The organism is Myxococcus sp. AB036A (assembly GCF_006547355.1).
Taxonomy (GTDB): domain Bacteria; phylum Myxococcota; class Myxococcia; order Myxococcales; family Myxococcaceae; genus Myxococcus; species Myxococcus virescens.
Window position 1 is genome coordinate 1 of sequence record NZ_VHLC01000034.1, and the last position, 83,640, is coordinate 83,640.

General features: G+C 69.6%; 81 protein-coding genes and 1 pseudogene. 40 read left to right on the plus strand and 42 right to left on the minus strand.

Annotation, left to right across the window (positions count from 1 at the left end; all coding sequences use genetic code 11):
* Window positions 1–234: 234 nt before the first annotated feature.
* Genes hsp20 through FL344_RS16115 form a run of 10 tightly spaced genes read left to right on the plus strand, consistent with a single transcriptional unit; the run spans window position 235 to window position 6,858 of the window.
* Complete coding sequence (gene hsp20 / locus FL344_RS16070) at window positions 235–759, plus strand: archaeal heat shock protein Hsp20 (protein ID WP_141589791.1); 525 nt, start codon at window positions 235–237, stop codon at window positions 757–759.
* Entirely contained in the window at window positions 756–2,891 is a 2,136-nt protein-coding gene (locus FL344_RS16075) for a CDC48 family AAA ATPase (RefSeq protein ID WP_141619158.1), read from the plus strand. The genes hsp20 and FL344_RS16075 overlap by 4 nt, the downstream gene beginning before the upstream one ends.
* Window positions 2,888–3,730, plus strand: a complete 843-nt coding sequence (locus FL344_RS16080; RefSeq protein WP_228565098.1) for a GvpL/GvpF family gas vesicle protein — start codon at window positions 2,888–2,890, stop codon at window positions 3,728–3,730. The genes FL344_RS16075 and FL344_RS16080 overlap by 4 nt, the downstream gene beginning before the upstream one ends.
* Complete coding sequence (locus FL344_RS16085; protein ID WP_141589789.1) at window positions 3,727–4,494, plus strand: GvpL/GvpF family gas vesicle protein; 768 nt, start codon at window positions 3,727–3,729, stop codon at window positions 4,492–4,494. Before FL344_RS16080 ends, FL344_RS16085 begins: the two co-directional genes overlap by 4 nt.
* 7 nt (window positions 4,495–4,501) lie before the next feature.
* Window positions 4,502–4,726 (plus strand): gas vesicle structural protein GvpA, encoded by a 225-nt coding sequence (gvpA, locus tag FL344_RS16090; protein ID WP_141589788.1) that lies wholly within the window; start codon window positions 4,502–4,504, stop codon window positions 4,724–4,726.
* Between the two features lie 30 nt (window positions 4,727–4,756).
* Window positions 4,757–5,566 (plus strand): GvpL/GvpF family gas vesicle protein, encoded by an 810-nt coding sequence (locus FL344_RS16095; protein WP_141619159.1) that lies wholly within the window; start codon window positions 4,757–4,759, stop codon window positions 5,564–5,566.
* Complete coding sequence (locus FL344_RS16100) at window positions 5,563–5,844, plus strand: gas vesicle protein GvpG (RefSeq protein ID WP_141619160.1); 282 nt, start codon at window positions 5,563–5,565, stop codon at window positions 5,842–5,844. Before FL344_RS16095 ends, FL344_RS16100 begins: the two co-directional genes overlap by 4 nt.
* On the plus strand, window positions 5,841–6,062 hold the full coding sequence (locus FL344_RS16105) for a gas vesicle protein (protein ID WP_011552834.1): 222 nt from the start codon (window positions 5,841–5,843) through the stop codon (window positions 6,060–6,062). Before FL344_RS16100 ends, FL344_RS16105 begins: the two co-directional genes overlap by 4 nt.
* Window positions 6,063–6,110: 48 nt before the next feature.
* Window positions 6,111–6,437, plus strand: a complete 327-nt coding sequence (locus FL344_RS16110) for a gas vesicle protein K (RefSeq protein WP_141589785.1) — start codon at window positions 6,111–6,113, stop codon at window positions 6,435–6,437.
* A 34-nt stretch (window positions 6,438–6,471) separates the two neighbouring features.
* Window positions 6,472–6,858 (plus strand): gas vesicle protein, encoded by a 387-nt coding sequence (locus FL344_RS16115; RefSeq protein WP_020478783.1) that lies wholly within the window; start codon window positions 6,472–6,474, stop codon window positions 6,856–6,858.
* Between the two features lie 50 nt (window positions 6,859–6,908).
* Here the strand turns inward: FL344_RS16115 and FL344_RS16120 are convergent, their stop codons facing one another.
* From FL344_RS16120 to FL344_RS16150, 7 genes are all read right to left on the minus strand, one after another.
* Entirely contained in the window at window positions 6,909–8,063 is a 1,155-nt protein-coding gene (locus tag FL344_RS16120) for a hypothetical protein (protein WP_194863129.1), read from the minus strand.
* The gene (locus FL344_RS16125; RefSeq protein ID WP_194863130.1) at window positions 8,060–9,625 is read right to left on the minus strand and encodes an ATP-binding protein; all 1,566 of its coding nucleotides are present in this window, start codon (window positions 9,623–9,625) and stop codon (window positions 8,060–8,062) included. The genes FL344_RS16120 and FL344_RS16125 overlap by 4 nt, the downstream gene beginning before the upstream one ends.
* 88 nt (window positions 9,626–9,713) lie before the next feature.
* Window positions 9,714–10,619 (minus strand): TIGR02757 family protein, encoded by a 906-nt coding sequence (locus FL344_RS16130; RefSeq protein ID WP_141619162.1) that lies wholly within the window; start codon window positions 10,617–10,619, stop codon window positions 9,714–9,716.
* Between the two features lie 183 nt (window positions 10,620–10,802).
* On the minus strand, window positions 10,803–11,159 hold the full coding sequence (locus tag FL344_RS16135) for a GatB/YqeY domain-containing protein (RefSeq protein WP_141589781.1): 357 nt from the start codon (window positions 11,157–11,159) through the stop codon (window positions 10,803–10,805).
* A gap of 106 nt (window positions 11,160–11,265) precedes the next feature.
* Complete coding sequence (locus tag FL344_RS16140) at window positions 11,266–13,308, minus strand: M20/M25/M40 family metallo-hydrolase (protein ID WP_141619163.1); 2,043 nt, start codon at window positions 13,306–13,308, stop codon at window positions 11,266–11,268.
* A 165-nt stretch (window positions 13,309–13,473) separates the two neighbouring features.
* Window positions 13,474–13,941 (minus strand): molybdenum cofactor biosynthesis protein B, encoded by a 468-nt coding sequence (locus FL344_RS16145; RefSeq protein ID WP_141619194.1) that lies wholly within the window; start codon window positions 13,939–13,941, stop codon window positions 13,474–13,476.
* Window positions 13,942–14,147: 206 nt separating this feature from the next.
* Window positions 14,148–14,465 (minus strand): Rieske 2Fe-2S domain-containing protein, encoded by a 318-nt coding sequence (locus tag FL344_RS16150; protein ID WP_090488932.1) that lies wholly within the window; start codon window positions 14,463–14,465, stop codon window positions 14,148–14,150.
* Window positions 14,466–14,543: 78 nt separating this feature from the next.
* On the opposite strand from FL344_RS16150, the gene polX reads away from it, so the two are divergent.
* The 4 genes from polX to FL344_RS16170 all read left to right on the plus strand — a co-directional run bounded on the left by polX (window position 14,544) and on the right by FL344_RS16170 (window position 20,068).
* Window positions 14,544–16,289 (plus strand): DNA polymerase/3'-5' exonuclease PolX, encoded by a 1,746-nt coding sequence (gene polX / locus FL344_RS16155; RefSeq protein ID WP_141619164.1) that lies wholly within the window; start codon window positions 14,544–14,546, stop codon window positions 16,287–16,289.
* Between the two features lie 19 nt (window positions 16,290–16,308).
* Window positions 16,309–16,929, plus strand: coding sequence for a serine protease (locus tag FL344_RS16160; RefSeq protein WP_141619165.1), 621 nt, complete (start codon window positions 16,309–16,311; stop codon window positions 16,927–16,929).
* The gene (mrtX, locus tag FL344_RS16165) at window positions 16,926–17,645 is read left to right on the plus strand and encodes a myxosortase MrtX (RefSeq protein ID WP_141619166.1); all 720 of its coding nucleotides are present in this window, start codon (window positions 16,926–16,928) and stop codon (window positions 17,643–17,645) included. The genes FL344_RS16160 and mrtX overlap by 4 nt, the downstream gene beginning before the upstream one ends.
* Before the next feature lie 227 nt (window positions 17,646–17,872).
* Complete coding sequence (locus FL344_RS16170; RefSeq protein ID WP_141619167.1) at window positions 17,873–20,068, plus strand: M4 family metallopeptidase; 2,196 nt, start codon at window positions 17,873–17,875, stop codon at window positions 20,066–20,068.
* Between the two features lie 88 nt (window positions 20,069–20,156).
* Here the strand turns inward: FL344_RS16170 and FL344_RS16175 are convergent, their stop codons facing one another.
* The 6 genes from FL344_RS16175 to FL344_RS16195 all read right to left on the minus strand — a co-directional run bounded on the left by FL344_RS16175 (window position 20,157) and on the right by FL344_RS16195 (window position 25,100).
* Window positions 20,157–20,486 (minus strand): DUF1330 domain-containing protein, encoded by a 330-nt coding sequence (locus FL344_RS16175; protein ID WP_141619168.1) that lies wholly within the window; start codon window positions 20,484–20,486, stop codon window positions 20,157–20,159.
* Window positions 20,487–20,504: 18 nt separating this feature from the next.
* Window positions 20,505–22,433, minus strand: coding sequence for a GYF domain-containing protein (locus FL344_RS16180; RefSeq protein WP_228565099.1), 1,929 nt, complete (start codon window positions 22,431–22,433; stop codon window positions 20,505–20,507).
* A 277-nt stretch (window positions 22,434–22,710) separates the two neighbouring features.
* Window positions 22,711–22,881, minus strand: coding sequence for a hypothetical protein (locus FL344_RS38530; protein WP_194858340.1), 171 nt, complete (start codon window positions 22,879–22,881; stop codon window positions 22,711–22,713).
* Window positions 22,878–23,546: an ATP-binding protein gene (locus FL344_RS16185; protein WP_141589773.1), complete on the minus strand. Its 669-nt coding sequence runs from the start codon at window positions 23,544–23,546 to the stop codon at window positions 22,878–22,880. The genes FL344_RS38530 and FL344_RS16185 overlap by 4 nt, the downstream gene beginning before the upstream one ends.
* The gene (locus tag FL344_RS16190; protein ID WP_141589772.1) at window positions 23,543–23,989 is read right to left on the minus strand and encodes an ATP-binding protein; all 447 of its coding nucleotides are present in this window, start codon (window positions 23,987–23,989) and stop codon (window positions 23,543–23,545) included. The genes FL344_RS16185 and FL344_RS16190 overlap by 4 nt, the downstream gene beginning before the upstream one ends.
* A 277-nt stretch (window positions 23,990–24,266) precedes the next feature.
* Entirely contained in the window at window positions 24,267–25,100 is an 834-nt protein-coding gene (locus FL344_RS16195; RefSeq protein WP_194858338.1) for a class II glutamine amidotransferase, read from the minus strand.
* A gap of 205 nt (window positions 25,101–25,305) precedes the next feature.
* On the opposite strand from FL344_RS16195, the gene dnaK reads away from it, so the two are divergent.
* The 3 genes from dnaK (at window position 25,306) to FL344_RS16210 (ending at window position 30,443) form a co-directional block, all read left to right on the plus strand.
* Window positions 25,306–26,913 carry a molecular chaperone DnaK gene (gene dnaK, locus FL344_RS16200; RefSeq protein WP_011552814.1) on the plus strand — a complete coding sequence of 536 codons (1,608 nt, stop codon included), beginning with the start codon at window positions 25,306–25,308 and terminating at the stop codon, window positions 26,911–26,913.
* A 1,965-nt stretch (window positions 26,914–28,878) separates the two neighbouring features.
* Window positions 28,879–29,673, plus strand: a complete 795-nt coding sequence (locus tag FL344_RS16205) for a J domain-containing protein (RefSeq protein ID WP_141619195.1) — start codon at window positions 28,879–28,881, stop codon at window positions 29,671–29,673.
* Between the two features lie 14 nt (window positions 29,674–29,687).
* Window positions 29,688–30,443 carry a CvpA family protein gene (locus FL344_RS16210; protein ID WP_141619170.1) on the plus strand — a complete coding sequence of 252 codons (756 nt, stop codon included), beginning with the start codon at window positions 29,688–29,690 and terminating at the stop codon, window positions 30,441–30,443.
* Between the two features lies 1 nt (window position 30,444).
* Here FL344_RS16210 and clpX read toward each other — a convergent pair whose 3' ends face one another.
* On the minus strand, window positions 30,445–31,515 hold the full coding sequence (gene clpX / locus FL344_RS16215; RefSeq protein ID WP_141619171.1) for an ATP-dependent Clp protease ATP-binding subunit ClpX: 1,071 nt from the start codon (window positions 31,513–31,515) through the stop codon (window positions 30,445–30,447).
* 238 nt (window positions 31,516–31,753) lie between these two features.
* Here clpX and speA point away from each other — a divergent pair, with 238 nt between their 5' ends.
* Complete coding sequence (speA, locus tag FL344_RS16220; protein WP_194858337.1) at window positions 31,754–33,784, plus strand: biosynthetic arginine decarboxylase; 2,031 nt, start codon at window positions 31,754–31,756, stop codon at window positions 33,782–33,784.
* A 74-nt stretch (window positions 33,785–33,858) separates the two neighbouring features.
* Here speA and FL344_RS16225 read toward each other — a convergent pair whose 3' ends face one another.
* From FL344_RS16225 to FL344_RS16235, 3 genes are all read right to left on the minus strand, one after another.
* Entirely contained in the window at window positions 33,859–34,386 is a 528-nt protein-coding gene (locus tag FL344_RS16225; RefSeq protein WP_228565100.1) for a hypothetical protein, read from the minus strand.
* Between the two features lie 106 nt (window positions 34,387–34,492).
* Complete coding sequence (locus FL344_RS16230; protein WP_011552807.1) at window positions 34,493–34,927, minus strand: OsmC family protein; 435 nt, start codon at window positions 34,925–34,927, stop codon at window positions 34,493–34,495.
* A 62-nt stretch (window positions 34,928–34,989) separates the two neighbouring features.
* On the minus strand, window positions 34,990–35,277 hold the full coding sequence (locus FL344_RS16235; protein WP_141589767.1) for a hypothetical protein: 288 nt from the start codon (window positions 35,275–35,277) through the stop codon (window positions 34,990–34,992).
* Window positions 35,278–35,395: 118 nt separating this feature from the next.
* Between FL344_RS16235 and FL344_RS16240 the strand changes: the two genes are divergently transcribed.
* From FL344_RS16240 to FL344_RS16255, 4 genes are all read left to right on the plus strand, one after another.
* Entirely contained in the window at window positions 35,396–36,214 is an 819-nt protein-coding gene (locus FL344_RS16240) for a PHP domain-containing protein (RefSeq protein WP_141589766.1), read from the plus strand.
* A gap of 57 nt (window positions 36,215–36,271) precedes the next feature.
* The gene (locus tag FL344_RS16245) at window positions 36,272–39,388 is read left to right on the plus strand and encodes a tetratricopeptide repeat protein (RefSeq protein WP_141619173.1); all 3,117 of its coding nucleotides are present in this window, start codon (window positions 36,272–36,274) and stop codon (window positions 39,386–39,388) included.
* Window positions 39,385–40,275: a sigma-70 family RNA polymerase sigma factor gene (locus FL344_RS16250; protein ID WP_141619174.1), complete on the plus strand. Its 891-nt coding sequence runs from the start codon at window positions 39,385–39,387 to the stop codon at window positions 40,273–40,275. The genes FL344_RS16245 and FL344_RS16250 overlap by 4 nt, the downstream gene beginning before the upstream one ends.
* A gap of 93 nt (window positions 40,276–40,368) precedes the next feature.
* Entirely contained in the window at window positions 40,369–40,605 is a 237-nt protein-coding gene (locus FL344_RS16255; protein ID WP_090488968.1) for an amphi-Trp domain-containing protein, read from the plus strand.
* A gap of 3 nt (window positions 40,606–40,608) precedes the next feature.
* Here the strand turns inward: FL344_RS16255 and FL344_RS16260 are convergent, their stop codons facing one another.
* Window positions 40,609–42,171 carry a methyl-accepting chemotaxis protein gene (locus FL344_RS16260; RefSeq protein WP_194863131.1) on the minus strand — a complete coding sequence of 521 codons (1,563 nt, stop codon included), beginning with the start codon at window positions 42,169–42,171 and terminating at the stop codon, window positions 40,609–40,611.
* A 249-nt stretch (window positions 42,172–42,420) separates the two neighbouring features.
* On the opposite strand from FL344_RS16260, the gene FL344_RS16265 reads away from it, so the two are divergent.
* Window positions 42,421–42,792: an NADH-quinone oxidoreductase subunit A gene (locus tag FL344_RS16265; protein ID WP_011552801.1), complete on the plus strand. Its 372-nt coding sequence runs from the start codon at window positions 42,421–42,423 to the stop codon at window positions 42,790–42,792.
* A 6-nt stretch (window positions 42,793–42,798) separates the two neighbouring features.
* Window positions 42,799–43,362, plus strand: a complete 564-nt coding sequence (locus tag FL344_RS16270) for an NADH-quinone oxidoreductase subunit B (RefSeq protein WP_013939311.1) — start codon at window positions 42,799–42,801, stop codon at window positions 43,360–43,362.
* An 87-nt stretch (window positions 43,363–43,449) separates the two neighbouring features.
* Here FL344_RS16270 and FL344_RS16275 read toward each other — a convergent pair whose 3' ends face one another.
* Both FL344_RS16275 and FL344_RS16280 read right to left on the minus strand, forming a co-directional pair.
* Entirely contained in the window at window positions 43,450–43,818 is a 369-nt protein-coding gene (locus tag FL344_RS16275; protein WP_194863132.1) for a PaaI family thioesterase, read from the minus strand.
* Window positions 43,808–45,943: a sulfatase-like hydrolase/transferase gene (locus FL344_RS16280; protein ID WP_141619177.1), complete on the minus strand. Its 2,136-nt coding sequence runs from the start codon at window positions 45,941–45,943 to the stop codon at window positions 43,808–43,810. Before FL344_RS16280 ends, FL344_RS16275 begins: the two co-directional genes overlap by 11 nt.
* A 463-nt stretch (window positions 45,944–46,406) precedes the next feature.
* On the opposite strand from FL344_RS16280, the gene FL344_RS16285 reads away from it, so the two are divergent.
* The 6 genes from FL344_RS16285 to FL344_RS16310 all read left to right on the plus strand — a co-directional run bounded on the left by FL344_RS16285 (window position 46,407) and on the right by FL344_RS16310 (window position 52,841).
* Window positions 46,407–46,925: an NADH-quinone oxidoreductase subunit C gene (locus FL344_RS16285; protein ID WP_020478794.1), complete on the plus strand. Its 519-nt coding sequence runs from the start codon at window positions 46,407–46,409 to the stop codon at window positions 46,923–46,925.
* 12 nt (window positions 46,926–46,937) lie between these two features.
* Window positions 46,938–48,185 carry an NADH dehydrogenase (quinone) subunit D gene (nuoD, locus tag FL344_RS16290; protein WP_090488985.1) on the plus strand — a complete coding sequence of 416 codons (1,248 nt, stop codon included), beginning with the start codon at window positions 46,938–46,940 and terminating at the stop codon, window positions 48,183–48,185.
* Window positions 48,182–50,062 carry a 2Fe-2S iron-sulfur cluster-binding protein gene (locus tag FL344_RS16295; RefSeq protein ID WP_141619178.1) on the plus strand — a complete coding sequence of 627 codons (1,881 nt, stop codon included), beginning with the start codon at window positions 48,182–48,184 and terminating at the stop codon, window positions 50,060–50,062. Before nuoD ends, FL344_RS16295 begins: the two co-directional genes overlap by 4 nt.
* A gap of 2 nt (window positions 50,063–50,064) precedes the next feature.
* A complete protein-coding gene (locus tag FL344_RS16300) occupies window positions 50,065–51,513 on the plus strand; it encodes a complex I subunit 1 family protein (RefSeq protein ID WP_141619179.1) in 1,449 nt (482 codons plus the stop codon).
* A gap of 42 nt (window positions 51,514–51,555) precedes the next feature.
* Complete coding sequence (locus FL344_RS16305; protein WP_090488990.1) at window positions 51,556–52,320, plus strand: NADH-quinone oxidoreductase subunit I; 765 nt, start codon at window positions 51,556–51,558, stop codon at window positions 52,318–52,320.
* A 155-nt stretch (window positions 52,321–52,475) separates the two neighbouring features.
* A complete protein-coding gene (locus FL344_RS16310; RefSeq protein WP_141589037.1) occupies window positions 52,476–52,841 on the plus strand; it encodes a ferredoxin in 366 nt (121 codons plus the stop codon).
* A gap of 1 nt (window position 52,842) precedes the next feature.
* Here the strand turns inward: FL344_RS16310 and FL344_RS16315 are convergent, their stop codons facing one another.
* Window positions 52,843–55,383 carry an adenylate/guanylate cyclase domain-containing protein gene (locus FL344_RS16315; protein WP_141619180.1) on the minus strand — a complete coding sequence of 847 codons (2,541 nt, stop codon included), beginning with the start codon at window positions 55,381–55,383 and terminating at the stop codon, window positions 52,843–52,845.
* Window positions 55,384–55,526: 143 nt separating this feature from the next.
* Here FL344_RS16315 and FL344_RS16320 point away from each other — a divergent pair, with 143 nt between their 5' ends.
* Window positions 55,527–56,378 (plus strand): hypothetical protein, encoded by an 852-nt coding sequence (locus tag FL344_RS16320; protein ID WP_228557713.1) that lies wholly within the window; start codon window positions 55,527–55,529, stop codon window positions 56,376–56,378.
* 25 nt (window positions 56,379–56,403) lie between these two features.
* On the opposite strand, the gene FL344_RS16325 is transcribed toward FL344_RS16320, so the two are convergent.
* The 8 genes from FL344_RS16325 to FL344_RS16360 all read right to left on the minus strand — a co-directional run bounded on the left by FL344_RS16325 (window position 56,404) and on the right by FL344_RS16360 (window position 60,610).
* Entirely contained in the window at window positions 56,404–57,327 is a 924-nt protein-coding gene (locus FL344_RS16325) for a hypothetical protein (RefSeq protein ID WP_141619182.1), read from the minus strand.
* Window positions 57,328–57,437: 110 nt separating this feature from the next.
* Window positions 57,438–57,737 (minus strand): YtxH domain-containing protein, encoded by a 300-nt coding sequence (locus FL344_RS16330; RefSeq protein WP_090489000.1) that lies wholly within the window; start codon window positions 57,735–57,737, stop codon window positions 57,438–57,440.
* Between the two features lie 40 nt (window positions 57,738–57,777).
* On the minus strand, window positions 57,778–58,212 hold the full coding sequence (locus FL344_RS16335; RefSeq protein WP_090489002.1) for a hypothetical protein: 435 nt from the start codon (window positions 58,210–58,212) through the stop codon (window positions 57,778–57,780).
* A gap of 35 nt (window positions 58,213–58,247) precedes the next feature.
* Window positions 58,248–58,448 (minus strand): hypothetical protein, encoded by a 201-nt coding sequence (locus FL344_RS16340; RefSeq protein ID WP_090489004.1) that lies wholly within the window; start codon window positions 58,446–58,448, stop codon window positions 58,248–58,250.
* A 38-nt stretch (window positions 58,449–58,486) separates the two neighbouring features.
* Entirely contained in the window at window positions 58,487–58,708 is a 222-nt protein-coding gene (locus FL344_RS16345; protein ID WP_090489005.1) for a DUF3618 domain-containing protein, read from the minus strand.
* Entirely contained in the window at window positions 58,698–59,159 is a 462-nt protein-coding gene (locus FL344_RS16350; protein ID WP_011552783.1) for a phage holin family protein, read from the minus strand. Before FL344_RS16350 ends, FL344_RS16345 begins: the two co-directional genes overlap by 11 nt.
* A gap of 144 nt (window positions 59,160–59,303) precedes the next feature.
* Window positions 59,304–60,068: an endonuclease/exonuclease/phosphatase family protein gene (locus FL344_RS16355; RefSeq protein ID WP_141619183.1), complete on the minus strand. Its 765-nt coding sequence runs from the start codon at window positions 60,066–60,068 to the stop codon at window positions 59,304–59,306.
* Between the two features lie 17 nt (window positions 60,069–60,085).
* On the minus strand, window positions 60,086–60,610 hold the full coding sequence (locus tag FL344_RS16360) for a hypothetical protein (protein ID WP_194863133.1): 525 nt from the start codon (window positions 60,608–60,610) through the stop codon (window positions 60,086–60,088).
* Window positions 60,611–60,910: 300 nt separating this feature from the next.
* Between FL344_RS16360 and FL344_RS16365 the strand changes: the two genes are divergently transcribed.
* Window positions 60,911–61,900, plus strand: a complete 990-nt coding sequence (locus FL344_RS16365; RefSeq protein ID WP_141619185.1) for a M23 family metallopeptidase — start codon at window positions 60,911–60,913, stop codon at window positions 61,898–61,900.
* A 6-nt stretch (window positions 61,901–61,906) separates the two neighbouring features.
* Here the strand turns inward: FL344_RS16365 and FL344_RS16370 are convergent, their stop codons facing one another.
* The 11 genes from FL344_RS16370 to FL344_RS16420 all read right to left on the minus strand — a co-directional run bounded on the left by FL344_RS16370 (window position 61,907) and on the right by FL344_RS16420 (window position 74,665).
* The gene (locus tag FL344_RS16370; protein ID WP_141619186.1) at window positions 61,907–62,689 is read right to left on the minus strand and encodes an enoyl-CoA hydratase/isomerase family protein; all 783 of its coding nucleotides are present in this window, start codon (window positions 62,687–62,689) and stop codon (window positions 61,907–61,909) included.
* Entirely contained in the window at window positions 62,638–63,339 is a 702-nt protein-coding gene (locus tag FL344_RS16375; protein WP_090489016.1) for a TetR/AcrR family transcriptional regulator, read from the minus strand. The genes FL344_RS16370 and FL344_RS16375 overlap by 52 nt, the downstream gene beginning before the upstream one ends.
* 108 nt (window positions 63,340–63,447) lie before the next feature.
* The gene (locus FL344_RS16380) at window positions 63,448–64,986 is read right to left on the minus strand and encodes a hypothetical protein (RefSeq protein WP_141589045.1); all 1,539 of its coding nucleotides are present in this window, start codon (window positions 64,984–64,986) and stop codon (window positions 63,448–63,450) included.
* A gap of 160 nt (window positions 64,987–65,146) precedes the next feature.
* Complete coding sequence (locus tag FL344_RS16385) at window positions 65,147–65,497, minus strand: helix-turn-helix domain-containing protein (RefSeq protein WP_002634858.1); 351 nt, start codon at window positions 65,495–65,497, stop codon at window positions 65,147–65,149.
* A gap of 59 nt (window positions 65,498–65,556) precedes the next feature.
* Entirely contained in the window at window positions 65,557–68,193 is a 2,637-nt protein-coding gene (locus tag FL344_RS16390) for an LPS-assembly protein LptD (protein WP_141589046.1), read from the minus strand.
* 47 nt (window positions 68,194–68,240) lie between these two features.
* Complete coding sequence (locus tag FL344_RS16395; RefSeq protein ID WP_141619187.1) at window positions 68,241–69,737, minus strand: AMIN domain-containing protein; 1,497 nt, start codon at window positions 69,735–69,737, stop codon at window positions 68,241–68,243.
* An 18-nt stretch (window positions 69,738–69,755) separates the two neighbouring features.
* Window positions 69,756–71,030 carry an alpha/beta hydrolase gene (locus tag FL344_RS16400; protein ID WP_141589048.1) on the minus strand — a complete coding sequence of 425 codons (1,275 nt, stop codon included), beginning with the start codon at window positions 71,028–71,030 and terminating at the stop codon, window positions 69,756–69,758.
* Window positions 71,031–71,039: 9 nt separating this feature from the next.
* Window positions 71,040–72,272, minus strand: coding sequence for a folylpolyglutamate synthase/dihydrofolate synthase family protein (locus FL344_RS16405; RefSeq protein ID WP_141619196.1), 1,233 nt, complete (start codon window positions 72,270–72,272; stop codon window positions 71,040–71,042).
* A 71-nt stretch (window positions 72,273–72,343) separates the two neighbouring features.
* Window positions 72,344–73,195 carry an acetyl-CoA carboxylase, carboxyltransferase subunit beta gene (gene accD, locus FL344_RS16410; RefSeq protein ID WP_090489023.1) on the minus strand — a complete coding sequence of 284 codons (852 nt, stop codon included), beginning with the start codon at window positions 73,193–73,195 and terminating at the stop codon, window positions 72,344–72,346.
* A 62-nt stretch (window positions 73,196–73,257) separates the two neighbouring features.
* Window positions 73,258–74,013 (minus strand): MBL fold metallo-hydrolase, encoded by a 756-nt coding sequence (locus tag FL344_RS16415; protein WP_011552771.1) that lies wholly within the window; start codon window positions 74,011–74,013, stop codon window positions 73,258–73,260.
* A 1-nt stretch (window position 74,014) separates the two neighbouring features.
* Window positions 74,015–74,665, minus strand: coding sequence for a Crp/Fnr family transcriptional regulator (locus tag FL344_RS16420; RefSeq protein WP_090489024.1), 651 nt, complete (start codon window positions 74,663–74,665; stop codon window positions 74,015–74,017).
* Window positions 74,666–74,785: 120 nt separating this feature from the next.
* On the opposite strand from FL344_RS16420, the gene purM reads away from it, so the two are divergent.
* The 3 genes from purM to FL344_RS16435 are packed head-to-tail and all read left to right on the plus strand — an operon-like array spanning window position 74,786 to window position 77,162.
* The gene (gene purM, locus FL344_RS16425; protein WP_141589050.1) at window positions 74,786–75,823 is read left to right on the plus strand and encodes a phosphoribosylformylglycinamidine cyclo-ligase; all 1,038 of its coding nucleotides are present in this window, start codon (window positions 74,786–74,788) and stop codon (window positions 75,821–75,823) included.
* Window positions 75,820–76,494 (plus strand): phosphoribosylglycinamide formyltransferase, encoded by a 675-nt coding sequence (purN, locus tag FL344_RS16430; protein ID WP_141619188.1) that lies wholly within the window; start codon window positions 75,820–75,822, stop codon window positions 76,492–76,494. Before purM ends, purN begins: the two co-directional genes overlap by 4 nt.
* A complete protein-coding gene (locus FL344_RS16435) occupies window positions 76,491–77,162 on the plus strand; it encodes a DUF523 domain-containing protein (RefSeq protein ID WP_228565101.1) in 672 nt (223 codons plus the stop codon). Before purN ends, FL344_RS16435 begins: the two co-directional genes overlap by 4 nt.
* A 9-nt stretch (window positions 77,163–77,171) precedes the next feature.
* On the opposite strand, the gene FL344_RS16440 is transcribed toward FL344_RS16435, so the two are convergent.
* Window positions 77,172–78,254, minus strand: a complete 1,083-nt coding sequence (locus tag FL344_RS16440) for an enoyl-CoA hydratase/isomerase family protein (protein ID WP_141619189.1) — start codon at window positions 78,252–78,254, stop codon at window positions 77,172–77,174.
* 80 nt (window positions 78,255–78,334) lie between these two features.
* Here FL344_RS16440 and FL344_RS16445 point away from each other — a divergent pair, with 80 nt between their 5' ends.
* The 4 genes from FL344_RS16445 to FL344_RS16460 all read left to right on the plus strand — a co-directional run bounded on the left by FL344_RS16445 (window position 78,335) and on the right by FL344_RS16460 (window position 82,379).
* Window positions 78,335–79,024 (plus strand): HAD family phosphatase, encoded by a 690-nt coding sequence (locus tag FL344_RS16445; protein WP_141619190.1) that lies wholly within the window; start codon window positions 78,335–78,337, stop codon window positions 79,022–79,024.
* A gap of 72 nt (window positions 79,025–79,096) precedes the next feature.
* Window positions 79,097–80,626 carry an NAD(P)-binding protein gene (locus FL344_RS16450; protein WP_141589054.1) on the plus strand — a complete coding sequence of 510 codons (1,530 nt, stop codon included), beginning with the start codon at window positions 79,097–79,099 and terminating at the stop codon, window positions 80,624–80,626.
* Between the two features lie 102 nt (window positions 80,627–80,728).
* A complete protein-coding gene (gene rpmB, locus FL344_RS16455; protein ID WP_011552763.1) occupies window positions 80,729–80,920 on the plus strand; it encodes a 50S ribosomal protein L28 in 192 nt (63 codons plus the stop codon).
* A gap of 340 nt (window positions 80,921–81,260) precedes the next feature.
* Window positions 81,261–82,379, plus strand: a complete 1,119-nt coding sequence (locus tag FL344_RS16460) for an ATP/GTP-binding protein (protein ID WP_141619191.1) — start codon at window positions 81,261–81,263, stop codon at window positions 82,377–82,379.
* Between the two features lie 12 nt (window positions 82,380–82,391).
* On the opposite strand, the gene FL344_RS16465 is transcribed toward FL344_RS16460, so the two are convergent.
* Entirely contained in the window at window positions 82,392–83,477 is a 1,086-nt protein-coding gene (locus FL344_RS16465; RefSeq protein ID WP_011552761.1) for a DUF4388 domain-containing protein, read from the minus strand.
* 32 nt (window positions 83,478–83,509) lie between these two features.
* On the opposite strand from FL344_RS16465, the pseudogene FL344_RS39110 reads away from it, so the two are divergent.
* Window positions 83,510–83,640: pseudogene (locus FL344_RS39110) on the plus strand (metalloenzyme); the annotation flags it as partial.

Below are 83,640 nucleotides of genomic sequence, written 5' to 3' on the forward strand. Positions count from 1 at the left end.
CCTCCCGCCCCTGCCAGGTCGATCTGCCACCTCCCGGGCGATGGGCAGTGGGGACGCCATGACTGATGAGCCCCCTCAGGCGATGCGCCGACATCCACTACCAGGCATCACCAGCCGGCCCCTATCCGTGCCGCTCCTCGCCGGACATGGGGCGGGCGGAATCCCCACCTTCGCGTCTTGCCGCTGGGCATGGAGGGGGAGACGCCAGAGCTTTGAATCACGACAGGTGGAGCAATGGCAGAGAAGACTGGCATCAGCGGTGGAGGGTTCCTCGAAGGAATCACCACCCTCGTCACGAAACTGGCGGAGCTCGCGGAGAAGGGCGAACAGCTCCAACGCTCCGGAGAGATTGGAGCCTCCGACAAGGGGCTCAGGGGCGTCTATGGCTTCAACGTGCGGATCGGCGGAGGCACACCCGGTCAACCGAGCGGCATTCCGCGCGTGGAGCCCTTCGGGAACATCCGCCAGGATCACCAGACCGGCAAGGCGGTCGTCCACCCCATCCGCGAGCCCCTGGTGGATGTCTTCGAAGAGGGGCCGGACGTGCTGGTGGTGGCCGAGCTGCCGGGTGTCGACCGCAAGGACATCACGCTGGAGCTCCGCGAAGACATCCTGACCCTGCATGCCGAGCACGAAGCGCTCAAGTACCACAAGGAGGTCCTGCTCCCCAGGCGCTTCACCCGCCGGCAGATGCACACCCGCTGCCGCAACGGCGTCCTCGAGATCCGCCTCACCGCCCAGGAGGAGCGCCGCTCGTGACCGTCGCGACACGGGAACATACGCGGACGCTGCGCGCCGCCGAGTCCCTCGGCAAGGACCTGGGCCGTGGCCTCGCCCGCATGGACCCCGCCGACATGAAGCGGCTGGGGGCGCATGTCGGCGACATCGTCACGCTGTCCGGCAAGCGCCGCAGTGCGGCCAAGGTGATGCCCTCCTACCCGGACGCCCGGGGGCGCGGAATCCTCCAGATTGACGGTGTGACCCGGGCCAACACCGGGGTGCAGTTGGACGAACCGGTGACGCTGACCCTGGCCCCCGCCCGACACGCCGAGAAGGTCGTGCTGGCGCCCCTGGAGTTCACCCCCGCGCAGCGTGACCTGGCCTACATCGGCACGCTGCTGGACGGACTGCCGGTGGTGAAGGGAGACCGGGTCCGGGCGCTGCTGTTCGGCAGCCGCACGGCCGACTTCCGCGTCGTCGAGACCGCTCCTGTGGGGGCGGTGGTGATTCACCCCAACACCCTGCTGGAGGTCGCCAAGGCGCCGGAGAAGGAGAAGGTGGCGCACGAGCGGGCGCGCGCCGTCAGCTACGAGGACGTGGGTGGGCTGAAGCGGGAGCTGGGCCGCATCCGCGAGATTGTGGAGCTGCCGCTGCGGTATCCGGAGGTGTTCGAGCGGCTCGGGATCGACGCCCCCAAGGGGGTGCTGCTGTATGGCCCGCCGGGCTGCGGCAAGACGCTGATCGCCCGGGCGGTGGCCCACGAGACGGCGGCGGCGTTCTTCACCATCACCGGCCCGGAGATCATGCACAAGTTCTACGGAGAGAGTGAGGCCCACCTCCGGCAGATCTTCGACGAGGCCCAGCGCAGGGCCCCGGCCATCATCTTCGTGGACGAGATAGACGCCATCGCTCCCCGGCGCGAGAACGTGCAGGGCGAGGTGGAGAAGCGCGTGGTGGCGCAGCTGCTGTCGTTGATGGACGGCCTGGCCCAACGCCGGCACGTCATCGTGCTGGCCGCCACCAACATCCCCAACGTGCTGGACCCGGCGCTGCGTCGCCCGGGGCGGTTCGACCGTGAGATCGCCATCTCCATCCCGGACCGCACGGCGCGCAAGGAGATCCTCGCCATCCACAGCCGGGGCATGCCGCTGGCAGAGGACGTGGACCTGGACCATCTGGCGGCCGTGACGCACGGCTTCGTAGGCGCAGACCTCCAGGCCCTGTGCCGCGAGGCGGCGATGCTCTGCCTGCGCCGGCTGATTCCCCACATCGACTTCGCCTCGGCCGAGATTCCCTACGACGAGCTGATGCAGGTCCAGGTGACGATGGCCGACTTCCAGGCGGCGCTGCACGAGGTGGGGCCATCGGCGATCCGCGAGGTGTTCGTGGAGACCCCGGACGTGGGCTGGAAGGACGTGGGCGGACTGGGGCAGCTCAAGCAGCGGCTCATCGAGGCGGTGGAGTGGCCGCTCCGGTATCCCGAGGAGTTCGCGCGGGCCAAGGTCCGCCCGCCCAAGGGCGTGCTGCTGAGCGGCCCTCCCGGCTGCGGCAAGACGCTGATGGCCAAGGCCGCCGCCCACGAGAGCCAGGTCAACTTCATCTCGGTCAAGGGCCCGGCGCTGCTCAGCAAGTTCGTGGGGGAGTCCGAGAGGGGGGTGCGCGAGACCTTCCAGAAGGCCCGTCAGGCGGCCCCCTGCATCGTCTTCTTCGATGAGATCGACTCGCTCGTGCCGACGCGCTCCGCCGGGGGGATGGACGAGCGCGTCACAGAGAGGGTCGTCAGCCAGTTCCTGGCCGAGATGGATGGCATCGAGGAGCTGACCGGCGTGCTGGTGCTCGCGGCCACCAACCGCGCGGACCTGCTCGACCCTGCGCTGCTGCGCCCGGGACGCTTCGACCTGCTCGTCGACGTGCCGCTGCCGGACCGCGAGGCGCGGCGCGACATCTTCCAGGTCCACCTGCGCGACAAGCCCGTGGAGAAGGATCTCGACCTGGGCGTGCTCGCTACACGCAGCGAGTCCTTCTCCGGCGCCGACATCCAGGCCGTGTGCAACCAGGCCGCCTGGGAAGCCGTGCGTCACGTCATCAGCGGCAAGGGAAAGCGCCTCGTCATCACATCCGAGAGCCTGCTCAAGGCAATCCGTGGGCACAAGGAGGCACGCCGGCCATGAGAGCCCACAGCAATCCCGGTGTGCAGGGGCGCCGCAAGGGCCAGCAGGCCCTGTACGTCTATGGCTTCACGCGCGCAGGGGCGGTGGAGCGCTTCTCCGTTCCCGGTGTCAGCGGCGCCGCCGACGTGCGGGCGCTGAAGCTGGGGAACCTTGCCGCCATCTACAGTCCTCTCTCGATGGAGGAGTTCCTGGGGCCGGAGGGTGCGGACCACACCCAGGACCTGGAGTGGGTGGCCCCCCGGGCCGTCAGGCACGAGGGCGTGCTCGAGGAGGTGATGCAGTCCTCGCCGGTGCTTCCGGTGAGCTTCGGGGCGATCTTCTCCTCACCGCGAGCGTTGTCCAAGGCGGTCGACGCCCACCGGCAGGAGATCTCCAGCTTCCTCGACGACATCGCCGACAAGGAGGAATGGGCAGTCAAGGTCTACGCCAACGCCCAGCGCCTGCGCGCGCATCTGGAGCGAGCGCCCGAGTTCCGCCAGCGCCTCCAGCACCTCCCCGAGTCTCCTGGCGCGCGCTACTTCCACGAGAAGAAGATGCAGCGCGAGCTCGACGTGCGCAGCCGCAACGAGGGACAGAGCCTGGCGGCCCACATCCGCGAGGAGCTCGCCCCGGGGGCGATCTCGGTGAAACCGTTGCGCCTGGCGGATCGCGGGCTCTCCGGACGGCAGGACGACATGGTGCTGAACTCCGCGTTCCTGGTGCGCGCCGGGCAGGTGCAGCGGTTCACCCAGCGCGTGCAGCAGCTCGCAGCCCGGTACCAGCCGCAAGGGTTGACGGTGGAGGCGACCGGCCCCTGGCCTCCCTACAGCTTCTGCCCCAGCCTGGAGGAGCGGCCGTGAAGTCAATCGTGTACGGCATCCTGGACGCACGACAGGCTACGAAGGAGGCGCTGCCGCCGGGGCTGAACCAGGCGCCGCTGATGGCGGTGAAGCACGGCAACCTGGCTGCGGCCATCTCGCCGGTGGCGGAGGAGCTGGCCTCCTCGGCCGGCATCGAGCAGGCGCTGGAGTACGCCCGGGTGGTCGAGCAGCTGCACCGCCGACTGGCGGTGTTGCCCATGCGCTACGGCTGCTTCGTCCATCACCCCGAACAGGTGGTGGAGTTCCTGCACCGCTACGAGCAGCAGTTCTCGGACGCGCTGGCCCAGGTGGAGGGCTGTGAGGAGATGGGTCTGCGCATCCTGTTCCAGGAGTCGGATGTGGCCGAGCCCCCGGAGCAGACAGGGGCGCCCACCGAGGCCGACGCCCAGACCCGCGGACGGGCCTACCTGGACAACCGGCGTCGCTTCTACGCGCAGCAGACACGTGTGGACCGCGCGGCCCGGCGCATGGCGGAGCGGGCGCAGGCGGCCTTCTCCGGGCTGTTCGTCCGCTGCACCTGGGACCATGCCGCTCGCCCAGACGGGCAGCTGCTCTCCATGGCCTTCCTGGTGGAGCGCCCCAAGCTCGCCGAGTTCCGGCGGGCCTTCCTTCGCTTCCAGCAAGACGGCCCCGGCAAGGTGATGTGCAGCGGCCCGTGGCCCCCCTACGGCTTCGTGGCAGACCTGGCAAAGCCTGCCCTCGCGGCCCTCGCCGACCTGGAGCACCTCCAAGAGAAAGGATGAATACGTCATGGCAAATGTCTCAACTTCTACCGGGACGTCCTCGTTGGGCGACGTCATCGACCGGATCCTGGACAAGGGAATCGTGGTCGATGCCTGGGTGAAGGTCTCGCTGGTCGGCATCGAGGTGCTCTCTATCGAGGCACGCGTCGTGATCGCTTCGGTCGAGACCTACCTCAAGTACGCCGACGCCATCGGCCTCACCGCCGCTGCGGCTGCGCCTGCCGCGGTCTGAAGCTCCACCTGAACGGGAAAGGACAACGTCATGCCACGCGCCAAGACTCGACACGAGAAGTCCACCCCGGAGGGGCGCTACCTGTACGCGGTGGTTCCGATAGAGGTGGTCGACTCGCTGAACCTCGACACGCCCGGCATCCAGGGTGCGGACGTGCACCCGGTGACGTCCGGAAAGCTGGCGGCCATCGTCAGCAATATCGAGCAGCAGACGCTTCGGCCGGAGCGCAAACTCCTCAGCACCCACAGCGCAGTGCTGGGCCAGGTGATGGACCAGGCGCCCATGCTGCCGGTCGCGTTCGGCATCATTGCCGGCAGCGAACGGGAGGTCCGGAATCTGCTGGCCGAGCACGCGAACGACTTCCTCACGCAGCTCCGTGAGGTGAAAGGGAACGTGGAGCTGGGCCTTCGGATCCGGCTGAGCGACCCCGATGCGTTCGGGTACTACGTCAACGCCTTCCCCGAGCTCACGGCGATGCGGGACGACCTCTACCGCGAGGGGGAACCGTCGCGCGAAGAGAAGATCGAGCTGGGGAAGTACTTCGTCGACCTGCTCAACGGCTTCCGTGAGGCGACCGCCGACAAGGTGCTCGATGGAATCGAGTCCGTGGCCAGCCAGACCGTGATCAACGAGCCGCGCAATGAGTCGGAGGTGGTGAATCTGGCCGCGCTGGTGCCACGAAAGAAGGTCGGCGCCTTCAACGCGGCCGTGAAGAAGCTGGGCGCGACGCTGCCCGAGAACTTCCAGGTGGACGTGACCGGCCCCTGGCCGCCGTACCACTTCACCCAGCTGCGAATCCACTTCGAGCAGGTGGAGGAGGCAGCGCAGGGGGCGCCGTGATTGTCCTGGATGACATCCTGATGGCCCCTGTCCGGAGCATCGCGTGGATCTTCCGCTCGGTGCACAAGGCCGTGCAGGACGAACAGGCCCAGGAGCAGACCGACCTCCGCACCCGCCTGAGCGACCTGTACCAGGAGCTCGAGCGCGGCGAGATCACGGAGGAGCAGTTCGACGAGCAGGAGTCGCAACTGCTCGACCGCCTGGACGCGTTGAAGGCAGCGCAAAAGGAGGCAGGGCCTGCGACTCCTGAAACAGGCCCTGGAGGTGAGAACAGATGAACGGGCAGGCGACGACACCCGAGGCACAGCAGGAGCGCGCCTCGGTGTTGGAGTTGCTGGACCGGGTGCTCAACAAGGGCGTGGTCATCAGCGGTGACCTGGTGATTTCGGTGGCCGACGTGGACCTCATCTACCTGGGCCTGCGGCTGCTGTTGACCTCGGTGGAGACGGCGCTGGAGGTGGGCACCCTTCCCGAACATCCGCAACGCTTGCAGTGAGGCGGGAGGAGGACCCGCCCACGCGCGGGATGGGAGACGGGGTGAACCATGGCAGTCGAGGGCGCACCACAGGCGGTGGAGGAGCTCGCGCGAGCGTTGGAGCCGACGAAGCCGCCCAAGCTGGAACTGGACGAGGAGAACGTCCAGGCCGGGCTGGTGCGGCTGGTGCTCGCCGTCGTCGAGCTCATCCGCCAGTTGCTGGAGAGGCAGGCGCTGCGACGGATTGACGGCGGCTCACTGAGCGAGGAGCAGATTGAAAGGCTGGGCGTCACCTTCCTACGCCTGCAGGAGCAGATGGATGACTTGAAGAAGCAATTCCACCTGACGGACGAGGACCTGAATCTGGACCTCGGGCCGCTGGGCACGACGCTGTGAGGCTGGCCGAGCAGCGGACAGAGAGCGAGGAGCCATGGCCCAAATCGACGATCGCGTGACGCCGCCCCCTCAGCGACACTACCCGCCCACCTCGACCCGCAGCAGCTCCGTGGCAGACATCCTCGAGCGGGTGCTGGACAAGGGCATCGTCATCACCGGGGACATCAAGATCAATCTGACGAACGTCGAGCTGCTGACCATCCAGATCCGACTGATCATCTGCTCGGTGGAGCGGGCGCAGGAGATGGGCCTGGACTGGTGGACGACCAACCCCAACTTCAGCTCCCGTGCGCGACAGCAGCTCTCGGCGGCTCAGGCGCCCGTGGCGGCTCCGGCTCGAGGTGCCTCGGCCGAACCGGCGGCTCCGGCCCCACGTGCTGCTCCCAAGCCCAGACGCGCGCCCAAGGCCAAGAAGGTATAGGGAGGCGCACCGCCGCGAGCATCGCCTCGCGAAGCGGAGGCCGGCGCCGCTCAGGCGTCGAGCAGGTCCGCCCAGAAGCGTACCAGCCGCAACACATCCATCAGTGCCTGTGGCCCGTCCATCTCCGCGTGGGTGATGAGCGGCGTCGCCAGCGCGTGGACCTCGGTGTGGGGGCGCAGAGCCGCGGCCAGCCGGCTGGACTCCATGGCGGGAATCACCGTGTCCCCCGCGCCATGCAGCAGGAAGACGGGCGCGGTGGACGGCGGCGAGCGCTCCGGCGACAGCGCCGGGTCCGCGGCGAACGTCTTCACGAAGGGCAGCAAGCGTGGGCCCAGCGCCGCCACGTCGCGCGTGTTCACGTAGCCCATCAACGTGGCCGCAGGCTCCGGCAGCCCCGCCTGGAGGTCACGCGCCTTGGCGAACGTCTCCGCCGCGAGGCGGCCATCCACCATGGCTTGATGGGATGCGCGCAGGAAGGTCCGGATGCCCGCGCGCAGGGGCTCCACCTGTTCGGGAGGAACCAGCTTCTCCGCCACGTTGAGCAGGATGATGACCACGCCATAATCATGCGGGGCCAGGTGACTTCCATCCGGCAGCTCGCCCGAGCACAGGAAGGTGAGCACGCGCGGCAAGTCCCCATGGCCGCCAAAGGAGAGCGTGGCCGCCACCCGGTCCTGCAAGGCGGGCCGTCCTGCCGCCACCACCGACAGGCCGCCGGAGAAGCTGATGCCGAACAGGTTCACCTTGCCGTCGGGCGCCAGGTCCGCTTGCGACGCGGCCCACACGGCGGCGTCCTCGATGATGTCCGGCAGGCGCGGCGTGATTTCGTAGCGCAGCAGGTCCGGCGGCTCCGGGGTGAGCACCGCCTGGCCGCCCATGGCCAGGTCCTCCGCCAGCCTCACGAGCCGAGGCTCGTCGATGCCATCCGCGTGGACGCCCGAGGTCAGCACCACCGTGCGTCCGCGCTGCGTCACCGGCCGGTACAACCGGGCACGCACCGGGCCGTGACGCGTGGGCACCTGCACGTCACTCACCTCGAAGGGCCCGGTGCGCCAGTCCGCGAGCGCCGTCTCCACGCGGCCCTGCATGCCCGCCGCGCGCACCACCAGCGACAAGCCCTGCAGCCACCCCGGCACCACGAACAAGCCCGCGGCCAGCAGCGCCACCAGCGTCGCCGCCAGACTCCGCCGCACCACCCGCATCATTGGAAGAGGTGCTCCACGAAGGTGCACAGGCGCTCGCGCTCGAAGGGCTTCTCCAGCAGCCCGCGCGTGCGGCGGCCCACGAACTCACGCGCCTGCGCGGTGAAGGCGCCCCCCGTCATCAGCCCGGTGCGCAGCGCGAGGTCCGGCGCCAGCCGCTCCAGCTCCACCACGAAGTCCAGCCCGCTCATGCCCGGCATCATCACGTCGCACAGGATGGCATCGAACCGCTCTCCCATGGAGAGCAAGCGCAGGGCCTCGCGCGCGTCCTGGACGACGTGAATCTCATACACGTCACGCACCAGCCGGCTCACCGAGTTGCCCACGGAGGGCTCGTCATCGATGAGCAGCAGACGTCGACGGATGCGAGCGGGCGCCGGCTCCACCACCTGCGTCTGCTCCGCGCCATCCGTCCAGCCCGCGGCCTGCGCGGGCAGGACGATGCGGAAGGTGCTGCCCCAGCCGGGCGCGCTGGAGACCTCGATGCGTCCACCCATGGCCTGCACCAGCGTCAGGCTGATGGACAGCCCCAGCCCCGTGCCCTCTCCGACAGGACGGGTGGAGAAGAACGGGTCGAAGATGCGGCGTTGCACGTCCGGCGCCATGCCGTGTCCGTTGTCGGAGACCTCCAGCTCCACGTGCCGGCTGCTGCTGGCGCGCAGGGACACCCGCACCCGGTTCTCCTCGGGCGCACGGTCCGGCAGCGCCTGGAGCGCGTTCAACAGCAGGTTCACGACAATCTGGGTGAGGCGCCCTTCGTTGCCATGAACGGGCAGCACCGGCTCCAACGTGCACGTCAACCGGGCGACCAACCCAATCTGGTTGCGGAGCAGCCGCAGCGCGCCGTCCACCACGTGCACCATGTCCACCGGACCATGCAGCTCTTCATCCGCGCGGGAGAAGGTGCGCAGGTCGCGGACAATCGCGCTGACGCGTCCAGCGCCCTCCTGCGCTTCGGCCACCACCTCACGCAGCTCCATGAGCTGGTCGTGGGACAGCTCCGGCTGGGCGAGCAGCTCGCGCAGGTACGAGAGATTGGAGCTGACGTAGGACAGGGGGTTGTTGATTTCGTGCGCGACGCCCGCGGCGAGCGTGCCAATCGATGCCATCCGATCCGCCAGCACCCACTGCGACTCCAGCCGCGCGCGGTCCGAGGCTTCGAGCAGGCTCGGCGTGGGCAGGGCATCTCCATCCGACAGCGCCGACAGGCGCCGGCGCAGGCTCGCGAGCCGCACGCCCCAGTGTGTCCCGGGCGCGGGCAGACACTCATCCGCACCGGCTGCGGCCAGGGCGTCGGCTTCCACAGGCGTGCGGCCCGTGAGCACGACCAGGTGCGTGCGGGGTACGCCGCGCAGGGCATTCAACCGCTGACAGCTCGTGCACAGCTCCGACAGCGGGCCGCCGTCGTCCCACAGGATGATGAGTCCCTCGGAGATGGCCCCGGGCAAGGTACCCGCCAGGGGCACACGCAAGATCTGGCAGTTCCGCCCCGCGTCGGACTCGAGAATCCCTCGCTCGACCTCCTCCGACACCTCGGGAGGTAATGCCACCAGCGTCACAAACACGGCGTCAATCCTCCGGCCCCATGAGCCCCGGGTTCCGCGCGCAGGAGCCGAAGCCACCTGCCCATTGCAGCGCCCGGGCGCTCCACGGTCAACGTCGTCGCGTCGCCGACAGTTCCCTGCGCTTCCGAGCGGTGGCTCCTTGGACCCGGCGGGTCGCCGTCGCCACCACCTGTGGCCCCACGGCGCACACCGGCAGCAGCGGGCAGCGACCGCAATTCTCCGGCACGGGTTGGGCGGGGCAAGCCCCACTCATGCCGTAGTGGCACAGTGCGAAGTCGTAACGGACGGGGTCGGCCGGGTCCAACACGCGCAACGCGGCTGTCACCTCCTCCGCCGTGCGCCACGTCAAATCATTGCGGTGAGTCAGTCCCAGGTGCCGCGAGATGCGACCAATGTGGGTGTCCAAAGGAATCAGGAGCGCGGAAGGTGGCACGCGCTTCCAGATGCCGAAGTCCACGGTGTCCGGGCCCCGCACCATCCATCTGAGGTAGAGGTTGAGCCGCTTGGCCGCTCCCCCACCCAGCGGCGAGGGCAGCAGGTGATGCAGGCCGCGCTCCGGCCCCAGGGCCTTTCGCAAGGCGTCCATGGGGATGGCGCGCAGGCCCGTCGTGAAGTGGTCCAATGCGCCGTGCAGGGTGTCACGCGACTGGAGCCCCTGGAGGAACAGCGCCTCCAGGCTGCCCTGCTCCCGCAGCACACGCCCCATGCCCAGCAGGAGCACCGCCACGTCCGTGCCCACGTTGAAGCGGTACACGAAGCCTTCGAGCAGCGCCCGCGCGCCTCGCACGTCGAGCGCCGTGACGAAGGCGGCGGGAGACGGCCCCATGCGGCGCAGCAGCGCGTCCACCTTGGGACGGAACAGGTCCGCGCGGCCGTACGCCAACCCGGCCGCCAGCAGCGCGCTGACCTCGATGTCTCGGGGGTCCTGGTAACGGTGCGGGAACTCCACCGGATCGAAGGCGATGCGGGCGCGCGCGTCGGTGGACGTCAGCACGGCCTCCAGCCGTGGCCGGAGGTGCTCGGCGGCTCGGGGCGAGAGTCCAGCAACCGGGGCAGTGCGTCTCTTCGAGCGCGGTATCACGTCAGGCAGTCCCACAGGTCCAGGAACGGCAGGCGGCCCGCCCGTCTTCCCGATGCTCGCCGCGGGCATTCGCGCGCCTTCGCGCGCCTTCGCGCCTCATAGCGCCAGGAGCACATCCAGCTGGGCCTTCACGGCACTCGCCTCGTCCTGCTTGCCGAGCTTCTCGTAGAGGGCCACCGCGTCGCGCCGCTCTTGAAGCTCGCGGTCGATGACGGCCTGCACGGCCTCCGGAGTCAAGGCCAGCCGGGACACTTCGCCATGCCCCAGCCCACCAGCGCTTCCGGCGAACACGTCACCCACGGCGGTGGGCGCCACGCGCATGTCCGGTGCTTCCGCGTTGTCGATGGCCGCGAGCAGCTCGCGAAGCACCGCTGAAGCCTGCGAGCTCCGCGAGCGCATGGCCTCCTTCAATGCGGCGCGCAGTACCGCCTTCCACTCATCCACCGTTCGCATGCGCGCACCCTATCGACGCGCTTGGGGCGACTCAAGGTGCGCGCTCCGTCAGAGGTCCCCAGGCCCAGACAGCGACGAAGCCTGGGGACCCGATGCACCAAGAGCGTCAGCGCAGCAACGCGGACGGCTGCGCGGCGAAGATGAGGTCGTCGTGGTCGTTGTAGTTGCCCTCCACGCAAGGTGCCGTGCTTCCGCGGTTGCGGAAGACCGCTCGCACGGCCTGGGCGGCGCTGCCCTCCGGCAGCGTATAGGTGGCGGACAGCGTGTGGAGGCCCTTGGACGGAACGGGCATCGTGGTGATGAGCTGCCAGACAGGGTTGTTGGCGTCGGCCGCGTAGAACAGGTCCAGCTTGTCGTTGAGCTTGTTGTAGGCGAAGACCGTTGCGTCGACGCGCACCAGCTTGCCCGGCGCGAAGTTCGTCCCGTCCAGCGAGGACACCACGATGCGCTCGTTCGACTGGTCAACCAGGTGCACACCCGACAAGCCGTCCTTGCAGGAGTTCTTGATGGTGTTCGGCGCGTTCATCTCGGGCCCGACGTAGCCGCCGCGGCCATTGAGCAGCGTGCCGGAATCACACGCGTTGGAGGCCGAGGCACACCGCGGCGCCCCCAGGACTGAATCGAATCCAGCCGTACTGGTCGCGTTGCTCACCGTCACGGACACCCCGCCGCTGGTCGCCGCGACGCCCACGAGGTCGACCGCCCGCGCCGTCACGGTGTGGCTGCCATTGGGCACCGCGGCCGTGTCCCAGTCGAACGCGTAAGGCGCCGTGGTGTCCGTCGCCTTCAGTTCGCCGTCCACGAAGAACTCCACGCGGTTCACACCGGAAGCATCCGTGGCCGAGGCGGTGACCGTCGTAATTCCAGTCACCGTGCTGCCGGCGGCGGGGGCGGTGATGGCGACCTCCGGCGGCGTCACGTCGATCGTCACCCCACCCTTCGCCAGCTCCGCCACATACGCGGCGGCCAGCTTCGCGAACTTGAGCGCGTGACGGGCATCGCCCCCGCTGTTGTGGAGCGTGTCATTGACGGAGTGGATGTACGGGTTGGACGCGCTCAGCGGCGCCTCGAAAGGCATCGAGGCCGCGAAGCCCGCGCTCGTCCACGACGCATGGTCCGAGCACGCGTAGCCACACGTCGTCGTGGTCCATTCGAGTTCGGGCTGATACGTGTCCATGAGGTTGGTGACGAACGTGTTCTGCGCCGCGTTCGTCCGGTCGCTCACCAGGGCCACGTCGATGTTCGACCGCAGGTTGTAGTTCGTCATGTCGAGCTGGAGCACGCCCACCACGTCGACTCCATCCTCCGCGTACTTGGCGGCGATTGCCGAAGAGCCGCGCAGGCCCACTTCCTCGGCCGCGTAGGCCATGAACTTCACGGTGCGCTCCGGGCGGTAGTTCTGGAGCATGGCCACGCGAATCACCTCGGTGAGCGTGGCGATTCCCGATGCATCGTCGTCCGCGCCGGGAGCCGTGCTGCCGCTGCTGGTGGAGTCCAAGTGGCCACCGAGCACGACGACCTCTTCCGAGAGGGTGGTGCCGGTAATCGTCAAGATGACGGAAGGCTGCGCCCACAAGGCGTGGTTGAAGAATTCGACGGTGACGTCGGAGCGTGTCGCAGGAACCAGCGACTCCCAGTAGCCCTTCAGCCAGTTGGCGGACGCCACGCCCGTCGTCGACGTGTAGTAACGCGTCGCATAGCTGGACAGATGGTCGATGACCCCTCGGATGGAGAGTTCCTGAACCCCCGCTTGCAACGCGTTGACTGTCGACGCGTTGTCGAGGCTGTACGTGACGGCGGTGGCCTTGGCGGCCTTCGCCGCGACCGACGGGTCCAGGGCGGCGAGCGCGGCCGCTTCGGTGTCGTGGTAGATGAAGCCACCGCAGCGGTTGAGCTTCTCGTGCATCATCCGCGAGATGAGGTTGAGCTGGGACTCACGCACGCGCAGCGCGGTGACGTCCGCCTTCTGCCCTCTCATCGACGGCGCCGCATGTCCGGCGTTGGCGAAAGCGGCGTTGACGTGTTCGAGGGCATCGGAGCCGAGGGTGATCCACACCTCGCGGTCCGGCGCCTTCGCCGGGGGCGCCTTCGCGAACGCCGAGACACTACAGAGCACCAGGAGGACTGAAGCGAGGCGCTTCATGGACATACGTTTCTCCACTGCCAGGCGGGGACGTGCGGTTGAGATGGCAGGAAGAGAAGTCCCTGCCTTCACCGTCAACTTACACTTCCGGCGAAAACAGGGGACACTGCTCGCGACAAAACACGCCGGCCTCAGCCATTCTCATGGCTTGAGACAAACGCGGAGCGGACGCTAACGCGACAGCTCACGCACGGCGTGGCCCAGCTCAGGGAGGATGAGCGCCTCCAGCGCGAGCCGTACGGCCTTGGGCGAGCCCGGCAGCGCGAAGAGAATCATCCCCTGATAGGTGCCCGCCGTGGCGCGGGACATCATCGCCGCGCTCCCCACCTGTCGGTAGGACAGCATCCGGAAGAGTTCACCAAACCCTGGCAGTTCCTTCTCGAACAGCGGACGCAGCGTCTCCACCGTGCAGTCGCGCCGGCCAATACCGGTGCCTCCGGTGAACAACACGGCCCGGGCCCCCGCCTCGCGCGCGGCTTCCAACGCGCCGCGAATGGCTTCCGGCTCATCCTTCACCACGATGGTGCCAGCAATGCCGTGGCCCGCCGCCTCCAGGCCCTCGCGCAGGACCCGGCCACTGTCATCGCGCGCCGCATCGCGGCTGTCCGAGCACGTCACGATGAAGGTGCTGACATGCACCGGCGCTCGCGCCTTGTGCTCCTCCGCCGGACCGTGGTCGTGGCCGTGCGGGTGGTGATGATGGTGGTCGTGGTGATGATGCGTGTGGTCGTGGTCATGCCCGTGGTGCCCATGAGGCCCGTGGTCATGGTGATGGTGCCCGTGAGGCCCATGGTCGTGGTCGTGGTCGTGTGCCATGACAGGTGCTCCGGAGTGCGAGAGGGACTTCAGGGCGTGTCGGGCCAGTCGATGACGAGTGTGCCGTCTTCGACCGCGACCTGCACCGTCGGCTGGTCGTCACAGACCCCCGGCGAGGTCGCGTTGCGCCCGGTGTCCATGTCGAAACCGACCTCATGACACGGGCAGACGACCATGTTGTCCTCGATGCGACCGCCGGACAGCAGACATCCAGCGTGGTTGCACCAGTCATCCAGGCCCTTGTAGCGCCCGTGGATCTTCGCGATACACACGTTGCGCTTGCCGACCTCGTAGCCCCGCATTTCTCTCTCGGCGAAGTCCGCCGGTCCCAGCTTGATCTTCGTCATCGCGGCCCCTTTTCCCACAACGCGGGACTGGCTGCACTCCCGATGCCCGGGCATTACCTTCTCCCAGTGACTCCCGACGTGACCATCCCCACCGCTGTCGACAAGGCCACCGTCGCCCAGGTCCTCCGTGACATCTCCCTCCTGCTCCAGCTCCAGGGCGAAAGCGGGTTCCGCGTCCGCGCCTATGACATGGCGGCGGACCGCATCGCCGGGCTGCCCCAGGAGCTGGGCCCCCTGGTCGCGGAAGGCCGGCTGGAGAGCCTCCCAGGCATCGGCCGCGCGCTCGCCGAGAAGATCTCCGAGCTGGTGTCCACCGGCCGGCTCGGCTACCTGGAGGAGCTGCGGGCGCAGTTTCCTCCCGGGCTGCTGGAGCTGACGCAGCTGCCCGACGTGGGGCCGAAGAAGGTGGCCACGCTCTGGCGTGAGCTCCAGGTGAGCAGCATCGAGGAGCTGGAACGGGCCTGCCGTGAGGGCCGCGTGCGGCAGGTCCGCGGCTTCGGCGCGAAGAGCGAAGCGAAGATGCTGGAAGGCATCGCCCTGTACCGCCGCGCGCGCGGCGAGCGCAAGCTGCTGGGCGAGGTGCTGCCGGTGGCCACGGCGCTGCTGGAGCGGGTGAAGGCCGCGCCGGGCGTGGTGCGCGCCAGCCTGGGCGGCAGCGTGCGCCGGCAGGCGGAGACCGTGGCGGACGTGGACATCATCGCCTCCGCGCCGGAGGCTGAACCGGTGTTGGATGCCCTGGCGAACGCCCCCGGCGTTGCCACGGTGCTGGGCAAGGGCGAAAGCAAATGCTCCGTGCGGTTGGAGGCCGGAGACCTCCAGGTGGACCTGCGCGTGCTCCCCGACGAGGACTTCGCTACCGCCCTGCACCACTTCACCGGCTCCAAGGCGCACCACATCCGCCTGCGCAACCTGGGGCAGGAGCGCGGCCTCAAGATTTCCGAATGGGGCGTCCACCGGGACGACGGCACCAAGGTGCCCGTGACGGAGGAGTCCGGGCTCTACGCCCTGCTGGACATGCAGTACGTGCCCCCCGAGCTGCGGGAGGACAACGGCGAGGTGGAGGCCGCACGCGCGGGAACGCTTCCCCAGGACCTGCTCACGCTGGAGGACGTCCAGGGCGCGGTCCACGCGCACAGCACCTGGTCCGACGGGCGCAACAGCCTGGAGGAGATGGCGCTCGCGGCGCGGGCACTGGGCCTGAAGTACCTGACCATCACCGAGCACAGCGAGGCAGCCATCTACGCAGGCGGCTTGAAGGTGGATGACCTCAAGCGCCAGTGGGAGGAGATCGACCGCATCAACGCGGCCGTCTCCGGCGTGCGGCTGCTCAAGGGCATCGAGGTCGACATCCTGGAGTCCGGCGCGCTCGACTACGCCGACAGCGTCCTGGAGCAGCTCGAGGTCGTCATCGGCTCCATCCACGTCCGGCACGGCATGGACGAGGACCAGATGACGCGCCGGCTGCTGACCGCGATGGACAACCCCTGCCTCCAGATTCTGGGGCACCCCACCGGCCGACTCATCAACAGCCGGGAGCCCTACCCCGTCCGCATGGACGAGGTCCTGGAGCGGGCCGCCGAACGCGGCGTGGCCGTGGAGGTCAACGGCAAGCCCGCGCGCCTGGACATCAAGGCCGAATATGTCCGGCAGGCCGTGCAGCAGGGCGTCCGCCTGGTGGTGAGCTGCGACGCACACCAGAAGGAGGACCTGAGGAACCTGGCCTTCGCGGTGGCCACCGCGCGCCGGGGCTGGGCCCGGAAGCGGGACGTGCTCAACACACTCCCGGCGGACCGCTTCGTCACCGCGCTGCGCGAGCGCCGGTGATAGGCTGCGGCACCCGCCGATGTCCCGCCTGCCGCCGCTGCTCCTCCTCTGCCTCCTCCCCTTCGCCTCCGCCGCGGCGGAGGCCGACAAGCCCTCGCGCGCCGACCTCCAACGGGTGCTGGAGCGACACGGGCGCTCGGTGGTGCACGTCAAGGGGCCTCGGAACGCGGGGCCCGGCGTCTTCGTGGGGTCCGCGGGGCAGGTCCTCACCTCCGTCACTCCAGTGGGGGCCAGCTTCACCGGCTTGAATGCCGCCACGGTGGAGCACGACGGAAAGACGCTGCCCGCCCGCGTGGTGATGGCCAGCCAGGACCTCCAGATTGCGGTGCTCGCCGCTCCGGATGGCGCGTACCCGGCGGCGCCCGTGAAGGTGCTTCGGGACGGAGACAGCCTTGAGGGCCGCTGGCTGGTGGGCGTCCTCCCCGCCAAGAAAGGCCAGCCCGCGCGCCCCGTGCCGGCGCGAGCCCGGGCGACCCAGGCCCCCTTCTATGACATCCCCCTGGCCCTGCCCGCGGGCAGCCCCGTCTTCGACGCGGAGGCGCGGCTGGTGGCGGTGGTGGTGAAGAAGCACCGTCGCGGCTGCCGGGTGCTTCCGCTGAGCGCCGTGAAGGTGGAGCTGGCGTCGGTGGACATGCCATGACCCAGGCCGTGACGACGCCCTGGCGACCGAACGCCGTGCAGGAAGCGGTGGGCTTGTGGGCCGTGGGCTTCCTGTCCATCGTCGCCGCGTTCCTCCTGTTGGGCGGCACCAGCGTCCCCAAGCTGGTCGCGACCGTGGGCTTTCTCTACCTGCCGCTCATCCCCATGCGCTGGCGGGACGAGGACTACGGGGACTACGGCCTGTCGCTGCGCGCGTGGCGCGAGGACCTGCGCCTGTTCCTGCTGCTGTCCGCGGTGGTGGGCCCTCTCTTCTTCCTGGGGTTCGCCGCGTTCGTGGAGGTGCTCCCCCACCTGCCCCCGGCGCTGGCCAAGCACCTCACTCCGCTGATGGGCGAGGCCCGCTTCCAGCCCCGCCTGCCCCCGCGCTTCGGCGAGTGGTTCATCGACCAGCTCTTCGTCGTCGCGCTGCCAGAGGAGTTCTTCTACCGGGGCTACCTCCAGACGCGGCTGCGCGACGCCTGGCCCCAGGGCCGCAAGTTCCTGGGGGGCCGGCTGGGCCCCGCCTTCTGGCTGACGGCGCTGCTGTTCGCCCTGGGCCACCTGGCCATCTTCCAGGCGTGGCGGCTGTCCGTGTTCTTCCCAGCGCTGATCTTCGGGTGGATGCGGGAGCGCTCCGGCACCGTCATCGGCGCCGCCCTGTTTCACGCGGCTTGCAACCTCTATGTGCGGTTTCTCGAGGTTTCTTTTTTCGGCTGATTTCTGCCGAGTTTCGCCGCGCCCCCCACTCCATGCAGCAGCACCGAGCGCACCACCCGTGAAAAATGGGCGTGTTTACGCGCCCGTAACCTGATTTCAACGGAATCTCGACAAGGTTTTACTTGCCTTCCGAGAATGGCTTATTGCGTCGAAAATATCGCAAGAAACTCTGCACCACACTGCGGCGATAACTCTTCAACCCCCTTGCACTGAGTTCGAGACCCCCAATGACGATTCGCCGCACCGAAGGTCCGAAGCCCACGATTCGCTCCACTGCTGCTTCCGAGGCTCAGTCGAAGACGGCCGCCAAGCCCGCGACCATCGCCCCGAACGTCATCAAGGACGGGTTCGGTCCCGCGGCCAAGACGTCGGACCTGGCGCGCGCGGAGAAGACGCTGAAGCCGCTGCCGCCTCCCGTGGGCCGGCTCTCCCTGGAGAGCCGCGAGGCGCAGACCGCCATCCAGACGTCGCTGGCGCACCTGACCCCCTCCACCCAGACCTCCATCCGCAACCCCGGCATCATCGGCGGCGTGCAGTTCCCGGCGTACACGCCGAAGAGCGTGGAGCGTGACTCGCTGGGCATGACGCACGTGCGTCTGGACCGCCAGCACGAGGGCGTGAAGGTCTTCGGCGAGCAGGTCGTCACGCACCTCGACGCCGAGGGCAAGGTCAAGAGCACCACCGGCGACCAGTCTGAGATCCCGGCCGGCCTGGGCAAGGAGAAGCCCAAGGTGTCGCACAGCCAGGCGCTGGACATCGCGATGAAGGCGTTCGACGGCAAGCCGGACCGCCAGCCGAACTCCGAGCGCGTCATCTACAAGGACATCTCCGGTGAGTACCACTCCGCCTACCGGGTGGAAGTCACCAACGTGGATGGCACCGACAATCCGCGCAAGATGAACTACCTGGTGGACGCCAACACCGGGAAGCTCTTCGAGCAGTTCAACACCATTGACGGCTTCGCCCGCCAGCACGGCGCCGCGCACGGCCACAGCCACGCCGAAGGCGCGGACCACGCCGACCACGCCCACGGCGCGGACCACGCGCACGGCGCTGCCGCGACGGCTTCCGAGATCAAGGCCTCGGCCACGCCGAAGGCGGAGATCGCCGACCTGGCCACCGTCACGTCGAAGATCAACGTGACCCAGGACGGCACCGTGGACCAGCTGAAGCTGGACCTGGACATCGACCACACGTTCAAGGGCGACCTGTCGGTCACGCTCACCAGCCCCTCCGGCAAGTCGGAGACGGTGCACAACCGCAAGGGCGGCAGCGCGGACCACATCAAGGGCAGCTTCGACCTGAGCGCCTTCGCGGGCGAGTCCGCGAAGGGCGAGTGGACGCTGTCGGTGAAGGACAACGCGCGCCGCGACACGGGCACGCTGAACAGCTGGGGCCTGACCATCACCCCGAAGGCCGTTGAGCCCAACGAGCCCGGTCCCGGCGAGAAGATCGCGGACGACACGTCCATGTACAGCGGCAAGGTCGCGCTGGAAACGAAGAAGCAGGCGGACGGCACGTACACGCTCGAGGACGGCACGCGCGGCAAGGGCGTGGCGACCTACGACGCGATGAACCGCGAGCGCGCCAGCGGCCAGACGCCCATCAAGGACAACAACGACGTCTGGGGCGAGGCCACGGACCCGGAGCGCAACAAGGCCGCGGTGGACGCGCACTACGGCGGCCAGATGATGTACGACTACATGAAGGACATCCTCGGCCGTGACTCCATCGACGGCGCGGGTGAGAAGCTGGTGTCCTACGTCCACGTCAGCAACAACTACGTGAACGCGTACTGGGACGGCGAGAAGATGAGCTACGGCGACGGCGACGGCCGCAACTCCGGTCCGCTCACCGCGCTGGACATCGCGGGCCATGAGATTGCCCACGGCCTCACCGAGCGCACCGCCGGCCTCATCTACCGCGGCGAGTCCGGTGGTCTGAACGAGGCGATGAGCGACATCATGGGCGCTGGCCTCGAGTGGTACGCGTCCCAGAAGAACCCCGACGTGAAGTTCAACTGGACGGTGGGCGAGACGGCCTGGACGCCGAAGGACGGCGACCCCACCGACGGTCTGCGCTACATGGACGATCCGACGAAGGACAACTACTCGGTCGACAACTACAAGAACTACCCGAAGCAGACCGAGGTGCACGGCTCCAGCGGCATCGCGAACAACGCCTTCTACCTGCTGACCAACGGCGGAACCAACCGCACGTCCGGCATCGAGGTGAAGGACGCCATCGGCATGGAGAAGGGCCTGAAGATCTACTACCGCGCCCTGGCTCACTACATGACGCCGAGCACCACGTTCGCCCAGGCCCGCACCGCGACCATCAACGCGGCGACGGACCTCTACGGCGCGGACTCCGCTGAAGTGGCGAAGGTCAAGGAGAGCTGGACCGCCGTCGGCGTGAACTAGTCCTCCCGCTTCACTGAAGACACCCAAGCCCGGCCCGGCCCGCGACACACCGCGGACTGGCGCCGGGCTTCGGCTTTCCAGCGGCCACTCAGGCCGGCGACTCCCCTGTTTCGGTGACGGGCGTCGTGGCCGGCACGCCATCCACCAGCAACATGATGGAGTGCGCGCTTTCGTGGCGGAGCGCCTTGGCGGCGGCGTATTCCGGGGATGCCCACCAGGCCCTGGCGAGCTCCACGCTGGGGAACTCCAGCAGGACGAAGCGCGGGGGCTGCCAGGTGCCTTCCAGGGCCTGGGTGGGGCCACCCTTGACAAGGTAGCGGCCCCCGTAGGGCTTGAGCGACGGAGGCGCGAGCTGCTTGTACCGCTCGTAGGTCTGCGCGTCGTGCACCGAGACCTCGATCAGGACGTAGGCAGGCATGGGCGCTCCTCGCGCGGCTCAGAACTCGTATCGGAAGACGACGGGCGCTCCCTGCGTTCGATGCCTGGGGAACGTCCAGGCGCCTATCTTCTGCTGCATGCAACGCACGAGCGACGTGCCTCGCAGCCACGGCGTCTCGGTGGTGATGGACTCCACCTTCCCGCTCGGAAGGACGCTCAAGCGCAGCACTGCCCGGTCCCCCTCCTGGGGCGGCGCGGACTGCTCCCGGGCACACGCCGCGAGCTCCGAACGCCGGGCATGCACCACCGCGAAGACGGTGGCCAGGTCGAGCGACTCGCGCGGCGCCGTCGGGTCGGGCGGAACGTAGACGGTCGGCTTGTGGTGCTTGGTGGCGTTGGGCCCTGGGCCGGAGAGCATGCGGTCGAAGTCCGCGTCGGGCCCCAGGTCGTCCTCCGAGCTGCCAGCCGTCGCGGCTTCCGCCACCGTCGTCGCGGGCCGCTTGGCGGGCGCTGGCTCCGGAGCAGGCGCCACGGAGTGCTTCCCGATGACGAAGGCCACGGCGACGTCTCGCGAGGAGAGACTGCCCGTGGGCCGCTCGAAGACGCGCTCCTCCGGCGACGGCCGTCCGCCGCCGGTCGCGGCGCGCGCCGTGCTCTCCGTGCCGGTCAGCTCCGGCACGCGGCCTCCGCGTTCAACCGAGACGGCTGAGAGTGAGGGCGTCGATGGGCGTGTGGGCTCCTGCACCGGGCTCGGGTCGCGCACGCCCTCGGCGGCCGACGTCGCGACGCCCGCGCCGCGGATGCCCAGGCTCGCGCTGCCCGTGCCGCCCGCTGACGTGGAGGAACCCGACGCCGCGCCGCCCTGGCTCGCAGCCGCGACCGCTTCCGGCGTGGGCGCGGCGGCCACCGGCTGTTCCGCGGGCGGCGGCGCACCGGTGCCACGCGTCGTGTCCACGGCCTCACCGGGGCTCGCGGCACCACGGCCGCCCCCAACGCCCAGGACGCTCAGCGCCAGGGCCACCGACACGCCGCCGATGGCACCACCCGCCAGGATGAAACCCAGCCGGCGCTTGCGACGCGCGCGTTCCTCGGGGGACGGAGACGCGAGCACCGCGTGGGTTCCCACGGGCTCCGCCACGGGCATCGGGTCCGACGCCGGGGCTCCGTACGCGGCGAAGTCACTCGCGGCAGGCGCGGTGACAGGTTCCGGTGCGAGCGTCGCGACAACAGCTTCTGGAGCAGGCCCGACGACAACGCCCGCGGCCGGAGTCCCTGGGGACTCCACGGAAAGTGGTGCGTCGGACGCCTGCGTCTGCGGCATGGCGACAGCGCTCACCGCGGGAGTGGCCACGACGGCGGCGGGAGCAATGGCCGCGAAGGGGGGCACCACCGTGCCTGGTGCGTTCAGGATCACCCGCTCCGTGGTGGCCTCGGACACGTCCACCGCGCGCGCGGCCTGGGGCATGAAGGCCCCGGACGCTTCCGGCGGAATGGGCGGAGGTCCCGCGGGCACGGCCGGCGGCAGCAGCGCGGAGGCGAGTTCCGGGATGTGCCCCAAGGGCAGCCACTCACTGAACCCCTCGCGCCAGCACAGGGAATCAAAGCCCAGAAAACCCCGCTCCACGTGGGCCTTCAGGTCCGCGAGGTCGTGAGGACCGTAGGCCGAGCCGCCCGCGACGAAGTACCAGGCATGCTTCACGACGGGCGCGGCTTCCTTTGGCGGCGCCTCCTCCTCGCCCAGGGTGGACGCCCGTGAACGGCCCGCGCCCCGGTGCAGTCGCTCCGACTGCGTGGCCTCGCGGTAGCGTGGCTGCGCGCTGGGCCGGGTACGAAGGCTCTTGTCCGTGCGCAGCTGGCCCACGATGGCGTCCAGCTCCGCATCCGACACGCCATCCAACACGGGCGAATCGCCCTCGTCAGGGCGCTCTGGGGCCACCTCCCGGGCGTTTCCCGGGTTGGCGTTGTCTTCCCCTGAGTTGCCGGCCATCGACCCGCTCCTTGATTCCATCCGGTCCCGATTAAGCCGCACCATCAGACCTCACCCAATGGAATGCCACCACGGCGATTCGTCAACGGCGAGCATCTGCGCGGAGGTGGACACAGCCCCCACGTGGGACGGAGCCCTAGCGTAGTTCCCATGGCCCATGTTCGTACAATGTCCCGACTGTGCGGCATGGACACACAGTCGTCGATGCGCCACGCGTGGGAGCGAGAGCAGTGCCGCACACCTCGCGGCACGTGCCGGCACACGCACTCTCCGGCGATCAAACAGAGGACTTCGTAGGCGCGGGCAACTGCGCGGCCACGGGCCCGTGCCCCAACGCGTCCACCACCGCCACCAGCGTCCGGGCGCATTCCTGGCGCACCACGACGCCGTCGCCATTCTCCAGCGCCCCCACCTTGGGACGGGAGCGATGGGCGACCGCGAACCTCACAGCCACACCTCGAAGTCCACCTGCGTGCCCTTCGGGCCGGTGCGCACGTCGAAGCGGTCCGCCAACCGCTTCACGCCCAACAAGCCCAGGCCCAGGCCCGTCTTGCTCTCGTACGTCCCCGACAGCACGCGCTCCAGGTCCGGGATGCCTTGCCCGGAGTCCTCGGCGCTGACACGCAGCAGCCGCTTGGGCGTCAGCTGCGGCGCGAGCTGGATGGTGCCGCCCCCCGCATACGAAATCTGGTTGCGCGCCAGCTCACTCACCGCCGTATCCACTTTCTGGCACTCGTAGCCGCGCCCGCCCAGGGATTCACACAGCATCCGGGCGGCGAGCCGCGCGTGACTGGCGTCCGCTTCCGTGCGCACCAGATAGGTGGTCGCCCGGACCTCCGCCGGGGCGGAAGTGGCCGTGCCCTCCGGCCCCGCTGAGGGCGCGAGCTGCGCGCGAAGCTGCGCCATCATCTGCTGCCGACGAGAAGGGTCCACGAAGTGGCGGGTGGCGGGTTCCAGCGCCTCGATGATGCGCGGCAGGTCCGCCGTGGTCGCCGTGTCCAGGGACAGCCGGAGGGACTCCACGGTGCCTCGCAGCACCAACTGCGCCGCCGTCTCCGACATGAACTGCCGCAAGACGCGAAACAGCGCCGAGCACACCCAACCACCGCTCACCCCTGCCTCCTTTTCTTCGCCTGGACCACCACCCGCTTGCGCGCCAGCACCTCGAACCCTCCACCTTCGCGGTTGGCCACCTGGACGTCGTCGGTGAGCCGTCGCACCGCGGCCCCGCCTTCGCCCAGGCTTTCTCCGGGCAGCGGGCTCGGACGCCCTTCCCTGCCAGCGAAGAATCGGGATGGGTCCTCCATGCCGGGGCCGCGGTCGCGGGAGCGGATGAAGAGCCACTCCGCCTCGCGCCACAGCTCCACCCAGCCCCGGCCACCCGCGTGGCGCACCAGGTTGGTGGCCAGCTCGCTCACCACCACCGCCACCTCGGCGCTGGCTTGCGCCGTCAGGCCGTGCTCACGGGCGTAGCGGAGGCTCAACGCGGCGGCGACCGCCGTATCCGACCTCAAGCGGATCTCGATGCTGAACATCGGCTCAACTTCTGAGAGCATGGGAGACACGAGCACCGAAAATTCAGCGAATCTTCAATATTTCAATGAAGCACCCTCAATGGAAGCACTTCCCCTCCGGGGATGTAAAGCGGCTCGCAGTCATCCTGGACCCGGAGCGCCCATCTCGGGAAAGCCTGGGTGTGAATGAGGGGTATTCGTGAAGCGCGGTCGGGAGTTCAGCGCTTCATGGCGGGACCGCCGGGACTTCCACGAGGTGGCGCCGAGGCCCGCATCCGCTTCGGGAGCGGCCTCCAGGCGCCTGCCTCGCGTACGTCGGTCACGTGCCGGACAGCTCGTGCATCTGCAAATCCGGCCCCACCGCCAGCGTGTGGCCATGAGCCAGCTCCACCCATCCCGCGGTGCGCTTGAGCGCGCTGGCCACCACGACCGTGCGACGGCGGCGGTGCGCTCCCACCGCGGGCTGCGTATCGGGTGTCGAGGGCGTCACCTCGCACAATTCGCATTCGGCCGCCCCCTCCAGCCGCGTGCAGTACAAGGGATGCTCGCCGTACCGGGTCGCCGCCAGGAGGATGCCGTTGGTGGCCACCAGGTTGAGCGTGGGCGTGCGTGTCACGCCGGCCTGGGCCGCGGCCTGCGCCACCTCGCGCGCCGTGTCCGCCAGCACGCGTCCAGCGACCTCGGCCTCCAGCCGTGGATCCTCCGTGCGGCCCAGGTCGCGCAGGCGCCTGAGGAAGACAGCGAACAGCAGCTCCCCTTCGGTGCCGCCACGCACCTGACGCCGCAGGTGGTCCGGCAGCGACGCCAGCAACGGGGCACGAAGCAGCTCGAAACCCTGTACGCCGCCATGAAGAGCGAACAACCAGCGCCGAGAGCGGAAGGGCTGCGTATTCTCCTCCAGCGACAAGCCCACGGGCAGTTGGCCGGCGTGGAACAGCAGTGCCTCCGATTCATGCGGGGGCACGAGCGAGTCCAGGGACAGTGCCTCGCTACTGGAGAAGCGCCGCAACAGGACCTCCTCCTGGGCGTAGGCTCCCACCCCCACGGCGTTCGCCCTCGGCTCTCCCTGGAGCAGGACCTGGCCTTGGAGGCGGTGCAGCTCACAGCGCAGCAGGTTCGGGTCGGACGTCAGAGCGGCGAGGATGACGGACATGGATGAGTAAACCCCCTTCGCCATGAGAGATAATGGCCTCGGAGCGCCCCCTCAAGCCAGTGGGCGTGCTCCCTTGCACCCTCGCTAAGCCCTTGAAATGGCTGGGCTTTATTGACACGGGAACGTTGACACCCGCTTCTGGGGGTGCCTAACCTCCGTGCCCTTCACCGACGGACCTCTGCTGAAGGTCTTCACCGGAGATGGAATGGCGGACGACATCGCAATCGGCATCGACCTGGGCACGTCATTCTCATGCGTGGCGGTGGTCCAGGACGGCCAGCCCACCGTCATCCCCAACGAGTGGGGAGAGACGACTCACGCCTCCTGCGTCTCGTTCCTCGAGGATGGCTCGGTCCTGGTCGGTAACGCGGCCAAGAAGAACATCATCACCAACCCCGAGCAGACCGTCTATTCCGCCAAGCGCCTCATCGGCCGCTACTACTTCTCCGACGAGGTGAAGAAGGCGCAGGCGGTGATGCCGTACCGAATCGTCGAGGGCGACAACAACTCGGTGCGCATCGCGATGAACGAGCACTCCTATTCGCTCCCGGAGATCAGCGCGCTGGTGCTCAAGGAGCTGAAGGCGGTGGCGGAGACGTACCTGGGCCAGGAGGTGACCAAGGCCGTGGTCACCGTGCCCGCGTACTTCAACGACAACCAGCGCCAGGCCACCAAGGACGCGGGCCGCATCGCCGGCATGGAGGTGCTGCGCATCCTCAACGAGCCCACCGCCGCGGCGCTCGCATACGGCTTCGGGCGCGACGTCAACCAGCGCGTGGTGGTCTACGACCTGGGCGGCGGCACCTTCGACGTCTCCATCCTGGAGATTGGCAAGGACGTCTTCGAGGTGCTGGCCACCGCGGGCGACACGTACCTGGGCGGCGACGACTTCGACGACCGCATCATGACGTGGCTGGCGGATGACTTCCTGGCCCGCACGCGCCTGGACGTGCGGCAGAACAAGTTCTGCCTGCAGATGCTCAAGGAGGCCGCGGAGAAGGCGAAGATCGACGTGGGCCAGACGGGCTCCGCGGAGATTCTCTGCCAGGGCATCTGCCAGGACGCGGACGGCAACGTCATGGACCTGCGTGGGCAGCTCAACCAGGACCAGTTCAACCGCATGGTGATGGACCTGGTGCAGCGCACCTTCAAGGTGTGCGACGAGGCGCTGCAGAGCGCGCGCCTGACGGCCGCCGACATCGACGCGGTCATTCTCGTGGGCGGGCCGACACGGCTGCCCATCATCCGCAATTCGGTGAAGCACTACTTCCAGAAGGAACCGCTGGAAGGCATCAACCCGGACCAGGTCGTGGCCATGGGCGCGGCGCTCCAGTCGCACGCGCTGCTGGACAGCAAGACGCAGACGTTCCTGGTGGACGTCACGCCGCTGTCGCTGCGCATCGGCACGGTGGGTGGGTACACCGAGAAGATCATCGACAAGAACACGCCGGTTCCCATCGACCGCTCGAAGACGTTCACCACCAGCCGCGACGGCCAGGAGAAGGTGAAGATTCGCGTGTACCAGGGCGAGTCCAACCGCGCCGACGAGTGCGAGATGCTCGGCGAGTTCGAGTTCGCGGGCTTCCGCATCGGCTACCGCGGCGAGGTGAAGATCGAGGTCACCTTCGAAATCAACACGGATGGCCTGGTGCACGTGTCCGCGTGCGACACGGCGACGGGTCAGAAGACGTCGACCTCCATCACCCTGTCCTCCGGCATGAGCGAGGCCGATATCCAGCAGTCCATCCAGGCCAACCGGAACATCCGGCTTGCCGGCCACAACAGCGACGACCTGCCCGCCGCGGCGCAGTAAGGCCGCGACTCGACCACGCCGATGTCCGAGCCTTCAGACCCCAGCGCCGGCAAACCGCCGGGAGCCACGCCCGGGACACCGGCCACGCCCGCCCGGCCCGCAGTCCCGCGCGTGACGGCCGCCGTCCCCGGCCCTGTCACGCCCGGGACGATTCCGTCGTCGCCCGCCGCCAGCGCGCCGACTCCGCCGCCTCGGCCCCAGGGAACACCTGTCGCACGCCCCACCGGCGTGACGCCCCCGGTGCCGCCCCGGGCCACGACGACGGGGATTCCCACGGTGCGGACGGGCGCTGGAGAGGGTGCGCCTTCCACGCCCGGACGTGCGACGGCGCCGGGTGCGAGTCCCGCGGCGGCGCCGGCACGCCCGGCGTCGGGTGCGGTGCCGTCCGTGCCGGGTTCGGGGAGTGCGCCGCGAGGCACGCCCACGACGCTGCCTGCGATTCCTGCCGTGGGTGCCGCGACGAGCCCTGCCGCGAGGCAGCCGGCAACCGGCGCAGTGCCGGGGCAGCGGAGTGCTGCTGGAGATGCGCCATCCGCCGCGGTCGCCACGACGCCGGTGCCGCGCCCGGCGGGAGCTGGCACAGGGGCCTCGGCGTCCGCGCCGGGTACGTCGGCTAGCGCGAGTGCAACGGGTGCTGACGCTCGGACACCCGTGCCGCGTTCGGCGCTCGCGAACACTGGCGTGCAGGCGCCCACGGCTCCGCAGGGCATCAGCGGAGCTGACGCGCGGACACCCGCGCCGCGTCCGGCCACCGGAGCAGCGGGGGCTGCCACGCCCGTACCGCGCCCGGCCACCGGAACAGCGGGGGCTGCCGCGCCCGTGCCGCATCCGGCCGCGGGAGCAGCGGGAGCCGCCACACCTGTACCGCGTCCGCCTACCGGTGCAGCGGGAGCCGCCACACCTGTACCGCGTCCGGCCGCCGGAGCAGCGGGGGCCGCCACGCCCGTACCGCGTCCGCCTACCGGTGCAGCGGGAGCCGCCACACCTGTACCGCGTCCGGCCGCCGGAGCAGCGGGGGCCGCCACGCCCGTACCGCATCCGCCTACCCATGCAGCAGGGGCCGCCACACCCGTACCGCATCCGGTCGCCGGAGCAGCGGGGGCCGCCACGCCCGTACCGCATCCGGCCGCCGGAGCAGCGGGAGCCGCCCCCCCCGTACCGAGCCAGGTGACGGGCGCAGGCGCCAACACTCCTGTCCCCCGCGTGCCCCCCGCAGGCACCGCCACGCCCGCTTCGGGACCGGCACCGGCCTCCCCCGCCGCTGGCGCGAGTACGCCCGTGCCACGCGTCGCGACGGCTGGCGCCACTGCCACTGGAGCCAACACGTCCGCCCCGCACCAGGGCTCGAATCCCAATGCGGCGGGAGCACCGACGCCCGCGCCTCGCCCGGCCGGTGGAGGAAACACGCCTCCTCCGCGCCCGGCCGGGGCAGTTCCTCCGGCGCAGCGACCCACCATGGGCGCAATCCCCGCCGTTGCTCCTGCCATCGCGCCCATGGGTGCAACAGCGTCGCCAAGCTCGGCTGGTGTCGCTCCCCCCATCGCTCCCGTGGGGGCCTCCGCTCCACTCGCGGGCGCAGTGCCCCCCATCGCTCCCGTGGGGGCCTCCGCTCCACTCGCGGGCGCAGTGCCCTCCATCGCTCCCGTGGGGGCCTCCGCTCCACTCGCGGGCGCAGTGCCCTCCATCGCCCCCGTAGGCGCTCCGGCTGCGCCCTCATCGACAGGCGTCGTCCCCTCCGTGGCCCCGGTAGCGCCCCGCGCTCCGGCCCAGACGAGGACTGTCCCGCCCGTCGCCCCGGCAATCCCCGCAGCCGCGCCGCAGGCAGGCGCCGTACCCTCCGCACCGGCGCGCGCCCAAGGAACAGCACCGACGCCGAGGCCGCCTCCCGTACTCGCGCTGGGACAGGTTGTCCCTCCCGTGACGCCGTCCACGGCTCCACAGCAGAAGCCCGGTGCCCGGCCCACCATGTCCCTCCCAGCGCTGGTGCCCGCCGGCGCCACGCCGCCGCGCCCTCCCCCGTCCGTGGCGCCCGCCGTCCCAGGCATCGCACCGCTGACGCCGGCCTCACACGCTCCATCCGGCGCGGTGCCATCGATTCCTTCCGTGGCACCCATCGTCCCGCCCGTCGCCCCGGCCGCGGCCACGGCGGTCACGTCACCGCCGTCGCCTGCTGCGTCAACGGACCTGGGCCTGGACATCCAGCAGCTCGCCGACCTGGAATCGCGCTGCGCGAAGCTGGACCAGCTCGACTACTTCGAAGTGCTCATGCTGGAGAGGACCGCCACCCCCGCGGACATCAAGCGCGCCTTCTACCGGGAGAGCCGCACCTACCACCCGGACCGCTTCTTCCACGTGGACTCCAAGGAGCTCAAGGAGCGCATCAACGAGCTCTACAAGCGCGTCACCGAGGCCTACTACGTCCTGCGCGACGACACGAAGCGCAAGAAGTACGTCGTCGACGTGACGGGCCCCGAGCGCGCCCAGAAGCTGCGCTTCACCGAAGCCTCCGAAGCGGAGACCAAGGCCGCCGCCAAGAAGGAGCAGGAAGAGCAGATTGGCACCCACCCCAAGGGACGCCAGTTCTTCCAGCAGGCGCAGAAGGACGCGGACGCCGGCAACTGGTCCGCCGCCGAGCGGAACCTGAAGATGGCGCTCACCTATGAGCCCTCCAACGCCCGCTACAAGGAGCGGCTGGCGGAGGTCCAGAAGCAGTCCCAGGACGAGGCTCGCGACAAGGGCGGCTCGTTCAAGATTCGCTGACGGCGGCGGCGCCCATGGTCATCGACCTCATCATCCTCGGATTGGTGCTGTTCTTCGCCATGATCGGCGCCATCACCGGGGCGTCGCGCCAGGTCGCCAACGTGGTGGGCCTGGCGGTGGGCTACTTCGCCTCGCGCCGCCTGGGCCCCGTGGCGGCCCCACACCTGGCCGAGGCCCTGGGCAGTCCGCTCTTCCTGGGCGCCATCGTGGGTACGGTGCTCCTGTTCATCTGCACGTGGCTCGCGGTGCGCTACGCCCTGGGCGCGCTGCTGCTGCGCATCCTCTCCACCGGTCAGCACCATGAGAACCGGGGCGTGGACCGCTTCCTCGGCTTCGTGCTGGGTGGCGCGAAGATGGGCATCATCGCCTGGGTCGTCCTCAGCGCCATCGCCTTCTTCGAACAGCACGTCGTCATCGCGGGCCGCCGCGTGGGTCTGTCCCCGAAGGAGTCGCTCTCCATCGAGGTCGCCCGCCGCTACAACCTCTTCGAGATGACGCAGTTCGCCCCGGTGAAGAACCTGGTGGAGGTCGCCAAGGCCGCCAGTGATCCGAAGCGCGCGAGGCGGCTCCAGGACGACCCGGCCTACAAGGCCCTGCGCAAGGACCCTCGCTTCCAGCGACTGCTGCAGGACCCGAAGCTGAAGCAGGCCCTGGCCCGAGGAGACACCGCCGCGCTGCTGCGCCACGACGGTGTGCTCCAGCTCATCCAGGATCCGGACGTGGCGGCCCGGCTGGGCGCCGCGGCCCGCGCCTCCGAGCGCGAGCCCTGACTCACACGTCCAACTGCGTCGAATCCAGCCCCCGCAGCCGCTCCCGCACGAAGCCCGCGTCCACCGTCACCTGGCGCCGCCGCCGCTCGGGCGCCTCGAACATGATGTCCGCCATGACGTGCTCCAGGATGGACCGCAATCCTCGAGCGCCCAGCCCCCGCTCCACGGAATAGCGCACCACCTCACGCAGGCCCGGTTCGGCGAAGTCCACCTCCAGGTCGTCCATGGACAGCAGCTCGCTGAACTCGCGCACGATGGAGTCCGGCGGCTCGGTGAGCACGCGCATCAGGTTCTCCTCGCCCAGCCGCTCCAACTGCACCACCACCGGCAGGCGGCCGAGGAACTCCGCCAGCATGCCGAAGTCCGTCAGCTGGCGGGTGCTGATGCGCTTTGGGCTGCGCGTCGCCGAGTCCTCCGCGCCAAAGCCCATGGCGCGGCTCCCTTCATCTCCGTAGTCGTGCAAGTCGCTGAACGTGCCCGCGCAAATGAAGAGGATGTCGCGCGTGTCCACCTGCACGAAGTCGCTCTTGTTCCAGGCCTGGGTGACGTTGAGGGGCACGTACACCTCGCGGCCCTCCAGCAGCTTCAGCAGCGACTGCTGGACCCCCTCGCCGCCGATGTCGCGGCTGCCCGCACCGTTGCGGGCTCCCTGGGAGCGGCGGGCAATCTTGTCCACCTCGTCAATGAAGATGATGCCCCGCTGGGTGTCCTCCACGGAGTGGTTCGCCTTGAAGAGGAGGTCGGAGATCATCACCTCCACGTCCTTCCCGTAGTAGCCGGCCTCCGTGTACTCGGTGGCGTCCACGGTGGTGAACGGCACGTGGAGGATGTCCGCCAGATTGCGGGCGATGTGCGTCTTGCCACTCCCGGTGGGTCCCATCAGCAAGATGTTGGATTTCTTGATGAGCGACGTCCGGCGCAGCCTTCTCGCCAGCAGACGCTTGAGGTGATTGTGGGCCGCAATGGCCACCGCGCGCTTGGCCCCGTCCTGGCCGATGACGAAGCGATCCAGCCGCTCGTAGATTTCCCGCGGGGTCAGCAGCGCCTCTTCCCTGCGTGCGGACGACTCCATGTACCCTCCCCTTGTTTCCACGCGTCCCTCATGACTCACGGGGAAAGGGTAGGAATTGAATGGAGGGTCGGCCCGCGGGAGGAGGAGCACCGGGCGGCCGCCCCGCCAGCCTGCCTGCCCTCCGCACAAGCGGCTGTTGAATACCGAGGGGCTTTCCGATAGTTCCCGCGCGATTCCTGTGATCGTCCGTTGTTCACGGGAGTCCACCCCATCTACCCCAGGGAGCCTCGAGACGCCGATGCCCGTAAACGCCCCTCCCCACCGCTGGACCCTTGCCGACGCGCACGAGCTGTACGGAATCCGGAACTGGGGCAACCCCTACTTCGGCATCAATGAGAAGGGCCATGTCATCGTCCATCCGGACGGTCCCCAGGCCCCGAACATGGACCTGAAGGAGCTGGTCGACGAAGTGCGCCGCCGGGGCATCGGCCTGCCGCTGCTCATCCGCTTCACGGACGTGCTGCGCCACCGCGTGGTCCACCTGAACGAGGCCTTCCGCAAGGCCATGAACGATCAGGGGTTCAAGGGCGGCTACCGCGGCGTGTACCCCATCAAGGTGAACCAGCACCGCTACGTGGTGGAGACCCTCATCGAGGCGGGCAAGGGCTACAACTACGGGCTGGAGGCCGGCAGCAAGCCGGAGCTGCTCGCGGTGATGGCGCTGCTGGAGAACGAGAACGCGCTCGTCATCTGCAACGGCTACAAGGACGAGGAGTACATCGAGACGGCGCTCTTCTACTCGCGCCTGGGCCGCAACGTCATCCTGGTGGTGGAGAAGCCCAGCGAGCTGCCGCTCATCGCGGAGGTCGCCCGGCGCACGGGCATCCCCCCCCGGCTGGGCATTCGCGTGAAGCTGTCCACGCGCGGCGCCGGCAAGTGGGAGGCCAGCGGCGGCGACCGCTCCAAGTTCGGCCTGACCTCCTCCGAGCTGATGAACTGCATCGGCTTCATGAAGGACGCGGGCCTGCTCAACTCCTTCGAGCTGCTGCACTTCCACCTGGGCAGCCAGATCTCCAACATCCGCAATGTGAAGAACGCGCTGCGTGAGGTGGGCTGCTTCTACGTGGAGGTGGCCCGTCAGGGCGCGCCGCTGAAGTACCTGGACGTGGGCGGCGGCCTGGGCGTGGACTACGACGGCTCCCAGACGAACTTCGCCTCTTCCATGAACTACACCACGGAGGAGTACGCCAACGACGTGGTGTTCGGCGTCATGGAGGCCTGCGACCGGGCCGGCGTGCCGCACCCCACGCTGGTGTCGGAGTCCGGCCGCGCCGTGGTGGCGCACCACGCGGTGCTGGTGGTGGATGTGCTGGGCACCAGTGAGTTCGGCCCGGCGCCGGTCCCTGACAAGGTGGACGAGAAGGCGCCCTCCGTGGTGCGCAACCTCTGGTCCACCTACCGCGAGGTCACCAACAAGAACCTGCTGGAGGCGTGGCACGACGCGCAGGACGCCAAGGAGGAGAGCCTCACCCTCTTCTCGCTGGGCCACCTGTCGCTGGAGCAGCGCGTGGCGGCGGAGAACATCTACTGGGCCACCTGCCACAAAATCATGCGCATCGCGCGTGAGCAGGGCGAGATTCCCGAGGAGCTGGACTCCCTGGAGAAGGCGCTCAACGACACGTACTTCTGCAACTTCTCCGTGTTCCAGTCGCTGCCGGACTCGTGGGCCATCGACCAGCTCTTCCCGATGATGCCCATCCACCGGCTGGCGGAGAAGCCGACGCGCCGCGCGACGCTGGCGGACATCACCTGCGACTCGGACGGGAAGATCGAGCACTTCATCGACAAGCGCGAGGTGAAGGACGCCCTCGAGCTGCACGCGCTCAACGATGACGACTACTACCTGGGCATCTTCATGGTGGGCGCCTACCAGGAGATCCTCGGAGACCTCCACAACCTGTTCGGCGACACGCACGCCGTGCAGGTGTCGCTGGGGCCCAACGGGGGCTACCTCATCGACAATGTGGTGGCCGGCGACACGGTGACGGAGGTGCTCAACTACGTCAGCTACACCAAGGACGACCTGGTGGCGAAGCTGCGCAAGTTCACCGAGGCCGCGCTGCGCCAGGGCCGCATCACCCTGGACGAATCGCGCAACCTGCTGCGCATGTACGAGGATGGCCTGTCCGGCTACACGTACCTGGAGCGCGAGGTGGACGCGAGCTTCGGCAGCAGCGCCAGCCAGCTCCGTCTGGTGCCCACGCCGGACGCCTCGGGCGCCCGGCCCACGACGCCGCCCGCCGGCGCTTCGGGAACGTCGGGCACCTGAGCCCCGCGCCAGAATGAAGTCCTCGCCCCCTGTCGCTCGCCGCGGCAGGGGGCTTCTTCATGCCCGGGCGTCCGTCACTGACCCGCGACGAGAGGCTCTCCGGTCCCGAAGGGCTGCGGCTCCTCCGCGAAGGCCACGTCGGCTGCCTGGGCCCTCAGGCGCTGGAGCACGGAGCGCTGCGCCTCGCCGCGCTGCACGAGCGACTCGAAGGGAAAAACCGCGAGCCGCGCGTCTTTCACCGACACGCGCGCCAGCGTGCGCCAGAGGGACAATCGGCCGTCCGTGGCCGAGCACAGGCCTTCCAACTCCAGCAGCCGGCTCAAGGGCGAATAGCGCACGAACGTGCCGTTCAACTTCAGCCGGCTCACCTTCTCCACGGCCCACGCGGCGCGCGTCTTCAGCCCATCTCGCTTCAGCTCCAGGGCGTCCATCACCGATAGCAGCGTGGTCTGGTCTTCCTTCAGCTCGGGGATGAGCGTCGCCAGATAGCGGCCCAGCAGGTTGCCGTGGTTCTCCGCCTCCGTGCGGATTGCCAGCTCCAGCCCGCCCACCGAGCCCGCCAGGTGGTCATTGAGGTAGATGCCCAGCCGCTTCGCATGCATGCCGTGTCCTCCAGGACGAGCCCCGCAGTCGGGGAGGATGAACACGAAGGGGCCCACCCGCAGCATTCGCGGGCAGGCCCCCTGGAGGGCAAGCGGCCTGGCGTCCTCAGTCCGGATAGCTGAACGTCAGCGGCAGCTTCACGTCCGGGTGGAGGCTGCGGGCCACCGGGCACTCACGGCCCACCTTCTCAAGTGTGGCCCGGTGTTCGGCGGACAGGCCGGCCGGCATCTGGATGTCCAGCACCAGTTCGGCGATGCGGCGCGGCGGGGGCGACATCCGCTTCTCCACACGGGCGCTGACCTCGCCCAGGGCAATGCCTTCACGCGAGGCGAACAGGTGCATCGTCGTCACCGCGCACGACATCAGCGCCGCGCCCACCAGGTCCGTGGGCGAGAAGCTGCCACCGGTGCCGCCGTTGTCGCGCGGCGCCTCCGTCTGATTCACCGTGCCCGACGGGCCATGGGTGAGCTGCGTCTTGAACTGGGGCTGGCTGACCAGCGTCATCACCACGCCCGTGGCGGGCGTCTGCGGCGGGCTCATGTCGGCGCTCCTCGAAGCAAAAGGGCTCCGCCGACATACCACCCGAACCGCGGCAGGGGCCGCTACTTGTTGCGCTTCCGGGCCGCGCCGCCGGACACCTTCGAAGGTGCCTCCGGGACGCGCTCGGGCGCGCCGAGCACCTGGGCCCGAACCTGCTCGGCCGGCAGATGAGCAGTGTCCGCCATGACACAGGACACGAAGGCCAGCTCCGCCAGGGCCCGGCGCGCGCGCTGCCGCACCGCGGGGTCCTCCGAGGCCAAGACCTCGGTGGCGGACGCCACGTAGCTGCTCGCCAATGACTCGAAAAGGTAGACCCGGTTCTCGATGGTCGTATCGGACTTCTTGCCCATAGGACTCGGACAGTAGCCACACCCAGGGTGGCGGCGGCACCCCCCATGCCGCAAGTTGGTGTGAAACCCGGCATAGGTCGCGTATGGGGAACATTCCCCCCACACCCTGGAGCCCGCCGTGATTGACCTGCACTCGCACACCACCGCCAGCGACGGTCAATATGCGCCCACGGAGCTGCTGGCGCGGGCCGCCGCCGCCGGGGTGACGGTGTTGGCGGTGACCGACCACGACACCGTCGCGGGGTTGGCCGAGGCCGAGGTGGCGGCGCGCGCCCACGGCGTGGAGCTGGTGCCGGGCATCGAAATCTCCGCGTTCATTCATGGACGCGAGTGCCACATCCTGGGGCACTTCCTGAGGCCGGACGACGAGGACATCGCTCGCTTCGCCGACCGGCTCCGGCTGGAGCGTGAGCAGCGCATGGAAGCCCTGCTGGAGCGCATGCGGCAGTTGGGCTACCCCGTGCGCATGGAGCACGTCCGGGCGGTGGCCGGCGACGCACAGTTGGGCCGTCCCCATCTGGCCCGCGTGCTGGTGGACCGCGGCTGGGTGGTGGACGTGAAGGAGGCCTTCGACCGCTTCCTGGGCATGCGCGGCGCCGCCTGGGTGGAGCGCTTCAAGCTGGCGGGCGAGGACGCCATCCGCCTCATCCGCAACGCGGGCGGCACGGCCACCCTCGCCCACCCGGGTTCATCACGCATGGAGCGACTGGAGATCCGCGCGCTCGCCCAGGCGGGACTGGCGGGCCTCGAGGTGCTGCACGAGGACCACAACCCCAGCGTGCGCCAGAAGTATCTCGGCCTGGCCAAGGAGCTGGGCCTGGTCCCCACCGCTGGCAGCGACTTCCACGGCGAGGCCATCTCCGCCGACCACCGGCTGGGCACCGCCTCCATGCCTCCCGAGCTCTTCGCCCGCCTCAAGTCACGCGCCCAGGCCTGAGCCGCCACAGGCGGGTAAAAGTGAAAAGTCCAGGAATTTGTTAGTCTCCGGGCCTCCATGGGGTGCCCGAGCGAGACGACACTGAGCGACTTCCTCGAAGGGGCGCTCCCGGACGCGCACCGCACGCGCGTCCTGGCCCACGTGGAAGGATGTGAGCGCTGCCAGGAGCACCTCGCCCTGGGCGCCAGTGCGGCGGAGGCCGTGCCCCTGCCCGACGATGGCCCGCTGGTGACCACGGGCACCCAGCTCTCACGCTACGTGGTGCAGGAGCGCATTGGCCGGGGCGCCATGGGCGAGGTGTACGCGGCCCATGACCCGGAGCTGGACCGAAGGGTCGCGCTGAAGCTGCTGCGCCCCGAGGGCCGGCACCTGGAGGAGCTGCGCTTGCGGCTGCTGCGCGAGGCTCAGGCCCTGGCCCGGCTGGCCCATCCGCACGTCGTCACCGTCTACGACGTGGGCGTCTGCGAGGACTGTGTCTTCCTGGCGCTGGAGTTGGTGGAGGGCGCGTCGCTGGCGGAGTGGCTGGAGGCGCCGAGGCCCTGGCAGGACGTGGTGCGCGTCTTCGTGGACGCGGGCCGGGGACTGGCGGCCGCTCACGCCGCCGGGCTGGTCCACCGCGACTTCAAGCCGGGCAACGTGCTGGTCGGGAAGGATGGGCGCGTGCGGGTGACGGACTTCGGTCTGGCCCGGCCCTCCCACCGGCGAGTCTCGGGCCACGCCGCGCCAGTGAGCCTGGACACGGTGACGGCGCCAGCCTCGCTGGTGGACTCGCCGCTGACCCATTCGGGCGCGCTGCTGGGCACGCCCGCGTACATGGCGCCCGAGCAGCTTCAAGGTCACGGCGTGGACGCGCGCTCGGACCAGTTCAGCTTCTGCGTGGCGCTGTACGAAGCGCTCCACGGCGTGCGCCCCTTCGAGGGCCGGACGCTGGAGGCGTTGGGCCAGGCCGCGCGGGAAGGACGCATCCGCGCGCCCGAGCGCGAATCGAAAATCCCGGCCCGTGTGCGGCGCGCGGTGCTGCGGGGTTTGCGAGCCCAGCCGGAAGAGCGCTTCCCATCGATGGAGGCGCTGCTGACCGAGCTGGCCCCCCGCGCTGGAAGGCGCCTTGCCTGGGTGGGCGCCTCCGCCGCCGTAGCGTGTCTCGTAGGGCTCACCGTGGGTTACGTGGCGGCGCATCGGAGGCAGGCCCGCTGCGAGTTGGAGGCGGAGCGGCTCACCACCATCTGGGGACCGGAGCGTCGCGCGCGAATCCATGCGGCCTTCCTCGCCACGGGCAAGCCCTTCGCCGCCGCCGCGTGGGAAGCCGTCGCCAGCACGCTCGACGGACACGCGGACACGTGGCGCGAGCTGCGCACCGATGCGTGCGCGGCCTCGCGCGATGACACCCATGCCTCATGGCAGACGGCCGCGTGCCTGGACACACGGCTGTGGCACCTGGCCGCCGTCGTCGACGTGCTGGAGAAGGCGGACGCGAGGACGGTGCAGCACGCGCCGCAGATGGTGGCGTCCCTGGAGGGCGTCTCCGGCTGCCGGGATGCTCCGGAGCTGGCGAACCGGCCGCAGCCTCCGGATGCCCTGCGGCCTCGCGTGGACGCGGCGCGGCGCAAGCTGGCCGAGGCACGGGCCCACATGGACGCGGGCAACCACTCCGGCGCGTTGAAGGAGACGACGGCCTTGCTTCAGGACATCCAGGGGCTGGACTACCGGCCGCTGGAGGCAGAGGTCCTCACGCTGCACGGCTATGCCCATGGGCTCGCGGGCAAGCCCAAGGAAGCCGAGGAGCACCTCTACAAGGCGCTCTGGGCCGCCGAGGCGGGCCGCGACGACGAAACCGTGGCCCGTGTCTGGAACCTCCTCCTGTGGGTGGTGGGCGACCAGATGGCGCGCATGGACGAGGCGAACCGGCTGGTGCACCACGCCCGCGCCGCGGTGGAGCGGCTGGGCCGCGAGCGCTTCCCGCACATCGCCACCGACCTGCACCTGCGAATGGGCGGCTTGCTCCTGGTGCAGGGCAAGCTGGACGAAGCGGACGCGGAGTTCACCCAGGGACTGGAGCTGGCGCGAAGGACCGCGGGCCCCTCACGGCCTCGCGTGACGTACTTCCTCACCGGACTGGGACGCGTCCGCTCGCGGCAGCTTCGCGCGGAGGAGGCCCTGGCGCTCTACCAGGAGGCGCAGGCCTACGCGTTCCAGGAGCGACAGTGGAGCCCCGAGCACCCGGTGCTCGCGCTCAACCTCAACAACATCGCCACCGAGCTGCTCGCCCTGGGCCGCACGCAAGAAGCGCTCGACACGTTCCAACGCTCGCTGGCGCTGCTGGAGGCCGCGCGCTCCAAGGACCACGCGAGCCTGGCCGCCCCCCTCAACAACCTGGCCGGCCTGCTGCGCCGCGAGGGGCGCCTGGACGAAGCCCGGAGCCACTATGCGCGAGCCCTGGCCATCTTCGAGCGCAGCAAGGGGACGGACCACCCCAGCACCGTCACCGCGCTCGGTGGGCTGGGCATGGTGGCCTATGACTCCGACCGGCTCGACGAGGCGCTCGCCCACAACCAGCAGGCGCTGGAGCGCATCCAACGCAGCGTGGGCCAGGACTCGCCGCGCCTGGAGATGTCGCTGCGCAACCTGGGCCTCATTCACCTGCGCGCGGGCCGGCCGGCGGCGGCGCGGCGCAACCTGACGCAGGCGCTTGGCCTCCTCCAGAAGGCGAACGGCACCGACAGCGTGGTGGCATGTGGCGTGGTGCGCGACCTGGCCCGGGTGGACCTGGAGACGGGCGCATTCCGGGCGGCGCTGACCCGCTGCCAGCGCGCCCTGGCGCTGGATGAAGCCGCGCAGGGGGACGACAGCCCGGACGTCGCGCTCGACCTCGCCTGCCTCGGAGAGGCCCACCTGAGCCTGCGCGCGCCCGAGCAAGCCGTCCCGTTGCTCGAGCGCGCACGGCGCATCCATGCTCGCGTGTGGCTGGACCGGAAGGAAGCCGCGCGAGTGTCCTTCCTCCTCGCACGGGCCCTGTGGGAACGGCCCACTCCGGAGGGACGGGAGCAGGCCACGGCCCTCGTCCGCGAGGCGAAAGCGTGGCTGGAAGCCCAGGGTCTGCGCGCCCGGCGCGAGCACGACGAACTCGAGGCATGGCACGCGCGGCACCTGCCCCGCGTGAGCGAGGTCACCCGATGAGCCAGGCTCCGGAAACGCTGACGCCGCTGCTGCTCGCGGGGGCACCCGAGTCACTGCACGACACGCTGCGCTCCGCGCCCGCGCTGGAGGCCCTGCTCACGGAGCTGCTCGACCAAGGCCGTGCGGCGTGGCCCACCGTGGCGCTGGCGCCCGCGGCCCTGTTGCACCACGTGGGCCGGCACCTGCGCGCGGAAGGCCCACCCCTGGATGCGCTCAAGCAGCTCCATGCCGCGGACGTCTACCTGGCGTGTGCCTGTGCCCAGGGAGAGCCCCAGGCGTTGCAGCTCTTCGAGAAGCACGTCCTCCAGAAAGCCGCCGCACGACTGTCCCGGCACCTCACGGCGATGGTGGACGAGGTGCTCCAGGTGACGCGCCAGCGGCTCCTGCTGGGCGTTCACGGCGGCGCGCCGAAAATCGCGGAGTACTCGGGCCGGGGCTCGCTGGGCGGCTGGGTGCGAATCGTCGCCTCGCGCATCGGCGGCGAGCTGCTGGAGCAGACCGGCCGCCACGAGCAGTCCTCCACACCTCCGGAGGCCTTGGAGCAGCTGTTGTCCCGGGACGACCCCGAGCGAAACGTGCTCCAGGCCCACTCCCGGCAAGCCCTGTCCGAATCCCTCCAGGCCGCGCTGGCAACGTTGTCCGAACGGGAGCGCGCGCTGTTGCGCCTGCACCACCTCCACGGCCTCACCATGGACCGCATCGCCACGCTGTACGCAGAGCCCCGCTCCAGCGTTGCACGCCACGTGGCCCAGGCCCGTGAGCGGCTCCTGAAGCAGACCCACCGAGAGCTGGCCGCCCGGCTGAAGCTGGACGGGCGCGAGGTGGAGAGCCTCCTGGGCCTGGTCCAGAGCCGCCTGGACCTCAGCCTCCACCGGCTGATGGGCTGACGCGTGCCTCGACTGCCGCGCTGATTCAGGCTGCGCATTCATCGCGGGCGATGCCATCATCCAGGGGAACCCTGGACGAAAGAGCCCTCAACGATGGCGCAGAAGAAGGCGAAGCGAGCGAACCGAGACCTAGAGAAGACGTACCCGCGCAAGGACTTCGTCGCGAAGCTGCGGCGGTTGGCCGACGCCATCGAGGAGGGCAAGGCCTTCAACATCCAGGTTGCTGGCGAGCGCCTGCGCATCCCCGCCGACGCGCTCTTCAACATCGAGCACGAGCGCGAGGGCGGCGTGGACGAGGTCGAGTTCCAGCTGCGCTGGCAGCGGGAGTGAGCCTCAGTTCCGCGTCGTCTTGAAGCGGCTGGTGACGGCGGTGAGCCCCTCGGCCACCGCCTGCAGGTCCTGGGCGATGCGCGTGGTGCGTCCCGTCGCGTCCACGCCCTGCTTCACCAGCTCCGCGACGTTGCGGGCGCCCTGCACGGCCTGCTCGCTGGACTGGCGCTGCTGACGGGTGGCGATGGTGATCTGCCGCGCCGCCTCGCTGGTGCCGCGCGCCAGCTCGACGATTCGCTGGAACACGGAGGAGGCCTGCTCGGCCACCTCCACGCCCCGGTCGCTGGTGGCCATGCCCACGCGGGCCTTGGCCGCCGCTTCCTCGCCGGAGTCCTGCACCTTCTCCACGATGCGGGCGATGTCACGCGCGGATGCGGACACGTTCTCCGCCAGCTTGCGCATCTCCGCGGCCACCAGCGAGAAGCCCCGCCCCACCTCGCCCGCCTTGGTGCCCTCCAGCGCCGCGTTCAGCGCCAGCAAGTCGGAGCGCTCCGCCACCTGGTTGATGACCTGGGCAATCTTCGACACCTGCTGCAGGTCCTGGTTGAGGCCGACAATCGCGTCCGCCACGCCCTTGGACTCGGTGCGGATGTCGTTGATGCCCGCCACCACCTGCGCAACCACCGCCATGGCCTCCGCCACGGCCTCGTGGGTGCGCCGCGCGCTCGACTCCACCACCTCCGTGGAGCTGGAAATCTGCTCGGCCGTGCGGCTCAGCTCCTCGAACGTGGCGGCAATCTGCTGCGCGTACGCCGCCTGCTGGCTGATGACGTGCTCCTGGTCCGCGGACGCCCCCAACAGGCCCCGCGACGCGCCGGACAGCTGCTCCGTGCGCGAAACCATCTCCATCACCGAGGTGCGCAGCGTGCCCAGCATCTTGTTGAAGGACTGCGCCATGAGGCGCACCTCGCCCGTGGCCGGCACGTCCAGCTCCCCGCGCGACATGTCGCCCCGGGCCACGTCCCGCACCACCTCCGTCACCCGTGCCACCGGTTCGGCGATGGCGCGGCTGATGAACAACGACAGGGCCAGCCCCAGCACCAGCGCACCCGCCAGTCCGGCCAGCACCGCGCCCCGCATGTCATCCACCGAGCTGAGCGCTTCCTGGACGCCGAAGCCCGCAACGTAGATGCGCTCACCACTGGCGCAGCGGACCGACACCTCGTCGTGTTGGGTGGACGTAGCGCAGCCATCCAGCCCCTCCACGCCGAGCGAGCGGATGGCCGTGGGAATGGAGCCGCGCCCATGGAGCACGGTGCCTTCCGCCGACACCAGCCCCTGGTAGCGCAGGGTGAAGCCGCTGCGCTCGTTCAGCGCCTCCGGGGCCTCCAGCATCGACAACACGTCCCGCACCCGGGCCGTGGATTCCGGCGTGCTGTCCGCGGACAGGAGCGCGGGGTGCTGCGATATCAGCCGCGCCACCACCCGCACCCGCTTCTGGAGCAACTCCAGCGTGACCTCCCGCTGGTGCATGGGGAAGTACACGACGCAGAAGCTCACCACCGCCAGGCACGGCACGAGCACCGCGATGGCCACCTGCGTCCGCAAGCCGAGCCGGCCCCACATGCTTGCCATCTCCCCGGTGAGAAAGTTCCACGCCGGATGGATACCGACGGTTCTCGGACGGTAGGCGTCCCTTCGCGGAGCGTCAAACCGGCCGACCAGAGCGGAGCCGTGCGGGCGGCTGATCCACGCCAGGCGCGCCCCGGGGTCCCATGAACACCGCTTTTCGCCGTCATCTCAAGGGGTTGGCGCGCTGCTCCCTGGACTTTCCCTTTGACATTGCGAGCACGGTGTCATTAGGTTCCGCGCGCGATGACTCCGACTCCCCTCACGCCATACCTGCCGCTGGCCGTCGTCCTGCTGCTGGCGGGTGGCATGGCGATGCTCATTCCCCAGATCACCACGCGGCTGGGTCCTCGCCGCCCGAGCGCCATCAAGGCGACCAGCTTCGAGGCCGGCTCCGAGTCGAGCGGCCCGGCGCGGCAGCGCTTCGCGGTGAAGTTCTACGTCGTGGCCCTGCTGTTCATCGTGTTCGACGTGGAAGCGGTGTTCCTGTACCCCTGGGCGGTGAACTTCCAGGCGCTCGGCTGGTTCGGGTACGTGGAGATGCTGGTTTTCGCCGTGACGCTGGTGGTCGGCCTTATCTACATCTGGAAGAAGGGCGCTCTGGACTGGGAGAGCTGAGACATCATGGCTGACGCTGACCTCGCAAACATCGTGACGACCCGCCGTGACGAGTCCATGGGCTGGCTCCAGTCCATCGTCTCGAAGGGCCTGGGTTGGGCGCGCAAGTACTCGCTCTTCACCTATCCGTACGCCACGGCCTGCTGCGGCATGGAGTACATGTCTGTGGCCGCCAGCCGGCACGACATCTCCCGCTTCGGCGCGGAGTTCCCCCGCTTCTCGCCGCGCCAGGCGGACCTGCTGATGGTGGTGGGCACCATCAACCTGAAGCAGGCCCCCATCCTCAAGCGCGTCTATGAGCAGATGGCCGAGCCCAAGTGGGTCGTGGCCTTCGGCGTGTGCGCGTCCTCGGGCGGCTTCTACGACAACTACGCGGTGCTCCAGGGCATCGACCGCATCATCCCGGTGGACGTCTACATCCCCGGCTGCCCGCCGCGCCCGGAGCAGGTGCTCGACGGCCTGATGCTGCTGCAGGACAAGATTGGCAACCAGGTCCACCGCATCGCGGACCGCGAGGAGGCCAACCCCACGGCCGCGCGGCACAACCTGCTGCTGTCCATGAACAAGTAACGCGCCCCACGCGCGGTACCGCCAGGGCCCCGCCCGCTTCCCGCCTCAGTCGGTGGAAGCGCCGGGGCCTTGGTATTTCTGGCGCCACTACCAGCGGTGGTACGCGGGGTGGCCCGGCTTCACGGCGACGAAGGTGCCCCGGCAGGTGGCCGTCACCTTCCCTCCCGCGGTGAGCGTGCCTTCGATGACGGCGCGGTCCCCCTGGATTTCCACCGGCTTCGCCTCCAGGCGCAGCGGCCCGGCCATGGGCGTGGGACGCTTGAGGGTGATGGCGTACTCGGCGGTGACGGTGCACGGCGGCGCGTCCCCGCCCTGCGCGCGCATCAGGTGGTAGGCCGCTGTCCAGTTGCAGTGACAGTCCAGCAGCGTGCCGACGATGCCGCCGCTGAGCACGCCGTCGAAGGCGTGGTGGTGCTCTTGCGGCGTCCACTCCGCGACGACAGCATCACCCTCCACGCGGCTGCGGATGCGCAGGCCCTGGGCGTTGGCCGGGCCGCATCCGAAGCAGCTGTTTTGGGGCGCGTAGCGTTCCTGAAGGCTCTGGGTGTCCGGAGTCGTCGACATGGCCGGCCACCTTACGCCAGCCTCCCGCCGCCATCCGGCCCTGCACGCGGTCGAACCACGCCTCCAGCGCCAGGGCGTCCGGCCCTTCACAGTCGCCCTGGCAGGCGCGCAGCACCGTGCCGTTGGCCTGGGGCCGGTCCACCCACCAGCGCTGGCCGTCGAAGGCGCCCACGTCCTTCTCCTGGAGGATGCGAGCGTGGGCCGCGGGCCCCATCTCCACCACGCCATCCGGACGGATGCGGTACGCGTCGAAGGAGCGAGGCGCCCCCGGCCAGTGCCCCGGGTCGAACACCTCCGGCAGCACATGGGTGAAGCCCGTCTCGGCGTACAGCGACAGCGGGCCCAGGTCCTCGCCGCGCAGCAGCGGCGCCAGCGACACGCCGTCCACATCCGACAGGCCCGGCAGCCCGGACAGCTCCAGCAGCGTGGGCCCCACGTCCACCAACCGCACCAGCGAGTCCACCAGGGCTGGCGCCGTCCCCCGTCCCTTGGGCGGCTTCACCGCCAGGAGGATGCGGTTCTCCTCCTCCGACAGCCGCGCGCCATGCACCGGCGTGGCGCCCGCGAGGTCCTCGCGGTCCGCGTGGAAGCTCTCGCCATGGTCCGACAGCAGGAGGATGAGCGCATCGTCGTAGCGCCCGGAGCGGCGCAGCGCGTCCAGCAGCGTCCCCACCTGCGCGTCCGCCTGTGCAATCAGCTCGTCGTAGAGCGCCTCCGCGCCCGCCCGGTTCCAGCCGCCCTTCGCGCCTGGAGACACCGGGGCGAAGTGCATGCGCAGCCGGCGCTCCAGCGGCTCCGAGGCGGGCACGAAGCGGCGATAGAACGGATGCACCGGGTCGCCCGGGAAGTGCGCCGCCGTCGCGTGGAAGGCGAACAACGTGGGGCCCTGGCTCGCCTCGTCCACCAGCCGCGAGGCCAGCCGCTCCGCGTAGCCCATGGGGTCGTGGATGCCGGCCAGCGCGCGGTTGTCGATGAACTCGGGCAACCAGGCGGCGCCCAACGCGTGGTCGGCGAACATGCCCAGCGCGCGGTAACGCAGCTTCTCCAGGAGGAAGTTCACCGCCCCGCGCGGCGGCTGCAGGCGCGTCTCGAAGCCGGACGCGGGCCCCTCCGCGTGGAAGCGCGAGCAGTCGGTGGCGAACACCGTGCGCCACCCCGCCTGGGAGAAGGACTCCGCGAAGGTTCGCTGGAGCTGCATCCGCGAGTCGGACGTCAGCGAGTAGCGCACGCCCGTCTCGTGCGGCCACCGCGCGGTGAGCAGCGAACGCCACGCGGGCTCCGTCTGGGCAATGGGCGTGTACGCGCGGGTGAAGAGCGTGGCCTCCTCCAGCAGGCGCTCCACGTGGGGCGCCACCTCGCCCGTTCCTCCCTGCGACTTCAGCCGATCCGGCCGGAACGCGTCGATGCCGATGACGACCACCAGCGGATGCTCGGGCGCGCCGCGTCCAGCCATCCCCTTCCCCACCACCAGCAGCCCCGCCACGCCCGCCAGCGCCGCGCCTGCCCATCCCGCGCGCCGCCACTGCCGCGTGCGCGCCACCCACACCGCCGCGTGCGCCACCAGCCAGGCCGCCAGCACCGCGCGGGGATGCCAGGGCTCGCCATGATCCACCAGCCAGGCCAGCAACGACCGGAGCGCGGGCAGGTCATCGAAGAGGGCCGGACGCGCGATGGCCCGGTCCCACGCCAGCAGCACGAACAGCAGCAGCCCCTGCCCCAACGTCGCCCACGCGCCGCCCCGTCTCCAGGCACGCGCAAGCAATGTCCCCGCCACGGCCAGCACCATGCCGGCCACGGCATACACGGCAGCGATTCGCAACAGCAGGCCAGGGAGGACAAGCCGCACGGCCGCCATCAACGCGGCGTAGGGGCCATCCACCGGGATGTCCATGCCCACGACACCCGAGCGCAGCAGCAGCCACGACTCGGCGGCGAACAGCAACACACCCAGCACGGCCCCCACGAGCAGGCGCGGCCACCAGGAACGGAGAATGCCTGAAGGGGGGGATTCGGGCATGACCTCCTCTTCTATACCCGATTGAAACAGGCGTGTGCCGGTCGGACGACCGCCCCTCGCCAACGTGCGCTCCGCGCGAGGGCCTTGCAGAATGGCCGGCCTTGACTCCGCCTCGACGGGCAGCCAGCGAGGCCCTGCATCACCACACGGTGCCCATCCCGATGACAGCCAGGACCTTCGCCTGGATGCCGGTGAACCCCACCTTGGTGCCCGGCTAGCGACTGCCCGTGGCCACCTTTGCGCCCAGTGTAGGACACCCCGGAGTCGCGCTGCCGGCCGGCTGATCCACCCCCTGTCCGGGCCGCCGCCCATCCTCCCACCCGGTTTCGCGCAACGCCCGCTTCTGGGCCTCCTAAGTGGGCTACATGGTTGAGGGTTTACGTTGACGCACCCGCCGAGGGCTCCTTATAAAGCCGCGGATTCTTCTCCCTTAGTCATTGGGGCACCCTTGAGCACTTTCGCGTTGGACAGGGTCTCCGCCCAGCTCCCAGAGGCGGTGGCGGATCGCTACGTGGATCGGACCGGAGGCGCCTGGGCCGTCATCCATGCAGACTCGCTCCCGAAGGTCGCCGCGTTCCTGAAGAACGACCCGGAGCTGGAGTTCAAGCTGTTCGGCTCCATCGACGCCGTGGATCGGCTGCACCTGGCGGAGAACGACCCTCGCTTCGAGGTCGTCTACTTCCTCTACTCCCTCAAGCGGCACGAGCACGTGCGGCTCAAGGTGCGGGTGAGCGAAGCCAACCCGGTGGTGCCCACCCTGGTGCCGCTCTTCCGCGGCGCCAACTGGTGGGAGCGGCTGACCTTCGACTTCTACGGCATCCGCTTCGACGGGCACCCGGACCTGCGCCGCATCCTCCTCTACGACGAGTTCGAGGGGCACCCCCTGCGCAAGGACTACGCGCTGCGTGACCGGCAGCCGCTCATCCCCGAGCGCCCCATCAAGGACATCTTCCGCGGTCCCGGCACCAGCGGGCTCTCCTGAGCGAGGACATCCATGGCTGACACCCTCAAGCCCGAAGCGCCGAACCCCGACACCGACGCGTACGCCCACGAGTCGGAGCTGGACGCCCACCTCCAGACCAAGCGGATGGTCATCAACATGGGCCCCTCCCACCCGGCCACGCACGGCACCGTGCGGCTGAAGGTGGAGCTCGAGGGTGAGACGATCGTCAAGATCGACCCTGAGATCGGCTTCCTGCACCGCGGCTTCCAGAAGAGCTGCGAGAACGTCACGTGGACGCAGTGCCTGCCCTACACGGACCGGCTCAACTACCTGTCCGCGATGATGAACAACTTCGGGTTCCTCAACGCCGTGGAGAAGCTCATCGGCCTGGAGATTCCCGAGCGCGCCCAGTACATCCGCGTCATCGGCTCCGAGCTCCACCGCCTGACGGACCACCTGACGTGCGTGGGCGCCACCGGCCTGGAGATGGGCGGCTTCGCGCCGTTCCTCCTCGCCATGGAGTTCCGCGAGCTGCTCCATGACCGCACCGCCGAGCTGACCGGCGCGCGCCTCACCACCAGCTTCGGCCGCGTGGGTGGCAGCAACCGCGACCTGCCCGAGGGCTGGATTCCCCGCGTCCACAAGACGCTGGACCAGGGCCTGGCGCTGCTCGACGAGATGGAAGGCCTGCTGACGAACAACCGCATCTTCGTGGACCGCACGAAGGGCACGGGTGTCATCAGCGCCGAGGACGCCATCGAGTTCGGCTACACCGGCCCCGCCCTGCGCGCGTGCGGCGTGGACTACGACATCCGCAAGACGAAGCCCTACTGGGTCTACGACCGGTTCGACTTCGACATCCCGGTGGGCGAGCACGGCGACAACTACGACCGCTACCTGGTCCGGCTCGAGGAGATGCGTCAGTCCATCCGCATCCTGCGCCAGGCCATGGACACCATCCCCGCGGGCCCCATCATTGTGGATGACTGGCGCATCGCGCTGCCGCCCAAGCCCGAGGTCTACGGCACCATCGAAGGCGTGATGTCGCACTTCAAGCTGGTGATGGAGGGCATCCAGGTGCCCGCCGGTGAGGTGTACGACGCCACCGAGGCCTCCAACGGCGAGCTGGGTTGGTACCTGGTGAGCGACGGCCGCGGCCGTCCCTACAAGGTCCACGTTCGCGCCCCGGGCTTCCCGGTGCTCGCGGCCGTCCCCCACATCATCGAAGGCAAGATGCTGGCGGACCTCATCCCTACGTTTGACACCATCAACATGATCGGCGGCGAGGTCGAGCAGTGAGCGACAACGACACGAAGAAGCCCACCGGTGATGCGCAGCCGCCTCCGAAGGGGGCGCCTACGGACACGCCCGCGGCCAAGATTGGCCCCGAGCCGTCCAACCCGCCCGCCGGCGCGAAGCTGGACAACCCGCCCGCCGCCGCCAGCGGCCCCACGGGGACGCCGCCGCCCAAGCCGCCCTCCGGCCCGCCGCCCAAGCCGGCGCCGAAGAACCCGGGGTTCATCACCGCCACCATCGACGGCAAGGAAGTCGTGGTGAAGCCGGGGACGAACATGATCGAGGCGGCCAAGGCGGTCGGCTCGGACATCCCCTACTACTGCTACCACCCGCGCCTCTCCATCGCGGCCAACTGCCGCATCTGCCTCATCGAGGCGTCCAACGCGCCCAAGATGGTGCCCGCGTGCCAGACGCCCATGGCCGAAGGCCAGGTCGTCAAGACGACCACGCCCAAGGTGAAGGAGCAGCAGCGCGCGGTGATGGAGTTCCTGCTGCTGAACCACCCGGTCGACTGCTCCATCTGCGACCAGGCCGGTGAGTGCAAGCTGCAGGACTACTACATGAAGTACGACTACCGGCCCTCGCGCCTGGAGGGCACCAAGGCCCTCAAGAACAAGCGCAAGGTGCTGGGGCCCCGCGTCGTCATCGACCAGGAGCGCTGCATCATGTGCACCCGCTGCGTGCGCGTGATGAACGAAGTGGCCAAGGAGCCGCAGCTGGGCGTGTTCGGCCGCGGCAGCCACGAGCGCATCGACGTGTTCCCGGGCAGCGAGCTGAACAGCAACTACTCGCTCAACACCGTGGACGTGTGCCCGGTGGGCGCGCTGCTCAGCCGCGACTTCCGCTTCAAGGCGCGCGCGTGGTTCCTGTCCGCCACCCCGTCGGTGTGCACCGGCTGCTCGCGCGGCTGCACCACCTACGTGGACTGGATGTCGCAGGACTCGTACCGCTACCGCCCGCGGGAGAACGAGGCCATCAACAAGAGCTGGATGTGCGACGAGGGCCGGCTCACCTACAAGTACCTGAACCTGGGCCGCGTGCTCCAGGCGCAGGTGGGCCGCCGCGCCAACCGCGCCGGCGAGGCGGTGCCCGTCACCACGCGCAAGGAAGCGGTCCAGGCCGCGGCCAAGGCGCTGCGCTCGGTGCAGGGCAGCAAGCAGCTGGCGGTGCTGGCCTCGCCCCTGGCCTCCAACGAGGACCTGCTGGCCGGGCTGAACTTCGCCAAGAGCACGCTGGGCGTGTCCACCGTGTACGTGGGCGGCCGTCCTTCGGGCTCCGCCGACCACTTCCTGATGACGGCCGACAAGAACCCCAACCGCAAGGGCCTGGAGCTCATCGCGAAGGGGCTGGGCCTCAAGCTGGAGACCTTCGACGCGCTCACCACCGCGCTGACGGCGGGAACGGTGAAGGCGCTCTACGCCATCGGCACCGAGGTGCCGGGCAACGTAGACGCCTTCGCGGAGGCCGCGGGTCAGCTGGACGTGTTCGTGGCGCAGGCCTTCACCGAGTCCGCCATCACCGCGCAGGCCACAGTGCTGCTGCCGGCCTCCGTCCCCGTCGAGGACGAGGGTTCGTTCGTGCAGCAGGACGGCATCATCCAGCGCTTCCGCAAGGCGTACCCGCCCAAGGGCGACGTCGTCCCGGGCTGGGAGTGGGTCAGGGAGCTGACGCGCGAGCTGGGTGGCGAGTCCACCTGGAAGCGCGCTGTCGACGTGTGGCGCGAGCTGGCTGGCAAGGTGGCCGAGTTCGCGGAGTTCAACTGGGAGAAGGCGTCTCCGGCGGACCGGGAGAAGCCGGGCATCAATCCGCTGCCGGCAGGTGCCGACGGTCGCCCCGCGGGGTACCGTGAGTTCGGCACGCCTCGGGTGAGGGGTATCTAGTCATGAGCCGCGTACTGACGATTCTCGTCGCCATGTTCACCATCGTCTTCCTGATGGCGGGTGGCATGGCGACGGCCTACCTCGTGGGTGGCCTAGTGGAGGAGCACTGGTTCACTGGCGCGAGCCGGCTGACCAACGTGCTGTTCCTCGTCCTCATCTTCGTGATGGTCATCGCCACGCTGCTGACCATGGCGGAGCGCAAGTGGAGCGCGTTCATCCAGGACCGCATGGGTCCCAACCGCGCTCGCATCGCCCTGCCCGGCCTGAAGAACCGCTCGCTGGGCGGCCTTCCGCACATCCTCACGGACGTGCTGAAGATGCTGACCAAGGAAGACCTGATTCCGGCCGCTGCGAACCGGTTCATGTTCAACCTGGGCCCCATCCTGGCCTTCGCGCCCACCTTCGCCCTGTTCGCCGTGGTGCCCGCCGGTCCGTCCGTGCAGGTGTTCGGCCACAACGTGGACATGGTGGTGGCCACGCCGGACTTCGGCGCCCTCTACGTGCTCGCCATCGCCTCGCTGGCCGTCTACGGCACCGCGCTGGCCGGCTGGGCCTCCAACAACAAGTTCGGATTGCTGGGCGGCGTGCGCGCCACCTCGCAGATGATCGCCTACGAGGTCGCGCTCGGCCTGTCCCTGGTCGGCATCTTCCTCACGTTCTCCTCGGTGCAGTTCCCGGCCATCATCGGTGACATCGGCAACGCGCTCACCGGCGGCACCGGCCAGGGCCGCTACCTGTGGCGCACGGACGGCGCCTTCGACCTGGGGCTGCCCGCGTGGGGCATCTTCATCCAGCCGCTGGGCTTCCTGCTCTTCTTCGCCGCGTCCTTCGCGGAGACCAAGCGCGCCCCGTTCGACCTGCCGGAAGGCGAGTCGGAGATTATCGGCTACTTCGTCGAGTACTCCGGCATGAAGTTCGGCCTCTTCATGATCTCCGAGTTCGTGGAGGTCGTGGTGCTGGCCGGCGTGACGACGGCGTTCTTCTTCGGCGGCTACCACCTGCCCTTCGGCAACGAGTGGCTGGCCAACCTGCCCATCATGCAGGAGCACGGCTGGCTGCTGGGCACCATCCTGGGCACGGTGTTCTGGCTGAAGGTGCTGTTCCTCATCTGGGTGCAGCTGCTCATCCGCTGGACGTTCCCCCGCTTCCGCTACGACCAGATTCAGTCGCTGGGCTGGAAGATCCTCCTCCCCCTCGGCCTGGTGAACGTGTTCGTGACCGGTGCGCTGGTCCTCTGGGATCCGTCCCTGCGGGCGCTCGCGGTCCTCGGCATCGCGGAGATTGGTATCCTGGTGGTGTTGACCACGACGACGAAGGTCCCCGCGGGCGGTGCGCACGGGGCGCACGCCGGCCATGGTCACGACCACGGACATGGCCACGCCCACGGTGGGCACGGTGCCCATGACCTGCCGGCGCACGCCCACGGCGCGGCCCCGGTCTCCACCCACTAGGCCGCCCCTTTCGGCCCCAGCATCCGGGAATCGAGAACCATCATGGCCTACAAGGTAAGCAAGGACCCTCGCACGGACATCCGCGAGCGGACCTATGTGCCCAACCTGCTCCGCGGCCTGGGCATCACCGCGAAGCACTTCTTCCGCAACCTCTTCGGGACGCGCGACACCAACACGCAGGTGGTGGACCGCACCGGCGCCAGCCTGATGACGACGGTGGCGTACCCCGAGGAGAAGCCCATCTACCCCGAGGGCTACCGCGGCCTGCACCGGCTGGTTCCGCGCGAGGACGGCAAGCCGCGCTGCGTGGCTTGCTACATGTGCGCCACCATCTGCCCGGCGCAGTGCATCTACATCGAGGCGGGTGAGTACGAGGACGAAGCCTCGGACTCCGAGGACCGCGTCATCGAGAAGTACCCCACCCAGTTCGTCATTGACGAGCTGCGGTGCATCGTGTGCGGCCTCTGCGTGGATGCGTGCCCCAAGGACGCCATCCGCATGGACACCTACATGCACACCCCGCCCGAGTACACGCGGCAGAACTTCGTCTACGACATCCCGAAGCTGCTCAAGGGCGCGCCGGTGTCCCACCCGTCGGACCCGTGGAACAAGCGCGAGGGCTCCGAGGAGCCGCACCACGTCCACAAGGAAGCGCACACGCGCATCGGTGAGGGCCTGGTGGAGCTGAAGCTGCCGCACGGAGAGCACGGCGGCCACGGCAAGGCGCTGCCCGCGGGGGCCCAGGCGGGCCACCAGGCCGTCGTCACGCAGCAGGGCCCCATCCAGGTGACGAAGTTCATCAAGTGAATCCAGATTCCCAGTGAGGCCGTAGCGGCCTCACCCGGACTCCCGGCCCGCCCTCCCGCGTTGAAGCGGAAGGCGGGCCGGCGCTTTTTCAGGGGGCTGGTGGTGAAGCTGAACCTCTTCAATACGCTTGATGGCGGCCTCCAGGAGACGCCGCCGTGAAGCGCTACCGCTTGTCGGTGTGCAAGGGCTCCAGCTGCAAGGCGGGCGGCGCGGACGCCGTCTACGCCGAAGCCCGGGACGCCCTCTCCGGCCAGGGGCTGGTGCCGCGCTGTGAGCTGTACCGCGGCGGCTGCTACGGCTTCTGCCACATGGGGCCCAACGTCGTCGTCCGTGAGGACACCGGCCGCAAGAGAGACCCGCTCTCTCCCGAGGACTACCAGCTCATGGGCTGGCCGGGAGAGGTGTACTACTCGGCGATGACGGCGGAGAAGATGCGCCGCGTGGTGACGGAGCACATCGCGAAGGACGCCCCGGTGAAGGAGCTCTTCGGCCAGCCGGACTCGGACGACGGCGAGGAATGACTCACGCCGCCGCGGCGGTGGGCTCGCCCTCCTCCATGCCGTGCACGCCGTCCCAGTCCGCGGGCGGCGGCGTGACGAGGAAGCGGGCGCAGCGGCCGGCGTAGAGCGCGGCGACGGTGTCCTGGTACGCGTGTGACGCGCGCTCGAAGAGGGCATGCGCCTCCGCGAAGCGGCGCTGGTGGTAGGCGGTGAGGGCCTGCTCGTGGAGCGCGAGCTGCTCCTGCATGCGGGGCGTGATTTCTCCGCGGCGCGCCACCAGCTCATGCACGCGCACCGGCTGCGGCCGGCCCTTGAAGCGCACCAGGTCCACCACGCGGAAGACGTAGCTGCCGCTGGCGAGCTGCGCGGTGGTGTCTCCGGCCAGCACATAGGTGCCGTACACCTTGTTGATGGCCTCCAGCCGCGAGGCCAGCCCCACCGCGTCTCCGAGCACGGTGTAGTTGGACTTCATCTCGCTGCCCAGGTCGCCCACCACCAGCTCCCCGGTGTCCACGGCCGCGCGGAAGCTGAGGCGGTGGCCGTACTTCTTCTCCCAGACGGACTGACGCTCGGTCAGCACCTCCCGCATCTTCAGCGCCGCCTCGCAGGCCAGGTGCGCGTGGCGGTCCGTGCGCACCGGCGCGCCCCAGAAGGCCAGCACCGAGTCGCCGATGTACTTGTCCACCTGCCCCGCCGTGGACCGCACCACCGCGGAAATCTCGGTGAGGTACGCGTTGAAGAGGCCCACCAGTTGCTCGGGCGGCATGCTCTCCGACAGCCGCGTGAAGCCTTCGATGTCACAGACGTACACGGACATCTTCCGGCGCTCGGGGCGCATCAGGCTCAAGTCCCGCGCCACCAGGCGGGCCACATCCGGGCTGACGTAGCGGCCGAGCGCGTTGTGCACGAAGTCGCGAATCTGCCGCTCCGTCCCGTATGCGTAGCGGAGGGTGGCGACGAAGGCGCCCACCATGGCCAGCAGCGGCCCGGCCATGGCCACCCACAGCCGCTGTTCGACGAAGACGTACGCGGCTCCGAAGGCGTAGCCCGCGCCCGCCGCCACCAGGAAGCCCACGTAGAGCACGGCGCCGCGCACCGAGCGCAGCAGGAAGCTGAGCGACAGCGCCAGGAAGGCACCGAGGAAGGCCAGCCCCACCGTGAGGAGCAGGTCCAAATCCGGCGCCGCGCGGGTGATGCCCTCCGAACGGAGGATGTTGGCCAGCGCCTGCCCCAGAATCGCGCCCCCCGGCGTCTCCGGCCCCAGGGGCGTGGAACGCAGGTGCGCGGACTCGCCGGCGGTCCGCGTGAGGACGACGGTGCGGCCTTCCAGGTCATTCTCGAAGCGCGCGGGGCGCTCGTCCGCCACGTCGAAGACGTTGAGGAGCACGTTCCACGCGCGGATGGAGCGCGCCAGCGAGCCGCGTGAGCCCCGGCCCGCGTTGGGCGCATCCCAGCGCAGCAGGCTCAGGCCCGAGGTGCTCATCGGGAACGCGTACTGGTCCCCCACGTGCAGCTTGCCGTCCGCGTAGCGGAGCGAGCGCGTACCGGCGAGCCGCATGGCCGCGGCCAGGGGCAGCGACGGCAGGATGTGGCGCTTGCCGCGCACGGTGTAGCTCATGAGGTGTGCCACGGCGCGCACGCGCCCGTCCCGGCCCGCCACGAGCGTGGACGCACCGAACCCCACTCTGCCGCTCAGCAGCGGCACCACGGGGTGCTGAACCTGGCGCAGCTCGATGAGGTTCGCCGCGTCCAGTCCCTCCACCTGCACCTCCGCCAGCGCGACGAAGAGCTCCGTGGGGCCCACGCGGTAGCTGTCATCCGCGGCGCGGCGCTCCTCGAGGACATGCGCGGTGGCGCCCAGGCGCGAGCCCAGCGCCCTGCCGTCCGCTGCGTCCATGGCGCCGCCCCAGACCTCCACCTGGCTGCCCGCGGGGATGATGAAGGCGGGACGCTGCGCCGCGAGCACGGCCTGCGCGCGCAGGGAGGCCGCCTCGGACGCGTCATAGACGCCCAGCTTCACGCGGTACGGCCACAGGCGGTTGGCGGGGGGCAGCACCCGGGGCCCCTGCGCTTCCCAGGTGAACGACAGCAGCGCCCGGCCCGGGTCTTTCGCCAGCTGCGCGGCGAAGGCCGCATCGTCGCAGGAGAGCGACGAGGCCGACGCGGACGAGGCCTCGGCACAGGCGTTGGGGCTCAGGTCCGTGAAGGGCAGGTCCACGAGCACCAGCAGCGCTCCCTCCTGGACCAGCCGGTGCACCATGCGGCCCACGAGCTGGCGCGGCCAGGGCTGCGTGGCGACGCCAGGGCGCACATCCTGGCGGGCCTCGGCCAGCGTCTCGTCGTCGATGGCGATGACGACGGCCTCGTCGGGACGCTCGGAGCGCTCGCCCAGCTCCCGCACGCGCCAGTCGTAGGTGACACGCTCCCAGCCTTCCAGCCAGGCCTGCGCGGCATCCACCGCCGCGGAGGGAACCCAGGCCGACGGCGGGTCCTTGGGCGGCACGAGGCCTGTGGGGCGCAGGTACACGAGCAGCCCCAGCACGCCTCCAAAGAGGAGGGCCATCAACAGGGAGACGCCAAGCCGCTTCAGGAAGCGCCGGCCTGCGGAGTGAACGCGGTGACCTTGCACGGGTGGTCCGGAGGATACCCCGAGATGGGCCCGAGCGCGGTCGTCGTTGCGGGGGTGCCTGCTATGCTCGTGCTCCCATGAAACGCACCTTGGTGTCCGCGGCGCTCGCCGCCTCCTCCCTCGCCTTCCTGGCTTGCGACCTGGATCAGCTCACCGCCGACCACGTCATGGTCGGCACGCTGCTCTCCACCCCGGAGGTGGAGGTCTCCGCTTCCGCCTTGGCCGGCTATGACGCGGGCACCTTCAGCCCGGACGGTGGCGACGTGCTCGCCCTGCCCGCGCAGACGGCCGCCATCGTCTTCTTTGGCAGCAAGACGGGTGAGAACTCGCAGCCCTCCGGCCTGGCGGGGGCCGACATCACGGTGCAGCCGGTGGGTGGCGAGGCCACGGCGCTCGCGGACGAGGGCTCCGGCAACTACCGCCGCACCAGCGTGGGCGCCTCCGACTTCACCTACCAGCCCGGCGCCACCTACCAGTTCATCGCGAACCGGGGTGGCACGCGCTACGTGGGCCAGGTGGACGACGCGCCGATGAAGGAGACCATCGCCGCGCTGCACCCGCCCGAAGGCTTCCTGCGCATCGACGCGAGCACGCCCCTGTCCTTCGACCGGCCGGCGCCCCCGGCGAATACGGACCGCACGCTCGGCTTCGTCACCGTGGTGCCCCTGAGCGCCGAGGGCGCGCAGGGCGAGCCGACGTACACCAACCTGCCCTCCACGCCGGTCCAGTTCCTCCAACTGGTGGGACTGCCGGGCCCGTACCGCGAGGCCCGCGTGACGATTCCGGGCACCGCCTTCCCTCAGCGCGAGCAGACCTACCTGGTCATCTTCCACGCCGTGCGAATGGGCGGCGCCGAATCCGGCAACCTGTTCCTCGGCAGCGCGCTGCTGGCGGGCACCGCCGAGGTGGGCGTCGTGCGCACGCGCTAGGACGGCCTCACAGGCGCGAGGCGCGTCAGCCCACTTCGATGTCCAGCCCGATGCGCCCTTCCAGCTTGAGGCGCAGCAGGTGCCCCGCGAAGCGCTCCGACTCCTCGCGGGACAGGACGTTGCGGAAGGCCGTCCCGTCCGCGACCTCCACCTCCAGCACCACGCCCCGCTGAAGCAGCCGGAAGAAGTCCTCGCCTCCCGAAGGGCGCGGAACGAACACGGGGAGGAAGCCCTTCAGCGGCACCACCTCCCCTGCCCCCCGCACGCGCGACTCCAACCCCACCGCGTCCGGACGCACTTCGTCCGCGGCCACGCCCGCGTCGGCATAGAGCGGCGCGGGCGGCAGCGACACGTCCTCGGTCGCGTCATCCAGCAGGAAGCCGTACCGGGACGGAATCCTGGCCGCGAACAGGAAGCACAGCAGCACAGGCGTGTCTCCGGACACGCGCTCCAGATGGAGAATCGCGCGCTCCGTCCCCACACGGCGCAGCAGCAACGTCAGGGATGGGCGGCTCGCGCTCAGGTAGCGCTGGACGCGGTCCTTGAGCGTGGCCCGAATCTCCGCGAAGGCCTCGGCATGCTTCGCCTCGCTCTCCGCCTCTCGCCGGGCAAGCGCGTCGCGGGCCTGCGTCAGCTTGTCCTCCGCGTCCCGCAGGAAGTCCCCTGAAGCGGCGGGCGGAGTCACCAGCGCGGGCTCGGTGCCCGACGCAGGTGTCAGCCCCGCGGCGCGCACCGCGCCCAACAGGAACGAGCCCTGCTGCTCCAGCCGCTCGCGCTCCTCACGGAAGCGCAGGCGCGACGCCGCGTGCTCCACCTGGAGCTCCAGCCACGCCTCATACCCGGACTCCAGCGTCTCCAGCGCGCGCAGCCGCGCCAGCGCCGCGTCCGGGCTCACGCCCTCGCTGGCCCCGGCGTGCTTCACCATCCCACCCTGCGTCGTCTCGCTCACGGCCGTGGACTCTAACCGGCTCCAAACGGGAAGGCCCCCACCCGCGGCCGTTGCCGGCGCGAATGGAGGCCCCTGCCCCGTCCGGGGCCGCGTGCGGCGGGTGCCGCGAATCAGGCGGTGCGGGACACGGTGCCCTGCGGGCCCGTCTGCGCCGCGCCCTCGGAGGAGCGGCCGACCGCGTTGGACAGGTACTCCTGGCCGCTGTGCAGGCGCTGACGGAGGTCATCGCGCAGCTGGTTGCCCGGCTTGGGCGCCAGCAGCAGGCCCAGGCCCGCGCCCACGAGGATGCCCGCGGCGAAGGCGCCCACGACGGGCAGGAGCGTGTCCACCGTGTCCCGACGCGTCTCCAGGCCCACCAGGTGCAGCAGGTCGTCCTTGTCCAGCTTCTTGAGGTTGTTGAAATTCACCATTTGAGACTCCGGGGGTTGTGGGGTGGAGGAAAGCCCGGCCTCAGTACGTCGGCGGGCGAGGAGTGCCTGCGGAAGTGGCGTTCGCCGAGGCGGAGCCCTGTGGGCCCGGACCAGCCATACCACGTCCAGTCTGATAGCCCTGGAAGGCCGCTTCCGCCATGCCCAACAGCTCATCCTTGACCAGTGGCAGCGCCGCGAGGCGCACGCCGAGCCGGAGGATGCGCGCCGTCAGCGGCGTGAAGAGCCCGCCGCCCAGCAGATAGCCGACGCCCACGGCGGCCGCCATCATCCCGTACGGGTTGCGCTCCACGCGCCCCCGCAGGTCCAGCGTCTGCCCCAAGTCCGTCACCGCGCCGCGCGCGTCGGACCAGAGCTGCTGCGCGTCGCTGCCAATGTGGTCCACTCGCTGCCCGAAGCCGCCGCCCTGCGGGTCCTGCGGCATGCCATTGCCCGATGCACCTGGAAACGTCGTCATGCGTTCACCCTCTCGTGTGGTTCCAGCGCGCGTCTTCAGCGGCGCGAGGCAATGCGGCCGACGAGGAAACCCACGGCCACGGCGCCCAGCAGGCACGTGCCGGGATTGGCGCGGATGAAGCTCACCACGCGGTTGTTCAGGTCCACGATGTTCTGACGGGCCTCGTCAATCTGCGGCACCACGCGGTCCTGAAGCTCACGCGCCTTGTCGGCCATCTGCTGCGGATTCATCTCCATCGAAGCCATCTCCTCAATTGGGGGTACTACGGCAGTCGTCAGTCGCGCGAGCCCAACCAGAAGCCCACCACGAACGCCGCGCCTACACACGCGTAGGGATTGCGGCTCACCCACTGGCGCCAGTCGGCGGCCACGGCCACTTCTTCGCGAAGGGCACTCACGGACGTGGCCAGCTCGGCGCGCGTGCGCTCGATTTCGGCACGCAGGTCCGCGCTGCTGCGGGGGCTGTAGGCCTTGGGCTGTCCATTGCTACCGGCCATGCGGGGGCTCCTTGAAGATTTCACGGTTCGTCCCCTGGAGCGCATTCACGGAGGCGCTGGGGGCGGCGTTGGTGAGCGCGGCCATGCTGAGCGAGAGCTCCTGCGACGTATCGTCCATCATCCGGCGCGCCTTCAGCCGGTTCACCGCCCACATCGCGCCGCCCGCGCCTCCCACCAGATTCAGCAGGCCGATTCCAGCCAGCGCTCCAGCCCATCCCAACCACGTGGACAGCCACGCCGCCAGCGCCGCGCACACGAAGCCATAGCCCACGAGGATGAAGGGCACGAAGGCGACAATCATCGCCACGTCCAGGCCCGTGGCCTTGACGTCCTCGGCCAGCTCCATGCGCGCCAGCTGCAGGTGCTGCGTCACCAGCCGACTGAAGCCGTCGGCCATGCGCCCGACGAGCGCGGAAATCCCGCGCTCTGCCTGTTCACTTCCCACGTGCATGCGCTCTCCGGCCGACGCATACGGCCTCTCAGGTGCGGGCCAACCTAGGCATGCACCTGTTCCGCGACAACCACGTCACGGAGTTTTTGTCCGGCGCACGCAAGCGTCGGCCAGTGAACGCGCGCGTCGGCCCATCCGGCCACTCTACCCGATGAGCTGCACAGGAGGAGAGACGGAAGGCTCCACGGCGATGGGGGCCTCGAAGCGCAGCACGAGGGGCAGGTGATCAGACGCCACCCGGCTCAACGCCGTCCGATGAGGGTGAATGGACAGCGGGCGCACGCCCGCGTCCACGAAGATGCGGTCCAGCCGCAGCAGGGGCAGGCGCGTGGGATACGTGCGAGCGGGCGCGCCAAGCTCCAGCGCCGCGTCGTGGATGGCCTGGCGCACCAGCGAGGGCACCGGGCCATTGCCCCAGTAGTTGAAATCTCCACACACCACCAACGGGGCCTTCCGCGCGGCATCGCGGAGGATGTCCGAGGACAACAGCAGCGCCTCCTGCCTGCGCCGCTCGCCCAGGCGCAGGCCCAGGTGGAGGGAGAAGACGTGGAGCTGCAGCCCTCCCCCGATGTCCAGGTCGCAGCGCAGCGCGCCGCGAGGCTCGCGGCGGCCCACGCTCAAGTCGTAGTTCTTCGACTTGACGATGGGCAGCCGCGACAGGATGGCGTTGCCGTAGCGCCGGCCGTTGCGCACGACATTGGGGCCGAAGGCCATGTGCAGCCCGAGCATGTCCGCCAGGTGTTCGGGCTGGTCCTCCCGAGGCGTCACCGCGCGAAAGTCGCCAACCTCCTGGAGAGCGACGATGTCCGCGTCCACTTCGCGGAGCACCGCGCCCACGCGGCCCAGGTCGAAGCGGCCGTCCGTTCCGATACCACTGTGGATGTTGTACGAAACGAGCCTCAGCTCCACGCGCGTCGCTCATCCAATCAGGACAGAGGAAGGATGCGGCCCGCTGCCATGCGGACGACCGTGACGGGCAGCAGGATGAGCCGGGACACGGCCTTGACGGCGTCGCCCAGGCCGCCCCGCAGGGCCTGAAGCTGGTGCTCCGCCTCGTCGCGAATCTCCGGCAGCCGCCCGCGCGGCGGCTGCTCGCGCGTGGGTGGCAGCGCGCCAATCGGCGCCGTTCCTCCCACGACGGTCGCGGAGGTCGTGCGCGCCTTGCCCTTCGACGTGCCACGTGCCGCCTTGAATTCCGGGCCGTGGGAGAACTTGGCGTCGGGCTCGGGCCGCGCCAGTTCCTCCAACTCCGCCTCCATCTGATGCGCGATGTAGAGTTCTTCCGTCTCCGCGAAGCGCTTGCCGTAGTGAACGCCCTCGTGGCTCTCCATGGCCTCGGGATGCGCCTTGGAATGGGCCAGCCGCGCCTTGTCCTGCCGACGCAGGCTTCGCTTCGGCGCCGGCAGCGTCTTCGGAACCTGGTAGTGGTCAAAGCTATAGGGACGAGGCATCCGCGAATCTCCCAATCAACGAGTCCGTTCAGAAGCTAGGAAGCCCCCAGTCCCCCGGGTACGCCTTGACGGAATGCGCCCTGGTGGCCCGCCTGCCCTGCAGCCAGGCAGGCGGTACGCGGACAAGATGCGTCGTCCAAGTACCGACAACCTCTGGCGTCGGCTCCGCGCAGAGGAGGCGTGCGGCCATCGTCCCACCCAGGCGACGAGCCGAGCGCTTTCGAGGGACGGAGCAGGCGTCCGGCGGCTCAACACCACACTCCGGGAAGAGTTGCGCGCGACGTGGTGTAAAAACGGCCCATGCCTTCGCACGCACCCGGCCGGAAGTATTCCAAGTCCCCGTTCCTGCTACTCGCCCTGCTCGCCCTTGGAGCGAAGGCCGGTGCGACCGAAACCGCGTCGGTCCCCGTGCGCACGTCCAGCGAGGACGCTTCCCTGGAGGCCCCTCCCCAGCTGACGCTGCAGCCTGCCGCAGCCAAGCCGGGAGACCCGGTGCTCGTGACGGTGAGCGGCATGACGGCGCCTCCCACCGGCACGCTCGCAGGACGCGCGCTGCGCTTCTTCCCCTGGGGTGATGGCTATCTGGCCGTCGCCGGCCTGCCGGTGGAGCTGACGCCCGGCGCGGCGCAGGTGACGGCCACGGGCCCCGTCACGCCGGGCGCGCCGCAGGTGGAGCTGACAGGCACCCTGGACGTCGTGGAGCCCGGATACCCGTCTCGCGAGCTGCGCGTGGCCGGCAAGTACGTGAAGCCGCCCGCGTCGGTGCGCAAGCGCATGGCCGCGGACCGCCGCGCCTTCGCTGAAGCCTTCGCCCAGGACTTCAGCGCGCCGCACTTCGCGCAGAACTTCGCGTGGCCGAGGGCGGACCGCATCACCGCCCCCTTCGGCGACCGCCGCACCTTCAACGGAAAGCTGTCCAGTCAGCACTTCGGCGTGGACATCGACGGGGACCCGGGCACGCCCGTGCAGGCCGCCAACGACGGCACGGTGGTGATGGCGCGCGACAACTACGCGGCGGGCAACACCGTGCTGGTGCACCACGGCGCGGGGCTCTACACGGCGTACTTCCACCTGTCCCGCATCGACGTGAAGCCGGGCACCCAGGTGAAGCAAGGCCAACTGTTGGGCAAGGTGGGCAGCACCGGCCGCGTCACCGGCCCGCACCTGCACTGGGGCGTGAAGGTGGACGGGCTGTGGGTGGACGGAGAGCGCCTGCTGAAGCTGGACTTCTTCCCGCACCTGCCGCCCAGCGTCGCCCGGGGCGGCAACGCCGAGCTGGGCACGCCGTAACCGGCGTCAGCGATCGTTCCACTTCGGGGGACGCTTCTCCAGGAACGCGGAGATGCCCTCCCCCGCGTCGTCCGCCAGCACGTTCAGCGACAGCTGCGAGGCCAGGTACTCCAGCGCGGCGGGCAGCGGCAGGTCCTCGGCGGTGAAGAAGGCACGGCGCCCCAACGCCAGCACCGCCTGGCTCTTTCCCGCCAGCTTTCCCGCGAGCGTGCCCACCGCGGCGTCCAGCTCCGCGGCCGGCACCACGCGGTTGAGCAGCCCCAACGTCAGCGCCTCGCGCGCGGGTAGCCGGTCTCCGGTGAGCACCAGCTCCAGCGCACGCTTGCGGCCCAGGTGACGCTGGAGCAGCGCCATCATCATCATCGGGAAGAGGCCCACGTCGATTTCGGGCGTGCCCAGGTCCGCGCCCTCCACGGCGACGGCCAGGTCACACGCGAGCACCAGCCCCAGGCCACCCGCCAGCGCGTGCCCGTTGACGCGCGCCACGGTGGGCTTGCGCAGCTCCTGGAAGCGCGCCAGCAGCCGCCCATAGGAACGGCGGCCCTCGTGCGTGGACAGGAAGCCCTCGTCACCGGCCATGGTTCCCAGGTCCCCGCCCGCGCAGAAGACCTTCTCACCGGCGCCCGTCAGCACCACCACGCGCACCGAGGTGTCGGATTCGGCCCGCTCCAGCGCGGCCATCAGCTCGCGCACCACTCCGGGGGACAAGGCGTTGCGGGCCTTGGGCCGGTCAATGGTCAGGAGCGCTTGGGCGCCTTGGACTTCGTAGCGGACTTCTCCGGCTTCCATTCGGACACCTCCGCTGCCTGGGCACCCGTGAGGACGCCGTAAAGGAAGGAGTCGGCAATCTGCGACTTCGCCCGCTCCAGCGCGTCGGGGTCGCGCGCGTCGGCCAGCCCCACGACGAAGGCCGTGAGCGCCATTTCGATGTTGCCGAAGAGGAGCGCGGAGGCCAGGTGCGGGTCCAGCCCCGGCCGCAGCTCGCCCCGCTCCTCCGCGGCGTTGAAGAGCGCCGAACTGAGCCGGATGGCATCCACGAAGGCCGTCTGCCGGTTGATGCGCGAGCCCGCCGGGCTGCGCGCAATCTCCAGGATGAGCACCTTCACCGCGCGCGGGTCCACGCGGTAGGCCTCGAAGGCCACCTCGACGATGCCGCGGACCTTCTCCGCCAGCGGGCCTTCGCCCTCCACCACCGCGCGCACGCGCGTGACGAAGCCGCTCCAGCCGGTGTCGAACACCGTCTCGAGCAGCTCATCCTTGTTCTTGAAGTAGTGGTAGACGAGCCCGTACGCGACGCCGGCCTCCTTCGCCACGTCCGCGATGCGGCAGCCGTGGTAGCCCTTGCGCGCGAACACGTCGATGGCCGCGCGGAGGATGGTGCGGCGGCGCTCGCTTTCGCGCGTGCCACTCTCCGCCGCCGGCTTGCTCTGCTGACCCACGGTTGTCCTCCACCGGCGGGTGATTCGCCAGTCAACCAGCGGAGAACCTACGGAGGGCGGGCCCTGGGGTCAATGCCTTCGTGGGCCCGCCCGGCGAAACGACGGAGACTACTCCACGGTGCCCCGGACGACGGGTCCCTGGACGATGGCCTCGTGGCCCTCGAGCTGTGCCGCCGTGTACTTGCAGATGGGCGTCACCCTCCAATCAACCGGGGGGTTGAAGGGCGGCGGCGGCGGGCCCTCGGCGGGCGGCTCGTGCGCATCGCTGACCAGGTACGTCTCGAAGTTGAAGGACGGGTAGGTCAGCGCGATGCCCGTGTTGGCCGGGGACACCGTGACGGGGCCGGACGCGCCGCCACTGCAACCGTCATTGCCGCTGTTCTGGGCCATGCGGTTGTACCAGGGGTCGGAGACGATGAACGAAATCGAGATGCCACCGAAGTGGCTGATGAGCGGCGGCGGCGCGTTGGGCAGCGGGTCGAGCTGCCGCTGCGTCTGGTCCTTGTCCAGCGCGTGGGGCATGCCCGTCCAGAGGATGCGCTCCTGCACCCAGATGAGCGTGCTGGCGTCGTGCTGGCCATTCTTGCCCGTCCAGCGACCGTCGCCGTTGGTGTCCACGTAGCGCTCGCCCGGGTCCCACGTGCCGTTGTCGTTGTTGTCGACGAAGGGCTCGGTCAGGTCCTCGAACGGCTCGCCCGTGTCCCAGACGCCGTTGTTGTTGAGGTCGTCGAAGGCCTCCTCACCGCTGGTGATGGCGATCAGCGAGACCAGGTTGTCACGCGGGTTGAGGACGATGCCGGGGCGGATGGGGTCCGGACGGCGCGGCTCCGGACGGTCCTGCTGGGGCTGCGCGGCGTTGCCGTAGGCGGCAATGGGGTTCTCGTCCCAGAGGAAGGGGTGCATCCACAGCGGCGCCAGGTACTCGCCCGTGTGGGTCGCGTCCTTCAGCGGGTTCCACGTGAAGATGCCCGGCTCCACGTCCTGCGGCAGCGGCAGGGACGTCTTGTAGAGGACCTCCGCGTTGCCCACCACGTCGGTGACGGACACGGCGCTGGGACCGATGGTGCCCGCCTCCGTGAGGAAGGACACCTGGGCGCCCACCACGCCGTCACCGTTGCGATCGCCCACGTGGGCGATGCACCGGACCTTCACACCCGCGATGAGGGCGCGCGTCTCGTCCCAGGCGCCAACGGCGTGGTGCAGACCGGAGCCGTCACCCGAGAACGAACCGCACTGGAAGGTGAACTGACGCGAGTTCGAGTTGGTGCCCGCGAAGCTGACCACCGGCGAGACGGCCCGCTTCATCTCGGCACCCGTGCCGGCGGTGGCGATGACCACGGCGGAGGCCACCCGGCCGCCGCGCGCCGTCATCTGCACGGACACGATGCCGTCACCCGTGTTGGTGACACCCTCGGTGGGCGACAGCTCGACGCCCGGAACGGGGGACTCCAGCGTGAAGGACACCGGCGTACCCGCCTGCGGCTGGCCTCGGGAGTCCACCGCGCGGAAGCGCAGCGTGGTGATTTCTCCCAGTCGCGGCTGAGCCGGTGACTGGTCCACGAATTCAAGTGTGGCGGGGGCCGACGGCGAGCATGCGACAAACAGCAGGCTCGCGAAGGCCACCCACGGGGCCAGACCCGGACGCATCAGTGGAGACTCCTTGAAGGCGATGAAGGAAGCGGGCTGTACGCGAGCAGCGCACAGCGCATCTTCCGCATCTTCCCGGGCCACCTACCGTCCAGTCAAGGACAGGACAGGTGGACCGGCGCCCTCTTGCGTCCAGGGCCTGGAATCCCAGGGGGCAACGTCAGGCGGCGGTGCCGCTGAACATCACCCGGGCCACGCCCAGCAGACGGTCCACGTCCCGGGCGGTGAGGCCACGGGCGCGCGCGAAGTCAGACAGGGGCCGCAGGAGGTCCTCCGTCTGAGCAAGGGTCTGCTCCGTTCCCGTGAAGAGCTCGCCCAGGCTCACGCCCAGGGCGTTGGCCAGGGCCGCCAGCGTCTCCACATGGGGGACACGCTCGCCACGCTCGATCATGGAAAGGAACGACACGCTGATCTGCGCCCGCTCCGCGAGCTCTTCCTGCGTCCAGCGCTCCGGCCGCTGTGTCCGAAGCTCGCGGATGCGCTGCCCAATTCGTTTTCCGAGGTCCGACACGAAGTACTTCTCCTGGCTGTTTCGGGGTTAGAGGAACCACCACCCACCGCTGGTGATTCCTAGCCTCCGGAACCAAAGGATCCGAAATCCGCCACGATGAGGTTGATGCCGGAGAATTCCAGCCCCAGTTCTCGCCGCAGCGTCACCACCCCCTCTACCCGCCAGCAGTCGCATGCAGGCCCATACGAGAGGCCGAATGTCTGCTGAGCAAGAGGGCGATTTTCTTGAGTTACTAGATCCTGGTAAAGCGGTTGCACAATTGCTTCGTACCGCACTCCCAGCCCAAATCCGAGCTTCAAACGCGTACCCGCGATGAGGGCCTGAGCCCGTTCGGCCGGAGGGAAGCCGGGCTCTACTCGGGATAGTCCGCCTACCAAGGTATCCAACGAGCGGCGGAGCACATCGGGCCCCACGGAACGGGGATCCGCGCCGCGGTTGAGCGCATCTCCCCCGGTCCACAGCAGATCATCGAAGCGCGCGTACACGGCGTGCCCCTTGCCGTTGTCGACATTCACCTCCGCGGAGAGCCCGGAGATGCGGCCCGCGTTCGGGTCGTAGCGAACGGTGCCCGCGGCCGTGAAGATTCCGGCGGTGGCGCTGAGGCGGGCGAAGGTGTCGCGCAGCACGGGCCCCGGGTCGTCCACCTTCCCCGCCGCGGGCACGTGTCGGGTGAGGTCGAAGCCCTGTCCGATGCGCAGGCGCAGCGGTTCGCGGATGTCGTTGCCGCGCTTGAATCGCAGCGTCTGGTCCACGGCGAGCACCGCGTGGAGGAAGCCCCGAGTGCGGCCGTCACTCTGGAATGGCACCGCGGCATCCACTTCGTCATAGGGGCGGGCCAGGTCCTCCCCGGAGGCTCCGGCCGAGGGAAGACGGCCCCACCCGCCCGGCACGTAGCGCAGCTCCAGCGAGGGGGTGATGGCGTGGCGGAAGCTCGTCTCACGTCCTTCGAAGACGCGCGCCACCTGGCTTTCGAGCAGCAACCCGGCGATGGGGTAGCCCCTCTGCCACGTCCGGCCCGACACCTCGCCCAGCCACACGTCCTGGCGCATCCCCAGCGAGGGCGACACGCGCATCAGACTGCCCAGACCGAAGGACGTCGACAGGCGGGGGAAGAAGTCCACGCGGTCGCGGGCTTCGCGGTCGTTCGAATTGAAGATGCCGTCGGACTGCGTGGTGTCCGCGGGAAACGGCCACCCGGCAGAGCCGAACGGGACATGGAACCCGTCGGCCCGGAAGATGCCGTCGATGCCCTCGTCGCCGTACCCGCCTCGCAGGGGCGCGAGCCGCAGATACTGCACCGACAGCCCGCCCATGATTCCGCCCAGCACGGGCCGCTCCGGCAGGGCCAGGGTGATGGCCGGCAAGCGCTGGAACGTGGTGGGACCCTTCAGGTCCGGGCGCGAAGGGTCCGTGGCCGCCGGGATGCGGTTGTCCTGGAAGAAGCGGTACCCCCACCGGATGTCCTGGCGCAGCGCCACGTCGAGCCCCGCATAGAGGTCGTCCTGGCGCTGGAACACCGTGCCCGTGCTGCGCAGGTAGGTGAACTCGCGGGTGACGAGGTCCGCCGTGAGGTCGCGGGTGTAGTTGCCGTCAGAGACGAACGAAGCGTCGACGCGGTTGTGCCACCCTCCCCCCATGTCCTGGGTGTGTTGCCACGACGCCTCACCCCGGAGTCCTCGGCGCTCGTCGACGAACTCAGGCGAGGCGACTCCGCCCTCCGTCCGCCGGTAGAACACGAAGCTGCGCGGATCCCGGATGGGCCTGAGGTCGTAGAGGAACCCCAGCGTCGCCCGTCCCCGGGTCCGTTCGCTGGGCGCATAACGGAACTCGGTGAGCAGGCGCGGCCCCTTCACGCCCAGGTAGCGCGGCTCCCGGACCTGCTCGGTGGCGCCGGGAACGGTATGCAGTTCGTAGCCGCCGCTGAAGTACCCCGGCGTGAGCGTCACGTCGTAGCTCTGCCCCAGCGTGATGAAGAGGGGCTGCTCCAGGGAGAAGCCATTGAGCGAGGAGAAGGTGGGCTTGGGCAGCAGCAGGCCGGTGCGCCGCTGAGACAGCGGCATGTAGAGCCACGGCAGCGCGAACACGGGCACGGACTTCACGTACACCACGGGCAGCGTCATCGTGGCGCGCTCGCCCAGGACGACGGTGGCCGACGAGGCCTCCATTCGCCAGCCGGGCTCACCCGGGCTGCAGTTGCACGGCGTGAAGGCCAGGTCCTCCACGAGGAAGGTGTTCTCCCCCGTCCGGCGGATGCGCGAGCCGCTCATGAGGAGGGGCGTCTCCCCCATGGCCCGCAGCTCCTGGGGCGTCTTCGCCGTGAACAGGGCCTCCTGGGTGACGCCCTGCTTCTGCATGAAGAGGCCGCCCTCGAGGTTCGCCTCGTAGGTGCGCACATCCATCTTCGCGGTGTCGGCGACCGCGGCCAGGCCACTGGGGCCCACGAACATCACGCTGCCCGAGGCGGTGACGAGCTGGTTCACCTCGTCGTACGTCACCTCGTCGGCGCGAAGCTGCATCGTCTCCGTGCGCAGCACGGCGTTGCCGCGCGCGGTGACGACCTTCGTGTCCGCTTCGTAGACGACCAGGTCCGCAGCCAGCTCCGCCGTCTCACCGTTGGGCAAAGCCAACGGGGTGGCGAGTGGCACCTGCGAGGTGGACACCAGCAGCGCAGCGGCGAGCGGAACGAGGAAGCTCATTCAGGGGTGCAGGGTATGCCGCGCCCAGGCCGAGCGGCCCGCCCTTTTCACCGGCCTGTGCGCTGGAAGTCCAATGAAATGACGTTGCCCTCCTGGCGGGCCTGGAACGGCGCGGACTGCCGGAGCTGGATGGTGATGCGCACATCCCGCCCGGACGCGCTCGGGTCCACCCGGAGCACCGGCGTCGCGAAGTAGGACGTGTCCAGCGGCAGCGTGTTGTTGCTGGCGTCCACGCGGGTGTTCTCCAGCTCCAGCACCACGGTGCGGCCCCGCTCCGACACGGAGTAGCTGACCGGCTCGTTGGTGCGGATGAACACGCGCGAGGCCCCCGACTGCTGCTGGAAACCCACCAGCGTCAGCGTCTTGCGACGCGAGGACACCGCGGCCTCCGAACCGGAGCTGCTCGGCCGGGAGGGCTCCACCGCCTGATTCTGGCGGCTCTCCCGAGACGCACGAGCCTCGGCCTGACGCTGACGGCGCTCCTCGGCGGCGGCCTCCTGCTGGGCCCGGCGCTCCTCCGCCGCGGCCTGCGCGGCGGTACGACGCTCCTCTGCGGCGGACTGCTGAGCGGCCTTCCGCTGCTCGGCCTCGGCCCGGGCCGCGGCCTTGCGCCGCTCCTGCTCCTCGGCGGCGGCCTGCTGCTGGGCCCGGCGCTCGTCGGCGGCGGCCTGCGCGGACGCGCGCGCGGCCTCCTCCTGGCGACGCCTCTCCTCCGCCGCGGCCTGCGCGGACGCCTTCGCCGACTCTTCCTGGCGCCGCTTCTCGTCGGCGGCGGCCTGCGCCGAGGCACGCGAAGCCTCCTCCTGGCGCTTGCGCTCCGCCTCGGCCCGAGCCTGCTCCTCCTGCTGGCGCTGCGCGGCGGCCCGAGCCTCGTCCTGACGCCTCGCCTCGGCCTCCGCGTCACGCTTCGCGGCGGCGGCGGCTTCGGCGGAAGCCCGCTCCTGGGCCTCACGCTCGGCGCGCGCCGCGGCGGCGGCATCCGCGGCGGCCTTCTCCTGGGCCTGACGCTCCGCCGCGGCGGCAGCGGCGGCATCCGCGGCGCTGCTTCCCGCCTGGGGCTGCTCGGTGCCCGGCGCCTGCGCCACGGCTGGACCTCCGCCGCCCGCGACGCGGACGACGAGCTGGTTGCCCTGGGCCTGGATGTCCGCCTCCGCCTCGCGCTCGTAGCCGATGAGCACTCGCGCGATGGATGACGCCTCGGAGCCATAGCTGGCGGTGCGGATGGCCGTCACCGTGCCATTGCCCACCTCGATCTCCTCGGGCACGTCGGAGAAGACGGCCTCGGAGATGTCGATGACGAGCCGCGGCGGGTCCGTCATGGTGAACGTGGTGAAGTTGGCCTTCTGCGAGCCGGAGATGGTCACCGTCCCACCGTTCACCTGCACCGCGGTGATGGTGTTCAGGTTCGTGGCCGGCGCCTGCGCGAGCGCCACGAAGGGCACGAGCACCACACCGAGCAGCCACGCGGCAAACGGCTTCATCGACCACACCCCTTCACGTTGACAGAAGAGCGTAGAGGCTATCACGCACCAGCGTGCCTCCAACTTTCCGTCCAGACGCGTCTAGCGGAGCCGCGGAAGGCTCGGCGAGCGATACCGATGGGTCCGCGCGTACTCGATGAGGTTCTTGATGTCGTAGCAGATCTGCCGGATGTCATGCCCCATCGTCAGCTCGATGTGGCTATTGCCCTTCACCGGACGCCAGAGCAGATACTCACTCTTGGCGGCGCGATACACGCTGCGGGTCGACTCCAGCGAGGCCAGCGGGTCCAGGTCCCCGAAGATGATGGCCATGGGCACCTCGATGCGACCGAAGCCCCGCTTGAAGTCGAAGCCGGTGCGGTAGCAGACCATCTCTCCCCGGCGAATCCACCGCGCGAACTGCTCCAGCACCCGGCGCGGCTCCCGCTCCCCCCCCTCGCGGAGCAACCAGCGGATGTCATCCGCGCTCACCCGCTCCGGATTGATGAGACGGTTCAGTCGCGTGGTGAGTTGTTGATACAGCGGCGAGTCCTCGGCCTTCGCGAGCTGGCGCTCCAGCGACTTGAGGATGATGTCCACCGGCACCGCGTCGAAGCGCAGCGTCCGCCGCGCGCGGGGTGACAGCCGGCGTCCCAGGCCCTTGTTCAACACGCCCACGCCCCGCGCGAGCAGCGAGCGCCCCGCCCCCTCCACCTTGCTGCCCACGTTGAGGCTGGCGAGCGTCAGGTCGATCATCCCGGCCAGCATGGGCGCGCCGTGCGCCAGCAGGCGCAGCAGCATGAAGCCGCGTCCCAGGTCCGCCGGGGAGCCGATGGTGATGAGGCCTTCGAAGTCATTGTGGATGCCGGCGTAGCCGTAGCCCAGCATCCCGCCCATGGAGTGGCCGCAGTAGAAGATGCGCTCGCGCCGGGTGATGCGCTTCACGCCGGAGACGGCCGCTGGCAGGTCGTAGAGGAAGTAGCTGTCGATATCCCAGCCGTAGTCGAGGTCCGGCGGCAGGGGGCGCTTGAAGCGCTCGGCGCGCTCCCTCTGGAACGCGATGGAGCTCTTGCCGTGGCCACGCAGCTCCAGGATGTGGATGTCCACCCCGAAGAAGAGCAGGTTCTTGACGAACTGCCCGCTGGTCCAGGTGTGCCGGTTCTGTGAGAAACCGTGCACCAGCAGCAGGGGCTCACCAAACAACGGTTGCGGAAAAGGCTGCTTCACAGGACGGTAGCGGGTGATGACCAGCGACCAGCCGTCCGCCGTCTCCACGACGTACTTCGTCTTCGAGTAAAGCGCCCTGAAATCGACTTCGTCGATGGAGGGGATGGGTGGCCCCGATGTCGCGGCGGCTCTCCAGTCCGGCAGGCGCATGTCTTGAATCTACGGCGGCTGATGCATCGCGCCAAGGTTTCGATACATGCGAGCCTTCATCATCCCGACAAGGAACAGTGAACCTGTACAAAGGACGAGGTCGTTCGCGGCTGCCCGCTTGCGCGCCGCGGCAAGGGCCGCGTCCGCATCCGGCCAGGCAGTCACGTCCGCGCACAACGCGCGCGCCTCTGCCAGGTAGGCCTCGGGAGCCAGCGAGCGAGGCGTCTCCAAAGGCGTGAGCTGCACCGAGGCACACTCGGGCAACAGCGCTCGCATCATCGGTCCCCGGTCCTTGTCCCCCACCACGCCGAAGACGAGGTGGAGGCGACGCCCCGGGTAGAGGTCCTTCAGCGACGCGAGCAGCACCTCCACGCCCGCCGGGTTGTGTGCGCCGTCCAGCAGGAGGATGGGCTGCTGCCCCACCTCCTCCAGGCGCCCCGGCCAGCACGCCGACGCCAGGCCCGCACGCGCGGCCTCGGGTGGCACAGTGACGCGCCGCTCCTGCAAGGCCTCCAGGCAGGCGAGCGCCACCGCCGCGTTCTGCCGCTGATGAGGCCCCCGCAGCGCGACGGACAGCCCATCCAGGGACCAGGTCGCCCCGCGGTACGACAGGCCGCCATCTGGCTGACGCTCGCCCGTGAAGTCACGCCCCTCCAGCCGCACCGGGGCCCCGACTTGCTCGGCCTTTAGGAGGATGGCTTCCAAGGCCTCCGGGGCCTGCCGCGCGACGACACACGGCACGCCCGGCTTGAGGATGCCCGCCTTCTCGCCCGCGATGGCCGCCAGCGTGTCGCCCAGGTACTCCATGTGGTCGAAAGACACGGGGGTAATCGCCGTCACCACCGGGCTGGCGGCGGTGGTGGCGTCCAGCCGGCCGCCCAGGCCCGTCTCCAGCACGGCCACATCCACGCGCACCTGGGCGAAGTGCCACAGGGCGACGATGGTGCCGAACTCGAAGTACGTCATGGGAGAGGACACGGCGCTGGGGTAGCGCTCCAACACCTCCAGGATGCGCAGGCCGAAGTCCGCGTCGGAGATGTCCTCGCTGTCCACGCGGATGCGCTCGTTGACGCGCACCAGGTGCGGAGACGTGTAGAGCCCCACGCGGTGCCCGGCGGCCTGGAGCGACGCCGCCGTCATGGCACAGGTGCTGCCCTTCCCGTTCGTCCCGGCGACATGGAGCGCCGGATACCGTCGCTCCGGGTGGCCCAACGCGGCCAGGGCCTCCTGCACGCGCTCCAGCCCCAGCTTGATGCCAGAGGGGTTGAGCTTCGTGAAGAAGGCCAGCGCCTCCTCCGGTGTCCGAGGCGCGCTCAGCCCAGCAGCCCCAGGATCTGGCCCAGCTTCGCGCGCAGGTCCTTGCGGTGGACGATGGCGTCGATCATCCCATGGTCCAGCAGGAACTCGGAGCGCTGGAAGCCCTCCGGCAGCTTCTGGCGGATGGTCTGCTCGATGACGCGCGGACCGGCGAACCCGATGAGGGCCTTGGGCTCGGCGAGGATGACGTCGCCCAGCCACGAGAAGGACGCAGCGACGCCGCCAGTGGTGGGGTTGAGCAGCACGGAGATGTACGGCCGCGTGCCGGTGCGGAAGCGGGCGATGGCCGCCGACGTCTTGGCCATCTGCATGAGGGAGAAGATGCCCTCCTGCATGCGCGCGCCGCCGGACGCGGAGAAGACGATGGCGGAGCACTTCAGCTCGTGCGCGCGCTCGAAGACGCGGGCCACCTTCTCGCCCACGACAGAGCCCATGGAGCCGCCCATGAACTCGAAGACGAAGCAGCCCACCGACACCTGGTGGCCCTGGATGCGGCCCACGCCGGAGATGAAGGCATCCGGCTCGCCCAGGTTCTTCCGGGTGGACTTCAGGCGGTCCTTGTACTTCTTCGAGTCACTGAACCCGAGCGGGTCCTGCGGCTCCAGCTCCTTGTCGAACTCCTCGAAGCTGTCGGGGTCCAGCAGCGCCGCCAGCCGCGCGCGAGCCGCCCAGTAGTGGTGGTGCTCGCAGTGCGGACACACCATCCAGTTCTTCTCCAACTCCTGGCGGTAGATGATTTCGTCGCACGTCTCGCACTTCGCCCACAGACCCTCCATGCGGGACGGGCGGGGCTCGGCTTGCGGTTCGGTGTCGACGGCGATGCGCGGCTTCTTCGAGAACCAGGCCATGGGGTGGGCGGGGTTAATCCGGCCGCATTCGGCCGTCAACCCTTCCGTATGGCGCGACGCGTCTACAGCTCGAAGGTATCGCCCAGCTCCAGCACTTCCACCGGCAGCTCGGCCAGCTCCTTCTTGAGCTGCGACACGAAGGCGGGCTTGAGGTGATACAGCAGCACCGAGGCGCCGTTGCGCTCGAACTTCTGGAGTTCCAGGCTCAGCGTGTGCGGCGTGAGGTGGCCGGAGATGTCGGCCAGCGACTGGAGCTTGTTGGGGAAGGACGTCTCCAGCAGCAGCGCCTTGAGGTTCTTCGTCTCGTTCAGCGCCTTCCACAGCTTGTCCGTGGGGCCGGTGTCGCCGCTCATCGCCAGGGCGCTCTTGCCGTTGGAGATGATGAAGCCGCACGACTCCACGGGGTGGCTCACCGGCACGCTCCGCACGGTGTAGGGGCCCACCTGGAAGCTGCTGCCAGCCCGGAACGTCTTGATCTGCAGCACGGGCTTGCGCTTCGTCGGGATGCGGGTGAAGTCCGGCCAGAGCGCGTTGTTGAACATGTTGTCGCGCAGGGCCCGGGCGCACTCGCGCGAGGCGTAGATGGTGACCGGGGTGTCGCGCCGGCCGATGACCAGGTCCGCCATCAGCGGCAGGTCCTTCACATGGTCGAAGTGGCTGTGCCCCACCAGGACGTGGTCCACGCGGCACAGCTCATCCAGCGACAACGTCCCCGTGAGCGCCCCCGCATCGAGCGCCAGCACGTCATCGACGAGGAAGCAGGTGCTCTTGCAGTTGGGTAGCTCGCCGCCGTGGCAGCCGAGGACTCGCAGCTTCACGCTAGAGGTCTCCGAACTTCCACTTCATCTCCAGGTATTGGAGGAAGTCGTGCAGCCTGGCCGTGTCCGGCACGGTCATCCGGTCCCCGTTCCGCTCGACCAGACCGGAACGCTCCAGCCGGTCCACCACGGCGCGGACCGCGGGCTCGCCCACACCAATCTGGCGCGGCAGTTCCCGCACTGAGAAGTCGATCTCCACACCCTCGTCCAGCGGACGGCCTCGGCTCTGGCAGGCCTGGATGATCTGGTGCACCACCCGGCTGGCCGGGTCGTTGTGCAGCAGGTTCTCGATCTGGGCGTCCGCCTCGGAGAGGCGTTCGGCCAGCTTCTTGATCATCCGGACGGCGATCTCCGCATTGCCGCGGATCATCCCCTCGAACGTCTTGGGGTCGATGACCAGCAGCCTCGCGTCCTCGTTGACCGTGGCCGAGGCATTGCGCGGCTTGTTGGAGATGATGGCCATCTCCCCGAAGAACTCACCGGGGCCCAGGACGGCGAGAACCTTCTCGACGTCACGGACCCGCTTGGAGATGGCCACCCGTCCTGCCTGGATGACGAACATCTCCTTGCCGGCTTCTCCCTCGCGGAAGAGCTCGGTGCCCTGGGGGAACTCCTTGCCGAAACGTTGAAAGAGGGTTTCCTCGGCGCCCATCCTGCAAAGGAGTCAATCAGCCCACACTCGCCCGGTCAAATTCCCTTTTCTGTGCGCGCCGGTGGGACAGCCGACACGCCACGCGAGACACCGGCGCGGGGGCCGGGTAGAAGGCCGCCCGTGGGAACGACCTACAAGCAGTCCGGAGTAGACATCGAGGCCGGCGACGCGTTCGTCGAGCGCATCAAGCCCCATGCCGCGCGCACCATGCGCCCTGAAGTCATGGGCGGAGTGGGCGGATTCGGCGGTCTGTTCGCCCTGCCGCCAGGCAAGTACCAGCAGCCGGTGCTGGTGGCCGGCACGGACGGCGTGGGCACCAAGCTGAAGGTGGCCTTCGCCGCTGGACGCCATGGGACGGTGGGCATCGACCTGGTGGCCATGTCGGTGAACGACATCCTCACCTGCGGCGCCGAGCCCCTCTTCTTCCTCGACTACTTCGCCACCGGGCGCCTGGAGGTCGACGACGCCGCCGAGGTGGTGAAGGGCATCGCCCTGGGCTGCGAGCAGGCCGGGTGCGCGCTGCTCGGCGGCGAGACGGCGGAGATGCCGGGCTTCTACGCGCGCGGCGAATACGACCTCGCGGGCTTCTGCGTGGGCGTGGTGGAGCGCGCGGCCATCATTGACGGCAAGAGCGTGAAGCCGGGTGACGCGCTCATCGGACTCCCCTCCTCTGGCCTGCACAGCAACGGCTATTCGCTGGCGCGCAAGGTGCTGCTGGACGACGGAAAGCTGGCCCTGGACGCAACGCCCGAGGGCCTGGACCGTCCGCTCGTGGACGCGCTGCTGGAGCCCACGCGCATCTACGTGAAGGACGTGCTGGCGCTGCTCCAGGCGGTGAAGGTGAAGGGCCTGGCGCACATCACCGGCAGCGGCATTCCGGGCAACCTGCCCCGCTGCCTGCCGGACGGCACGCGCGCGGTGCTGAGTGAGAAGACCTGGCCCAAGCCACCCATCTTCGACCTCATCGCGAAGCTGGGGAGCGTGGCCCGCGACGAGATGTTCAACACGTTCAACATGGGCCTGGGGCTCATCCTCGTCGTGGCGAAGGAAGACGTCGCCCAGGCGCTGAGCGTGCTGAGCGGCCGGGGCGTGCAGGCCTTCGAGGTCGGCCGCGTGGAAGCGGGCCAGGGCGAGGCCACGGCGGTCATCGACCCATGAGCGGCCAGCGGGTCCGCCTGGGCGTGCTCGTGTCCGGCAGCGGGAGCAACCTCCAGGCGCTGCTGGACGCCTGTGCGCGCGAGGACTTTCCCGCCGAGGTCGCCTGTGTGGTGTCCAACGTCTCCACCGCGTTCGCGCTGGAGCGGGCGCGCAAGGCGGGCGTGACGGCCAAGGTGGTGGACCACAAGGCCCACGCGACGAAGGCGGACTTCGAGAAGGCCCTGCTGGACACACTGCGGGCGGCGAACGTGGAGTGGGTGTGCCTGGCGGGGTTCATGCGCCTGTTGAGCGCGGACTTCCTGGGCCACTACGCGGGGCGGGTGCTGAACATCCACCCGTCGCTGCTGCCCGCCTTCCCGGGCCTGCATGCGCAGCGACAGGCGCTGGAGCGAGGCGTGAAGGTGGCCGGGTGCACGGTGCACTTCGTGGACGCGGGCACCGACACGGGGCCCATCATCGCGCAGGTGGCCGTGCCGGTACTGCCGGATGACGACGAGAAGACTTTGAGCTCACGAATCCTCGCGGAGGAGCACCGGCTCTACCCGCTGGCCGTGCGGCTCGCCGTGACGGGCAAGGTGACGCTGGACGCGACCCGCACGCGCGTGGAGGCGCGGGCCACGGTGGGCGAGCTGGCGCTTCGGAATCCCGGCGCGACGGTCGACCCGGCGTGAACGGACCGAAGACGTTCGACGAGGAGCTGGAGTTCCCCAGCGCCGCATCAGGGGATGACGGCGACGTTCTGCCACCGGAGGCCGCTTTGGGGCTGACCAACGACGAGGTGGTCGCCGGCGAGCAGCAGTCCACCCGGCCCCTGGGCGGACCTGCGTCCCCACGAGACGAGCAAGGCTCAACCGCCCTGCCCTCGCAGGCCGAACGCGTCACCGCGCTCCAGGAAGCTCGCGTGGTGCTGGTCAGTGCCTGCCTCCTGGGCGAGGCGTGTCGGTACGACGGCCGCTCCCAGCACTCCGAGCGCGTCCTCGCGGCGCTGGCGGACAAGGACGTCATCCCCGTGTGCCCGGAAGTGGCCTCGGGCTTGCCCGTGCCGCGCCCTCCCGTCGACCTGCGAGGAGGCACGGGCGTGGACGTCTGGGCTGGGCGCGCGGTCGCCGTGGAGCGCGCCGCGGGCACCGACCGGACGGAGGCCTTCCAACAGGGCGCCCGGCTCGCGCTCGAAGCGGCACAACGCTTCGGCGCGACGGTGGCGCTGCTGAAGGAGAAGAGCCCGTCGTGCGGCAGCCAGCGAGTCTACGAGTCCGGCCAGCTCCGCGCGGGCGAAGGCATCACCACGGCGCTACTCCGCGCGAAGGGCGTCACCGTCCTCAGCGACGAGGACCTCTAGCAACAGTCCCTACCCGCGCGCCGGCACCTTCCACGTGTCGTGAGGCAGCGGCGCGAAGAGCGCCTCCACCATGTCTTCGGTGACTTCCGCCAGCGTGGCGGGCCGCCAGTGCGGCTTGTTGTCCTTGTCCACGAGCACCGCGCGGATGCCCTCACGGAAGTCCGGCCGCGCCGTCATCGACTGGCTGAGCCGGTACTCCACGTTGGCCATCTCGTCGTAGTCGCGGGTGCGCCCCATCCGGAGCTGGCGCAGCGTCACCTTCAAGCTGGCCGGGCACCTGTGAAGCAACGTGGCCCACGTCTCCTGGGCCCACGGCGTGCCCTCCAGCTCCAGCGCCTGCTGGATGTCGTCCACGCGCTCGGCCGCGAAGCACCGGTCGATGGCGGCGCGCTGCACCCCGAGTGGCGACGTGCCCGCGTCCGCGTGGAAGCCGGCCAGCACCGTGTCCACCACCGTGCTCGCCGCGCCGGTGCCCCAGGGCGCACCCACCAACGCGTCCAGTACCGCCTCCAGCCGCGCGGACTCCACGTGGTGCGTGGCGTAGCCCAGCCACATCGCGTCCGCCGCGCCGCACCGGGCCCCCGTGAGGCCCAGGTACGTGCCCGACTCACCCGGGAAGCGCGGCAGGAACCAACCGCCGCCCACATCCGGGAAGAGCCCGATGGCCGTCTCCGGCATGGCCAGCACCAGCTTCTCGGTGACGACCCGGTGGGTGCCGTGAATCGACAGGCCCAGCCCGCCGCCCATGCAGACCCCGTCCACCAGCGCGATGAACGGCTTGCCGAAATAGTGGATGCGGTGGTTCAGCCCGTACTCGGCGCGGAAGAACTCGCGCGACAGCCGCTCCTTCTCGTCGACGGACGCGTCCCCCACCGACAGCGCCACCGCGCGGACGTCTCCGCCCGCGCAGAAGGCTCGGCCGCCAGCACCCCGGATGACCACGGCCTGGATGGACGGGTCCGCCGCCCAGGCGTCGAGCGCCGGGTGCAGCTTGCGGCACATGCCCAGGGTCAGCGCGTTCAGGGCCTTGGGCCGGTTCAGGGTCACCACGCCTACCGCACCACGCGTCTCGAGCAGAAGGTCGTCCGTCATGGCGCCGGGGATATCAGGCGAGCAGCCCCTTGGGTGGATTCATTGGCCCACCGCGGGGACAGACGCGCTATGGGGAACGCATGACCTCCGCACTGGTGCCCCTGCGTGCCGTCGTCTTCGACATGGACGGCACCCTCGTCGACAACATGCAGTTCCACAACGAGGCCTGGGTCTCGTTCGCCCAGAAGCTGGGCCTGCCGCTGACCGCGAACGACTTCCAGAGCCGCTTCGCCGGCAGGAAGAACGAGGAGATCATCCCCGAGCTGCTCGGCCGCCCGGTGGCCCCGGATGAAGTGGAGCGCATCGCCGAGGAGAAGGAGAACCACTACCGAACCCTGTACCGGCCGCACCTGAAGCTGCACCGGGGCGCGGCGGCCTTCATCCAGCGTTTGAAGGAGGCCCACGTCCCGGCGGCCATCGCCACCGCGGCGCCCCAGGGCAACCGCGAGCTGGTGCTGGACGGACTCGGCCTCCGTCCCCTCTTCGCGAGCATCGTCGGTGCCGAACAGGTGACGCGCGGCAAGCCCGCCCCGGACATCTTCCTGGCCGCCGCCAAGGCGCTGGGCGTGGCCCCCACCGAGTGCCTCGCCTTCGAGGACGCCGTCCTGGGCATCATGTCCGCCCGCGAAGCCGGCATGACGGTGGTGGGATTGACCACCGCCGCGCCGGAAGCCGACCTCCGCAAGGCCGGCGCGCACTGGGTGGTCCAGGACTTCACCCAGCTGCCCCCTGCGCTGGAGCAGCGCCTCTTCAGCGCCCAGGCCCGCTGATCCGCCCTCCGCGGGCGCGCCGTGGTGAAAAGGGCGCCAGCGGCGAGCACGTTGTGTAGTGTTGCCCGCCTCATGGCGACGTCCTCTGCCAAGCTCAAGCTTCCCGCCGGGCCGTCCCGGCATGTCTACGACGTCATCGTGCTCGGCAGTCAGCTGGGCGGTGCGCTCGCGGCGGCCCTCCTGGCGAAGCGCAACCACCGCGTCCTGCTGGTGGAGCACGACGGCATGGGGCCCGGTTACGAGCACGGCGGCTATGTGCTCCCCTATGCCCCCTTCGTCGCTCCGCCGCTCAAGGCCATGCCCGCGGTGGAGGAGGCCCTCACGGAGCTGGGCCTCAACGCCAACGTCCAGCGCACGCTGCGGCCCCACGCGCCGGAGCTGCAGCTCCTCATGCCTCGCAGCCGCCTGGACCTCCATGGCGATGCCGCCCGCCGCAAGGCCGAGGTGACGCGCGAGCTGGGCGAGGAAGGCGAATCCCTCTTGGGCGCCCTGGCCGGGGCCGCCGCGCAGCACGAAGCCAGTGATGCCTTTTTCAAGGCGGGCCCCGCCCTGCCACCGGACGGCTTCTTCGAGGGCTGGGGCCTGAAGAAGCTCATCCGGGCCCATCCTGGCCTGGAGACGCCGCCCCGGCTCACGGGAGACAGCGCTTCGGTGTCCCTCGTGCGGGGGCTGCTGCCCTTCGTCACCCACCTGGACCGTCCCGAGGCGCCCCTGGCGCTGACTCGGGCCATGTCCCAGGTGCTGTCGGCGCCGTCCTACTTCCCCGGGGGCCATGAGGGCCTGCGCGAGCTGCTCGCCCGCCGCGTGGCGGAGCTGGGCGGAGACGTGCTCGGGCGCGACAACCCGACGGGCTTCATCGTGGAGGAGCTGGCCTTCGACGGCAGCAAGTTCGCGGGCATGAAGCTGATGCGCTCGGACACCATGTACCGCGCGTCCTGCCTGGTGGCGGCCACGGACGCGGGCGCGCTGCGGCGGCTGGTGACGGACAAGAAGCACCACCGCGGCCTGCTGGAGCACCTGGACCAGTCCAACACCAAGGCCCTGCTCTTCACCGTGAACTGGGTGGTGCCGGAGTCGGCGCTGCCCCGCGGCCTGGGCGAACTGGCCCTGCTGGACACGGGGGACGCGGAGCTGGGGCCCGTGCTGATCCAGGTCCACCCCGCGCGCGCAGCCCCGGCGCACGGCGGCAAGGAGGCCAAGGCGACGGAAGGGCTGCGCGTGGTGTGCGCGGGTGCCTTCGTCCCCGCCTCGGCGCGGGACCTGGGCGAGGAGCACCTCCAGGGCCTGGCGACGCGCATCGACGAGCACCTGGACGCGCTGATGCCCTTCACCGCCCAGCACCGCGTGCTGCGCTCGGCCCCCTACCTGGACGCCGGCGGAGTCCGTGGCAGCCGGCTGATGCCGCACCCCTTGTTCAGCTTCGAGTCGGAAGCGGTCCTGGGCGTCACGGGTTTGACTCAGCGCACGCCGGCCAAGAACATCTTGCTCGCCAACCGCGAAGTCCTCCCCGGGTTGGGGTTGGAAGGCGAGCTGCTCGCGGGCATCCGGGCCGCACGGCTGGTGCAGGATATGTTGAAGAAGAAGGATCCGCTCAAGGGCTGATCCTGGATCTAAGGCTGGATTTCCAGGCCGTTATCTGGCAGGTTCCGCCGCTCTTTTAATCGGCAGGCGTCCAACGCCCCAGTTTTCAAGGAGTTAGAGGTCATGGCGTGGAAGTGTGACTTGTGTGGCAAGCGTCCGCTGGTGGGTAACAACGTCAGCCACGCGAACAACAAGACCAAGAAGCGGACCCTGCCGAATCTCCAGAAGATCCGGGCCAGCGTTCAGGGCAGCACCCAGCGCGTTCTCGCGTGCACCCGCTGCATCAAGGCGGGCAAGGTGACGAAGGCCGCTTGAGGTCCTCTCGCTCGAGGGAGGGCATGACGCGCGTCTCACCACCGCGACTGCCCCCCACGAGCGGTTTCATTCCGTGTGGACGCCGCATCCCTGCTTGGTTTTCGAGCAGCGCGGTGGTTCGCCGGTGGCATGACGTATTGACCGCCATTCGTGCGGTTCGTGCCGTATTCCTCTTCAAGGAAGCGGTGTGAGCCGTCGCGGATGCTTTGCGGGCGCGCATCCTGGCGAGCCTGCCTCGAGCCCGTGGCCTCACCCCCAGCGCTGAACCTCGCGGACCTGGGGTGAATGTCTCGCCGTCAACTGGCGCGAGGTGTCCAGTCGTTCTAGGTAAGCTGACACCGTGAGCAGCGTCAATCTGATGGCCCGTGAAGTGGCCGCGAAAATCGTTTTCTACGGACCGGGCCTTTCCGGGAAGACGACCTCGCTGAGGAAGATCTACGAGACTGTCCGCCCCGCACACCGCGGCGAGATGATGTCCATCGCCACGGAGGGGGACCGGACGCTCTTCTTCGACTTCCTTCCCGTGAAGGTGGAGCGCGTGGGCGACTGCTCCGTGCGACTGGCGCTCTACACCGTGCCGGGCCAGGTCTTCTACAACGCCACCCGCAAGCTGGTGCTCCAGGGCGCCGACGGCGTGGTCTTCGTGGCAGACTCGCAGCCGGAGGCCATGGACGCCAACCGCGAGTCCCTGGCCAACCTGGAGGAGAACCTCTTCGAGCACGGCATCCGCCTGGACCGCTTCCCCCTGGTGATGCAGTGGAACAAGCGGGACCTGGACGGCGTGCTGCCGGTGGAGGTGCTCCGCAAGGAGCTCAACCCCCGAGGCGTCCCGGAGCTGGAGACGTCCGCCGCCAATGGCCGCGGGGTGCTCGACACGCTCAAGGCCATCACCCGGCTGGTCATCAAGGACCTGCGCGCCAAGCGCATCGTCCCGCCGCCCCGCCCCACCGCGAGCGCACAGCCCGCGGGCCTGGAGGCCCAGCTCACCCAGCACCTGCAGCACCGGCAGCAGCCCGGCGCCGCCGCGTCCCAGCCGGCGCAGGGTGGCGGCCCGGTGCCTCGCGTGGCCCCGGTGGCCGTCATGCCGCCTCCGCGCGTGGAGCCGACGCCCATCCCCGCGCCCCAGCCCGGACCGAAGCTGCTGGGCGCCGCCAGCGCCCTGGCGCCGGGCGACATGTTCGACCATGCCCGCGCCGCCGAGGCCGCGTTCATGACGGGGGACTACGCCACCTGCGTCACCGCCTGCACCGACGCCATCCGACGCGCGCTGGCCTTCGCGGGCGAGGGCTCCCTGGGACAGCAGGCCTTCCTGCTCCGCGTGGACGGCGCCGACCTGCTCCGGCTCCAGGGGCTGGCCACGCAGCAGCACCTGCGCGTGGATGACGCCGCCTTCTCCCTGTACGTGATGATGCAGGTCTTCATCCGCCTCAACGCGGTGGGCCTGCCCAACGGGGAGTAGCCTCCGCCCCGCTCAGCGCGGGAAGACGAGCTGCAGCAGCCCCATGCGCTGCAGCTTCGCCAGCGTCTTCAGCGTCTCCAGCTCTCGCGCAGGACTGGCCAGCACCAGCGTAGACACGTCCCAGGTGCCATTCACCAGCCCGGCAATCTGCCGCTCCTCGGGCTTGAGCAGCGCCTGCCCCTGCGGGTCGTGAATCATGAGGGGCACCATCAGGGGCGGCATGTCCGAGTAGAGCGCCGCCACGTGCTCGCGCTGCACCAGCCGGGCGAATTCGCGCACGCGCCGGTCCGCCGGGTCGCTGGCCAACAAGGACGCACAGACGATGCCCGCGGCGTCGTACTGGCCCTCGCGCATCAGCACCGCGCCCTTCTCCAGCATCTCCGCCACCGGATCCGCCTCCACCTGCGGGGCCCCGTCCACCTCCACCAGCTTCGACCGCAGCAGTTCGTGCACGCGCCGGGTCACCGAGGAGCGGGACACGCCCATGGACAGGCGCAGCCGTCCCAGGTTCTGCGGCGACGTGCACAGCCCCAGGATGATCCGGTGCATCAGGGGCTGGCTCGGGCTCGGCGGCGCCAGCGCGCGCACGCTGAGCGCGTCGATGGGCAGCGCCTTGTCCACGTCGGGCTGCTCATCCACCCACCGGAGCGACTCGAAGAGCAGTTCGCGGATGCCCATGTCGGACGGCACCCAGTCCTCACCGGAGCGGTCCGCGTCCTCCGTCCAGTGGAAGGTGCCGCGGCCGGCGATGGTCAGGTCCGTCATCGCGGCGAACAGCTCCTCGCGGCCCAGGTCCCGAATCCACCGCGCCTGGATGCCGTGGATGTCGAACGCGGCGTCCACGTCCGGCGTGCGCGCCAGCTCGTCGAAGCCAGCCAGCACCTTCGTCCCCGACGCCAGCTTGGACAGCGTGAGCAGCCGCGCCACGCGTCCGCGCAGTCCTTCGGCCGCGGTGGCACCCACCTGGCCAGAGAGAAGGAAGAGCTTGCGCTCGCCGGCCTCCCAGGAGAGCTGGAGCGTCCCCGTCTTGCGGGAGCTGTCCAGCCATTGAAGGAACTCGGGAAGCGGATAACTGAAGAGGTCGCCGTGGAGGGCCATGCGTGTCGGATTCGAGGATACAGTCCCCAGCCGTGCGCGTCGCGCTCCTGTTCATCGATGGTGTGGGGATTGGCCGGAAGGACCCGGCCGTGAATCCGCTCGCCCACCGGGAACACCTGCTATCCCACTTCGAGGACGCCCCCAGCCCGCCCCTCCCCTATGG

Excerpts from the sequence above, each read along its gene's own strand:
- hsp20 (WP_141589791.1), top strand. The coding sequence starts at position 235 with ATGGCAGAGAAGACTGGCATCAGCGGTGGAGGGTTCCTCGAAGGAATC.
- FL344_RS16080 (WP_228565098.1), top strand. The coding sequence starts at position 2,888 with ATGAGAGCCCACAGCAATCCCGGTGTGCAGGGGCGCCGCAAGGGCCAG.
- gvpA (WP_141589788.1), top strand. The coding sequence starts at position 4,502 with ATGGCAAATGTCTCAACTTCTACCGGGACGTCCTCGTTGGGCGACGTC.
- FL344_RS16095 (WP_141619159.1), top strand. The coding sequence starts at position 4,757 with ATGCCACGCGCCAAGACTCGACACGAGAAGTCCACCCCGGAGGGGCGC.
- FL344_RS16105 (WP_011552834.1), top strand. The coding sequence starts at position 5,841 with ATGAACGGGCAGGCGACGACACCCGAGGCACAGCAGGAGCGCGCCTCG.
- FL344_RS16110 (WP_141589785.1), top strand. The coding sequence starts at position 6,111 with ATGGCAGTCGAGGGCGCACCACAGGCGGTGGAGGAGCTCGCGCGAGCG.
- FL344_RS16115 (WP_020478783.1), top strand. The coding sequence starts at position 6,472 with ATGGCCCAAATCGACGATCGCGTGACGCCGCCCCCTCAGCGACACTAC.
- FL344_RS16120 (WP_194863129.1), bottom strand. The coding sequence starts at position 8,063 with ATGATGCGGGTGGTGCGGCGGAGTCTGGCGGCGACGCTGGTGGCGCTG.
- FL344_RS16135 (WP_141589781.1), bottom strand. The coding sequence starts at position 11,159 with ATGCGAACGGTGGATGAGTGGAAGGCGGTACTGCGCGCCGCATTGAAG.
- FL344_RS16140 (WP_141619163.1), bottom strand. The coding sequence starts at position 13,308 with ATGTCCATGAAGCGCCTCGCTTCAGTCCTCCTGGTGCTCTGTAGTGTC.
- FL344_RS16150 (WP_090488932.1), bottom strand. The coding sequence starts at position 14,465 with ATGACGAAGATCAAGCTGGGACCGGCGGACTTCGCCGAGAGAGAAATG.
- FL344_RS16160 (WP_141619165.1), top strand. The coding sequence starts at position 16,309 with ATGTCCCGCCTGCCGCCGCTGCTCCTCCTCTGCCTCCTCCCCTTCGCC.
- mrtX (WP_141619166.1), top strand. The coding sequence starts at position 16,926 with ATGACCCAGGCCGTGACGACGCCCTGGCGACCGAACGCCGTGCAGGAA.
- FL344_RS16170 (WP_141619167.1), top strand. The coding sequence starts at position 17,873 with ATGACGATTCGCCGCACCGAAGGTCCGAAGCCCACGATTCGCTCCACT.
- FL344_RS16175 (WP_141619168.1), bottom strand. The coding sequence starts at position 20,486 with ATGCCTGCCTACGTCCTGATCGAGGTCTCGGTGCACGACGCGCAGACC.
- FL344_RS16180 (WP_228565099.1), bottom strand. The coding sequence starts at position 22,433 with ATGGCCGGCAACTCAGGGGAAGACAACGCCAACCCGGGAAACGCCCGG.
- FL344_RS16190 (WP_141589772.1), bottom strand. The coding sequence starts at position 23,989 with ATGCTCTCAGAAGTTGAGCCGATGTTCAGCATCGAGATCCGCTTGAGG.
- FL344_RS16195 (WP_194858338.1), bottom strand. The coding sequence starts at position 25,100 with ATGTCCGTCATCCTCGCCGCTCTGACGTCCGACCCGAACCTGCTGCGC.
- dnaK (WP_011552814.1), top strand. The coding sequence starts at position 25,306 with ATGGCGGACGACATCGCAATCGGCATCGACCTGGGCACGTCATTCTCA.
- FL344_RS16205 (WP_141619195.1), top strand. The coding sequence starts at position 28,879 with ATGTCCCTCCCAGCGCTGGTGCCCGCCGGCGCCACGCCGCCGCGCCCT.
- FL344_RS16210 (WP_141619170.1), top strand. The coding sequence starts at position 29,688 with ATGGTCATCGACCTCATCATCCTCGGATTGGTGCTGTTCTTCGCCATG.
- clpX (WP_141619171.1), bottom strand. The coding sequence starts at position 31,515 with ATGGAGTCGTCCGCACGCAGGGAAGAGGCGCTGCTGACCCCGCGGGAA.
- speA (WP_194858337.1), top strand. The coding sequence starts at position 31,754 with ATGCCCGTAAACGCCCCTCCCCACCGCTGGACCCTTGCCGACGCGCAC.
- FL344_RS16225 (WP_228565100.1), bottom strand. The coding sequence starts at position 34,386 with ATGCATGCGAAGCGGCTGGGCATCTACCTCAATGACCACCTGGCGGGC.
- FL344_RS16230 (WP_011552807.1), bottom strand. The coding sequence starts at position 34,927 with ATGAGCCCGCCGCAGACGCCCGCCACGGGCGTGGTGATGACGCTGGTC.
- FL344_RS16235 (WP_141589767.1), bottom strand. The coding sequence starts at position 35,277 with ATGGGCAAGAAGTCCGATACGACCATCGAGAACCGGGTCTACCTTTTC.
- FL344_RS16245 (WP_141619173.1), top strand. The coding sequence starts at position 36,272 with ATGGGGTGCCCGAGCGAGACGACACTGAGCGACTTCCTCGAAGGGGCG.
- FL344_RS16250 (WP_141619174.1), top strand. The coding sequence starts at position 39,385 with ATGAGCCAGGCTCCGGAAACGCTGACGCCGCTGCTGCTCGCGGGGGCA.
- FL344_RS16255 (WP_090488968.1), top strand. The coding sequence starts at position 40,369 with ATGGCGCAGAAGAAGGCGAAGCGAGCGAACCGAGACCTAGAGAAGACG.
- FL344_RS16260 (WP_194863131.1), bottom strand. The coding sequence starts at position 42,171 with ATGTGGGGCCGGCTCGGCTTGCGGACGCAGGTGGCCATCGCGGTGCTC.
- FL344_RS16265 (WP_011552801.1), top strand. The coding sequence starts at position 42,421 with ATGACTCCGACTCCCCTCACGCCATACCTGCCGCTGGCCGTCGTCCTG.
- FL344_RS16270 (WP_013939311.1), top strand. The coding sequence starts at position 42,799 with ATGGCTGACGCTGACCTCGCAAACATCGTGACGACCCGCCGTGACGAG.
- FL344_RS16280 (WP_141619177.1), bottom strand. The coding sequence starts at position 45,943 with ATGCCCGAATCCCCCCCTTCAGGCATTCTCCGTTCCTGGTGGCCGCGC.
- nuoD (WP_090488985.1), top strand. The coding sequence starts at position 46,938 with ATGGCTGACACCCTCAAGCCCGAAGCGCCGAACCCCGACACCGACGCG.
- FL344_RS16300 (WP_141619179.1), top strand. The coding sequence starts at position 50,065 with ATGAGCCGCGTACTGACGATTCTCGTCGCCATGTTCACCATCGTCTTC.
- FL344_RS16305 (WP_090488990.1), top strand. The coding sequence starts at position 51,556 with ATGGCCTACAAGGTAAGCAAGGACCCTCGCACGGACATCCGCGAGCGG.
- FL344_RS16315 (WP_141619180.1), bottom strand. The coding sequence starts at position 55,383 with ATGGCCCTCCTCTTTGGAGGCGTGCTGGGGCTGCTCGTGTACCTGCGC.
- FL344_RS16320 (WP_228557713.1), top strand. The coding sequence starts at position 55,527 with ATGAAACGCACCTTGGTGTCCGCGGCGCTCGCCGCCTCCTCCCTCGCC.
- FL344_RS16330 (WP_090489000.1), bottom strand. The coding sequence starts at position 57,737 with ATGGTGAATTTCAACAACCTCAAGAAGCTGGACAAGGACGACCTGCTG.
- FL344_RS16335 (WP_090489002.1), bottom strand. The coding sequence starts at position 58,212 with ATGACGACGTTTCCAGGTGCATCGGGCAATGGCATGCCGCAGGACCCG.
- FL344_RS16340 (WP_090489004.1), bottom strand. The coding sequence starts at position 58,448 with ATGGAGATGAATCCGCAGCAGATGGCCGACAAGGCGCGTGAGCTTCAG.
- FL344_RS16345 (WP_090489005.1), bottom strand. The coding sequence starts at position 58,708 with ATGGCCGGTAGCAATGGACAGCCCAAGGCCTACAGCCCCCGCAGCAGC.
- FL344_RS16350 (WP_011552783.1), bottom strand. The coding sequence starts at position 59,159 with ATGCACGTGGGAAGTGAACAGGCAGAGCGCGGGATTTCCGCGCTCGTC.
- FL344_RS16360 (WP_194863133.1), bottom strand. The coding sequence starts at position 60,610 with ATGCCTCGTCCCTATAGCTTTGACCACTACCAGGTTCCGAAGACGCTG.
- FL344_RS16365 (WP_141619185.1), top strand. The coding sequence starts at position 60,911 with ATGCCTTCGCACGCACCCGGCCGGAAGTATTCCAAGTCCCCGTTCCTG.
- FL344_RS16370 (WP_141619186.1), bottom strand. The coding sequence starts at position 62,689 with ATGGAAGCCGGAGAAGTCCGCTACGAAGTCCAAGGCGCCCAAGCGCTC.
- FL344_RS16380 (WP_141589045.1), bottom strand. The coding sequence starts at position 64,986 with ATGCGTCCGGGTCTGGCCCCGTGGGTGGCCTTCGCGAGCCTGCTGTTT.
- FL344_RS16390 (WP_141589046.1), bottom strand. The coding sequence starts at position 68,193 with ATGAGCTTCCTCGTTCCGCTCGCCGCTGCGCTGCTGGTGTCCACCTCG.
- FL344_RS16400 (WP_141589048.1), bottom strand. The coding sequence starts at position 71,030 with ATGCGCCTGCCGGACTGGAGAGCCGCCGCGACATCGGGGCCACCCATC.
- accD (WP_090489023.1), bottom strand. The coding sequence starts at position 73,195 with ATGGCCTGGTTCTCGAAGAAGCCGCGCATCGCCGTCGACACCGAACCG.
- FL344_RS16420 (WP_090489024.1), bottom strand. The coding sequence starts at position 74,665 with ATGGGCGCCGAGGAAACCCTCTTTCAACGTTTCGGCAAGGAGTTCCCC.
- purN (WP_141619188.1), top strand. The coding sequence starts at position 75,820 with ATGAGCGGCCAGCGGGTCCGCCTGGGCGTGCTCGTGTCCGGCAGCGGG.
- FL344_RS16440 (WP_141619189.1), bottom strand. The coding sequence starts at position 78,254 with ATGACGGACGACCTTCTGCTCGAGACGCGTGGTGCGGTAGGCGTGGTG.
- FL344_RS16445 (WP_141619190.1), top strand. The coding sequence starts at position 78,335 with ATGACCTCCGCACTGGTGCCCCTGCGTGCCGTCGTCTTCGACATGGAC.
- FL344_RS16450 (WP_141589054.1), top strand. The coding sequence starts at position 79,097 with ATGGCGACGTCCTCTGCCAAGCTCAAGCTTCCCGCCGGGCCGTCCCGG.
- rpmB (WP_011552763.1), top strand. The coding sequence starts at position 80,729 with ATGGCGTGGAAGTGTGACTTGTGTGGCAAGCGTCCGCTGGTGGGTAAC.
- FL344_RS16465 (WP_011552761.1), bottom strand. The coding sequence starts at position 83,477 with ATGGCCCTCCACGGCGACCTCTTCAGTTATCCGCTTCCCGAGTTCCTT.